92 protein-coding genes, 1 tRNA gene and 2 pseudogenes (1 of these 95 running past the window's edge) are annotated in these 106,856 nt (G+C 70.6%); 63 read left to right on the top strand and 32 right to left on the bottom strand.

Features of this window, described 5'->3' with window-relative positions:
- Positions 1-223: 223 nt before the first annotated feature.
- The 20 genes and pseudogenes from mqnC (at position 224) to ABZS40_RS18625 (ending at position 23,717) form a co-directional block, all read left to right on the top strand.
- On the top strand, positions 224-1,414 hold the full coding sequence (gene mqnC, locus ABZS40_RS18720; RefSeq protein ID WP_112585678.1) for a cyclic dehypoxanthinyl futalosine synthase: 1,191 nt from the start codon (positions 224-226) through the stop codon (positions 1,412-1,414).
- A gap of 374 nt (positions 1,415-1,788) precedes the next feature.
- Positions 1,789-2,844: pseudogene (locus ABZS40_RS18715) on the top strand (cell wall anchor protein); the annotation flags it as partial.
- Between the two features lie 802 nt (positions 2,845-3,646).
- On the top strand, positions 3,647-4,357 hold the full coding sequence (locus ABZS40_RS18710; protein ID WP_308193194.1) for a demethylmenaquinone methyltransferase: 711 nt from the start codon (positions 3,647-3,649) through the stop codon (positions 4,355-4,357).
- A gap of 87 nt (positions 4,358-4,444) precedes the next feature.
- Positions 4,445-4,669 (top strand): hypothetical protein, encoded by a 225-nt coding sequence (locus ABZS40_RS18705; RefSeq protein ID WP_354944459.1) that lies wholly within the window; start codon positions 4,445-4,447, stop codon positions 4,667-4,669.
- A gap of 139 nt (positions 4,670-4,808) precedes the next feature.
- Positions 4,809-6,086 (top strand): geranylgeranyl reductase family protein, encoded by a 1,278-nt coding sequence (locus tag ABZS40_RS18700; RefSeq protein ID WP_354944458.1) that lies wholly within the window; start codon positions 4,809-4,811, stop codon positions 6,084-6,086.
- Between the two features lie 135 nt (positions 6,087-6,221).
- Positions 6,222-6,587, top strand: a complete 366-nt coding sequence (locus ABZS40_RS18695) for an NADH-quinone oxidoreductase subunit A (RefSeq protein ID WP_007454588.1) — start codon at positions 6,222-6,224, stop codon at positions 6,585-6,587.
- 14 nt (positions 6,588-6,601) lie between these two features.
- Complete coding sequence (locus ABZS40_RS18690) at positions 6,602-7,279, top strand: NADH-quinone oxidoreductase subunit B (protein WP_030486262.1); 678 nt, start codon at positions 6,602-6,604, stop codon at positions 7,277-7,279.
- Positions 7,276-8,004, top strand: coding sequence for an NADH-quinone oxidoreductase subunit C (locus ABZS40_RS18685; protein WP_354944457.1), 729 nt, complete (start codon positions 7,276-7,278; stop codon positions 8,002-8,004). Before ABZS40_RS18690 ends, ABZS40_RS18685 begins: the two co-directional genes overlap by 4 nt.
- Positions 8,001-9,326 carry an NADH-quinone oxidoreductase subunit D gene (locus ABZS40_RS18680; protein WP_354944456.1) on the top strand — a complete coding sequence of 442 codons (1,326 nt, stop codon included), beginning with the start codon at positions 8,001-8,003 and terminating at the stop codon, positions 9,324-9,326. The genes ABZS40_RS18685 and ABZS40_RS18680 overlap by 4 nt, the downstream gene beginning before the upstream one ends.
- Positions 9,323-10,495: an NADH-quinone oxidoreductase subunit NuoE gene (gene nuoE / locus ABZS40_RS18675; RefSeq protein ID WP_354944455.1), complete on the top strand. Its 1,173-nt coding sequence runs from the start codon at positions 9,323-9,325 to the stop codon at positions 10,493-10,495. The genes ABZS40_RS18680 and nuoE overlap by 4 nt, the downstream gene beginning before the upstream one ends.
- Positions 10,492-11,808, top strand: a complete 1,317-nt coding sequence (gene nuoF / locus ABZS40_RS18670; RefSeq protein ID WP_354944454.1) for an NADH-quinone oxidoreductase subunit NuoF — start codon at positions 10,492-10,494, stop codon at positions 11,806-11,808. Before nuoE ends, nuoF begins: the two co-directional genes overlap by 4 nt.
- The gene (locus tag ABZS40_RS18665) at positions 11,808-14,315 is read left to right on the top strand and encodes an NADH-quinone oxidoreductase subunit G (RefSeq protein WP_354944453.1); all 2,508 of its coding nucleotides are present in this window, start codon (positions 11,808-11,810) and stop codon (positions 14,313-14,315) included. The genes nuoF and ABZS40_RS18665 overlap by 1 nt, the downstream gene beginning before the upstream one ends.
- 61 nt (positions 14,316-14,376) lie before the next feature.
- Entirely contained in the window at positions 14,377-15,726 is a 1,350-nt protein-coding gene (gene nuoH, locus ABZS40_RS18660; protein ID WP_354944452.1) for an NADH-quinone oxidoreductase subunit NuoH, read from the top strand.
- A gap of 1 nt (position 15,727) precedes the next feature.
- Positions 15,728-16,369 (top strand): NADH-quinone oxidoreductase subunit NuoI, encoded by a 642-nt coding sequence (nuoI, locus tag ABZS40_RS18655; protein ID WP_112585694.1) that lies wholly within the window; start codon positions 15,728-15,730, stop codon positions 16,367-16,369.
- Positions 16,366-17,136 (top strand): NADH-quinone oxidoreductase subunit J, encoded by a 771-nt coding sequence (locus ABZS40_RS18650; protein ID WP_354944451.1) that lies wholly within the window; start codon positions 16,366-16,368, stop codon positions 17,134-17,136. The genes nuoI and ABZS40_RS18650 overlap by 4 nt, the downstream gene beginning before the upstream one ends.
- Positions 17,136-17,453, top strand: coding sequence for an NADH-quinone oxidoreductase subunit NuoK (nuoK, locus tag ABZS40_RS18645; protein ID WP_238684800.1), 318 nt, complete (start codon positions 17,136-17,138; stop codon positions 17,451-17,453). The genes ABZS40_RS18650 and nuoK overlap by 1 nt, the downstream gene beginning before the upstream one ends.
- A 12-nt stretch (positions 17,454-17,465) precedes the next feature.
- Positions 17,466-19,391 (top strand): NADH-quinone oxidoreductase subunit L, encoded by a 1,926-nt coding sequence (nuoL, locus tag ABZS40_RS18640; RefSeq protein ID WP_354944450.1) that lies wholly within the window; start codon positions 17,466-17,468, stop codon positions 19,389-19,391.
- A gap of 64 nt (positions 19,392-19,455) precedes the next feature.
- Positions 19,456-20,991 carry an NADH-quinone oxidoreductase subunit M gene (locus ABZS40_RS18635; RefSeq protein WP_354944449.1) on the top strand — a complete coding sequence of 512 codons (1,536 nt, stop codon included), beginning with the start codon at positions 19,456-19,458 and terminating at the stop codon, positions 20,989-20,991.
- Positions 20,988-22,541 carry an NADH-quinone oxidoreductase subunit NuoN gene (gene nuoN / locus ABZS40_RS18630; RefSeq protein WP_354944448.1) on the top strand — a complete coding sequence of 518 codons (1,554 nt, stop codon included), beginning with the start codon at positions 20,988-20,990 and terminating at the stop codon, positions 22,539-22,541. Before ABZS40_RS18635 ends, nuoN begins: the two co-directional genes overlap by 4 nt.
- 90 nt (positions 22,542-22,631) lie before the next feature.
- Positions 22,632-23,717, top strand: coding sequence for a polyprenyl synthetase family protein (locus ABZS40_RS18625; protein ID WP_354944447.1), 1,086 nt, complete (start codon positions 22,632-22,634; stop codon positions 23,715-23,717).
- On the opposite strand, the gene ABZS40_RS18620 is transcribed toward ABZS40_RS18625, so the two are convergent.
- Entirely contained in the window at positions 23,693-24,919 is a 1,227-nt protein-coding gene (locus ABZS40_RS18620) for an MFS transporter (RefSeq protein WP_354944446.1), read from the bottom strand. The genes ABZS40_RS18625 and ABZS40_RS18620 overlap by 25 nt on opposite strands.
- Before the next feature lie 154 nt (positions 24,920-25,073).
- On the opposite strand from ABZS40_RS18620, the gene ABZS40_RS18615 reads away from it, so the two are divergent.
- Positions 25,074-25,856 (top strand): IclR family transcriptional regulator C-terminal domain-containing protein, encoded by a 783-nt coding sequence (locus ABZS40_RS18615; protein WP_238679885.1) that lies wholly within the window; start codon positions 25,074-25,076, stop codon positions 25,854-25,856.
- A 102-nt stretch (positions 25,857-25,958) separates the two neighbouring features.
- On the opposite strand, the gene ABZS40_RS18610 is transcribed toward ABZS40_RS18615, so the two are convergent.
- Entirely contained in the window at positions 25,959-28,085 is a 2,127-nt protein-coding gene (locus tag ABZS40_RS18610) for a PhoX family phosphatase (RefSeq protein ID WP_354944445.1), read from the bottom strand.
- Between the two features lie 227 nt (positions 28,086-28,312).
- On the opposite strand from ABZS40_RS18610, the gene ABZS40_RS18605 reads away from it, so the two are divergent.
- Complete coding sequence (locus ABZS40_RS18605; protein WP_051708644.1) at positions 28,313-28,828, top strand: sigma-70 family RNA polymerase sigma factor; 516 nt, start codon at positions 28,313-28,315, stop codon at positions 28,826-28,828.
- The gene (locus ABZS40_RS18600; RefSeq protein WP_354944444.1) at positions 28,825-29,532 is read left to right on the top strand and encodes a zf-HC2 domain-containing protein; all 708 of its coding nucleotides are present in this window, start codon (positions 28,825-28,827) and stop codon (positions 29,530-29,532) included. Before ABZS40_RS18605 ends, ABZS40_RS18600 begins: the two co-directional genes overlap by 4 nt.
- An 85-nt stretch (positions 29,533-29,617) precedes the next feature.
- Here the strand turns inward: ABZS40_RS18600 and rarD are convergent, their stop codons facing one another.
- From rarD to eccE, 4 genes are all read right to left on the bottom strand, one after another.
- Positions 29,618-30,562, bottom strand: a complete 945-nt coding sequence (gene rarD / locus ABZS40_RS18595; protein ID WP_354944443.1) for an EamA family transporter RarD — start codon at positions 30,560-30,562, stop codon at positions 29,618-29,620.
- On the bottom strand, positions 30,559-31,056 hold the full coding sequence (locus ABZS40_RS18590; RefSeq protein ID WP_354944442.1) for a GNAT family N-acetyltransferase: 498 nt from the start codon (positions 31,054-31,056) through the stop codon (positions 30,559-30,561). Before ABZS40_RS18590 ends, rarD begins: the two co-directional genes overlap by 4 nt.
- A gap of 127 nt (positions 31,057-31,183) precedes the next feature.
- A complete protein-coding gene (locus ABZS40_RS18585) occupies positions 31,184-31,570 on the bottom strand; it encodes a phage holin family protein (RefSeq protein ID WP_238679880.1) in 387 nt (128 codons plus the stop codon).
- Positions 31,571-31,632: 62 nt separating this feature from the next.
- Positions 31,633-33,675, bottom strand: a complete 2,043-nt coding sequence (eccE, locus tag ABZS40_RS18580; protein ID WP_354944441.1) for a type VII secretion protein EccE — start codon at positions 33,673-33,675, stop codon at positions 31,633-31,635.
- Between the two features lie 202 nt (positions 33,676-33,877).
- Between eccE and ABZS40_RS18575 the strand changes: the two genes are divergently transcribed.
- On the top strand, positions 33,878-34,198 hold the full coding sequence (locus ABZS40_RS18575; RefSeq protein ID WP_354944440.1) for a WXG100 family type VII secretion target: 321 nt from the start codon (positions 33,878-33,880) through the stop codon (positions 34,196-34,198).
- 21 nt (positions 34,199-34,219) lie between these two features.
- Entirely contained in the window at positions 34,220-34,513 is a 294-nt protein-coding gene (locus tag ABZS40_RS18570; protein ID WP_354944439.1) for a WXG100 family type VII secretion target, read from the top strand.
- A gap of 169 nt (positions 34,514-34,682) precedes the next feature.
- Here the strand turns inward: ABZS40_RS18570 and mycP are convergent, their stop codons facing one another.
- Positions 34,683-35,906, bottom strand: a complete 1,224-nt coding sequence (gene mycP / locus ABZS40_RS18565) for a type VII secretion-associated serine protease mycosin (RefSeq protein WP_354944438.1) — start codon at positions 35,904-35,906, stop codon at positions 34,683-34,685.
- Positions 35,907-36,058: 152 nt separating this feature from the next.
- On the opposite strand from mycP, the gene ABZS40_RS18560 reads away from it, so the two are divergent.
- On the top strand, positions 36,059-38,866 hold the full coding sequence (locus tag ABZS40_RS18560) for an SseB family protein (RefSeq protein WP_354944437.1): 2,808 nt from the start codon (positions 36,059-36,061) through the stop codon (positions 38,864-38,866).
- Positions 38,863-39,228 (top strand): hypothetical protein, encoded by a 366-nt coding sequence (locus ABZS40_RS18555; protein ID WP_354944436.1) that lies wholly within the window; start codon positions 38,863-38,865, stop codon positions 39,226-39,228. Before ABZS40_RS18560 ends, ABZS40_RS18555 begins: the two co-directional genes overlap by 4 nt.
- Positions 39,229-39,232: 4 nt before the next feature.
- On the opposite strand, the gene ABZS40_RS18550 is transcribed toward ABZS40_RS18555, so the two are convergent.
- The 4 genes from ABZS40_RS18550 to acs all read right to left on the bottom strand — a co-directional run bounded on the left by ABZS40_RS18550 (position 39,233) and on the right by acs (position 48,168).
- The gene (locus tag ABZS40_RS18550; RefSeq protein ID WP_354944435.1) at positions 39,233-40,165 is read right to left on the bottom strand and encodes an alpha/beta hydrolase; all 933 of its coding nucleotides are present in this window, start codon (positions 40,163-40,165) and stop codon (positions 39,233-39,235) included.
- Positions 40,166-40,353: 188 nt separating this feature from the next.
- Entirely contained in the window at positions 40,354-42,807 is a 2,454-nt protein-coding gene (locus ABZS40_RS18545; RefSeq protein ID WP_354944466.1) for an immune inhibitor A domain-containing protein, read from the bottom strand.
- Positions 42,808-43,140: 333 nt separating this feature from the next.
- Positions 43,141-45,936: an immune inhibitor A domain-containing protein gene (locus tag ABZS40_RS18540; protein ID WP_354944434.1), complete on the bottom strand. Its 2,796-nt coding sequence runs from the start codon at positions 45,934-45,936 to the stop codon at positions 43,141-43,143.
- Positions 45,937-46,203: 267 nt separating this feature from the next.
- Complete coding sequence (acs, locus tag ABZS40_RS18535; protein ID WP_354944433.1) at positions 46,204-48,168, bottom strand: acetate--CoA ligase; 1,965 nt, start codon at positions 48,166-48,168, stop codon at positions 46,204-46,206.
- 267 nt (positions 48,169-48,435) lie between these two features.
- Between acs and ABZS40_RS18530 the strand changes: the two genes are divergently transcribed.
- Positions 48,436-49,182, top strand: coding sequence for an oxidoreductase (locus ABZS40_RS18530; RefSeq protein WP_354944432.1), 747 nt, complete (start codon positions 48,436-48,438; stop codon positions 49,180-49,182).
- Positions 49,183-49,196: 14 nt separating this feature from the next.
- Here ABZS40_RS18530 and ABZS40_RS18525 read toward each other — a convergent pair whose 3' ends face one another.
- Positions 49,197-50,000: an HAD-IB family hydrolase gene (locus ABZS40_RS18525; RefSeq protein ID WP_354944431.1), complete on the bottom strand. Its 804-nt coding sequence runs from the start codon at positions 49,998-50,000 to the stop codon at positions 49,197-49,199.
- A gap of 330 nt (positions 50,001-50,330) precedes the next feature.
- On the opposite strand from ABZS40_RS18525, the pseudogene ABZS40_RS18520 reads away from it, so the two are divergent.
- Positions 50,331-50,465 (top strand): annotated as a pseudogene (locus tag ABZS40_RS18520) (GNAT family protein); the annotation flags it as partial.
- 1,110 nt (positions 50,466-51,575) lie between these two features.
- Here ABZS40_RS18520 and ABZS40_RS18515 read toward each other — a convergent pair.
- The 5 genes from ABZS40_RS18515 to ABZS40_RS18495 form a co-directional block, all read right to left on the bottom strand.
- Positions 51,576-52,361, bottom strand: coding sequence for a hypothetical protein (locus ABZS40_RS18515; protein WP_354944430.1), 786 nt, complete (start codon positions 52,359-52,361; stop codon positions 51,576-51,578).
- Positions 52,358-52,783 carry a hypothetical protein gene (locus ABZS40_RS18510; RefSeq protein WP_354944429.1) on the bottom strand — a complete coding sequence of 142 codons (426 nt, stop codon included), beginning with the start codon at positions 52,781-52,783 and terminating at the stop codon, positions 52,358-52,360. Before ABZS40_RS18510 ends, ABZS40_RS18515 begins: the two co-directional genes overlap by 4 nt.
- Before the next feature lie 245 nt (positions 52,784-53,028).
- The gene (locus ABZS40_RS18505) at positions 53,029-53,712 is read right to left on the bottom strand and encodes a hypothetical protein (RefSeq protein WP_354944428.1); all 684 of its coding nucleotides are present in this window, start codon (positions 53,710-53,712) and stop codon (positions 53,029-53,031) included.
- Positions 53,713-54,094: 382 nt separating this feature from the next.
- Positions 54,095-54,478: a hypothetical protein gene (locus ABZS40_RS18500; protein ID WP_354944427.1), complete on the bottom strand. Its 384-nt coding sequence runs from the start codon at positions 54,476-54,478 to the stop codon at positions 54,095-54,097.
- 456 nt (positions 54,479-54,934) lie between these two features.
- Positions 54,935-56,044, bottom strand: coding sequence for a hypothetical protein (locus ABZS40_RS18495; RefSeq protein WP_354944426.1), 1,110 nt, complete (start codon positions 56,042-56,044; stop codon positions 54,935-54,937).
- Positions 56,045-56,718: 674 nt separating this feature from the next.
- On the opposite strand from ABZS40_RS18495, the gene ABZS40_RS18490 reads away from it, so the two are divergent.
- The 10 genes from ABZS40_RS18490 (at position 56,719) to ABZS40_RS18445 (ending at position 65,195) form a co-directional block, all read left to right on the top strand.
- Complete coding sequence (locus ABZS40_RS18490; protein WP_354944425.1) at positions 56,719-57,909, top strand: serine hydrolase domain-containing protein; 1,191 nt, start codon at positions 56,719-56,721, stop codon at positions 57,907-57,909.
- A 90-nt stretch (positions 57,910-57,999) separates the two neighbouring features.
- On the top strand, positions 58,000-58,554 hold the full coding sequence (locus ABZS40_RS18485; RefSeq protein ID WP_354944424.1) for a sigma-70 family RNA polymerase sigma factor: 555 nt from the start codon (positions 58,000-58,002) through the stop codon (positions 58,552-58,554).
- Complete coding sequence (locus tag ABZS40_RS18480; RefSeq protein WP_354944423.1) at positions 58,554-59,555, top strand: CU044_5270 family protein; 1,002 nt, start codon at positions 58,554-58,556, stop codon at positions 59,553-59,555. The genes ABZS40_RS18485 and ABZS40_RS18480 overlap by 1 nt, the downstream gene beginning before the upstream one ends.
- A 220-nt stretch (positions 59,556-59,775) precedes the next feature.
- Entirely contained in the window at positions 59,776-60,879 is a 1,104-nt protein-coding gene (gene ssd / locus ABZS40_RS18475) for a septum site-determining protein Ssd (RefSeq protein ID WP_354944422.1), read from the top strand.
- Positions 60,876-62,087, top strand: a complete 1,212-nt coding sequence (locus ABZS40_RS18470; RefSeq protein ID WP_354944421.1) for a TadA family conjugal transfer-associated ATPase — start codon at positions 60,876-60,878, stop codon at positions 62,085-62,087. The genes ssd and ABZS40_RS18470 overlap by 4 nt, the downstream gene beginning before the upstream one ends.
- The gene (locus ABZS40_RS18465; protein WP_354944420.1) at positions 62,084-63,382 is read left to right on the top strand and encodes a hypothetical protein; all 1,299 of its coding nucleotides are present in this window, start codon (positions 62,084-62,086) and stop codon (positions 63,380-63,382) included. Before ABZS40_RS18470 ends, ABZS40_RS18465 begins: the two co-directional genes overlap by 4 nt.
- Positions 63,379-64,116, top strand: coding sequence for a type II secretion system F family protein (locus ABZS40_RS18460; protein ID WP_354944419.1), 738 nt, complete (start codon positions 63,379-63,381; stop codon positions 64,114-64,116). Before ABZS40_RS18465 ends, ABZS40_RS18460 begins: the two co-directional genes overlap by 4 nt.
- A gap of 22 nt (positions 64,117-64,138) precedes the next feature.
- Positions 64,139-64,306: a DUF4244 domain-containing protein gene (locus ABZS40_RS18455; RefSeq protein WP_081883916.1), complete on the top strand. Its 168-nt coding sequence runs from the start codon at positions 64,139-64,141 to the stop codon at positions 64,304-64,306.
- A complete protein-coding gene (locus ABZS40_RS18450) occupies positions 64,303-64,776 on the top strand; it encodes a TadE family type IV pilus minor pilin (protein ID WP_354944418.1) in 474 nt (157 codons plus the stop codon). Before ABZS40_RS18455 ends, ABZS40_RS18450 begins: the two co-directional genes overlap by 4 nt.
- Positions 64,776-65,195: an Rv3654c family TadE-like protein gene (locus ABZS40_RS18445; protein WP_354944417.1), complete on the top strand. Its 420-nt coding sequence runs from the start codon at positions 64,776-64,778 to the stop codon at positions 65,193-65,195. The genes ABZS40_RS18450 and ABZS40_RS18445 overlap by 1 nt, the downstream gene beginning before the upstream one ends.
- Before the next feature lie 356 nt (positions 65,196-65,551).
- On the opposite strand, the gene ABZS40_RS18440 is transcribed toward ABZS40_RS18445, so the two are convergent.
- The 3 genes from ABZS40_RS18440 to ABZS40_RS18430 form a co-directional block, all read right to left on the bottom strand.
- Positions 65,552-66,130, bottom strand: coding sequence for a hypothetical protein (locus ABZS40_RS18440; RefSeq protein WP_354944416.1), 579 nt, complete (start codon positions 66,128-66,130; stop codon positions 65,552-65,554).
- Between the two features lie 165 nt (positions 66,131-66,295).
- Positions 66,296-66,505, bottom strand: coding sequence for a hypothetical protein (locus ABZS40_RS18435; RefSeq protein ID WP_030334221.1), 210 nt, complete (start codon positions 66,503-66,505; stop codon positions 66,296-66,298).
- Between the two features lie 98 nt (positions 66,506-66,603).
- The gene (locus tag ABZS40_RS18430; protein ID WP_354944465.1) at positions 66,604-68,976 is read right to left on the bottom strand and encodes a DEAD/DEAH box helicase; all 2,373 of its coding nucleotides are present in this window, start codon (positions 68,974-68,976) and stop codon (positions 66,604-66,606) included.
- Between the two features lie 188 nt (positions 68,977-69,164).
- Between ABZS40_RS18430 and ABZS40_RS18425 the strand changes: the two genes are divergently transcribed.
- From ABZS40_RS18425 to ABZS40_RS18395, 7 genes are all read left to right on the top strand, one after another.
- Positions 69,165-69,521 carry an STAS domain-containing protein gene (locus ABZS40_RS18425; protein WP_091395433.1) on the top strand — a complete coding sequence of 119 codons (357 nt, stop codon included), beginning with the start codon at positions 69,165-69,167 and terminating at the stop codon, positions 69,519-69,521.
- Positions 69,518-69,955, top strand: a complete 438-nt coding sequence (locus tag ABZS40_RS18420) for an ATP-binding protein (protein WP_030334228.1) — start codon at positions 69,518-69,520, stop codon at positions 69,953-69,955. Before ABZS40_RS18425 ends, ABZS40_RS18420 begins: the two co-directional genes overlap by 4 nt.
- Before the next feature lie 317 nt (positions 69,956-70,272).
- Complete coding sequence (locus ABZS40_RS18415; protein WP_354944415.1) at positions 70,273-72,633, top strand: sodium-translocating pyrophosphatase; 2,361 nt, start codon at positions 70,273-70,275, stop codon at positions 72,631-72,633.
- Between the two features lie 103 nt (positions 72,634-72,736).
- Positions 72,737-73,276 (top strand): hypothetical protein, encoded by a 540-nt coding sequence (locus ABZS40_RS18410; protein WP_354944414.1) that lies wholly within the window; start codon positions 72,737-72,739, stop codon positions 73,274-73,276.
- Positions 73,267-74,034, top strand: coding sequence for a hypothetical protein (locus tag ABZS40_RS18405; protein ID WP_354944413.1), 768 nt, complete (start codon positions 73,267-73,269; stop codon positions 74,032-74,034). The genes ABZS40_RS18410 and ABZS40_RS18405 overlap by 10 nt, the downstream gene beginning before the upstream one ends.
- 426 nt (positions 74,035-74,460) lie before the next feature.
- Complete coding sequence (topA, locus tag ABZS40_RS18400; RefSeq protein ID WP_354944412.1) at positions 74,461-77,301, top strand: type I DNA topoisomerase; 2,841 nt, start codon at positions 74,461-74,463, stop codon at positions 77,299-77,301.
- Between the two features lie 586 nt (positions 77,302-77,887).
- Positions 77,888-78,391, top strand: a complete 504-nt coding sequence (locus ABZS40_RS18395; protein ID WP_354944411.1) for a DUF559 domain-containing protein — start codon at positions 77,888-77,890, stop codon at positions 78,389-78,391.
- A 61-nt stretch (positions 78,392-78,452) separates the two neighbouring features.
- On the opposite strand, the gene ABZS40_RS18390 is transcribed toward ABZS40_RS18395, so the two are convergent.
- Positions 78,453-79,769 carry a D-arabinono-1,4-lactone oxidase gene (locus tag ABZS40_RS18390; RefSeq protein ID WP_354944410.1) on the bottom strand — a complete coding sequence of 439 codons (1,317 nt, stop codon included), beginning with the start codon at positions 79,767-79,769 and terminating at the stop codon, positions 78,453-78,455.
- Positions 79,770-79,995: 226 nt separating this feature from the next.
- On the opposite strand from ABZS40_RS18390, the gene ABZS40_RS18385 reads away from it, so the two are divergent.
- Positions 79,996-80,601 carry a TetR family transcriptional regulator gene (locus tag ABZS40_RS18385; RefSeq protein ID WP_354944409.1) on the top strand — a complete coding sequence of 202 codons (606 nt, stop codon included), beginning with the start codon at positions 79,996-79,998 and terminating at the stop codon, positions 80,599-80,601.
- Between the two features lie 50 nt (positions 80,602-80,651).
- Here the strand turns inward: ABZS40_RS18385 and ABZS40_RS18380 are convergent, their stop codons facing one another.
- Entirely contained in the window at positions 80,652-81,860 is a 1,209-nt protein-coding gene (locus ABZS40_RS18380) for an amino acid deaminase/aldolase (RefSeq protein ID WP_354944408.1), read from the bottom strand.
- A gap of 307 nt (positions 81,861-82,167) precedes the next feature.
- Between ABZS40_RS18380 and tmk the strand changes: the two genes are divergently transcribed.
- From tmk to ricT, 6 genes are all read left to right on the top strand, one after another.
- Entirely contained in the window at positions 82,168-84,267 is a 2,100-nt protein-coding gene (tmk, locus tag ABZS40_RS18375) for a dTMP kinase (RefSeq protein WP_354944464.1), read from the top strand.
- Positions 84,267-85,529 carry a DNA polymerase III subunit delta' gene (locus tag ABZS40_RS18370; RefSeq protein ID WP_354944407.1) on the top strand — a complete coding sequence of 421 codons (1,263 nt, stop codon included), beginning with the start codon at positions 84,267-84,269 and terminating at the stop codon, positions 85,527-85,529. The genes tmk and ABZS40_RS18370 overlap by 1 nt, the downstream gene beginning before the upstream one ends.
- 122 nt (positions 85,530-85,651) lie before the next feature.
- On the top strand, positions 85,652-85,981 hold the full coding sequence (locus ABZS40_RS18365) for a YbaB/EbfC family nucleoid-associated protein (protein ID WP_354944406.1): 330 nt from the start codon (positions 85,652-85,654) through the stop codon (positions 85,979-85,981).
- Between the two features lies 1 nt (position 85,982).
- On the top strand, positions 85,983-86,288 hold the full coding sequence (locus tag ABZS40_RS18360; protein ID WP_354944405.1) for a type VII secretion target: 306 nt from the start codon (positions 85,983-85,985) through the stop codon (positions 86,286-86,288).
- Positions 86,288-86,962: a hypothetical protein gene (locus ABZS40_RS18355; protein WP_354944404.1), complete on the top strand. Its 675-nt coding sequence runs from the start codon at positions 86,288-86,290 to the stop codon at positions 86,960-86,962. The genes ABZS40_RS18360 and ABZS40_RS18355 overlap by 1 nt, the downstream gene beginning before the upstream one ends.
- Before the next feature lie 339 nt (positions 86,963-87,301).
- On the top strand, positions 87,302-88,141 hold the full coding sequence (ricT, locus tag ABZS40_RS18350; protein ID WP_354944403.1) for a regulatory iron-sulfur-containing complex subunit RicT: 840 nt from the start codon (positions 87,302-87,304) through the stop codon (positions 88,139-88,141).
- 105 nt (positions 88,142-88,246) lie between these two features.
- Here ricT and ABZS40_RS18345 read toward each other — a convergent pair whose 3' ends face one another.
- Positions 88,247-90,001 carry a metallophosphoesterase gene (locus ABZS40_RS18345; RefSeq protein WP_354944402.1) on the bottom strand — a complete coding sequence of 585 codons (1,755 nt, stop codon included), beginning with the start codon at positions 89,999-90,001 and terminating at the stop codon, positions 88,247-88,249.
- A 144-nt stretch (positions 90,002-90,145) separates the two neighbouring features.
- Between ABZS40_RS18345 and ABZS40_RS18340 the strand changes: the two genes are divergently transcribed.
- A tRNA-Thr gene (locus ABZS40_RS18340) sits at positions 90,146-90,222 on the top strand.
- A gap of 155 nt (positions 90,223-90,377) precedes the next feature.
- Here ABZS40_RS18340 and ABZS40_RS18335 read toward each other — a convergent pair.
- Both ABZS40_RS18335 and ABZS40_RS18330 read right to left on the bottom strand, forming a co-directional pair.
- Positions 90,378-91,253, bottom strand: coding sequence for a patatin-like phospholipase family protein (locus tag ABZS40_RS18335; RefSeq protein ID WP_354944401.1), 876 nt, complete (start codon positions 91,251-91,253; stop codon positions 90,378-90,380).
- A 92-nt stretch (positions 91,254-91,345) separates the two neighbouring features.
- Positions 91,346-91,990 (bottom strand): class I SAM-dependent methyltransferase, encoded by a 645-nt coding sequence (locus ABZS40_RS18330; protein ID WP_354944400.1) that lies wholly within the window; start codon positions 91,988-91,990, stop codon positions 91,346-91,348.
- Between the two features lie 71 nt (positions 91,991-92,061).
- Here ABZS40_RS18330 and ABZS40_RS18325 point away from each other — a divergent pair, with 71 nt between their 5' ends.
- A complete protein-coding gene (locus tag ABZS40_RS18325; protein WP_354944399.1) occupies positions 92,062-92,469 on the top strand; it encodes a VOC family protein in 408 nt (135 codons plus the stop codon).
- A 31-nt stretch (positions 92,470-92,500) separates the two neighbouring features.
- The gene (locus ABZS40_RS18320; RefSeq protein WP_354944398.1) at positions 92,501-93,046 is read left to right on the top strand and encodes a DUF4240 domain-containing protein; all 546 of its coding nucleotides are present in this window, start codon (positions 92,501-92,503) and stop codon (positions 93,044-93,046) included.
- Positions 93,047-93,166: 120 nt separating this feature from the next.
- On the opposite strand, the gene ABZS40_RS18315 is transcribed toward ABZS40_RS18320, so the two are convergent.
- Together ABZS40_RS18315 and ABZS40_RS18310 are read right to left on the bottom strand one after the other, a co-directional pair.
- On the bottom strand, positions 93,167-94,051 hold the full coding sequence (locus ABZS40_RS18315) for a methyltransferase domain-containing protein (protein WP_354944397.1): 885 nt from the start codon (positions 94,049-94,051) through the stop codon (positions 93,167-93,169).
- Between the two features lie 65 nt (positions 94,052-94,116).
- Positions 94,117-94,734: a pyridoxamine 5'-phosphate oxidase family protein gene (locus ABZS40_RS18310; RefSeq protein ID WP_354944396.1), complete on the bottom strand. Its 618-nt coding sequence runs from the start codon at positions 94,732-94,734 to the stop codon at positions 94,117-94,119.
- Between the two features lie 165 nt (positions 94,735-94,899).
- On the opposite strand from ABZS40_RS18310, the gene ABZS40_RS18305 reads away from it, so the two are divergent.
- From ABZS40_RS18305 to ABZS40_RS18295, 3 genes are read left to right on the top strand one after another with little or no spacing between them, the layout of a single operon-like run.
- Positions 94,900-95,403, top strand: coding sequence for a DUF2231 domain-containing protein (locus ABZS40_RS18305; protein WP_354944395.1), 504 nt, complete (start codon positions 94,900-94,902; stop codon positions 95,401-95,403).
- On the top strand, positions 95,403-95,954 hold the full coding sequence (locus ABZS40_RS18300) for an Hsp20/alpha crystallin family protein (protein WP_238681905.1): 552 nt from the start codon (positions 95,403-95,405) through the stop codon (positions 95,952-95,954). The genes ABZS40_RS18305 and ABZS40_RS18300 overlap by 1 nt, the downstream gene beginning before the upstream one ends.
- Positions 95,955-95,962: 8 nt before the next feature.
- A complete protein-coding gene (locus ABZS40_RS18295) occupies positions 95,963-97,069 on the top strand; it encodes a glycosyltransferase family 9 protein (RefSeq protein ID WP_354944394.1) in 1,107 nt (368 codons plus the stop codon).
- Between the two features lies 1 nt (position 97,070).
- On the opposite strand, the gene ABZS40_RS18290 is transcribed toward ABZS40_RS18295, so the two are convergent.
- Positions 97,071-97,949 (bottom strand): glycosyltransferase, encoded by an 879-nt coding sequence (locus tag ABZS40_RS18290; protein ID WP_354944393.1) that lies wholly within the window; start codon positions 97,947-97,949, stop codon positions 97,071-97,073.
- Positions 97,946-99,781 (bottom strand): D-glycero-beta-D-manno-heptose 1-phosphate adenylyltransferase, encoded by a 1,836-nt coding sequence (gene rfaE2 / locus ABZS40_RS18285; RefSeq protein WP_354944392.1) that lies wholly within the window; start codon positions 99,779-99,781, stop codon positions 97,946-97,948. Before rfaE2 ends, ABZS40_RS18290 begins: the two co-directional genes overlap by 4 nt.
- 181 nt (positions 99,782-99,962) lie before the next feature.
- Between rfaE2 and ABZS40_RS18280 the strand changes: the two genes are divergently transcribed.
- Both ABZS40_RS18280 and ABZS40_RS18275 read left to right on the top strand, forming a co-directional pair.
- Positions 99,963-100,517: a type 1 glutamine amidotransferase domain-containing protein gene (locus tag ABZS40_RS18280; RefSeq protein ID WP_354944391.1), complete on the top strand. Its 555-nt coding sequence runs from the start codon at positions 99,963-99,965 to the stop codon at positions 100,515-100,517.
- 150 nt (positions 100,518-100,667) lie between these two features.
- Positions 100,668-102,344, top strand: coding sequence for an MDR family MFS transporter (locus tag ABZS40_RS18275; protein WP_354944390.1), 1,677 nt, complete (start codon positions 100,668-100,670; stop codon positions 102,342-102,344).
- Positions 102,345-102,408: 64 nt separating this feature from the next.
- Here ABZS40_RS18275 and ABZS40_RS18270 read toward each other — a convergent pair whose 3' ends face one another.
- Positions 102,409-103,041 carry a TetR/AcrR family transcriptional regulator gene (locus tag ABZS40_RS18270; protein WP_354944389.1) on the bottom strand — a complete coding sequence of 211 codons (633 nt, stop codon included), beginning with the start codon at positions 103,039-103,041 and terminating at the stop codon, positions 102,409-102,411.
- 125 nt (positions 103,042-103,166) lie between these two features.
- Between ABZS40_RS18270 and ABZS40_RS18265 the strand changes: the two genes are divergently transcribed.
- Positions 103,167-104,201, top strand: coding sequence for an aldo/keto reductase (locus ABZS40_RS18265; protein ID WP_354944388.1), 1,035 nt, complete (start codon positions 103,167-103,169; stop codon positions 104,199-104,201).
- Positions 104,202-104,236: 35 nt separating this feature from the next.
- On the opposite strand, the gene ABZS40_RS18260 is transcribed toward ABZS40_RS18265, so the two are convergent.
- A complete protein-coding gene (locus ABZS40_RS18260) occupies positions 104,237-104,728 on the bottom strand; it encodes an NUDIX domain-containing protein (RefSeq protein WP_030334282.1) in 492 nt (163 codons plus the stop codon).
- 71 nt (positions 104,729-104,799) lie between these two features.
- On the opposite strand from ABZS40_RS18260, the gene ABZS40_RS18255 reads away from it, so the two are divergent.
- On the top strand, positions 104,800-106,434 hold the full coding sequence (locus ABZS40_RS18255) for a fatty acid--CoA ligase (RefSeq protein WP_354944463.1): 1,635 nt from the start codon (positions 104,800-104,802) through the stop codon (positions 106,432-106,434).
- 183 nt (positions 106,435-106,617) lie between these two features.
- Here the strand turns inward: ABZS40_RS18255 and ABZS40_RS18250 are convergent, their stop codons facing one another.
- Positions 106,618-106,856 carry the 3' portion of an NADPH:quinone reductase gene (locus ABZS40_RS18250; RefSeq protein ID WP_354944387.1) on the bottom strand. Its footprint extends 772 nt past the window's final position, so the window shows 239 of its 1,011 coding nt (coding positions 773-1,011); its start codon lies off the right edge, out of view — the gene reads right to left on this strand; it ends in the stop codon at positions 106,618-106,620.

Here is a 106,856-nt window from a genome sequence, read left to right as displayed (position 1 = left end):
CCGATCTGCTCCCGCTCCAGCGGGCTCAACCTCAACGCCATAACCACCCCAACGAAGATCACGGAAGGGTGTTGCAACCACCAGTTGAGCCCGCCCGCGGAACGGAAAGTGTCCAAGATCTAGCCGCCGGACAGCTCGCTGCCCCCGGAGCGCCGCTTGGGGTGCGCGTCACGGGATGCGGAGCGGAGCGCCAGCCCTGGAACGGGCGACGTAGGCTCGGGGTGTGACGGTGAGCCGGGAGATCGACGACATCCTGCAGCGCGGCGCGGACGGCGGGCGGATCACGCCCGAGGAGGCGCTGCTGCTCTACACCGAGGCGCCCTTCCACGCCTTGGGCGAGGCGGCGGACGCGGTGCGTCGGCGACGCTACCCGGACAACGTCGTCACCTACCTGATCGACCGCAACATCAACTACACGAACGTCTGCGTGACGGCGTGCAAGTTCTGCGCGTTCTACCGTGCGCCCAAGCACAAGGAAGGGTGGACCCACCCGACCGAGGAGATCCTGCGCCGGTGCGGCGAGGCGGTCGAGCTGGGCGCCACCCAGGTGATGCTCCAGGGCGGGCACCACCCGGACTATGGCGTGGAGTACTACGAGGAGTTGTTCTCCTCGGTCAAACAGGCGTACCCGCAGCTGGTCATCCACTCGATCGGCCCCAGCGAGATCCTGCACATGGCCAAGGTCTCCGGGGTGAGCCTGGACGAGGCCATCGCCCGGATCAAGACCGCCGGCCTGGACTCGATCGCCGGCGCCGGCGCGGAGATGCTTCCCGAGCGGCCCCGCAAGGCCATCGCGCCCCTCAAGGAGTCGGGCGAGCGCTGGCTGGAGGTCATGGAGCTGGCCCACCGGCAGGGCATCGAGTCGACCGCCACCATGATGATGGGCACCGGCGAGACGCACGCCGAGCGCATCGAGCACCTGCGCATGATCCGCGACGTTCAGGACCGCACCCGCGGTTTCCGGTCGTTCATCCCGTGGACGTACCAGCCGGAGAACAACCACCTGAAGGGCCGCACCCAGGCGACCACCTTGGAATACCTGCGCCTGGTCGCTGTGGCTCGCCTCTTCTTCGAGACGGTGCCGCACCTCCAGGCGTCCTGGTTGACCACCGGTAAGGACGTCGGGCAGCTCTCGCTGCACATGGGCGTGGACGACCTCGGCTCGATCATGCTGGAGGAGAACGTCATCTCCTCCGCCGGTGCCCGGCACCGCTCCAACCTGCACGAGCTGATCGGCATGATCCGCTCGGCGGACCGGATCCCCGCGCAGCGCGACACCCTCTACAACCGGCTCGCCGTGCACCACACGCCGGCCGACGACCCGACCGACGAGCGGGTGGTCTCGCACTTCTCCTCGATCGCGCTGCCCGGCGGTGGCGCGGGGAAGTCCCTGCCCCTGGTGGACGTCAGCTGACTGTCGACACCCGGCCGTTCGGCTGATCGACGCTCATGCTCCCGCCGGATCACCCAAGCGGTACGGGTGGTCCCCGCCGCCGCAGCGTCAGCCTGTCCGGTGCGGGGCTGGTGGAGATGATCGTCGGCGGCTAGCGTCCCGGCTCATGTTCGTCACCACCGTCGATCGACGGGGCTGTCCTCCATCGACCCGCTGCGGGTCGTTCATATAACGCACGGCAGTACGGGCGGGATGGGTGACCATCCCGCCCGAACTGTCTGCCCAGCTCGGACCGGACGGATGAAAACGGCTCCGCCTGCTGGCGTGGAAGATCGGCCTCCGATAGCGTCCGCTCGTTCCGCAACCATTCTTTCTTCCCTACCCCCGGGGGACTGATGACAGCGTTCCACCGCTCGACGCTGGTGCGCGCCAGTGTCGTGGCGCTGCTCGCGGCCGGCGGCATCGCCGCCGTGGCCGCCCCAGTGCTGGCGGCCGAGGAGGCCGATCTGGCCCTGGTGCCGCTCAGCTACAACCTGGCCAAGGGTGTCACGGAGGCCAAGAGCAAGCCGTTCAAGTTCTCGGTCGACAACACCCGGAGCAAGGAAGACGCCAAGGGTGTCAGTTACACAGTGGACACCAGCAAGCTGAAGACGAACAAGGTCCGGGTCGTGGTGCCCGACGGCTGCCGGGTGAACGGCAAGAAGTTCACCTGCCGCCTCGGCGACCTGGCCGCCGGCACCAGCGAGGACTTCGGTATTCCGATCTTCTCCACCGGTGGTAAGGGCGCCGCCGGCACTCTGGTGGTCACCATCCGCTCGGCTACCGAAGACCCCAACGAGGAAGACAACAGGGTCGAGCACGACATCACCGTCACCGAGCCCGGGTACGACCTGACCAGTTGGGTGCAGGACGTCAACGCGAACGTCGTGGTGAACGGCGTCAACGGCGACGACCCCGACCTTCGGCCGGTGCGGCCGGGCGAGACGGTGCCGGTCGACTGGGCGGTCTACAACGACGGCAGCCGCAAGGCCACCGGCCTCGCCTACGTGCTCACCCTCCCGGCGGGCGTCACCTTCGACACCCTGCCGGACACGTGCACCACGCAGACCTTCGGCGTCGCTCAGGCGCTCTGTCAGGACGACGGCGCGGTGATCCGGCCCGGTGACTACTACACGGCCGACATCAAGGTGACCGTCGGCAAGGACGTCACCGAGCCGGTGCTGCGGGTCGGCGAGCTGGTGGCACACGGTCTGGACGTGGCAGCCGGCAAGCCCGAGGAGCAGCCGCGGCGGGCCAGCGCCGCTCAGCGGAAGGCCTTCACCGAGATCGACGAGGGCGACAACCAGGCGATCTTCGACGTCTTCGTCGACCTGGCAGTCGACCCGACGCCGACACCCACGCCGACGGCCACCCCGACGGAATCGCCCACGCCCACGCCGACGGTCACTCCGACCGAGTCGCCGACGCCGACGCCGACTGTCACTCCGACCGAGTCGCCGACGCCGACGCCGACTGTCACTCCGACCGAGTCGCCGACGCCGACGCCGACGCCGACGGAGACGCCGACCCCGACGCCGACGGCCACCCCGACGGAGACGCCGACGCCAACCGAGACGCCGACCCCGACGCCGACGGTCACCCCGACCGAGACGCCGAGCCCGACGCCGACTGTCACTCCCACGGAGACGCCGAGCCCGACGCCGACTGTCACTCCGACCCCGACGCCGACGGTCACCCCGACGGCGACGCCGACCGCGACTGTCACGCCGACCGCGACATTCACCCCGACCGCTACGGCCACCCCGACGCCGATCCCGAGCGGTACGACGACGCCGGGCACGACGGTCTCGCCGGGCGCCGGTGGTGGCTCCACCGGTGGTGGCTCCACCGGTGGTGGCTCGGGCGGTGGCGGCCTGCCGGTGACCGGTGTGCAGGTCGGCCTGATCGGTGGCATTGGCGTGGTCATCCTGCTGGTGGGCGGGGCGCTGCTGGTGCTCACCCGTCGCCGCAAGGTGGTCCTGGTCTCGCCGACCGACGAGAAGTCGACCGACTGACACCGGTGCCCTGACCAGCGGCGCGTACGAGCGGTGCGACCGCGAGGGGTGCGATGGCGACAGGCGTTCTGACCGAGGTGTCATGGACGCGGGCACGACGCGAGGGCGGGGTGGGCGACCACCCCGCCCTTTCGCGTACGGGGCGCGTGCCGCCCCACCCAGCGAACGTCGGTTGGCGGGCGGCTGGCAGAGTGGTGGGGTGAGCCGTACCCCGCAGGGCCAGCGCGCCAGTCTGGACAAGCAGCCGCACGAGGTCGCCGCGATGTTCGACGGCGTGGCAGAGCGTTACGACCTGACCAACACGGTGATCTCGCTGGGCCAGGACCGATCCTGGCGGCGGGCCACCCGGGCGGCGCTCGGGCTGCGGCCGGGCGAGCGGGTGCTGGACGTGGGCGCTGGCACCGGCGTCTCGACGCGTGAGCTGGCCCAGTCCGGGGCGTACGCGGTCGGGGTCGACCTGTCGCTGGGCATGCTGCACACCGGCAAGCGGGCCCGGCCCGAGGTGCCGTTGCTGGCCGGAGACGCGCTGCGGCTACCGTTCGCCGACGCCAGCTTCGACGCGGTGACCATCTCCTTCGCGCTGCGCAACGTCAACGACACCGACGCGGCGCTGCGTGAGCTGGCCCGGGTGACCCGGCCGGGCGGCCGGCTGGTGGTCTGCGAGTTCAGCACCCCGGTCAACCCGGTCTTCCGGACTGTCTACCTGTCGTACCTGATGCGGTCGTTGCCGGTGGTGGCCCGCACGGTGTCGAGCAACCCCGAGGCGTACGTCTATCTCGCCGAGTCGGTCCGGGCCTGGCCGGCGCAGTCCGCGCTGGCCGGCCGGGTGGCCGCGGCCGGGTGGGGGCGCGTGGCGTGGCGCAACCTGACCGGCGGCGTGGTGGCCCTGCACCGGGGGATCCGCGAGTAGCGGACGGGCCACATCAGCCGGCACGGACATTATTCAGGTTTCGTTAATATCGGGCTTTAGTCCACTTTGCCCGGTACGCTCGATCGCATGACCGGAGCAGACCCGGCGGTCCCGGTGGCCGCCACCGACGACGACGCGGCCGAACTCATCGCCCAGTTGCGCGAGTTGGCCGGGGCCGACCCGGTGGAGGTCCGGCAGGTGGTCGCCGAGGTGTTGGCGGCACTGGACCGGGCGGCGGGTGGGGCGCTCCGCGAGCATCTGCCGGAGACAATTCGGGTCGACGCGGGCCTGGACGCCGCCAGCCCGGCCTGACACCTGACTGCTGTGGACGGTGATGAGCTGTCACATCGGCGAGTTAGGTACCCCTGATCCTGCGCTGGTATGACGCCGGTCATACACTCGTCCCGTCTGGCTTGTGAAGCATTTCACGAGCGTGCGGGAGGAGGCGCGAATGACCGCGGTTGAACATGACGCCGACGTCATTGTCGTGGGTGCCGGTCCCGGTGGATCAGCGACTGCGTACCACCTGGCCCGGCACGGCGTACGGGTGCTGTTGTTGGAGAAGACCGAGTTCCCCCGGGAGAAGGTCTGCGGCGACGGGTTGACCCCGCGCGCGGTGCGCCAGCTCATCCGGATGGGTGTGGACACCTCGCCCGAGGCGGGCTGGCTGCACAACCGCGGCCTGCGGGTCATCGGCGGCGGGGTGCGCCTCGAACTGGACTGGCCGGAGCTGGCCAGCTTCCCGAACTACGGTCTGGTGCGTACGCGTCTGGACTTCGACGACCTGCTCGCCCAGCGGGCGGTTGCCGCCGGCGCGAAGCTGCGGACCAGCGTCAACGTGCTGGGCCCGGTGCTCGACGGCGATGGCCGCGTCACCGGCGTCGAGGCGGAGGTCGGGCCGGGCAAGGAGCCCACCACCTTCCACGCCCCGCTGGTCGTCGCGGCGGACGGCGTCTCCGGCCGGCTCCCGCTCGCGCTCGGGCTGGCCAAGCGGGAGGACCGGCCGATCGGTGTGGCCGTCCGCCGCTACTACAACTCGCCGGCCAAGCACGAGGACAACTACCTGGAGTCCTGGCTGGAACTGCGCAGCAAGGACAGCGGCGACAACCTGCTGCCCGGTTACGGCTGGATCTTCGGTCTCGGTGACGGACGGGTCAACGTCGGGCTCGGCGTGCTCAACTCGTCCTCGGCGTTCGGCAAGACCAACTACCGCCGGCTGCTCACCGACTGGCTCGCCAACACGCCGGTTGACTGGGGGATGACCGACGAGACCAACGCCGACGGCCCGATCCTCGGAGCGGCGCTGCCGATGGGCTTCAACCGGGTGCCCCACTACACCCGGGGCGTGCTGCTGGTCGGCGACTCGGGCGGCATGGTCAACCCGTTCAACGGCGAGGGCATCGCGTACGCGATGGAGTCCGGCGAACTGGCCGCCGAGGTCATGGTCCAGGCTCTCGCCCGGCCGGCCGGCCCGGAACGGGAGCGTGCTCTGCTGGCGTACCCGGCCGAGCTGAAGGCCCGGCTCGGTGGCTACTACCGGTTGGGCGGCATCTTCGTGAAACTGATCGGCCGCCCCGAGATCATGCGGATCGCCACCAAACACGGCATGCCGCACCCGACGCTGATGCGTTTCGTGCTCAAGCTGTTGGCCAACCTGACCGACCCGCGTGGCGGGGACGCGATGGATCGGGTCATCAACGCGATGACGAAGGCCGCCCCAGCCGTATAAGTAGGACGGCATCGGCGCTGGTCACGGCCCCGACGCTGACAAAGATCGACCCCCGCCGACTGCCACTGCGAGGGACGTGAATAGTGTGATTTTCGTCAAGCACCGAGGGCAGGGAAGGACGAGCAGGAGAAAACGATGTCGCTCTCGCCTTACGCACCGATCATCGGGCTGTTCGCCCTCGCCGCGGCGTTCTCGCTGTTTTCCGTTGGCGCCGCCCGCTTCGCCGGTCCCCGTCGCTACAACAAGGCCAAACTCGAGGCTTACGAGTGCGGCATCGAGCCCAGCCCGCAGCCGGTCGGCGGCGGGCGGTTCCCGATCAAGTTCTACCTGACGGCGATGCTCTTCATCGTCTTCGACATCGAGATCATCTTCCTCTACCCCTGGGCGGTCTCGTTCGACGCTCTGCCGATCTTCGGCTTCGTGGAGATGGTCCTGTTCATCGTCGCGGTCTTCGTTGCGTACGCCTACGTGTGGCGGCGCGGCGGCCTGGACTGGGACTGAGGAAGGAACGTCAGATGGGCATCGAGGAGAAGCTTCCCGCCGGCGTCCTGCTCACCTCGGTGGAGAAGCTGGTCAACTGGTCTCGGAAGTCGTCCGTGTGGGGCGCCACCTTCGGCCTGGCCTGCTGCGCCATCGAGATGATGGCCGCCGGTGGTCCGCACTACGACATGGGCCGCTGGGGCATGGAGGTCTTCCGGGCGTCGCCCCGGCAGGCCGATTTGATGATCGTGGCCGGCCGGGTGAGTCAGAAGATGGCCCCGGTGCTGCGCCAGATCTACGACCAGATGGCCGAGCCGCGCTGGGTGCTCTCGATGGGCGTCTGTGCCAGCAGCGGCGGCATGTTCAACAACTACGCGATCGTGCAGGGCGTCGACCACGTGGTGCCGGTCGACATGTACCTGCCCGGCTGCCCGCCCCGGCCGGAGATGCTCATCGACGCGATCCTCAAGCTCCGCGAGAAGATCATGTATGAGCCGCTCGGCCCGAACGGTCGCAAGATGCTCGCGGCCCGCCAGGAGCGCGGTGACGTCCCGGTCGTGCCCTACGGCTCGATGCCCTCCTCGTACCGCAGCGACAAGGCCCGGCGCGCCGAGTGGACCCGGGCGGTCCGCGAGGGCCGCGAGGAGCAGCTGCGCATCGAGAACTGGATGAACGCTCAGAACCACCTCCACCCGCAGGCAGGCCCCAAATGAGCGACAAGCCAAACGACGGCGGCGTACCGCTGCCGGTGGTGCCGGCCGGTGCCACCAGTGGTGCCCCCGCCGAGTTCCCGCCGGCCAGCCCGGCCGGTCGCGGGATGTTCGGCAACCAGGGCACCGGCGACGTGTCCGGCTACGGCGGCCTGGTCCGCCAGCGTCAGCCCATCGAGGAGGCGTCCCGCCCGTACGGGGGCTACTTCGACGAGGTCCGCGACGCGCTGGAGGAGGCGTACCCGGCCTTCAACGACGCGATCGAGAAGGTCGTTGTCGACCGGGGCGAGCTGACCCTGCACGTACGCCCGGAGCGGATCGCCGAGGTCTGCCAGGTGATGCGGGACGACCTGGCGTTGCGGTTCGAGCTGTGCTCCTCGGTGTCCGGTGCGGACTACCTGGGCGCCGACGAACGCCGGCTGCACGCGGTCTACCTGCTCACCTCGATGACGTACCGGCGGCGGGTCCGGCTGGAGGCCGCGGTCTCCGTCGAGGCCCCGCACCTGCCCAGCGTGACCGCCATCTACCCGACGGCGGACTGGCAGGAGCGCGAGGCGTACGACATGTTCGGCATCGTCTTCGACGGCCACCCCAGCCTGACCCGGATCCTCATGCCGGACGACTGGGAGGGCCACCCGCAGCGCAAGGACTACCCGCTCGGCGGCGTCCCCGTCGAGTACAAGGGCGCGGAGATCCAGCCGCCGAGCGAGCGGAGGTCGTACCAGTGACGACGTCGAACTACGCCAGCGAGCGTGAGACCGACGAGGGACGGGTCTTCACCGTCACCGGTGGGGACTGGGACACGATCGTCGCGGGCACCGACCCGATCAACGACGAGCGGATCGTGGTCAACATGGGTCCGCAGCACCCGTCCACGCACGGGGTGCTGCGGCTGATCCTGGAGCTGGAGGGCGAGACGGTCCGCGAGGCCCGCTCGGTCATCGGCTACCTGCACACCGGCATCGAGAAGAACCTCGAATACCGCAACTGGGTCCAGGGCTCGACGTTCGTGACCCGGATGGACTACCTCGCCCCGATCTTCAACGAGACGGCGTACGCCCTCGCGGTGGAGAAGCTGCTCGGCATCACCGACGACATCACCGAGCGGGCCACCACGATCCGCGTGCTGATGATGGAGCTCAACCGGATCTCGTCGCACCTGGTCTGGCTGGCCACCACCGGCATGGAGCTGGGCGCGATCTCGATCATGCTGTACGGCTTCCGTGAGCGGGAGTACATCCTCGACATCTTCGAGACCATCACCGGCCTGCGGATGAACCACGCGTACGTGCGGCCCGGCGGTGTGGCACAGGACGTGCCGGACGACGCGATCATCAAGATCCGTGAGTTCCTCAAGATGATGCCGAAGAAGCTCAAGGAGTACGAGGACCTCCTCTCCGGTCAGCCGATCTGGACCGAGCGGACGAAGAACGTCGCGGTGCTGGACGTCACCGGCTGCGTGGCGCTCGGCATCACCGGCCCGGTGCTGCGCTCCGCCGGCCTCGCCTGGGACCTTCGCAAGACCATGCCGTACTGCGGCTACGAGACGTACGAGTTCGACGTGCCGACCCACCCCGACGGTGACGTGTGGGGTCGCTACCAGGTCCGGCTCGCCGAGATCCGGGAGTCGATGAAGCTGGTCGAGCAGGCGCTGGACCGGCTCCGTCCGGGCCCGGTGATGGTCGCCGACCGCAAGATCGCCTGGCCGGCGCAGCTGGCCATCGGCGTGGACGGCATGGGCAACTCGCTGGAGCACGTCGCGAAGATCATGGGTCAGTCGATGGAGTCGCTGATCCACCACTTCAAGCTGGTGACCGAGGGCTTCCGGGTCCCGCCCGGCCAGGTGTACGTCGCCATCGAGGCGCCCCGCGGCGAGCTGGGCGTCCACGCGGTCTCCGACGGTGGCACCCGGCCCTACCGGGTGCACTACCGGGAGCCGAGCTTCGTCAACCTCCAGGCCCTCCCGGCGATGGCCGAGGGCGGTCTGATCGCCGACGTGATCGCCGGCGGTGCCTCGTTGGACCCGGTGATGGGTGGGTGTGACCGATGACGACGACTTTCACTGACGAGACCCGGGAGCGGGCGCGCGACATCATCGCCCGTTACCCGGCGGACCGGTCCCGCTCGGCGTTGCTGCCGCTGCTGCACCTGGTGCAGGCCGAAGAGGGGTACGTCTCCCCGGCCGGGGTCGCGTTCTGCGCCGAGGTGCTGGGGCTGAACAAGGCCCAGGTCGGCGCGGTGGCCACCTTCTACACGATGTACAAGCGCAAGCCGACCGGTGACTTCCTGGTCAGCGTCTGCACCAACACGATGTGCAACGTGCTCGGAGGCCAGGAGGTCTACGACACCCTCGCCGAGCACCTGGGCGTCGGGCACGACGAGACCACAACGGACGGCACGATCACGCTGGAGCACGCCGAGTGCCTGGCGGCGTGCGACTACGGCCCGGTGATGACCGTCAACTACGACTTCTTCGACGGCGTGGACGCCTCCACAGCTGTCGGTGTGGTCGACGAGCTGCGCTCCGGCGGCCGGCCGATGCCGACCCGGGGTGCCCGGCTCTGCACCCTCAAGGAGATGGCGGTGCAGCTCGCCGGTTTCGCCGACGAGCGCGACGGTGCGGTCGCCGACGGCGGGCCGGGCGAGCCCACCCTGCGCGGGCTGCGGCTGGCCCAGCAGCACGGCGTCTCGGTGCCGGGCTTCGACCCGAACACCCCGATCCGCAGCAAGGCCGAGGCCGACAAGGCCGCCGCCGAGGCGAAGGCGAAGGCGGAGGCCGCCAAGCCGGCGCCCGTCGAGGCCAGCGCGGCACCGGTCAAGGGTGGCGACGGGGCGTCTGCCCCGACGGGGGCGGCCGGGGTCGCCGAGCCGGCGTTGCCGGCAGACGCGAGTGGCAGCACCACGCGGGACGTCAAGGCACCGGACGACAAGTCGCCGCAGGTGCGTACCGCCGAGACCCGGCAGCCGGACGCGGGCACTGCGGTGCCGGACGCCCCTGGCACCAGGGTCCCGACGGACCGCACCGGCACCGCGCCCGAGGCTGGTGACGCGCGAGCAGCAGAGGCCGCCGGCGTGGCGGCCAACCCGCCGGCCGGCGACGGCAAGCCCGCCGGCGACGAGGCCGGGGCGCAGGAGCGCAACCTCACCGAAGCGAAGGCTGGCACGGACGCTGACGGCGCCGGACCGGCGGACGCGAACGAAACGGGGGCCCAGAAGTGACCACTCCCCGCCCGGAGACGCTGGCAAAGCTGACGCCGGTGCTGACCAAGCGCTGGCTGTCGCCGGACGCCTGGCAGATCGGCACGTACGAGCAGCTGGACGGTTACGCCGCGCTGCGCAAGGCGCTCAAGGCCCACCCGGACGACCTGATCCAGCTGATCAAGGACTCCGGGCTGCGCGGCCGGGGTGGCGCCGGCTTCCCCACCGGCCTCAAGTGGGGCTTCATCCCGCAGGGCGACGGTAAGCCGCACTACCTGGTGGTCAACGCCGACGAGGGCGAGCCGGGCACCTGCAAGGACCTGCCGCTGATGACCCACGACCCGCACGCGCTGGTCGAGGGCGTCATCATCGCGTCGTACGCGATCCGGGCCGCCCGCGCCTACATCTACATCCGGGGCGAGGCGGTGCACGCCGCGCGTCGGCTGCGCAACGCGGTCCAGGAGGCGTACGACAAGGGGTACCTGGGCCGCAACATCCTGCGCAGTGGCTACGACCTGGAGCTGGTGGTGCACTCCGGCGCCGGGGCGTACATCTGCGGCGAGGAGACGGCGCTGCTGGACTCGTTGGAGGGGTTCCGGGGTCAGCCCCGGCTGCGCCCGCCGTTCCCGGCCACCCACGGCCTGTATGCCAGCCCGACGGTGGTGAACAACGTCGGCACCATCGCCAGCGTGCCGCCGATCGTGCTCGGTGGGGCCGACTGGTGGAAGAGCATGGGCACCGAGAAGTCCTCCGGACCGATGATCTACTCGCTCTCCGGTCGGGTCGCCAACCCGGGCCAGTACGAGTGCTCGATGGGTGTCACGCTGCGCGAGCTGCTGGAGCTGGCCGGTGGGATGCAGCCCGGCCACAACCTGCGGTTCTGGACCCCGGGCGGCTCGTCCACCCCGCTGCTCGCCGCCGAGCACCTGGACGTGCCACTGGACTTCGATCAGGTGGCGGCGGCCGGCTCGATCCTCGGCACCACGGCCACCCAGATCTTCTCCGACCAGGACTGCCCGGTCTACGCGACGTACCGGTGGCTGGAGTTCTACCACCACGAGTCGTGCGGCAAGTGCACCCCGTGTCGTGAGGGCAACTACTGGATGGTCCGGGTCTACCGGCGGATCCTCGCAGGTCAGGGCACCCACGAAGACCTGGACACCCTGCTGGACACCTGCGACAACATCCTCGGCCGCTCGTTCTGCGGTCTGGGTGACGGCGCGACCAGCTCGGTGACCTCCTCGCTGCAGTACTTCAAGCAGGACTACCTCGACTACATCGAGGGTCGGTCCGCGCCGAAGCTCTCCGACAAGCAGCTGGTTGGAGCTCACTGATGACCGACGTAGCCAAGCAGACCGAAACCGTCACCCTCACCATCGACGGCGTCGAGGTCACCGCCCCCAAGGGGACGCTGCTGATCCGGGTCGCCGAGCAGATGGGCACCGAGATCCCCCGGTTCTGCGACCACCCGCTGCTGGCCCCGGCCGGCGCGTGCCGACAGTGCCTGGTCGAGGTGGAGGGGCAGCGCAAGCCGGTCGCCTCCTGCACCCAGGCCGTCGCCGACGGCATGGTCGTGCGTACCCAGATCACCTCCCCGGTGGCCAAGAAGGCGCAGGAGGGGGTGATGGAGCTGCTGCTGCTCAACCACCCGCTGGACTGCCCGATGTGTGACAAGGGCGGCGAGTGCCCGCTCCAGAACCAGGCGATGTCCACCGGCCGCACCGACTCGCGCTTCCACGAGCACAAGCGGGAGTACGAGAAGCCGATGGCGATCAGCAGCCAGGTGCTGCTGGACCGCGAGCGGTGCGTGCTCTGCCAGCGCTGCACCCGGTTCTCCGAGGAGATCGCCGGCGACAAGTTCATCGACCTGATGGGCCGGTCGTCCGCCGAGGAAATCAACATCTACCGGGACGACGCCTACGGCGAGGAGGGCGACGAGGGGGACGTCCCGTTCAACTCCTACTTCTCCGGCAACACCGTGCAGATCTGCCCGGTGGGTGCGCTGACCGGCGCCCAGTACCGCTTCCGCGCCCGCCCGTTCGACCTGGTGTCCAGCCCGAGCGTCTGCGAGCACTGCTCGGCCGGCTGCGGGCAGCGCACCGACTGGCGGCGCGGCAAGGTGCTGCGCCGGCTGGCCGGCGACGAGCCGCAGGTCAACGAGGAGTGGAACTGCGACAAGGGCCGCTGGGGCTTCCAGTACACCCGGGCCGCCGACCGGCTGACCACTCCGCTGGTCCGCGACGAGCACACCGGTGAGCTGCGCGAGGCGTCCTGGAGCGAGGCGCTCACCGTCGCCGCCGAGGGGCTGCACATCGCTCGGGAGAGCGGGCAGGGCACGGCGGTACTCACCGGCGGTCGGCTGACCGTCGAGGACTCGTACGCGTACGCCAAGTTCGCCCGGGTCGCGTTGAACACCAACGACATCGACTTCCGGGCCCGCCCGGTCTCCCGCGAGGAGGCCGACTTCCTGGCCAGCTCGGTCGCCGGGGTCACCGACGTCACCTACACCGACGTGGAGAACGCGCCGGCGGTGGTGCTGGTCGGCCTGGAGCCCGAGGAGGAGTGCCCGATCCTCTTCCTGCGGCTGCGCAAGGCGTACCTGAAGAAGACCCTGACGGTGTACGCGCTGGCGCCCTTCGCCACCCGCGGCCTGGAGAAGCTCGGTGCCAAACTGGCCCGGGTGGTGCCGGGCGAGGAGGCCAGCGTGCTCGCCGAGCACGCCACGGTCAGCGAGGCGCTGAGCGCACCTGGCGCGATCCTGATCGTCGGTGAGCGTCTGGCCAGCGTGCCGGGCGGGCTCTCCGCCGCGGCGGACGTGGCCCGGCGTACCGGCGCGAAGCTGGCCTGGGTGCCGCGGCGCGCGGGTGACCGCGGCGCTGTCGACGCGGGCTGCCTGCCCAACCTGCTCCCCGGTGGACGCCTGGTCACCGAGCCGGCCGCCCGGGCCGAGCTGGGTGAGGCGTGGGACATCCCGGCCGGGGTGATCCCGAGCCAGGCTGGCCGGGACACCGACGGCATCCTGACCGCGGCCGCCAACGGGCAGCTCGGCGCGCTGGTCGTCGGCGGTGTCGACCCGGCCGACCTGGCCGACCCGCGACTGGCCGAGTCCGCCCTGGACGCGGTGCCGTTCCTGGTCAGCCTCGAGCTGCGCGCCAGCGCGGTGACCCGGCGGGCGAACGTGGTGCTGCCGGTCGCCCCGGTGGCCGAGAAGGCCGGCAGCTTCCTGGACTGGGAGGGCCGCCTGCGCCCGTTCGAGGCGGTGCTGAACACCGCCGCGATGACCGACGGTCGCGTGCTCGACGCGCTGGCCGCGCTGCTCGACGTGCGGCTCGGCACGGCCGACGTGCCGAGCGTGCGTCGCGAGCTGGGCACGCTGCCGGCGACGCGGATGTCCCGGCCGGCCGCGCCGTCGGTGGCGCCGGGCCGGGTGCCGCAGCCGAACGCCGGGGAGGCCGTGCTGGCCACCTGGCACCAGCTGGTGGACCTCGGCACCCTGACCGAGGGCGACGAGAACCTCGCCGGGACCGCCCGCCCGCCGGTGGTCCGGCTGGGCAAGGGCACCGCCGAGGCGCTCGGTGTGGTCGACGGTGACGCGGTCACGGTCGGCACCGACCGGGGGGCGCTGACCCTGCCGGCGGAACTCACCGAGATGCCGGACGGCGTGGTCTGGCTGCCGACCAACTCACCCGGCTCGACCGTGCGGCGCAGCCTCGGGGCGACGTCCGGCGCGGTCGTCCGGATCTCCGTCCCCGCACCGGGTACGGCCATCCCGGCCGGACGCGTGGCGGCCGACGAGACCGGTCTCCCGGGTCCGCTCCTCAACTCCGGGGGTAACCAGTGAGCGCGAGGAGTGAACGAGCGCAGCGAGTGAGCCCCGCAGTCGCGAACGAAAGGTGGGCACCGTGAGTCCCCTTCTCGCCCAGGATCCGACGTTGGCCGACTTCGGCCGGGATCCGTGGTGGCTGGTTCTCGGCAAGATTGTCTTCGCGTTCGCCTTCGGTCTGCTGGCCACCCTGCTCGGCGTCTGGTTCGAGCGGCGCGTGGTCGGTTACATGCAGGTGCGGCCGGGCCCCAACCAGGTCGGCCCGTTCGGCTTGCTCCAGACCCTCGCCGACGGCCTGAAGATGGCCTTCAAGGAGGACATCCTCCCGAAGGCGGCCGACAAGGTCGTCTACTTCTTCGCCCCGACCATCTCGGTGATCTGCGCGGTCACCGCCCTGTCGGTGGTGCCGTTCGGCCCGATGGTGAGCATCTTCGGCCACCACACGCCGTTGCAGGTCACCGATGTGCCGGTGGCGGTGCTGCTGCTGCTCGCCTGCTCCTCGATGGGCGTCTACGGCATCGTGCTGGGTGGTTGGGCCTCCGGCTCGACGTACCCGCTGCTGGGTGGTCTCCGGTCGAGCGCCCAGATGATCTCCTACGAGGTCGCCATGGGGCTCAGCATCGTGGCGGTCTTCATGACCGCCGGCACGATGAGCACCAGCGGGATCGTCGCCGCTCAGGGCGACGGCACCCAGCTGACCATCTTCGGCCAGCCCATCCCGGCGCCGGGCTGGTACGCGATCCTGCTGCTGCCGAGCTTCATCATCTTCTTCATCGCCACCGTGGGTGAGACCAACCGGGCGCCGTTCGACCTGCCCGAGGCCGAGTCCGAGCTGGTCGCCGGCTTCATGACGGAATACAGCTCGCTGAAGTTCGCGCTCTTCATGCTCAGCGAGTACGTCGCGATGGTGACCATGTCCGCGGTCACCACCACACTGTTCCTGGGCGGTTGGCGAGCACCCTGGCCGATCACCATCTGGGAGGGCGCCAACTCCGGTTGGTGGCCGATGCTCTGGTTCTTCGGCAAGGTGATCGCGCTGGTCTTCGTCTTCGTGTGGCTGCGTGGCACGCTGCCCCGGCTGCGGTACGACCAGTTCATGCGGCTCGGCTGGAAGGTGCTGCTGCCGATCAACCTGGTCTGGATCCTGGTCCTGTCGGGCCTTCGCTCCATCGAGGACTGGGACACCCGCGGCAAGGTGATCGCCGTCGGCATTCCGGCCGGCATCCTGCTGATCGCCACGATCTTCTGGCCCAGCCGGAAGCCGGAGCCGACGCCGACGACGCAGGAACAGGTCGACAACCGGCCGCACGGGAGCTTCCCGCTGCCACCGATGGATCTTCAGGTACCACCGAGCCCGCGTATCACGCGCGTGGTCGCCGAGCGGGAGCCGGCCAACATCGTTGCCGGCTCGGACTCCAGGGAGGTGTGACGTGGGCGCGATCACCGGAACGTTCAAGGGATTCGGTGTCACCTTCTCGCACATGTTCAGGAAGGTCGTCACCACCGACTACCCGTTCAAGCCGCCGGTGTCGGCGCCGCGCTACCACGGGCGGCACATCCTCAACCGGCACCCGGACGGCCTGGAGAAGTGCATCGGCTGCGAGCTGTGCGCCTGGGCCTGCCCGGCGGACGCGATCTACGTCGAGGGTGGCGACAACACCGACGAGCAGCGCTTCTCGCCGGGTGAGCGGTACGCCAGCATCTACCAGATCAACTACGCCCGCTGCATCTTCTGCGGGCTGTGCATCGAGGCCTGCCCGACCCGGTCGCTCACCATGAGCAACGAGTACGAGCTGGCCCGGGACAACCGGCAGGACCTGATCTTCACCAAGGAGCAGTTGCTCGCGCCGTTGCTGGAGGGCATGGAGCAGCCTCCGCACCCGATGCGGCTGGGTGACAGCGAGAAGGACTACTACGTCGGCGCGCTGGACAACCCGGGCACCTCCGCCGGTGCGGAGACGTCCCCGATGGGCCCCGGCCGCTACCAGGTCGAGGAGCACCCCGGCGTGACGTTCCCGGGCGCCGAGCAGGCCGCCCAGCGCGTGGCGGCCGGCAAGGGAGAGGAAGCATGACCACGTCCACGGTGCTCGCCGCGGCGAGTTCGGTCTCCACCGGCGAGGCGGTCACCTTCTGGATCCTCGCCCCGCTCGCGCTGATCGGCGGGATCGGGATGGTGGCAGCGCGCAACGCCGTGCACTCGGCGCTGTGGCTGGTGCTGACCATGCTCTGCCTGGGCGTCTTCTACGTGCTCCAGGCCGGTCCGTTCATCGGCATGGTGCAGATCATCGTCTACACCGGCGCGATCATGATGCTCTTCCTCTTCGTGCTGATGCTGGTCGGACGGGACTCCACCGACTCGCTGATCGAGACGCTGCGCGGCCAGCGGGTCGCCGCGATCGTGCTCGGCCTGGGCTTCGCCGGCCTGGTCGGCACCGGCCTCTACCAGGCGCTGGACCAGACCACCACTGCCGGTCTGGAGCAGGTCAACGCCGAGGGGAACGTGCAGGGCATCGCCCGGCTGCTGTTCACCAAGTACGTCTTCGCGTTCGAGCTGACCTCGGCGCTGCTGATCACCGCGGCGGTCGGTGCCATGGTGCTGGCCCACGTCGAGCGACGGAAGCAGGACAAGGTCGACCAGGTGTCGACCATGAAGGCGCGCTTCGCCCCGGGCAACTACCCCGGCCCGAAGCCGGGCCCCGGCGTCTTCGCGACCTCCTCCTCGGTGGCCACCCCGGCCCGGCTGCCCGACGGCCGCCTGACCGACCGCAGCACCCCGGCGATCCTTCCGCAGCGCGAGCTGACCGCCGAGGAGACCGCGCTGAAGGGGACGGACAAATAATGGGATCGTTCTTCTCGGTCGAGCCGACCTACTACCTCGTCCTCGCCGCGGTGCTGTTCACCATCGGCGCCGCCGGGGTGCTGATCCGGCGCAACGCGATCGTGCTGTTCATGTGCGTGGAGCTGATGCTCAACGCCGCCAACCTGACGCTGGTCACCTTCAGCCGGATCAACGGTGACCTCAACGGCCAGATCATGGCGTTCTTCGTGATGGTGGTGGCGGCGGCCGAGGTCGTGGTCGGGCTCGCGATCATCATGTCCATCTTCCGGACGCGACGCTCGGCGAGTGTCGACGACGCCAACCTGCTCAAGTACTAGAGGGGTCCACCGGTGGAAGAGACTGTGGAATACGCCCAGGCCACGGGGCTGCTTGGGGGCGTCTGGCTGCTGGTGGCGATCCCGCTGGTCAGCGCGGCCATCCTGCTGCTGCTCGGCCGCCGGGCCGACCGCTGGGGGCACTGGTTGGGCGTCGCCGCCATCGGCGCCGCGTTCGTGCTCGGCCTGAGCTTCTTCTTCCAGCTGCGTGGCCTGGAGAACAAGTCGGTCGAGCTGAGCCTCTGGGACTTCATCGCGGTCGGTGATCTGCGCGTCGACTTCGGTCTGCTCTTCGACCCGCTGGCCGCGGTCTTCGTACTGCTGATCACCGGGGTGGGTTTCCTGATCCACCTGTACGCAGTGGAGTACATGTCGCACGACGCGGGCCGTCGTCGGTTCTTCGCGTACTTCAACCTGTTCGTCGCGGCGATGCTGCTGCTGGTGCTCGGCAACAACTACGTGATGCTGTACTTCGGCTGGGAGGGCGTCGGTCTGGCGTCGTACCTGCTGATCTCCTTCTGGACCGAACGGCCGAGCGCGGCCACCGCCGGCAAGAAGGCGTTCCTGATGAATCGGGTCGGCGACGCCGGCCTGGCCATCGGCATCTTCATCATGTTCGCCACCCTGGGCACCACCCAGTACGACGAGGTGTTCAACGGTGTCGGCGCGCTGACCGGCACCACGGTGCTGGTCCTCGGGCTGTTGCTGCTCCTCGGCGCGGCCGGTAAGTCCGGCCAGTTCCCGCTCCAGGCGTGGTTGCCGGACGCGATGGAGGGCCCGACCCCGGTGTCGGCGCTCATCCACGCCGCCACCATGGTCACCGCGGGCGTCTACCTGATCGCCCGGTCCAACCCGATCTTCTCCGCCAACTCGACGCTGCAACTCGTGGTGGTCAGCGTCGGCGCGCTCACCCTGCTGATCGGCTGCATCATCGGTGCCGCCAAGGACGACATCAAGCGGGTGCTCGCCTGGTCGACGGTCAGCCAGATCGGCTACATGTTCCTCGGTGTGGGCCTCGGCGGCGCGGCGTACGCGCTGGCCATCGTGCACCTGCTGGCGCACGGCTTCTTCAAGGCCAACATGTTCCTGGGCGCCGGCTCGGTCATGCACGGCATGAAGGACCAGGTCGACATCCGCCGCTTCGGTGGGCTGTCCAAGTACATGAAGATCACCTGGCTGACCTTCATGATGGGTTGGCTGGCCATCATCGGCATGTTCCCGTTCTCCGGCTTCTTCTCCAAGGAGCCGATCATCGTGGCGGCCTTCGAGCGGGAGGACTGGACCGCCTGGCTCTTCGGCGGCGCGGCGCTGCTCGGCGCCGGGCTGACCGCGTTCTACATGACGCGGCTGTTCGTGCTCACCTTCCACGGTCCGAAGCGGTGGACCGAGGACATCGAGCACCCGCACGAGTCGCCGAAGCTGATGACCATCCCGCTGATCCTCCTGGCGGTCGGGTCGGTCGGTGCCGGCTTCCTGCTCGCCACGTCCGTTCCGGACTGGCTCACGGAGACCGCCGGGCTGGGCGGCGAGCACGCCGAGCACGAGGCGGTCCTCTCGCACGCCGTGATCACCACGCTGTCGCTGCTGGTCACCGTGCTCGGCGCCGGGCTCGCCTGGTTCCTGTTCCGGGCCGGCACGGCCACCGCGCCGCAGCCGGCCGGGGTGCTGGTCACCGCCGCCCGACGCAACCTCTACACCGACACCGTCAACGAGGCGGTCTTCGAGAAGCCCGGCATCTTCCTCACCCGGGCGCTGGTGTACCTCGACAACCGGGGCATCGACGGGCTCGTCAACGGGCTCGCCGCCGCGGTCGGTGGGGGCTCGGGTCGCCTCCGCCGACTGCAGACCGGCTTTGTCCGCTCGTACGCCACCTCGATCCTGGCCGGTGCGCTGCTGGTGATGGCGGCGTTCCTGGCGGTGCAGGCGGGGTGGTTGGCGTGATCGACCTGTTCCCGGCCGCCCCCGCCGGCGGACCACGCAGTGACGACGGAGGTAAGGCCGCATAATGTCCAACTTCCCGTTCCTCTCGGTGCTCACCGTGGCGCCGCTGGTGGGCGCCCTGGTGGTGGCCTTCCTGCCGCGCCACCGCCCGGAGCTGGCCAAGCAGGTGGCGTTCGCCTGGTCGCTGCTCATGCTGGTGCTCTCGGTGGTGATGTGGGTCAGCTTCAACGCCGGCGGTGACCGGTTCCAGTTCCGCGAGTCGTACTCGTGGATCCCGAACTGGGGGGTCAGCTTCACCTTCGCCGCCGACGGCATCGCGCTGGTGATGCTGATGCTGATCGCGGTGCTGGTGCCGTTGGTGATCCTGGCGTCCTGGCACGACGCCGAGTCGTCGAAGCGGTCGGTGCCCGTCTACTTCGCGCTGCTGCTGGTCCTCGAATGCACGATGATCGGCGTTTTCGCGGCCGCCGACGTCTTCCTGTTCTACGTGTTCTTCGAGGTCATGCTGGTGCCGATGTACTTCCTCATCGGCAGCTACGGCGGCCACCAGCGGCAGTACGCGGCGGTGAAGTTCTTCCTCTACTCGCTGGTCGGCGGTCTGTTCATGCTGGCCGCGGTGATCGGCCTGTGGGTCGTCGGTGGAAAGACCTTCGACTGGCAGGCACTCTCGCAGGTCGACATCAGCACCGGCACCGAGCGATGGCTGTTCCTCGGCTTCTTCCTCGCGTTCGCCATCAAGGCGCCGTTCTTCCCGTTCCACACCTGGTTGCCCGATGCCGGTGGCGCCGCCCCGGCGGGCGCGGCGGCGCTGCTCGTCGGCGTGCTGGACAAGGTCGGCACGTTCGGCATCCTGCGCTACTGCCTGCCGCTGTTCCCCGAGGCGTCGAAGTGGTTCGCGCCGTGGGCGCTGGCCCTCGGCGTGATCGGCATCGTCTACGCCGCGCTGCTGGCGGTCGGCCAGAACGACCTCAAGCGGCTGGTGTCGTACACCTCGATCGCGCACTTTGGCTTCATCGGGGTGGGCATCTTCGCCTTCACCACCCAGGCCGGCACCGGCGCGGTGCTCTACATGCTCAACCACGGGCTGGCCACCGGCCTGCTCTTCCTGGTGGTGGGCATGCTGATCTCCCGACGTGGTTCGTCGCTGATCAGTGATTTCGGTGGCGCCGGCAAGCTGGTCCCGGTGCTCGCCGGGGTGCTCTTCTTCGCCGGTCTCGCCTCGCTGGCACTGCCCGGTACGGCGCCGTTCATCTCCGAGTTCCTGGTGCTGATGGGCACCTTCACTGTGAACAAGCCGGTCGCTGTCATCGCCACGCTGGGCATCATCCTGGCCGCCGCGTACGTGCTGTGGATGGTGCAGCGCACCACCCAGGGCACCCTCAACCCGGCGCTGACCGAGGTCGACGGCATGCGCCGGGACCTCAACCTGCGCGAGAAGGTAGTGGTCGCCCCGCTGATCGCGCTGATCGTGCTGCTCGGCTTCTTCCCCAAGCCGGTCACTGACGTGATCAACCCCGCCGTCCAGGCGACAATGGACGACATCGGCAGAACCGACCCGGCGCCGTCCGTGGGCGGCACCGTCCAGGAGGCAGCAAAGTGACCGAGCTGAAACTGCCGTCGATCGACTATGCAGCGATCTCTCCGATCCTGATCATGCTGGGCACGGCGTTGCTCGGCGTGCTGGTCGAGGCGCTGGTGCCTCGTCGCTGGCGGCACGTGGTGCAGTTGACGCTGGCGCTGCTCGCGGTGCTCGCGGCGTTGACCATGGTGGTTCTCAGCGCCGACGAGCGGATCATCACCGCCGGCCAGGCCCTCGCGATCGACGGGCCGACGCTCTTCCTCCAGGGCGCGATCCTGGTGCTGGCCGCGATGGCGCTGCTGCTGATCGGTGACCGCTCGGTCGAGCGGGGCGGGGCGTTCGTCGCCCAGGCCGCGGTGACCGCCGAGTCGGCCGACGACCGACGGCAGGCCGAGGGGCGCAACGGTCTGACCGAGGTCTACCCGCTGACCACGTTCGCGATCGGCGGCATGCTGATCTTCGTGGCGGCCAACGACCTGCTGACCATGTTCATCGCGCTGGAGGTCTTCTCCCTGCCGCTCTACCTGCTCTGCGCGCTGGCCCGTCGCCGGCGTCTGCTGAGCCAGGAGGCGGCGATGAAGTACTTCCTGCTCGGCGCGTACGCCTCGGCGTTCTTCCTGTTCGGCGTGGCCCTGATCTACGGCTTCACCTCCGGCATCCCGGGCCGGACGGCCGGCGTCGACTTCGCCACCATCCACGCGGCGGTGGGTGAGTCGCCGGCCAGCCCGGTGCTGCTCTTCGCCGGCATGGCGCTGCTCGCCATCGGTCTGCTCTTCAAGGCCGCGGCGGCGCCGTTCCACGTCTGGACCCCGGACGTGTACCAGGGCGCTCCGACCCCGGTCACCGCGTTCATGGCGGCCTGCACGAAGGTCGCCGCGTTCGGTGCCCTGCTGCGCGTCTTCCAGGTCGCGTTCGCCGACGCCAACTGGGACTTCACCCCGGTCCTCGGCGCGGTGGCGGTGTTGACCATGCTGGTGGGTGCGGTGCTCGCGGTCACCCAGACCGACATCAAGCGGCTGCTCGCGTACTCCTCGATCGCCAACGCCGGCTACCTGCTGGTCGGTGTGTTGGCGCCGAGCCGCGACGGGCTCGCCGGCACGATGTTCTACCTGGTCGCGTACGGCTTCTCGGTGCTGGCCGCGTTCGCCGTGGTGACGCTGGTTCGCGACGAGGACGGCGAGGCCACCCACCTGTCCCGGTGGGCCGGGCTGGGCCGTCGGTCGCCGTTCTTCGCCGCGCTGTTCACGTTCATCCTGCTGGCCTTCGCCGGTATCCCGCTGACCAGCGGCTTCACCAGCAAATTCGCCACCTTCGGGCCGGCGCTGGAGGGTGGCCAGGCCTGGCTGGTGATCGCCGGTGTGCTGACCAGCATGGTGCTCGCGTTCCCGTACCTGCGGGTCGTGGTGATGATGTGGCTCTCCGAGCCGGGCGAGTCCACTCCGACCGTCACCGTGCCCGGTGGGCTCACCGCCGCCGCGCTGATGATCGGTGTGCTGGCGACCCTGGTGTTGGGCGTCGCCCCGGCGCCGCTGCTCGACCTCGCTACCGGAGCCGCCGAATTCGTTCGATGACCGGAGGATCGATTACCGGGGGTCGGCGCGTGTTCACGTGCCGGCCCCCGGTGCGTATCCCCGGGCCGGAGCAGGTCGAACGGGTGTGGCATGGTTGATAGCGTGGTGAAACCGGCGGGCGAGCGTTCAGGTGCCTCCGGCTCCGGCGGTCGACGGGGTCGGGCGAGCACGAGTCAGTTCGGCGCGCTTGGCCTCAACCTCTCCGATCCCCGTGTCGAAGCGTCCGTGCTGGGTCTTCTGGACACGGTCGAGGTCCAGTTGCGGGCCAGCGTGTCCAGTGCCGACCCGTTCGTCACCGAGGCGGCGCGGCACCTCGTCGAGGCCGGCGGGAAGCGGTTCCGGCCGTTGCTGGTGGCGCTCGGTGCCCAGTTCGGTGATCCGACCGGTGCGCAGGTGGTCCCGGCCGCCGTGGTGATGGAGCTCACTCACCTCGCTACCCTCTACCACGACGACGTGATGGACGAGGCCGCCGTCCGTCGGGGCGCGCCGAGCGCGAACTCCCGGTGGACCAACTCGGTCGCCATCCTGGTCGGTGACTACCTCTTCGCCCGCGCGGCGGACATCGCCGCCGACCTGGGCCCCGAGGCAGTCCGGTTGCAGGCCCGCACCTTCGCCCGGCTGGTGCACGGCCAGATCGCGGAGACGGTCGGGCCGCGTGCTGACGACGACCCGGTGGCCCACTACCTGAACGTGATCGCCGAGAAGACCGGCTCGCTGATCGCCACGTCCGCCCGCTTCGGTGGGATGTTCGGTGGTGCCGCCCCGGAGCACGTGGAGGCCCTCGCCGGGTACGGCGAGACGATCGGTGTCGCCTTCCAGCTCTCCGACGACCTGCTGGACATCGCCTCCGAGTCGGTGCAGTCGGGCAAGACCCCCGGCACCGACCTGCGCGAGGGTGTCCCGACGCTGCCGGTGCTCTACGCCCGCGAGGCGGACGACTCCGACGCGTCGTCGGTGCGGCTGCGGGAGATCCTGGCGACCGGCCCGTTGACCGACGACGCGCTGCACGCCGAGGCGTTGGGGCTGCTCCGGGAGAGCCCGGCGCTCAAGCGGGCCCGGGAGACCGTGCGCAGCTACGCCGAGGAGGCCCGCGCGCAACTCGCCCCGCTGCCGCATGGCCCGTCCCGCAGCGCGCTCGAGTCGCTCTGCGACTACATCGCCGACCGCACCAGCTGATCCACGCCCCGGGTCGCTACGGCGGCGCGGGTCAACAGCCGGCTGCCGACGAGCATGAGAGCGGCGGCGAGCAGCATCGCCACGGCCGCGATGGTCCACATCGCCGGGTAACCGAGGTGAGCGGCGAGCGGGCCCAGGCTCAGCGGGCCGAGACAGCCGCCCGCGTACACCCCGGTCTGGGTGATCGAGGTGGCGGCGGCCGGTGACTGTGGGTGGAGCCGGACCACAGCGAAGTTCATCAGGCCGGGCCAGGCCCAGCCCAGGCCGAAGCCGAGCACCACGCCGATCACCAACGGCACCGAGCCGGTCAACGCGAGCAGACCCAGCCCGACCGCGCCGACGAGCAGCATCGCGGCGATGAGGGCGACGTGGCCGGTCTCGCGGCGGTCGGCCAACCAGCCGGCGCCCACCCGAGCCGCCACGCAGACCGCGCTACCCAGGGTCAGGGTGAGGCCGGCGAGGCCCGGCGACAGGCCCCGGGCGGCTGCGGAGTCCACCAGGAAGGTGCCCAGCGAGTTGGCCGCGCCCGAGGCCAACGTCGCCGCCGCGCCGATCACCACCAGCGCCGCCGTCGCCCGCCCGGCGCGGCTGCCGCCGGCCCGCCGGGCCAGGCCGGGCAACTGCCGGGGTACGGCGGCCAGCGTCGTCAGCGCGGCCACGGCGGCGGCCACGAACGCCCAGCGCCAGCCGGCGGTGAGCGCGATGGTGGGCACCGCCACCCCGGCCAGCAGTGTGGAGACCGGGATGGCGGCCTGCTTGACACCGAACGACAGCCCCTGCCGCCGGGCCGGCACGTGCTGGGCCAGCGCGGCGTTGCTGGCCAACTGGCCGAGCGCGTTCGCGGCGGCGCTGAGGGCCAGCAGGCCGACCAGCACCGGGTACGACCGGGCGAAGGCGGCCACGGCCAGCATCGACCCGGCGGCCAGCAGGATGCCGCAGCGGGCCACCAGGGCCGGCCCGTACCGCTCGACCAACCGCCCGGAGGGCACCGAGGCCAGCGCGCTGACCCCGAAGTAGACGGAGACGGCCAGGCCCAGCCCGGCCGGCGAGAAGCCGAGGTCCGTGCCCATCTGCACGGCGAGCCCGCCGAGCAGGAAGACGGGGAGTACGCAGGCCACCGTGGTGACGACTGCGCCGGCGCTGGCCCGGACCGGATGGGGTTGGGCAGCGGCCGGATCGGGGGTATTGGAGATGTCGGTCATCGTTCGGCAAACCTACGCGAGCCCCGCTCACAGCACTCCTGGTGACTGGCGGGGCACTAGCTGTGGATGGTGATCTGGCATCCTCGACCCGAACAGGCATTTCGCACCGGGCCTGTTTTTCATATGGTGTAAGTCCCCGGCGGCGGAGGTGGTTGTGCGCGACCCCTTGGCAGAACCTTCGGACCTGATTCGCAGCGTGTCCCGAGCGCTACGGGTGCTGGAGTCGGTCGGTCGCGCCCCGAAGGGCCTGACCGTCAAACAGATCGCCCGGCGCTGCGAGCTGACAGTGGCCACCACGTACCACCTGGTTCGCACCCTCGCCTACGAGGGCTACGTGATCCGTCGCGAGGACGGCACGTACATCGTGGGGTTGGAGGTGGCCGACCGGTACCGGGAGCTGGTGACGGCGTTCCGGGGCCCGCCGGCGGTCGGTGAGACGCTGCGGCGAGCCGCCCTGGACACCGGCTACAGCCACTACCTCGGCCGGTTCGTCGGCGGTCAGGTGGCTCTCACGGCGGTCGCCGAGGGGCACCGCTCGCCCTACCTGGAGGATCTGGTCCCCGGCTTCGACGAAGGGGCGCACGCGACAGCTCTCGGCAAGTCGCTGCTCGCCACCCTCACGACCGACCAGCGCTACCGCTATCTGCGCGAGTACGGCATGCGCCCGTTCACTACCGCCACGCTGACCACCACCGAGACCTTCGAGGCCGACCTGGCCGCCGGTGACCGGCGCGGCATGCAACTGGAGATGGGGCAGTTCCGGCAGGGGGTGGCGTGCGCCGCGGTGCTCGTCGCGCCGGACAAGGACATGGAGCGCCGCGTCGTGTTGGCGTGCGCTTTGCCGGCCAGCGAGATGATGACCTCCGCCCGGGTGGTGCGCGCCAAGCTGCTCACCGTGGCCCGGAGCGTGGCCGACGGCATCGCCTCCGACAACTGACCGCCGAGAGGCCCTCTCCCGGGCTGGGAGAGGGCCTCTCGGGGCGGTCCAGCGCCGGACCGCCAGAGCAACGTCAGCGGCCGCTCGGCCGGGGGTACGACGTCAGCTGCCCACCGGGCCGCCGTCGAGGCGCCAGGTGACCACCACGCCCGGCTTGGCGTAGTCACCGTCCGGCCAGTTCGAGGCCGGGTTCTCCACCGAGGCCCCGGTGATCTCGCCCGGGTGCTGCACGGCGACGAAGACCGAGCGGTTGTCGCCGCTGATGAACGGGCCGCAGGTCTCCGCGCCGAGCGGCACGGTCAGGAACTGCTTGAGGTGACCCCGCTCCGGACCCTCCACGGCGGTGGCGAAGAGGCCGTCGTTGCTGCCCAGCGCGTTGCCGTCGGTGGAGATCCAGAGGTTGCCGGTGGCGTCGAAGGCGACGTTGTCCGGGCAGGAGATCGGGGAGACCTTGGTCTTGTCGTACCCGGCGAAGAAGGTCGACGGGTCGGTCGGGTCGCCGCAGACGATCGGCAGCGACCAGGCGAAGGTCTCCGAGGTGTTGTCGTTGCGGTCCTCGACCAGCTCCAGGATCTGCCCGTGCTTGTTGGCGTTGCGCGGGTTGGCCTCGTCCGCCTTCGGGTTGCTGCCGACGCCCCGGTTGGTGTTGTTGGTCAGCGCCACGTACACCTTGCCGGTGAGCAGGCTCGGCTCGACGTCCTCGGGGCGGTCCATCTTGGTCGCGCCGACCTTGTCACCGGCGAGCCGGGTGAAGGTGAGCACGTCCGCGGCGGTCATTCCGTCGACGAACGACCGGTTGCCGCTGACCAGCTTGATCCAGCGACCCCGGCCGTTGAACGCGCCGTCGGCGGGGAGCTTGCCCGTGCCGTCGATCTCGGCGGCGCTGGTCTGGTCGAGCTTCGCCACAAACAGCGTGCCGGCTTCCAGCAGCGTCAGGTTGTGCTTGCGGGCAGCCCAGGAGTTGCCCTTCATGAACTTCTTGTCCGAGACGAACTTGTAGAGGTAGTCGAACCGCTCGTCGTCGCCCATGTACGCGACAACGTGGCCGTCCTTCGCGACGATCACGTTGGCGCCCTCGTGCTTGAACCGGCCCATCGCTGTGTGCTTGCGCGGGCGGCTCTCCGGGTCGAACGGGTCGATCTCGACGACCCAGCCGAACCGGTGTGCCTCGTTGGGGTGCTTCGCCAGGTCGAAGCGCTCGTCCGCGCGCTCCCACTTGCGGCTGCCGCTGGGGTAGCGGCTGGCGGTGCTGATGCCGTAACGGTCCAGCTTCGGCTTCAGCTCGGCCGGTGCGGCGTCGGCGCCCACGAAGTACTGGTTGAAGTTCTCCTCGCCGGAGAGCACAGTGCCCCACGGGGTCACGCCACCGGCACAGTTGTTCAGCGTGCCGACGACGGTGCGGCCCTTGGGGTCGGCGGCGGTCTTCAGCCACGCCGAGCCGGCGGCCGGGCCGGTCAGGTCGAACTTGGTGCTCAGGGCGGTGACCCGCCGGTTGTACGGCCGCGGGCCCTTGCCGACCGGCTTCCACTGCCCGGTGCCCGCGACCCGCTCGAGCTCCACCACTGACATGCCGTGCGCGGCCATGGCGGTGCGCAGCTGCTCCACGGAGAGTCCGTCCAGGCCGGGGAAGCCCGGGAACATCAGGTCCTCGTTCGTGTACTCGTGGTTGACCACGAGCAGCGCCCGCTTGCCCTGCTTGTCCAGCGGCAGCACGCCCACGAAGTCGTTGTTGTAGCCGAACTGCTTGGACTGCGAGGCGGCGGTCTGGTGGTGCAGGTTGAACTCCGGCGCGCCCGGCAGCACCGGGTCGCCCCACTTGATCACCACGGCGTGGTCGTAGCCGTTCGGCACGACAAGGGTGTCCAGCTTGTTCGGTGGGATCGGCTTGAAGGTCAGCGCGCCGCTGCCGACCCCGGTGCTCGGACGACCGAACCCGAAGTTCTCCGGTACGTCCGGGGCGGTCGGGGCCGCCATGGCCGGAGCAGCACCGGCGAGCGCGCCGGCTGCCGCGCCGCCGAAACCGAGCACCAGCGCGCCGACCGCGCCGGCCCGGACCACGCCACGCCGCGACACCTCGGCGTTCACCACGTCACCGAAGTACGCGTTGTCGGAGGTGTTCGGCACCGGGTGGTCACACGCGTTTCCGCACCGGTACAGACAGGTCATGGCATCACGGGTGCCATGGCGGGTGCCGTTCAACAGGGGGAGCAGCCGGGGACGGTCGCTCATGGGGGAAGCCTCCAGAGAAGTCGGTGACACGACAGGCGGCGTACCAGCCGGACGCTAGGAGGACGTGGTGAGCGCACGTCAGCCGCAATGTGAACCGGGCGTGAACACCTTCGTCGTCGGCAACCACCAGGCAACCGGTCTGACCTCGGGCTGAACCGATCGGCGTGACAGCACGTATTCCCGAGCGAACGCACCGCCGGACGCGCGCCGGAAGCGAGGAGACCGCCATCAGCGACCACGACGCCCAACTGCTGCGCGCGTTGCACGACGAGCACGCGGAGGCGCTGTACGCCCATGCCCTGCGGCTGGTCAACGGGGACCGGCAGCGGGCCGAGGACCTGGTGCAGGAGACGCTGCTGCGGGCCTGGCGACATCCGGAGTCACTCGACCCGAGGCGCGGATCGGTGCGGTCCTGGCTGTTCACCACCGCCCGCAACCTGGCCATCGACGCCTGGCGGCGGCGATCCACCCGGGTCGGCGAGGTGTTCACCGACGATCTGCCCGAACCGCCCGAGGTGATCGACGAGGCCGAACGGGCGGTGGAGGCGTGGACCGTCGCCGAGGCGCTGAACCGGCTCAGCCCGACCCACCGGGAAGTGCTGGTCGAGTGCTTCTACCAGGGGCGGTCGGTGGCCGAGGCGGCGTCCCGCCTGGGCGTACCGCCAGGGACCGTGAAATCCCGCACCCACTACGCGCTGCGGTCTCTACGGTTGGTCCTGGCCGAGATGGGGGTGACGGGATGACCCGGTGCGAGTTCGCGTACGACGACGGCGCGTACGTGCTGGGCGCCCTGGCCCCCGCCGAACGGGCGGCCTACGAGCGGCACCTCGGCAGCTGCGCCTCGTGTCGGGAGGCAGTCGCCGAGATCGCTGTCCTGCCCGGGCTGCTCGGGCGCCTCGACCCGGCGGGGTTGGAGCAGATCCTGCCGCCGCCGGCCCCGCCCCGGGTGCCCGCGCTGCTCGACGAGGCCCGCCAGCGCCGTCGTCGGGAACGCGCCGCGGACCGGCGACGGACCGCACTGACCACACTGGCCGCCGCCGGGCTGGCCCTGGTGGTCGGTGTGGGCACCGCAGTGGCGCTGCCACGACCTGTCGACAGGTCCGTGCCGCAGGGCAAGCCGGCCCCGCAGGTGTCGATGGTGGCCATGCGACCGGTGGCCGCCGCCGGGCCGGTGCACGCCGACCTCGGGCTCACCGGCACCAAGTGGGGCACCGAGGTGAAGATGCGTTGCGGGTACGACGCACGGACGAGCTACGGCAAGGCGTACCCGTTCCGGCTGGTGGCGCGTGGTCCGAATGGCGCCACCGAGCAGATCGGCTCCTGGCTGGCGGCCCCCGGCGACGACCTCAGCTTCACCGGCGCGACGAGGTTCACCGACGCCGAGCTGGTCAGCGTGGAGCTACAAAAAGCCGACGGAACCCCCCTGCTCACCTACGCCGTCCCCTAACCCGCCCAACCCCGCCCCCGCCCCGCCCCGGCCCAGGCCCGTCCGCGTCGATCAAGGAGTTGTGGTGGGGGATGAATCGCCCGAACTAGTGCTGGACGGGCACCACAACTCCTTGATCGACCGTGGCTGGGGGTTGGGTGCGGGTGCGGGTGCGGGTGCGGCGGGAGGTCCGGACGGCGTCGGCGGTGAAGACGATCAGGGCCAGCCAGACCAGCGCGAAGCCGGCCAGCCGGGCCGGCGGCATCGGCTCGTGGAAGATCAGCACCCCGCAGCCGAGCTGAAGGATCGGCGCCAGGTACTGGACCATGCCGAGGCTGCTCAGGGGCAGGCGGTTGGCCGCCCCGGCGAACAACAGCAGCGGGATCGCCGTGGCCGCGCCGGCCAGCACCAGCAGCGCGGTGTGCCCGGCCGAGACATGCCCGAAGGTCAGGTCGGCTCTCGCCGTCAGCCAGACCAGGTAGCCCAGCGCCGGCAACGCCAGCACCGCCGACTCGACGAAGAGCCCCTCCGCCGCCGGCAGCCCGAGCCGCTTCTTGACCAGGCCGTAGCCGGCGAAGCTGAACGCCAGGGTCAACGCCAGCCAGGGCAGCCGGCCGTAGTCCACGGCGAGCACCGCTACCGCCGACGCGCCGATCCCCAGCGCCACCCACTGCGCCGGGCGTAGCCGCTCCCGCAGCACCGTCACCCCGAGCAGCACCACTACCAGCGGGTTGATGAAGTAGCCGAGCGCGGTCTCCACCACCCGGTCGGAGTTGACCCCGTAGATGTAGGTGCCCCAGTTGACAGCGATCAGCGCGGCGGCGGCGACGATCCCCGCCACCGCCCAGGGGCGGCGCAGCAGCGCCCGCAGGAAGCCGACGTTGCGCAGCGCCCCCAGCAGCAGGGCCACGAAGATCACCGACCAGACGATCCGGTGGGCCAGGATCTCCAGCGGGCCGGCGGGCCGCAGCATCTTCAGGTAGAGCGGAAAGAAACCCCAGAGCAGGTACGCGCCGAGGCCGTAGAGGTATCCCAGACGGAGTGGCGTCACGCCTCCACCGTAAGGGGCGTACTACTGCTTTGTTCCTTTCCGGTGATCGGGGTCACCGGGGATCGCCGGTCGAGCTGCATCCAGCGTTGCGGCACGTCCAGCGGGGTGAAGCCCACCCGCTCGTACACCTGGTGCGCGTCGCTGGTGCAGAGCAGGATCCGGCGTACGCCCAGCTCGGCCAGGTGGTCGCGGACCGCACCGGCCAGCCACCCGCCCAGCCCGCGACCCCGGGCGGCCCGGTCGACGTACACGTCGCAGAGCCAGGCGAAGGTGGCGCGGTCCGTGACGACCCGGGCCACCGCCACCTGGCGGCCGTCCTCCGGCCGGTAGATGCCGAACGGCAGCGAGCCGGCGAACGCCCGCTCGGTGGTCTCCCGGTCTCGTCCGAGCGCCCAGTACGCGTCGGTGGACAGCCAGTGGTGCACCAGGTCCAGATCGATCCGCGCCGGATCGGTGCTGAGCAGGTGGCCGTCGGGGTAGGTCAGCGAGAACATGCCGCGACGCTAACCGTCGAGGAGGGACCTCCGGCCGGCCAATTCCCGAACTCTGGTCATCGGCCCGCCGGAGCCCCGGCCGAGGTCGGAGCCCCGGCGAGCCGGGTCGGTGCTGGCTGGTCGCCGGTCAGTCCCGGTCGAGGACGGCGCCGAGGATCCAGGTCACGATGCTCACGAAGAGAGCGCCGAGCACGGCCGCCGGCCAGAAACCGTCCACCGAGAACGGCAGCCCGGCCTGGTCCGCGATCCAGCTCGTGAACAGGAAGAGCAGCCCGTTCACCACCAGGGCGATGAGACCCAGGGTCAGCAGGTAGAAGCCACAGCCGACGGTCTTGATGATCGGCTGGAGAACCGCGTTGACCACACCGAAGATCACCGCCACCAGGAGCAGCGTGGTCACCGTCTCGGTGGCCGAGTTCGAATCCAGGGAGATGCCCGGAATGAGGAGCGTGGCCAGCCAGAAAGCCAGAGCTGTGCTGGCCAGCCGAATCAGCAGACCTTTCAGAAAACCCATGGCGGGGATCGTGCCACGGACATCGCACGGGCGTAACCCGGCAGCCGGCCGCCCCGGTGGTTTCAGCCGCGCGTCGGTGGCCCGATCAGTTGCGCCTCGATCGGAGTGGGGGAGAGCAGTGCCCAGCGCAGCGCCCGCCGGTTGACCACGGCCACCATGTCCTCCCGGATCCGGGTCAGCCACTCGGCCGAGCCGCCCAGCCCCAGGGCTGCGCCGGCCAGGGTGGCCTCGGTCGAGGTCAGCGGCTGGAGCAACGCCAGGTCGGCGCGGCTCAACGCGTCCACATCAGCCGGGGTCAGCTCGTCGCGTACCACCAGTGTGGCCCGCCACGGTGGGCCCGGCGCGGCCTCCGCCGCCACGGCGTCGACGATCAGGAGCAACGGGCGCAGCGCGGTGCCCACCCCGTCGGCGACCGCCCGGCCGGGCGGGAGCAACGGGATCGTGCCGCCCGGCGCGCCAACCCCTCGGATGAACGGCTCCCAGGCGCGTGGCCGGGCGGTCTGCACCACCACCAGGGCACCGAGTGCCAGGGCGCGCAGGGCCACCAGCTGGGCTGCCCGTACCCCGCCGACCAGCAGCACGCGGGTGCTCTCCGGCCGGAACAGTCGCACGGTGACGGCTCTGCCGTGCCGGTTGGTGCCGACCATCATTCCCGCGTCGCCCAGGGACAGCTCCCAGTCGTCCACCGTTGGGCCGGGTCGCGCCCCGGGCACCGGTGGGCGGGGCTGCGCCAGGGGCGCCGTCAGCGCCAACGGCAGCGTGGCGGCCAGCCCGCTCAGGTGGGCGCCGTCGAGCCGTCGCAGCTTTCCGCCCAGGTCGGTCACCAGGCGGACCAGTGCCTCGGTGGCCGCCGCCAACTCGGCCGCCGTCGCGGCGGCCAGGCGTACGGTCAGCTCGGTCGGCACTCCGCCGGCCGCCGGTGGACCCGACGACGTCGACATCGTCGGCGACGGGCCTGAGCAGATCGACACCGTCGTGGCCGTCGCCGGCAGCGCGAGCAGGCGGGGCACCAGCCGGCGTCCAGCCGCAGCGCCCGCGTCGGGCCAGTGGACCAGTCGGAAGGTGGCCTGGACCAGGGTGCCGGACCGGATCGTCGGCCAGGACTCGCGGACCTGTTCGCCGTCGTGGTGGGCCAGCTCGCCCAGGACGCGCAGCGCCGCCGGCACCCCGAGCGGCCGTGCGGCCAGCGGCCCGAGCCGGCGGACGATCCGGCGGACCGTGCCGGCGAGAACCCGGCGCAGGTCCTCCTCGGACCAACCGTTCACCCGCAGCACCCGGACCGCCACCACCGCCCGTTCGCGCCCGGCGAGCCGTCCGTCGGTGAGCTGCCGGTACGACGTGCCGACAGTGCCACCGGCGCTCGGTACCGGCGCCGGTGCACCGGCGAGCAGCAGTTGAACCAGCAGCGGGGGCTGGTCCGGCCCGGTCGGGGGAAGCAACGCGGCCGGGGCGGGGATCGCCTGGGACACGTCGCCCAGCAGGTCGCCGGGGTCGCCCAGCTCCAGGAGCACGACCATGCCGGTGGTGTCCTCCAGGACGGCTGCCGGCCCGCCGGTCAACTCGGTCGAGCGGACCACGGTGCCCGGGGCGACCAGGTCGAGCAGTTCGGCCGCGTCGGCCGGCCCGGTCAACGCCCGCCGGCGGGTGAGGTGCCCGATGGCGGTGCCCAGCCACTCGAAGAGCCACCGCCCTTGGACGGGCAGCCAGGCGGCGGCCACCAGCAGCACGGCCACCAGTACGGCTGCCGCGACCACCGGTGCGGGTCGGCCGAGGGCGACGAGCACGAGCGCCGCCGCGACCTGTGCGGTGACCAGTTGGCCGGCTCGCGTTCCGGCGCCCACCCGACGGCCGAGCGCGACCCATCGGGCCACCGGCGACCGGCGACGAGGGGTGCGCTGATCGGCGGACAGCGGGCCACTGTCGGTGGGTCGGCCGGGCCCGCCCACAGGTGGGGAGGCACCTGCCTCGGACCCGATCGGGGTCGGCGGGTGCGGCCCTCCGGTGGTGATCGCCGGCACCGTGCCTCCTCGACCAGTGGGGACCGGGTCGGACGGCCGGCCGCCCTCCGGCGGCCCGTCACGCGCCGCGACGTGGCTGCGGCACATCGTAAGCGACCGATGGCCGCCTCGGTTGTCCACAGGGGAAGCCGGTGGGGTAGCAGAACGGCTACGAGGTCGCTACCGTCAGCCACGAAGTCCTTCGCTGACCCGTGTCTCAGTGCTCGCCGACCGGGCCAAGCGACGACGCGCCGCCCACTGTGGGCGCGTCGACGGCCAGGTGCGATCCGAGAGACGAGGTGACGTCCGGATGTCCCAAACCAAGGCAGAAGCAGCGGTGATGCAGCAGACCGCCGCGAAGTTCGAGCAGGTGGACCAGTCGTTGCAGTCCATGCTGACCGGCCTGTTGGCCGAGCTGGAGGTGTTGCAGCAGGCCTGGCGTGGCGCTGGTGGCCGGTCGTTCGAGCAGGTCAAGCAGCAGTGGTCACAGGACCAGGCGGCGCTGCACCGCGCGCTGCGCGAGACCGCCGGTGCGATCCGCACCGCAGGTCGGCAGTACCACGCGTCCGACGACGAGGTGGCCGGCCGGGTGGCCGGCACCAACCGCGGCGGCATCCAGCTGCCGCTCTGATCCCGCTGGGGAGGGAATCCGATGGACCATGGTGTGCTTGTCGTCAACTTCGCCGCGCTGCAGCAGGCCGGCGCTGACATTCAGAAGGCGTTGAACACCCTCGACGCGCAACTCGGCCAACTCGAACGCGACGCCGCCCCGCTGGTGGCGACCTGGACGGGCGAGGCGCGGCAGGCCTACGAGCAGCGGCAGACGAAGTGGCGCTCGGCCTCGCAGGACCTCCAGGGGATGCTGCGCGACATCAGGTTGGCGGTGAACGACTCCGCCACCGACTACCTGGACACCGAAAAGAAGAACACCGGGCTGTTCCAGTGAGCGATGTGGGCCGGGAGCGCTGACCGTGTCCGGGCCAGCGCCCCGCCCGCAGCCGGTCGGCGGCCAGGGCGGCGCGCGGGCAGGCTCAGGCCGTGTGCGGACAGGCTCAGGCCGTGTGTGGGCGGGCTCAGGCCGTGTGTGGGCGGGCTCAGATCGTGTGTGGGCGGGCTCAGGCCGGGCCGGCCGGGCGCCAGCGTCGACGGGCGCCCCGGGGCACCACCAGGGCGAGCAGCGCCACGGTGACCGCCGTGATGCCGGCCACCGCGCCGACCAGCAGGGCTCGGTCCCGTGCGGCGGCCCGGCGGGCGTGGCGGGCGAGCTGCGCCGGGTCGGCCCGATCGTCGGCGAGCGCGGCGACCGGCCGCGCACCGGCCGCACGGCCGCCGCTGGTCTCGGTGACCGCCCGGTAGGGGTTCAACACCCCGGCGCCGTACCCGCCGCCCCGGCCCGCGCCCGGAGCTGGATCGGCGGTGGCGATGATCCGCTCCGCCACCTGCGCGGCGCTCAGCTCCGGGCGGTACTCCCGCAGCAACGCGGCGGTGGCGGCCACGAAGGGTGCCGCGTAACTGGTGCCCTCGACCCGGTGGTGGCCGGCACCGGGTGCGGCGGTCAGCACCTCACTGCCCGGCGCCACCAGGTCGACGTACGAGCCGGTCTGCGAGAACGTCGCCCGCCCGCCGTCCGCCCCGATCGCGCCCACGCCGAGCACCCCGTCGTAGCCGGCGGGGAACGGTCGGGGGTCCCCGCTGTCGTGCAGGTTTCCGGCGGCGGCCACCAGCACCACGTCCCGGTCGACCGCGTACCGCACGGCCGAGCGGACCTCCGGGTCGTCCGCGTACAGCACCACGGACAGGTTCACCACGTCGGCGTCATGGTCGACGGCCCACCGGATGCCCCGGGCGAACTCGTCGGCGCTGACCGTACGCCCCGACTCCCGCCCCTGCACCACCTGCTGCTCACTCACCCGCACCGGCAGGATTCGGGCACCCGGCGCCAGACCGCGGAAGGCGACGTCGGGGCGGGGTGCCGCGGCGATGATGCTCGCCACACCGGTGCCGTGCCCGGCGCAGTCCCGACCACCGTCCCCGCCGGGGTCGAGCAGGTCGGCGCCGGCCAGCACCCGCCCAGCCAGTTGCGGGTGCACCCGGTCCACCCCGGAGTCGACCACCGCTACGGTCACCCCGGCGCCGGTGGCCAGCGGCGCGAGCCGCGCCGGGTCGTACCGTTGCTGTGGCCAGGGCCTGGCCGCGACCGGCCGGACGGGGGCGAGCGGGGTCGCGCAGGCCGGTGCCGCCCGGAGCCCGGCGGTGGCGGCGACGGTCGGAAGGGCCGGTACGGTCAACAGGCTGGCGGCCAGACCTGCGAGGACCGGGCGCGTGATCGATCGGGACATCGACACCCTCCGTATCGTATCGGCTCCGGAACGGGATGTTATCGCCTCCTCCCCGCCCTGGCAGGCCGCCGCCGGCCAGCCATTGTGATCTTGGTACCACCTTGTAGGTTGTACGCGATACCTGTGGCCTGTTCTCGGAAGGGGAGGTGGCCGTGACCGCATGGGAGCCGGCCACGGAGGCCGAGGTGGCGATGCGCGACGCGCTGCGCGCCAACGACCAGGAGCTCTATTTTCGGCTCCTGTCCCGCACCGATGTGCTGCTGCCGGTCTCCGCGCCGACGCAGCCCGGCCAGCCACCCGCCGGATGGGGCACCTGGACCACCGGCGGCCGGACCCACGTCCTGGCCTTCACCTCTGCCGCCGCCCTGCGGGCCTGCCTCGGCGATCACGCCGGCAGCAACCGACGCGTCCCCTTCGCCGATCTCGCGGCCAGCTGGCCCAACCACGAGTGGTGGCTCGCCGTCAATCCAGGTCTGCCGGTCGAGGGTTACCTGCCGGCCTGGTTCGTGTCGCAGCTGTCCCGAGGCGACGTGCGGCTGCCCGGCCGTGCCATGGGTGCCCGCGCTCGACTTGAGCGGGCCGAGACGTTGGCCCGCACCCGGCCCGGCGCGCCACAGCGGGACGCCGCGCCAGCCGCTGGATCGCCTCCGGCGACCGGGGCGGCCTCGTCCGGGCCCGAGACTGCTCCGCTCGCACCCCGCAGGCCCGCGCGGAGCGCGGCCCCTCGGGTGGGTGCCCTGCCGGTGCCGGGTCCGGCGCCCCGGCCACCCGCCCCTGCCGAGCCGCCGCGCCGACCCGGTGAGGAGGGCCTGCCCGCCGCCGGTCAGCGGCACCCCACCGAGCCGCCCCGGCCCGCGCCGGCCAACGGGGCCCTGTCCCGCACCGGTCGGCCGTCCCGGTTCACCCCGTTGGCGACCGCCGGCCCCACCACCGATCAACCCGGGCCGAGCGAGGGCTGGCCGGCAGCGACCCGGCCGGGCGACGTCGACGGCCCGGCCCCGGGTAACGGCAACGGTGGCCCCCAGGCCGCACCTCGGCGCTCCTTCTTCGACCCCAGCCCGGCCCGCGACCCGGCCCCGAGCGGGGGACGCTCCGGTGACCGGGCGGCCCCGCCGACCCGGTTCGGGCGAGGCAGCCAGCCCTTCCCTCGCCGCCGCCCAGCCGACGCGCCGGTCGACGAGACCGCGACGCGGGCCTTTCCGATGGCGGCGGACCCGGCAGCCACCCAGCCGATACGGCGGCCGGAGGGCGGCTTGGGCGCGTCCCGTGGGGTGGGCGCGCCGCCATTCGGCGAGGAGATCACCCAGCCGCTGCCGCCGCGCCGGCACAACCCGCTGGCCGAGGAGCCCACCCGCGCGTTCCGGATGACCGGTGAACCTCCCCTGGCCGGTGCGCCTGGGCGGCCATCGGCGGAGGAGACGCAGGCGATTCCGCAGGACCGGCTGGGCCGGTTCGAGCCGGCGGAGGACCTGCCGGTGTCCGTCGCGGAACCGGTCTCCGGGCCGCCCGCGCCGCGCCGCGGCTTCACGCCCATCGTCATCGAGGGCACCATCATCGAATCCCGCGACCTCACCGACCCGGTCGAGAGCAGCGCGCCGGTCGAGGCGCCCCGGCGGCCCAGCTCCGCCGAGGCCGCCCCGCCGCCGTTCGGCTCGGCGCCCCCCGGTCCGGGCCTGTTCGGTTCGTCGTCCTTCGGCCCCAACCCATCCGGGCCCGCGTCCTTCGGCCCCAACCCATCCGGGCCCGCGTCGTTCAGCCCCGGTCAGCCCGCTCCGAGCCCGTCCGTCCCGCATCCGGTGACTCCGGCAGTGGGTGGCGGTGGCCTGGGTGATCCGATTGTTGACGACCACGTCGACGCCCCGCTCAGGAACGACCGTGGCGACAGCGCTGGTTCGTCGGCCGGCCCGGCCGGTACGGACCAGGTCGGCGGCGAGAGCATGATCGTGGGTGACGTTCCGCACCCGCCGGCCGACGAGCCGGCGCCGGTCGAGTTCGAGCCGGCCAACACGGTCGAGGAGGATCTGCTCAACGCCGCAGGCTCCGGCAGCACCGACACGTTCCTGTCCACCCTGCTGCTGGCCCGGGTGTTACTGCCGGCGGCACCGGACTCGGTGCGGGGAAGCCGCCCCGGGGATCCCGGTTTCATCTGGCGTACCGGGCAGCTCGACGGCGAGACGTACGTGGTGGTCTACACGTCGGCGGAGCGCCTCGCCGACCATGTCGAGGGGGACGTCGACACGGTCCGGGTGAAGTTCGCCCAACTGATCCGGCGCTGGCCCGACGAGGACTGGTCCTTCGCCGTCAACCCGGGCACGCCCGTCGGCGCCAAGTTGCCTGGCGAGCAGATCGTCGCGTTGGCCAACTGGGCCGCCGAGGTGGGGCTCGGGGACGACCTGGAAGTGGATCAGGTGGAAGCGCCGGCCGTGGCCGAACCCGCCGCCCGCCCCCGGTACGCCCCGGCGGCCGTCGACCCGACCCGGCCGACGGTCATGCAGAAGGCGATCGCGCCCAGCCAGCTCGCGTACTACCTGGATCGTGGGTACGACCGGGTGTCCGGGTTCGTGCACCGGGCCGGTGAGCTGTCCCACCTGACCACGCCGACCCAGCTGCACGAGGCGCTGGGCCTCAGCTACCCCGGCTCGCCGTTCGCTGCGGACGCCGAGGAGATCTACGTGCTGCGCTGGCCGGCGCACCGGCCGAGCCTCTACCGCATCCCCTACGGCGGTCAGAACGAGCCGGCGATGCGGGCCATGGAGGGCTGGGTCATCGAACGCCCGCCGTTCCGGGGCAACGGCTTCGCCCCGGGCGAGAGCAGCGACGTGGTTGCCGAGTTCAAGGTGGACAGCGCACGCCTGCCGCACGGCGCCCAACTCTGGCGCATCGGCGCGGACGGCAGCGAGCGGGTGGTCGCGGCACTGGACACCGACTCGGTCACCTGGCGACGGGTCGGGGAGGCGTGATGCGCGACGGTTACGTGGCCCGCTGGCAGGGCCGGGAATACCAGGCCAGCCCGGACGGCGACGACATCCGCCTCTATCAGCCCGAGCCGGGCGAGGGCTTCGAGGAAATCCGCGCGGGCCGCCACGTCCGGGTGCTGCCGGCGAGCGAGATCGAGGATCTGGCGTACGTGCGGACCACCTGCACGTGGCAGGGGCAGCCGTTCATCGTGCTCGGCGAGCACGACGCCTGGCTGCGAGTGGAGTACACAGGTGGTCGCTGGCCGGTGGCCGAGGCGATGCGGCTGGAGGTCTTCGACTTCGGTGTCTACCAGGGTTGGGCACCGGCCGCCGAGGTCACCGACCTGCGGGAGCAGCGGGTCTGACCGGTCAGGTCTTCGCCCACCGCAGGATTTCGCCGAGCACCAGCTCCGGTGCCTCCAGGTGCGGGAAGTGCCCCACCCCGTCGAGTAGTCGCCACTCGTACGGGGCGACGACGTAGCGGCCGGAACCCAGCGCGGTGCGGGGCAGGGAGGCGGTGTCCAGGGCGCCGTGCAGTTGCAGGGTCGGGGTGGAGAGCGGCTTCTGCATCAGGCGGACGAACCGGTAGCCGTGCAGCCGCAGCAGCGAGCGGAACGCCCAGCGGTAACCCTCCAGCGCGCAGAACGCGGCCTGCGGGATGCACATCGCCTCCCGGCACCGCTCGGCGTACGCCTCGAAGTCCGGCCCGGCCACCCACTGTGGGCCGCCCCAGCGGCGCATGATCTCGCCGACGGCCGCCGCGCCGTCGCGGGTCAGCACGTGCTCGTAGCGGGGTAGCTGGAACTTCAGCGCCGGAGTGGAGGCGGTGAACTGCCCGCGCGGGTCGGCGAAGATGGCGGCGCGCAGTCGCAGCGGGTGCGGTGCCCCCAGCACGACGAGGCGGCGGACCAGGGACGGGTGGAACGAGGCCACCGTCCAGGCGACCATGCCACCGAGGCCGCTGCCGACGATCGTCGTGGATCGTTCACCGAGCGCGCGGATCAGCCCGGCGATGTCGGCGGCGAGGGTGTAGCCGTCGTACCCCCGTGGTGGTTTGTCGCTGGCGCCGTAGCCGCGCAGGTCGACGGCGACCGCCCGGAAGCCGGCGTCGGCGATCGCCGGCAGCATCTGGTGCCAGGCCCACCAGTGCTCGGGGAAGCCGTGCAGGAAGAGCACCATCGGCCCGGTGCCGGCCTCGACCACGTGGAACCGGCTGCCGTTGGCGCCGACGAAACGGTGCGTCCACGGCCCCTCGGTGAGGACACAGGACTCGTCGACGGCCCCGCCGCGCTGGTCGGTCATGGCAGACAGCCTAGGACCCGGTTGCCGCAGGCGACCCTGGTGGTCGCGTTGGACAGGGGAAAGCCCCGGGTTGCCCCGGACCGGGACCAGGGGCCGACGGGCGGGGCCAGCGGCACAAGGGCGGGACAAAGGGCGACGCCCGGGCAGGTGACCTGCCCGGGCGTCGCTGGTTGGTGCGGGATCAGTGGTCAGCTGACCCGGATCTTCATCGAGGTGCCGTCCTGCTCCAGAACCTTGATCTTGACACCGGCCGCGGGGAGCTTGACGCCGTGGTTCGGCAGCTCCTCGTAGAAGTACTTCTTGGTGTCGTCGAACAGCGGCTCAGCGGCCTGGCCACGGATGTACTGCGGCTGGCTGTTGAGGTGCAGGGTGAACGAGTCGGCCTTGTTCAGGCTGAACGGTGCGTCGTACACCTGGACTCGGGCCCGCCACGGAGCCCCGGTCAGGTTGTAGATCGGGCGCGGGTGCGCGTCGATGTACAGGTTGCGACCCTCACCCGGGTGACCACCCGGGTTGGACGCCGACACCGGGGCGGTGTTGTTGTCGGAGAAGCGGGTGTTCCAGTACGAGATGAGCAGGCCCTCCTGGTACGCGTAGTGGTCCACCCAGTCCGGGCGGGTGTTCGCGTAGCCGAAGAAGTACGGGCCGGTCTTCAGGTACTTGTCGTACGAGACGTACGACCGGTTGCCGGCGATGTAGAAGTTGTCGAACAGTCGGGTGTAGGTCGCCCCGACCACCTGGAACTTCTCCAGCGCCCAGCCGGCGTCGGTCTCGGCGCCGTCGCTGAACACGGTCTGACCGTCGGCGGTCACGGTGATCGCGTCACCGAAGAAGCCGCCCTCGGAGACGCCACCGTCGGTGACGTAGTGCAGGCGGACCTGCGCCACCTTGCCGGCGACCGAGGTCAGCGGGATGTTGATGTCAGTCCAGGCGCCGTTGCTGGTGCCGGCGAGGGCCGGGCGGCCGGCGCCGTCGACGCCGATCGGCGTGCCGTTGACGGTGCCGTCCAGGTCGGTCCAGGTCTTGCCGCCGTCCGTGGACGCCTCGAAGTAGAGGTAGTCGTAACCGGCCTCGATGCTGTACTTGCCCTTGAGCGACAGTGCCGCCGCGGACTTGCCGGTGAGGTCGAACGTCCTCGTCATCTTGCTGTCGAGGTCGTCCTCGTTACCGGAGAAGTACTGCTTGGCGCCCTCGAACGGCGCGCCGTAGTTGAACGTGTACTCCCGCTGCGGCAGCACGACAACTGCGGCCTGTGCCTTGTCGGAGTTGTACTCCTGCGGGCCGAGCTCCAGCGAGCGCTTCTGCCCCGCCACGATCACCTCGTAGTCGAGCCAACCGAGCTGGAGCTTGTTCCACGCGCCGAGGTCGCCGCCCCGGTCGCCGATGCCGACGTCGTTCTTGGCGCCGAGCCGGCTCTGGGCCATCAGGGTCCAGTGCTCGTTGTTGTTGTCCGCCGGGCCGTAGTCGTCCGGCAGGCCCAGGTCGTGGCCGTACTCGTGGTAGAAGACGCTGCGGCCGCCGTTTTCCGGCTGGATCGTGTAGTCGCGGATCCAGACGCCGGTGTTGCCGATCTGGGTGCCGCCGATCGGGAAGCTCGGCGGGCCGACGGGCGAGCTGTTGTACGCCGACCAGCGGTGGCTCCAGATTGCGTCCTCACCCTGCTGCGGGTCACCGTCGGCCTGGTCGCCGCCGGAGTGGACGATCTGGAAGTGGTCGATGTAGCCGTCCGACTCGTTGAAGTCGCCGTCACCGTCGAAGTCGAATCGGTCCCACTGGTCGAAGGACTTCATCTCGGTGGCGATCTGCGCGTCCGTCCGGCCCTTGGCCTTCTGGTCGGCGACCCACTGGTTGGCGGCGTCGCGGATCAGCGCCCAGGTGTTCGAGCAGACGTTGTCGCCGCAGACGGCCGGGTCGTCCCGCGGGTCCGCCGGCTGGCCGGGAGCGGGGTCCGGAATCGGGTCGTCGGAGCGACCGTAGCGGGCCTCGTTGTACCGGACCTTGACCCAGTCGGTCACCTCACCGTCGACGGTGTAGCGACCAGAGGACTGTGCCTCGTAGTACTGCTTGAGCGACTCGTCGCCCGGGTTGGTGCCGAAGTAGATCTGGCGGAAGTGCTCCGGGCTGAAGTCCGGCTGCCAGATGGTGGAGTTGTCCACGGCCCGGTTGGGCTCGGGGATCTTGTTGTGCAGCGGACCCTCGAACGTCGCCGGTCCGGCGATGTCCGGGTTCATGTCCTTGTCCGGGTAGGACGGGTGCCGCTCGTCACCGAACTCGGCCAGGATCACGAAGATCTTGTCGGTCCGCTCGCGCTTGAGCTCGACGTACTGGTCCTTGGTTTGCTTCGCGCCAGCGGTGGTGCGGGCGTTGGCGCCCGTTCCGGCCGCCTTGCCGACCTGGCCGACCTTGACGACGGTGCTTCCGTTGCGCTCGATCGGCTTGCTCCGACCGCTCAGCACGTCGCTGAGCCCCTGCTCACGCAGTGCGCGGCGCTTCTCCTCGAGCTTGTCGGGGAGTTCATCCTTCAGCGCCTGTGGTTCGGCAGCGGCCGGTGCTGCGGCCGGCAGTTTGGGCTGAGGCGCCGCCGAGGCGGACGGGCCGAAAGCCAGGCCTGTCGCCGTCAGTGAGAGCCCGAGCAGACCCACTGCGACTTTGCGCACGTGGTACCTCCGGTTTGAGGGAACCGGCCCAACGGGGGTACGGGCCGGTGGGAGATCGATCCCACTAGTGGGACCATTGGTGAACATAGTTACTGGCGGGACGGGTGGGAAGACGAACGCGTCGATTTGTTGCAAGATTTTGTTGGGAATGCTTTTCACCGTCACACCCCGCCGGTTCATCAGCCGCGCTGACCAGCACGTGTCGTGACGCGAACGTATACAACGACATTTTTCGATCAATCTGATCGCACATACGACAGTGGGGCCGGCAGCGTCTCCGCCACCGGCCCCACCGTCAGTTGTCCAACCGTGAAACCGTTACTTCTTCGCCGGAGTCACGTAGATCATGGCCGACGAGTTGTCCCCGGCAGCCTTCTTGATCGTCAGCGACACGCCGTAGTTCACGCCCTGGTCGCCCGGGTTACCGGTGCCCAGCACGATCGCGCCACCGCCCAGGGTCGTGCCGTAGAACTCCGGCGCCGGGCTGCCGTCCGGGTTGGTGACCCGGGTGGTGTACGGCGCGTTGTTACGCGACGGCAGGACCACCGACGCGTCGTTGTCCCGGGCGTAGGGAGCGCCATCGCGCATCTCGATGCCCGGGTACCAGCCCTTGGCGTCGGTGAACGCCTTCACCGGCGCCAGCCCCTTGAACTTCGTGCAGTACGAGCTGTACGGCTCGTCCGCCGCCTCCAGGCACTCGGTGAACGGGTACGTCCGCTGCAACGTGAAGGCCGCGTTCGAGGACTGCGGGCGGCTCGGCAGGTTGTCCGTCACCGACGGGTCCTTCACGGCCGCCTCACCGGTGCGCCGCAACGGGTCGAAGTGCGAGTCGACGATGAGCAACCCGCCCTTCGCGCCGTAGCTGGGCAGCGCGGTCATCTGCCCCGTGACGTGGTTGACGTCGCCGAGCGCGGTGTCCCGGTACCAGACCAGCATGCCCGGGGCGTTGTAGGAGATCCGGTCGACCTTCCACGCCTCGTGCGAGTAGATGGTGTCGTAGGCGTACTTCAGGCCCTTGTCGAAGCCGTCGAAGTTGCGCCACTCCGCCAGGTAGTACTGGGCGTGCACCTCGGTGCCGCTGGAGACCTTCCAGCCCCCACCGCTGGTGTCGACGAAGGTGCCGCCGGTGGCCGTCCAGCCGTTGTCGCCACCCTCGACGTCGTCACTCCAGGTGGTGGCGCCACCGCCGGTGACCGAGAAGTCGTCGACGAACCAGTTGCGCTCCTCGAACGCCTCGTCGGTGGCCAGCCGCAGCCGCACCTGGACCGTCGTCCCCGCGTACGCCGACAGGTCGACGTAGTCGTGCCGCCAGCCGTCGGTGCTGCCGGTCAGGCCGTACTTCTTGCCGCCGAAGTCGTTCATGCGGCCGTTCGGGTCTGGGTAGCCGTCCGGCGTGGTGACCACCGTGCCGCCCTCGTCGTACACCTTCTGCTCGGTCCAGGTCGTACCGCCGTCGGTGGAGAGCTCGACGAAGCCGTAGTCCCAGTCCTCCTCGATGATGTAGTTGTTCCACATCCAGAACTTCGAGTCGGCGGCCGCCGGCACGTCGACCGAGCGGCTGAGCTTGACGTCGGCCCACTCCTGGTCGTTGTTGCTGTGCCACATCTTGGTGCCGCTGTGCGGGGTGGCCAGCGTCGTCACCTTTTCCGGCAGGTCGACCTTGATGCCGTCCTCGGAGTCGATCGGGGTGCGTGACGTCTGGCCGAGCTTCACCTCGCGCGGGTTCGACCCGGGGCGGATGGTCAGCGGGTCGGCCCAACCGAGCACCCACTTGTCCCAGATGCCCATGTGCGTCGGCAGCGCCTGGAAGATCTCACCCGAGTGTGAGCCCGAGGCCATGAGGTCCCAGAAGTCCACGTCGGAGTCGGCGTTGCCGGACGTGTCGTACAGGTCCGGCAGGCCCAGGTCGTGGCCGAACTCGTGCGCGAACACACCGACACCGGCGTCCTCCGGCTGCACGATGTAGTTCGACGCCTTCAGGTTCGTGCCCGGGATGGTGTAGCCACCGGCAACAGTGGAGGAGTGCGCCCACACGGCGTACACGCCCTCGGCGCCGCCGCCGCGGGACTTGCCCTGGCCGGCGTGCACCAGCACGAGGTGGTCGATCACACCGTCCGGCTCGAAGACGTTGCCGTCACCGTCGCGGTCGGCCTGGTCCTCGATGTCGTAGTCGGCCCACGGGAAGTTCGGGTCCTTCGCGACGAGCGCGTCGATAGCGTCGGTCGCGAGGCGACCCGCGCCGGCCGGGTTGTCCGGGTGGCCGTTCATCGACTGCTCACGGCCGGGAACCCACGCGCCAGTCTCGTCCTGGAAGCAGCGGTTGGCCGCGTACCAGCCCTCCGAGTGCGGCACGGTGATCCACGGGCTGGCCTGCCCGTCCACCGTGTACGCGTTCTTCGACATCTCCAGGTACATGTTGTGCATGGTGCGACCGGACAGGTCGATGCCCTTCTTGCCGTCCGGGCCCTTCAGGTCCGTGCGGACCCGCTCGGTGATGCCCTTCTTGCTGTAGAGCATCTTGTTGTAGTGCTGCGGCGAGAAGTTCGGCACCCACATCGAGTTGTTGTCCTCGTGGGGCAGTCGCGCCGGGTCCGGGATCTTGTTGTGCTTCGGGCCGTTCTGCACGGTGCCGGGGACGCAGGTGCGGTCCTCGAACACGGTCTTGGGGACCATCACGCCGGTGAAGTCGTCGTTGGCCTTGTCGTTGAACTCCACCAGCAGCGTCAGCAGCTTCGCCGTCTGGGTGGTCGGCGCCTTCTTGAACTTGCGGGGGTTCTGGCCGGTCTTCAGCGACTTGGCCTCGTCCTTGGCCAGCTGCCGAGCGGTCACCGGGTTGCCCCGGGCGTGCTTCTGGTCGAACGCGCGCGCGGACTCCGCGGCAGGGGTGTAGATGCCACCCTTGCCCTTCACCTCACGGCCGGTGGTGTCCGGCTGCACCTCGGGCTCGGCGTAGTTGATGTAGTGCTCGTCGGCCCCGATCACCGCCTGGGGGGTGCCGGACGGCGACTGGGCCGCCGCGCTGCCACTCACGGTCAGTGACGTGGCCGCGAGGGCGATGGCGGGCAGCGCGACGAGTAGTCGTCGACGCGCCCTGGACTGCGGTTTGTGGTTCATGCCGCTCCGTTTCTCGGGCATGGGGAGGAGGACGTTGGCGTGGCCGACCATCGATGTGATGTGTGTCGAACTCTTCCAACCTGCGTGAACCTAAAGCACAACCGGCCGAAAGGACAGAGGTGATCTATGCCTGTGCCCGTTCAGCTTTCCCCGACTCCCCCGACCGACCGATGTGACACCGGCGTTGCGGCGCGAACCGAACCCGTAAGACATGACGGAGGGTGGCGGTCCGCACGGACCGCCACCCTCCAATGGGTACGCCTACCGTCAGTCCTCGTCGGACTTCGTACCGCTCATCCCCGAGGAGATCAGGTCCATCACCGAGGAGTCCTGCAACGTGGTCACGTCGCCCAGCGACCGGTTCTCCGCAACGTCCCGCAGCAACCGGCGCATGATCTTGCCGGAGCGGGTCTTCGGCAGCTCCGCCACCAGCATGATCTGCCGCGGCTTGGCGATCGGGCCGAGCGTCTTCGACACGTGGTTGCGCAGGTCGGCGATGAGCTGCTCGCCCGCCTCACCGGCGATGTCCGTGCTGCCCCGCGGAATGGCGAACGCGACGATCGCCTGACCGGTGGTCGGATCGGTCGCGCCGACCACCGCCGCCTCGGCCACCGACGGGTGCGACACCAGCGCCGACTCGACCTCGGTCGTCGAGATGTTGTGCCCGGACACCAGCATCACGTCGTCCACCCGGCCGAGCAGCCAGATGTGCCCGTCGTCGTCCTTCTTCGCACCGTCGCCGGCGAAGTACATGCCCTGGAAACGCGACCAGTACGTGTCGATGAACCGGTCGTCGTCACCCCAGATGGTGCGCAGCATCGACGGCCACGGCTCACGCAGCACCAGGTAGCCACCACCACCGTTCGGCACCGACTGGCCCTGGTCGTCCACCACGTCGGCCACGATGCCCGGCAGCGGCGTCATCGCCGAACCCGGCTTGGCCGCGGTCACCCCCGGCAACGGCGAGATCATGATGGCGCCCGTCTCGGTCTGCCACCAGGTGTCCACCACCGGCAGCTCGCCCCGGCCGATGTGCTCCCGGTACCACATCCAGGCTTCCGGGTTGATCGGCTCGCCGACGCTGCCCAGCAGGCGCAGCGAGGACAGGTCGAAACCGGCCGGGATGTCGTCGCCCCACTTCATCATCGTCCGGATCAGGGTGGGGGCGGTGTACAGGATGCTCACCCCGTACTTGTCGATGATCTCCCAGAACCGGCCCTTGTGCGGCGTGTCCGGGGTGCCCTCGTACATCACCTGGGTGGCGCCGTTGGAGAGCGGGCCGTACACGATGTAGGAGTGCCCGGTGACCCAGCCGATGTCGGCGGTGCACCAGTAGACGTCCGTCTCCGGCTTCAGGTCGAACACCGCGTGCGTCGTGTACGACGCCTGGGTGAGGTAGCCGCCGGTCGTGTGCAGGATGCCCTTCGGGCGGGCAGTGGTGCCGCTGGTGTACAGGATGAACAGCGGGTGCTCGGCGTCGAACGGCTGCGCTGTGTGCTCGGCCGACGCGGTCTCCACCGTCTCGTGCCACCAGTGGTCCTTCTCCGACCACGCCACGTCCTCGCCGGTGCGGCGGACCACGAGCACGTGCTCCACCGACGGGGAGTTCGCCACCGCCTCGTCCACAATGGGCTTCAACGCCGACGGCTTGCCCCGCCGGTAACCACCATCCGCGGTGATCACCACCTTGGCGCTGGCGTCCTGGATCCGGTTGCTCAGCGAGTCGGCGGAGAAGCCACCGAAGACCACACTGTGCGCGGCGCCGATCCGGGCGCACGCCAACATGGCCACCGCCGCCTCCGGGATCATCGGCAGGTAGATCGCCACCCGGTCGCCGGCGGTGACCCCCAGGTCGGTGAGCGCGTTCGCCGCCCGGCAGGTCAGCTCGTGCAGGTCCGCGTACGTGATGGTGCGGGTGTCGCCCGGCTCGCCCTCCCAGTGGATCGCCACCTTGTCGCCCCGGCCCGCCTCGACGTGCCGGTCCAGGCAGTTGTACGCGACGTTGAGCTGCCCACCCACGAACCACTTCGCGAACGGCGGGTTCGACCAGTCGAGCACCTCATCCCACTTCTTCGACCAGGCCAGCCGATCGGCCTGCTTCGCCCAGAAGGCCAGCCGGTCGGCCTCAGCCTCGGCGTACGCGTCGACGGTGACGTTGGCGTGCGCGGCGAGTTCGGCCGGCGGGGGGAACTGGCGCGTCTCGTTCAGCAGATTGGCCAATGCCTCGCTCATGCCGTGACTCCTCATCCTCGGGGTGACCTGGGTCTCGATGGCACGAGGGTAGTCGCGGGGCCTGCGACCGGCCACGGCTGCCCACTGCGTCGCGCCGAGTGGCCCCCGCCGCGCGCCCGACGGCCCGTCCCCGCGCGGATGGCCTTGATCGACACGGGCCGTGTCGGCGTGCGGGGGCCCGGGAGGTGCCGCGCCGGGCGGGTGGTCCGGGTCGCGTTGCGGGCGGGTGCGGCCCGCCGCGTCGGGTGGGGTGGTTAGCGTGGCGGGGTGACCACCGACCCGCTCGCCCCGCTGCTCGCGCTCGCCGACATCGCCGCCGCCGTCGAGCAGGCCCGCGAGCGGTTCGACCAGGCACTCGGGCACCGGGCGCTGCGCCGGCAGGGTGGACAGGTCGCCGCCGAGGTCAGCCTCCGCTCCGCGGTCGCCAGCGCGGCCCTCGAAGGGGCCGGGCACGAGCGTGAGGCGGTCCGGGCCGGCACCGTCACCGACCCGGTGCTCCAGGGAGCGCTGCGGGTCGCCGGAGCGCTACCGGGCCTGAGTGAGCTGTGGCCGAAGGCGCCCCGCCAGGCGCTCGCGAAACTGCACGTGCTCGCCGCCCGGGACCTGGTGTCGGAGGCCGAGCTGGGCCGCCCGGTCCCGGACCCGGTGGTGGCCACCCGACTGGACGGGCTGGCCGGCCTCGTCGCCGGCGGCACGAAGGTCTCCCCGCTGGTGCTCGCCGCAGTCGTACACGGGGAGTTGTTGAACCTGCGCCCGTTCGCCGGGCCGTCCGGCGTGGTGGCCCGCGGGGCCGCCCGGCTGGTGCTGCTCGCCAGCGGCCTCGACCCGCGCGGCCTGCTCCCCGTCGACGTCGGGCACCGCGAGCGGGAGCCCGAGTACGTCGGCGCGGCCGGTGCCTTCGCCACCGGCACCCCGGACGGGCTGCGCTCCTGGCTACGCCACTACATGGCCGCCGTCGAGGTCGGCGCCGACCAGCTCACCGCCATCGGAGACGAGATCCTCGCCGCCGCCTGAGCGGGCGGGTGGGATCAGGCGGTGGTGGCGGCTCGGGTGCGGCGGTGCCGGCCGTACCAGGCGATGCCGATGGCCACACCCACCCCGACTCCGAGGGCCGCCGCGGCCACCGGGACCGCGGGACGTTCCCGCAGCCGCCGGCCCAGCGGGATCGGGTGCCGGAACTCCAGCACCGGCCACGCGTTCTCCGAGGCCAGTTTGCGCAGCTGCCGGTCCGGGTTGACCACGCTCGGGTGGCCCACGCACTCCAGCAAAGGGCGATCGCTGTACGAGTCGGAGTAGGCGTACGAGTCAGCCAGGTCGTAGTCCCGGGCTGCGGCCAACTCGCTGACCGCCTCGACCTTGCTCGGGCCGGCCGCGTAGAACTCGACCTCGCCGCTGTACCGGCCGTCCCGCACCGTCATCCGGGTGGCGATCACGTCGGTCACCCCGAGCAACTCGCCGATCGGCCGGACCATCTCCTCGCCCGACGCCGACACCAGCACCACGTCCCGCCCGGCCGCCTGGTGCTCCACGATCAGGGCGGCGGCTTCGGCGTACACGTAGGGGTTGATCAGCTCGTGCAGCGTCTCCGCGACGATCTGGCGGACCTGCTCCACCTGCCAGCCCTTGCAGAGCGCAGCCAGGTAGTCCCGTGTTCGGGCCATGGTCTGCTCGTCGGTGCCGCCCAGCCGGAACATCAGCTGCGCGTACGCCGACTTGACCACGTCACGCCGGGTGATCAGCCCATCCCGGTAGAACGGCCGACCGAACGCCAGGGCGCTCGACTTGGCGATGACGGTCTTGTCCAGATCGAAGAAAGCGGCACTTCGGCCCACGGCGCGAAAGTCTAGCCGGATGGTCTATCGTCGGCGGGTGCCCGGGGTCATGCCACCCCTCAGACCAGCGGGCTCTCCGCTCCGCGTGATCACGCTCACACTCTGCGAGGAGATTTTCGCAGTGAGTGGAGGCAGCACCACTCGACGTGACGGGCCCGCTCAGGCAGACTTGTCCGTACGACGAGCTTTCACATCCTCGAAACAGGCAGACCCTCAGCGGTTGCACCCCCCGTGACCGCTGAGTGGTTCGGCTCGACCCCCCCGGAGCCGAACCTACGACGACCCCCGTCTCCCCCCGACGGGGGTCGTCCCTTTCCGGGAGCGCCTCCCTCCATCGGCGTAGCCAAGCGGTTGGGTATGCAATACGAAGGCCGTCTGCGCGATCACGTCTTCACCAACGATGCCTGGCGCGACTCCCAGCTCTACTCGATCCTCGCACCGGAGTGGAGCGACACCGCCGGCTGACCGCTGTCGTAGCTCAGCAAGCTCGCGAGCAGCTCCGATCATGGTGCCGGTACGATCGCCGCCATTCGCGACGCCGACACGCCGCCGCAGGAACCCGCCGACCGCCCTCACGCCCGCATCGAACTCACACCTCGCCAACGAGCGGCCGTCATCCGAGCCGCCGCAGCCGAGGTGTACCAGCGTGTGCAGGAGTGGCGCCACTCGCCCGGCTGGCAAGACACACCGACGAACGCTTACCGGTATCAGGCGACCGTGGTCGCAGTGGCGGCGCTTGACGCACTGCCCGAGCCGGCAACTGACCAGGAACTCTCCGGGCTGGTCGATGCCGTCCGACCCCTACTTGCTGAGTGGCGACCGAGCCGGCCTGGCCCTGAGCAGCAGATCTTTGTCGCGGTCGAACGACTCCACAAAGCGTGCGGTTAGCACCGACCGCGCTGACTTTCTGTACGTCTTCAAGGCGGCCCTGAACGGGCCGCACGCGCCGCCGCCTGGGCGCGCGTCTGACCCCTCCCTTAGCCGGTCGGGGCCAGCCACGCCATCGCCCGTCGGCTGGCGCGGAGAGCGGGAAGCCCAAGGGGCCGCCGCTGACGGTAGCGCCGAGGGTCGCTGAGGTTCGTGGGCCGGCAGCCGGCCGCGCCGCGCCCGATCGAGGCGGCGCAGGGAAGGGCCCGCCGGGTCTGCGCGGCGGGTCGCGGCGGCGGATCGGTCGCGGTTACCGCGCCTCCGGCGGGGGCGCAACGACTCCGAGATGGCCGGGGGGCCGTCGGCGGGTCGCGGTCCGTGGGTGGTTGCGCAGGGCCATCCCGCCAGCCGACGACCCGGGCGAGCCGAGCAGACCACCACCGGCCCGCCAACGTCCGAACGTGCGTCAAGGCCGTCTTGACGTGGCAGGCCGGGCGGCGGCCCGCTCCCCAAGAGGGCGGGTCGGCGGCAGACGGGATGGCCGCCGGAGGTTTAGCTGCCTGACCTTGATGGCTGCGGCGGACTGATTGGCAGGCACCAGTGCGTGACTGCGCAGGCCATCGAGCTGCGTTGGTTGCGTGAGGTCCAAGTGGTCTCAGGTCTACATTTAACAGGCCCATTGGATTGCACTCAGCCTCAGCTAACATGTTATCTTTCCACTATCGTGTCTGACGGCATTGCTTGCAGGACCTTGCGGGCCTTCGTAAGCTGCCGGGAAATCTTTCTTTCCAGGTCTGCCAATGCCTCAGCGCTCAAATCCAAACCTCCTTCGTGGGCTATCCGATTCCGCGCATGCAATCCGACTCGGATGTCGAGTAAGTCATTATCCGACAATTGGGCTGCTTCTGCATACCGCTCGATTACCAGTTTAAGTGGCAGGCGATCGACACCCTCAACGTCACCTGTGCCGATTGAGCGCATCGCCTTTTCGAGCAACGCCCAATTCCTTACTAGCTCGATTTGATTCAGTCGGGCTTCGAGTACGTTGACGAGCCCGGCATGCTTGCGGGCCCGCCTCTCGAAATAAACGCCTACGGCAGAGAGGAGGGTTCCCAGGAAGCCAATAACGATAGCGATATTGTAAGGGGCGGTAACGTCGAAGCGGTGCCGCAAAGAGGTCAGCAGCACAAGAGCGACGCCGGTCACCAGCATTGCGGAAGCACCGATGGTCACGAGCAAGTCTGTGCGGCTGGCCCTTCTCTCCGACTGGTGAATATGGTGATGGCTATCCCAAGTGGCGTAGCGCAACTTTGTCGCGGCCGTCTCGATGTCGCTGACAGTTATTTCGGAATCTGTAATGCCTCGCGCAGCCTGTTCCTGAAGGGCGTGTGCAACGATGCTGGTGCGCCAATCTTCGAGCAGCCGCCGCAGGTAAATTGCAGCTTCGGGGCCGACTCGTGCGGCGCTAGGGTCAACTTGAGACAGATCACTCATGACTCCGACCCCTTAGTGTGACTCAACAGCGCTACCGACGCACAAACCACAAAACCGATCGCGCCCCACGGTTTCGTGATGTTGTTAACGAAATGTCCTCCAACAAAAGTTGCAAGCAATGTTAGCGTCGTCCACGCTATTAAGCTCTTTGGTTTTTTGGGTCTGATATAGCCTCGACGCTGCCAGATGTCCAAGTGACTGATAAGGCTGGGAGTGATCATCGGGACAGCCGAGCCGCCGGCAGTGTCAGCTTCAAGTCGTCGTGCTTCCTCAATCAACTCAGATCCTCGCTTCGCAAGAACATCGGCAAGGGCTCTGGTGGTCTCGGCGGGGAGGCTTCCTAGTCCCACGATCGTCAGGTGCAAGAAGTCCGCTGTATTCTGCTCGGGCGTCATCGCATTGCTCGCCTGCAGCTCGGTCACTCGGCCGGTGTCGTTGTCCGGCGTCTGCCTTGGCTGGGCGACGTGCCGCGGGCTTGCGTCCACGCTGCTCCCGGTCACTCGGAGGTGGATGTCGACTCGCCGCCGATTCTACAGTCGACAGCTAGGTCGATCCGTGCAGCGAGCCGGCGATATCCGCGCGACCGCGACCGGTCCGGCTGGCCGAGCTCAAGACGGGACGTGACCAGCCTGCCGCAGGTCACGCGAGGGCAGGTTTAAGTTCCGCCTCAACTCCCCGACTTGCAGCCCAGGAGGTACTCCAAGCAATAACGGCCGAAGGGTGTGACCGCCCATGCGGCGTTGCCGTCATCGCGAGCGACTCGGTTGTCCGCTATGCCGTGACGCACGAGCGTGGCCATGATTGGCACGACCCCAGCAGCAAGGTGCGGGAACTGCTCCCCAAGTTGCGACTGAAGTGCGACCCCCGGCTCATCGGTCATACCTTCGGGCCGAGGGGGAAGCGGACCATTCACCACGGCGTCCAGCACTCGGACATGAGCAGCTTCAAGATCTGCCAACGCCGCGACGACCAAGACGCCTAGATCAAGATGGGCGTCATCTCGGAGATTTTCCGTCAGTACGACAGCGAGTGCGTTGACCTTGTGCTCGTACATCGTGCTGTATGCGGCTTGAATCGCCCCCGTAGTCAACATCAGTCGACCGTCTTTGCTCTTGGCCCATTCCTCAAACTCGTCGGCGGAGAGGCCGGCGGACTCGGTGACGGCCTCGACAAGCCGCTCGACGTTACGGAGTCCGCGACGGTCTCGAACGGTTGCAAGCTCAAGTGCCGGCTTGAGGAGGGCGGCCCCGAGGGCGCCCACGGGGCCGGCCACTGCCAGGCCGAGGCCAACAGTGCCAACCTCGATGGCGGTCCGGGCAGTGAGTTGCCCTGCGGCTTCACGCTTCGTCATATCGTCTGCCTAGCTTGCGGTGTCAAGGTGAACACACTGCATTGCCCGAGGCGGGATGGTGACAGCCTGATCCGCAAGATCCGCAAGATCCGGAACATGCGCGGAATGATCAAGCGCACCGTCAGCGAGTCAGTGCATGCACATCCTGGTAGAAGTAGGACTCGCTGGCTGAGCGCTACTCCCTTGCTAAGCCGTGTGTCCTAACGCCGGAAGCGGCGAGCTACGTCGGATCCGCTCGGGACACACAGGGGGCACAAGACAGCGTGAAACGTCGGCAACCAGCCATCAACGACCTGAGCCCTGGAGCGAGCGTGACCAGCGCGTCGACCAGGCCGCCGCAGGCCAGGCGAAAGGCCGTCTAGGTTCCGCTTCAACGTCTGAGTCAGGAGTTCTTGGCTCGGACGAAGTCCGCGTAGTCCTCTCCGGCAACCCCGTGGTTGACCCAACGGTGCGGTGACGCCCCGGTCGTACGCTCTGCTAGCTCCACCGCTTCGGCTGGGTCCTGCACATGCCCGACGACGCGGCCAGGTCCGGGCTCGTCCTCGCCTTCTGGATCAAGCGGCGGGAGCACCGACAGGTCGCGAGAATTCTCGTCGTCCAGGTCCTGCACGTCATGGACTGACAGGTTGTAGCCGTCTTGCCATGGCCAGATCACGACCCAGCGGATGCCTTCAATGCCCTTCAGCGTGATGGGTCCGAGAAACTGCTCGACCTCCTTCCTGCGCTGGAGTGTGCCAAGGAGGAAGGACCGGCTGAGGTATCGCACGCTCGGAGGCTACCGGCCGCAGAAGCGGATGCCGTGTTGCTGTCGACAGCAACGGCGACAGCAACCGCGTCGGACGAGAAGGGACTCAGCCAGACAGTGGCGGATCGCCGCCCGAGGCCAGAGACACACGCGAACCGGCGCGGACGTTGCGCCCAGAACTTGTAAGCGAGACGTCGCCTAGACCTGGCACGCAACGTCTGATCCGGCGGGTGATGGGCGATACCACTGCCGAAACAGTCTCTTTAGGATCAAGGCGGCCCGCAAGCGGGCCGCGCCGGCCGCGCTCGGCCTGCTGGCGGCGCAAGCGCCGGCACCGGCCGGCGCGCCGGCCGATAAGAGCCTTTGCCTCCGGCGGGGGCCAGACGACTCCGAGATGGAGTTGCCGAACGGTTCCGGTGCGTGGGTGGTGAGATGCCATCCCGCCAGCCTGGGTCGGCGGCAGACGGGATGGCGAGATCAAAGCGCAGGGGTTGGCTCACTGGTTGCGAGAGCCCCCAAATCCAACACACGCGGAGTGTTTGCCTTCCAGCGAATTTTTGTCAGCTTCTCAGGCGTGATGTCATCGAGAGTGCCGACGATTAGAAGTAGTGGAATCTCAATCTCCGCTAGCTCCTCTAATGCTTGCCAAACTCGTGATACCGCGAGCGAGCTCGGCATCGCCCGTTCCGCCGGAAATAGCGTCTGCTGACCGAACTCGCCGTCAGTGTCAATCACGAAAAACACGACAGGCAGAAAGAATTGTTTAAATTCCGTCTTTGCGGCACGCCGAGCCCTGGCCGACCAAGCTATCGACTCGTCCACTCGCATGCGTATTGAGGTTCTCTGCGGTCGAATTACCCTCACGTCTACCAGGAGATTGGGAATTTTCGGGTTCCGAGAGGTCACCGCCGCATCCACGTGGGTGCCGCCGATTCGAACTTCAGGAACGATGTCTAGTTCTTCGCCGTACGTGGACTTGAGTACGTGCCTGATGTCTTGAACCGCTTTTTGGGTCAGTTTGCCGAGGCTGGACGGGGTCGGCCTAGTTGGCGCCGCGACGGTCGATGAGTTCTCCGAGCTTGGCGTAGGTTCACCAGTTTCGACTACCTCCGCTGTCGAAGGCGCATCGTCCTCGACCGTCGGATCTGCAGCTTGCTCTTTCTCTTCGCGGATCAGTTCTGCGGCCTCGGGCGACTCTTGGTGATTCCGCAGCAGGACGAGAGTCTCCTGATAGGTCTTCTCTCGTTCGGCTTCGATTTTGGCAACCTCAGCTATTTCGCGGTTATCCGTTCGGCTCTGCTGCCGATTCCAAAGCACTGCACCCCATACGATGAAGCATAGGCCGACAACTGCTAATGTTATGGATGCGTAAGGCCAATAATGCAGCATGAAAGCCATTTGGTTCTGTTGCGCCCGGATGGCCTCTCGGGCTTCAGGGTTAAGGGCTAGAAACTCCTTCTGCGAGATCTTGAGAGTTGATTGGTTCCGGAGTAGAAGGACGGGTATCCCGACTCCCACACCGCAGGCGACGCCGCCTACGCTGACGAGGAACTTATGAAAGTCGGTGTACTGAAGGCTGGGCAGCACCGCGCCACACTAGATGACTCGGCCACATATTGCTGTCGTCTGGCCGACGCAACCGCTAGAACATCGGTTTGACCGGAATGGAGGTGGCAGTACAGCCATCGGTACAGCCAAGCCAGCCGACCGAGGCGGTTGTGAGCGGACGCGAACCGACAAGACGAGCAGGTCAGCAGCACTGGCAGACGCCGACCGACAGCAGTCTTGATCTTTGCAAGGCAGGGTTCCGGGAATTGGCTGCGCGCTCGCGGACTGCCCTGCGGGCGGCCTCCGGCCGTCCTCGGGCGCCCGCAGCGCGTCGTTCGAGAGTCAGCGGATCGTCAGCGAACGCCGTACCGCGCGGTGACTTTCGATCATGCTCGACGGCACGGCCGCTACGTCTGGCCACGCGGTACGGCACCCGATCACACTCGCTGCTACGTCAGGTCACTTTCCCCCCGACGGGGGTCGTCCCTTTCTGCTGGAAACGCTCCACCGCAGAAGCGCGAGCTGCCCGGCAGCCGGTGTGGCCCCACGGCTCGATGCGTGACACAACCTCGCAACGTGCAGCGCTCGGGTGATGAGGCGGTCTGGCGATGTGGGGTACTGCTCGGACGGGGTCCCCTCCCAGCTCGTTGCGGACGGTGCGACCGCGGCCTGCCGTGTAATTTGCCAAACGGGGCGAGCTGAGGAGGTAACAGGTGGCCGCTGGCGGCTTCTCGTCGAAACGGATGGCTCGGCTGCAAGGGTTGCTTGAGCGCCACGTCGAGTCCGCCTTCGTCCCGGGCATGGTGGTCGTCCTCGCCCGGCACGGCGAGGTGCACGTCGAGGCGGCGGGTCATCTCGCGTTCGAGGGCGCAGGGTCGCAGACACCGATGGCGGTCGACACGATCTGTCGCCTGGGCTCGATGTCGAAGCCGATCGTCGCCGCGTGTGCGATGACCCTCGTCGAGGACTGCACCCTCCGCCTCGACGACCCGGTCGACGATCTCCTCCCAGAGTTGGCGGACATGACAGTGCTCGCCGATCCCCACGGCCCACTGGACGACACCGTCCCGGCGGAACGCCCGATAACGTTGCGGGACGTCCTGGACGGCACCCTTGGCACCGGCATGGTCCCCGCCGAGCCGGGAACGGTGCCGATCGCCGACGCGCTGAACGCACTCGAATATCAGTCGCCGGACGAGTGGATCCGCCAGCTCGGTGACCTTCCGCTCGTCCACCAGCCAGGTGAACGCTGGATGTACGACGCCGCCGCCAACGTGACCGGCGTGCTCATCGCCCGGGCGACCGGCATGTCCTTCGGGGATGCCATCCGTGAGCGGGTCTGCAAGCCACTGGGGATGGCCGACACCGCCTTCAACGTGGGCAGCGAGAACATCGGTCGGTTCGCGACGGCGTACGAGCAGGACAACGCCGCCACCGGCGAGCCGGTTGTCGAAGACGCTCCCGACGGGCGGTTCGGTCGACCGCGGGTGTTCGAGTCCGGTGGCGGCGGGCTCGTCTCGACCGCCCAGGACTATCTCGCCTTCGCCTCGGCTCTGCTCGCGGGCGGCGCCCACCGCGGCGAGCGGGTGCTGTCGCGGCCGGCTGTGTCGCTGATGACGAGCGACCACCTGACCCCGACGCAGAAGGCCATCTCCGGGTTCTGGCCGGGATACTTCGACGCCATCGGTTGGGGGTTCGGAATGTCGGTCCGGACCCGCCGTACGCACCTCGGGCCCTCGGTCGGCAGCTACGGATGGCCCGGCTTCTACGGCACGGCCTGGTACAACGACCCCGCCGAGGACCTGACGACGATCGTGTTCATGCAGCGGGCGCACGCGGGCGACCAGCAGCTCCCGATGTGGCACGACTTCTGGACCACCGTCTACCAGGCGATCGACGACTGACCGCAGCGTTCGTTTCCCGCCCGGGCGGTAATCCCGGGGCCCTCAGCGACACAAGCCACTGTGAGAGTCGCCGAGGCAATGGGGGTTCGGGTGGGTCCACCAAAGAAGCGGGACGAGGGCTGGTTCACCAGTCTCTACGCCGCCGAGTACGAGCACATAGTCCGATACGGCCTGCGCCGGCTTGTTGACCTGGATGCCTCGGCGGAGCTTGCCCAGGAGGTCTTCGTCGTCGCCTGGCGTCGCCGCGTCGAGGTGCCGGACCGCAGCCTGCCCTGGCTGTACGGGGTGGCCCGGCGCCTTCTGGCGAACCAGTGGCGGTCGCGACGTAGCGCCCCGGACCTCCTTCCGATCACCGATGTCGACCTCGAGCGACTGGCCGGATCGTCGGGTGCAGACACGAGCGTCGGAGTGGCCGACCTCTGGACCGCGATGGCCACCCTCAACGACCTCGACCAGGAAATCCTCCGGCTGGTCGGCTGGGAGGAGCTGACGGTGTCCGAGGCGGCCAAGGTTCTCGGTTGCACCGGGGCGACCGCCGCAGTGCGCCTGCATCGCGCCCGCCGTCGTCTTGCCTCAGCAATGTCAGACCGGCCCGCGCAGACCCGGCGTCGGCCGGTGTTGGCGACCATTCGAGAGGATCTGTGATGTCCGGAACAGAGCGCACCCGTACTCTTCTGGGCCCGGCCGACCCGGCCCGGAACGCCGCCGTCGGGCCGCCGCTGGTCTCGGCGCGCGAGCTGATCGACCGCGCCAGCGTTACCGAAACGGTCGCCGTGCGTCGTCGCGTACGCCCGACCCGCCGGCTGGTCCTCACGGCCGGCACGCTCGCGGTCGCGGCCGGTGCCGTGGCGGCGCTCCAGCCGTTCGATGCGGCCACACCGGACACCCCGGGGTCGGCGACGGGCACAGTGCTCGTGCCGGTCGCGTACCAGTTCGACGCGGATCCGCCGGCGGCGGGCACGCAGCTTCGCCTGCTGGCCGACAAGATCAAAGATGCGGGGTACGACCATCAGAGCGGGCGCTACATGTACCACCACACGAAGGTGTGGGGCGACCCGGTGATGACCTCGGCCGACGGCCGCCACCACGTCGCCTTCGCCGACGAGACGAAGGTCTGGCAGGCCGCCGACGGGACCGGTAGCCAGGCCAACACCCAGCTCGAGCCGCAGTACCCCGATCAGGAGTCACGGACCTACTGGCAGCGCAGACTCGATTCGCAGCCAGCGGTCGGCAGCACCCCCGCTCCCAACAGGTATCCGCTGCCGCCCATGGACCACAGCCCACCGACGGCTGTCCCGACCGAGCTGCGGGAACTGCTGAAGGTCGAGTACGGCGCAGGGGCGGCGAGCAAGGAGGTCAGCACGCTCTACGGCCGGTACGTCGTTCCGCGTGCGACCCGAGCGGCGGTCCTGCGGGTCCTCGCCGACGTGCCCGGCTTCCGCTGGCGGGGGCAGGTCACGGACCGCGCCGGTCGGAGCGGAGTCGCCGTCACCTTCGACGACCGCGAACACGATGCGCAATCTCTTCTGGTCTTCGATCCGAAGACGGGCGAATTGCTCGCTCATGAGCGGTTGACGCTGTCGCCCGTGCGGATCAGCTCGTACAAGGTGATCCTCGATGCCGCCTGGACCGACCGGGTCGGCTGACCGCCGAGGTGTGGGGCCGCTCCTTCCGGGAGCGGCCCCGATGTCTTTCCCGCAGCGGCAGTAGCTGCGGAGTTGCCCGCGCTCGTAGCAGATCAACTGTCTCAGCGGGGGTTTTCCACAGCCCACCAGGTTGTCCACAGGCAACGACATCGGGGCGGCTCACGGGGCGGAATCCGAGCAGGGTCGGCGGCATACCACAGCCCGACCGCTGGAGGCCGCGATGCCACCCCGTACCTCGGTTCCGCCGATCCGCCGGCTCCCGCTGGTCGTCACCGGCGACGACGATCTTCTCGATGATGTGCTCCGGCTCGCCGCCGTCGGCGGGACCGAGGTGGAGCTTGCCCGCGACCCAGCGGCTGCCCGTACCCGTTGGCTTCCCGCACCCCTGGTGCTACTCGGTGCCGACCAGGCGCAGGCGTGCCTGCGCGCCCGGTTGCCGCAGCGGCCCCGGCTGGTGCTGCTCGGCCGGGCGGGTCAGCTCGACCCCGGCTGGCAGATCGCCGAGCTGATCGGGGCCGAGCACGTCGCCACGCTGCCGGCTGCGGAGCCGTGGCTGGTGGATCGGTTCGCCGAGCATGACCCGGACCGTCCGGCCGGCGTCGGCGCCCGGGTCGTCGCGGTCCTTGGTGGTCGGGGCGGTGCGGGCGCGAGTGTGCTCGCCGGTGGCCTTGCGGTGACCGCCGCCCGGGCCCGACTACGCACTCTGCTGGTCGACGCCGACCCGCTCGGTGGTGGCCTCGACCTCGTGCTCGGCTGGGAGCAGTTAGAAGGCCTGCGCTGGCCGTCGCTCACCAGCGCCGACGGGCGGGTGGACGCCCCGGCGCTGGTGCAGGCCCTGCCCAGCCGGGGTGATCTCGTGGTGCTCTCCTGGGACCGCGGCGAGATGCTGGCGTTGCCGGCGACGGCGATGGCGGCGACCGTCGACGCGGCCCGGCGCGGGCGGGACTTCGTGGTGATCGACCTGCCCCGACAGTTGGACGACGCGGCCGTAGTGGCGTTGCAAGCCGCCGACCAGGCGTTCGTCGTCGTGCCGGCCGAGTTGCGGGCCACTGCGGCGGCCACTCGGGTGGTGGCTGCGGCCGCCCCGCACTGTGCTGCGCTCTCGGTGGTGGTGCGCGGGCCCGCCCCGGGGCGGCTGCGAGCGACCGAGGTGGCACGCGCGCTGGGTCTCCCGCTGGCCGGCACGCTGCGCCCCGAGCCGGGGCTCTGCCGGGGGCTGGAACGGGGCGAGGCGCCGGCCGCCGGGGGCAAGGGCCCACTGGCCGCGCTCTGCCAACGGATCGTCACTGACCTCACCGGCGTGCCGGCTACGGGTGCGGCATGACCGCCGGGCCGGAGGACGGCACGCTCGCCGCCCGGGTACGGCAACGGATCGCCGCCGCCACCACCCCGGTCACCGCGGCGGCAATCGTTTCCGCTGTACGGGCCGAGCCCGCCGCCGCGGTGCTCGGTGACACCGCCATGCTGCGGATCGCCGACCGGGTGCGCGACGACCTCGTCGGCGCCGGGCCGTTGGCTCCGCTGCTCGCCGACCCGGAGGTCACCGACGTCCTCGTCAACGGCGCGCGGGTCTGGGTCGACCGCGGGTCGGGGCTGCACCAGGTCGCCGTCCCCCTGGGCTCGGTGGAGGACGTCCGCCGTTTGGCGCAGCGGCTGATCGCCAGCGCGGGGCGCCGGCTCGACGACGGCTCCCCGTACGCGGACGCGCGGCTTCCCGACGGCACCCGACTGCACGCCGTGCTGCCGCCGGTGGCGACCGAAGGTCCCTACCTGTCCCTGCGGACCTTCCGACACCGGCCGTTCACTCTCGACGAGTTGGTGCGTCAGGGCACCGTGCCGCGACCGCTGGCACCACTACTTGCCGCAGTCGTCGCGGCCCGGCTGGCGTACCTGGTGACCGGGGGCACGGGGTCGGGCAAGACGACCCTGCTCAACACCCTGCTGGGAATGGTGCCGGCCACCGAACGGATCGTGCTGGTGGAGGACGCCGCCGAGCTCCGTCCGGGGCATCCGCACGTGGTGGGGCTCCAGGCGCGTACCGCCAATGTGGAGGGGACGGGCGTGGTCAGCCTGGCGGACCTGGTCCGACAGGCGTTGCGGATGCGCCCGGACCGGCTGGTGGTCGGGGAGTGCCGGGGCGGTGAGGTGGTTGACCTGCTGGCCGCGCTCAACACCGGCCATGACGGGGGTGCCGGCACGCTGCACGCCAACACGCCGGCCGATGTGCCGGCCCGGTTGGAGGCCCTGGGCATGTTGGGTGGGCTGCCTCGCGCCGCGCTGCACGCCCAGGTGGCCGCCGCGTTGCAGGTGCTGTTCCAGGTGCGACGCAGCGACCGGGGTCGCGTCCTGGAGTCGGTCTGCCTGCTGCTGCCCGAGGGGCCTGAACGGATGGTGACCGTGGTGCCCGCCTGGGTGCGCGGCAGTGGGCTCGGGCTCGCCGCCCGCGCCCTCGGGGCGCTGCTGCGGGAACGTGGGGTGGCGGTGCCGCCCATCCTCAGCGAGCCGTGGCCCGGATCGGCGGGTCCGGCATGATTGCCGAGACGATGGTGGCGGCGGCACTGCTCCTGGTCGCCGCTGCCCTGGTGGCGTGGCCCGTGCGGAGCATCCGGGCCCGTCGACGTCGCGTGCTGGCACCGGGACGGAGGGGCGGCGGTGCCGATCCGGATGACGCCCTGGTGCAGTGGATCAGGGAACTCGGTCGCACGCCGGACGAGCCGGTGGACGGCACCGGCGCTGCCCCGACCTCGGGTCGTCCGGTCGGCATCGCGTTCGAGTCGGGAACCACCGCGGGTTCCAGCGGTGGGCGGACGGCACTCGGCTGGCCCGACCGGGACGTGACCCGTAGCCCGAGGTGGCCGCAAGCGGCAGGTGGATTCACGCGTCCGGAAGGCCCGACGCGCCCGCCGGCCCGTCGGGATCCGCGACGCCCGACCGGCACCGCCCGGCCGGAGGTGGCCCCCACCACGCTCGATGCCGGACAACGGCCCGGCGCGTCGGCGGCAACGACCACGATCGGTGTCAGCGGTCTGGACATGGACGGTCGGAACGACGTCTGCGGCCTGGCAACCGCCGATGGGCGCGGTGACCTGGACGCTGGCTGTCGGGGCGATGCGTCCGCCGTGGCGGCGGCCGACGAGTGCCCGATCGCCGATTGCCGCGACCACGGGCGCGTCGGCCCGACCGACAGAACGCCGGGCACGCCTCCGTCGGTGCGCATCTCGCGATCGACGGCCCGCGTGCTGCCAGTGGTCGGTCTGCTCGGTGGCGGTGTAGGTGCCGTGGTCGGCGGTCCGGTGGCCGCGGTCGCGCTGGCCGGTTACGGCACGCTGGCCGTGCGCGCCGCGCTGCGCTGGCGAGTGAACCGGAGCGCCGAGCGGGACCGACGACGTGGGCTGGACCAGCTCTGCGGCCTCGCGGCGGATTTGCGGGCTGGCCTGCCCGTCCCACACGCGCTCGACGTCACGGCCGTCGAGAGTGACGGGGCAAACCGCCTACGTCAGCTGACCTCGGCGGCGGTGCGGTTGGCCGACCGGACCGGCGCGCCGCTGGCGGAGCTCGTGGAGCGAATCGAGGCGGACGCTCGGGCGACCGACCGGGGTCTGGCCGCAGCGGCGGCTCAGGCGGCCGGTGCCCGGGCCACGGCCTGGCTACTGGCGGCGTTGCCGATTGGCGGGATCGGGCTCGGGTACGGCATCGGCGTCGACCCCATGGCGGTGCTCCTGCACAGCACGGTCGGCGGCGCCTGCGCGGTCGCTGCGGTCGCCCTGCAGGTCGTGGGCCTCCTCTGGGCGGAACGGCTGGGCGCGACACCGGGACGGGCCGGATGACGCCCCGGAAGCGAGCCGGCCAGCCCAGCTCGGCGGGCCAGCCCAGCTCGGCGGGCCAGCCCAGCTCGGCCAGCCAACGCAGCTCGGCCAGCCAGCCGGGCCCGGCGAACCAGCCCGGCTCAGCGAGCCGGCGGCGGCGGCCGCCGGACGTGATCCGGCTCGCGGCGGTGCTGGGTGGGACTGCCGTGGCGATCGTCGTCGAGGGCTGGCTCGGGCTGCTCTGCGCTCTCCCGGCCGCGTTCCTGCTCGACGTCCTGCTGCGGCGGATCGAACCGCCCGCCGTGCGCAAGCGGCGGCAGCAGGAGGCCGCCGACCTGCCGCTCGGCGCCGATCTCCTGGCCGCGGCGATGCGGGCGGGCGCGCCGGTGGACCGCTCGGTGCTGGCCGTCGCCGAGGCGCTGGACGGGCCGCTCGCCGGCCGGTTGGCCCGGGTCGGCCGCACGCTGCTGCTGGGTGGTGGCCCAGCGGAGGCATGGTCCGCGTTGGACGGAGTGCCCGGCGCCGAGCGCCTGACAGCGGCGGCCTTGCGCTCGGCCAACAGCGGTGCCGCCCTGGCCGGCGCACTGACCCGGCTCGCCGACGACCTGCGCGCCGACCGGGCCACCGCTGCCGAGGCATCGGCCCGCCGGGCAGGTGTGCTCATCGTCCTGCCGCTGGGGCTCTGCTTCCTGCCGGCGTTCATTCTCGCCGGCCTCGTGCCGGTGATCGTCGCCGTTCTCGGCGACGTGCTCTGACCCATCGAGAAGGGAAACAATCATGCGCAAACTCATCGCTCGCCTGCGCGGCGATGCCGGAATGAACACGGCCGAGTACGCCGTGGGCACCCTCGCCGCGGTCGCCTTCGCCGGCATCCTGTTGAAGGTGCTGACCTCCGGCAACGTCCAGTCGGCGCTGACCGCCGTCATTGACCGGGCACTGAAGTGACCGAGCGCCGGCAGGTCGGCCGCGACTCAGGATCGGGCGTTACCGGGCCGGCGGCACGCGGCGGGCGGAGACTTCGCGTCCTCGCCCGGGCGGTTGGCGGGGACCGGCTCGCGCGGGCGGTTGGCGGGGACCGGGGTTCCTTCACCGCCGAACTGGCGGCCGGCCTGCCGGCGCTGCTCCTGCTTCTGCTGGCCGGCCTGACCGCGGTCAACGCCGTCAGCGCACAGGCGGGCTGTCTGCACGCGGCCCGGGAGGCGGCGCTCGCCGCCGCCCGGGGCGCGGACGGCAGCGCGGAGGGTGGTCGCGCGGCACCGCCGGGGGCAGCGGTGTCGGTGTCCGTCGACGGCGACCGGGTGCAGGCGACGGTACGGGCACCCGTCCGGACGTTGGGCGGCCGGCTACCGCGAATCACAGTGGTCGCCACCGCCGTCGCCGCGGTCGAACCGGGCGCTCACGAGGGGAGTGGGTAGTGCGACGAGCTGGCGATCCATCACCCCGCTCCGGTCGCGAACCCGCTGCCGGAGGGCTCCTTGACGGTCGGCCGGGCCCGGAGCGAGGTGGAGCGACGGTCCTGCTGCTGGCGATGGGGCTCGTCTTCGTGGTGTTCGGAACGTTCGGCGCCGCCATCGTCGCCGCCGGGATGGCGAGCCAACGGGCGGCGGTAGCAGCCGACCTCGGCGCGCTGGCCGGGGCAACCCGGGCACTCGACGGCGACGCGGTGGCCTGCGCGTCCGCCGCGGACCTCGCCGGTCGCAACGATGGCCGGCTGGTCGGCTGTCACCTCGACGGGCTGGACCTGCTGGTGACGGTCGAGGTGGCGTTCACGCCACTACCCGGGCTGACCCGGGTGGCCGCGGCGAGCGCCCGCGCCGGCCCGGTGCGTGGCTGAAGGAGCCAGGGCCCTCGTGGGATTGGTGGGCGCTGTGGAGCTGAGTCGTTTTCGACATCAGGCGTGATGCGTTTACGACATCAGCTCCACAGGGGGAGCGGACCCCGACCGGGGGGCCGAGCACCATCGGCCTGCCGCCCCCAAAGACGGTTCAACGGCCTGCCGCCCGAAAACGCGGCCCGACGGCCTGCCGACCGAACGTGTGGTCCAACGGCCTGCCGCCCGGAAGTCGGGGAGCCCACGGCCCGCCGGCCGGGACTGGTCGAGGTCCAGGTCCCGGCCGGCAGCCGAGGAATGGGTGGCCGTGACGGCGACCGCGGAGCATCGCCGCACCGCCCTGGTCCGGGCCGGGTGTGTCAGCGGGCCTGGAGCGCGTCGAGGGCGACGGCCATCGCGATGACCAGACGACGGTCGATCTGCGGGTTCTGCACCTCGACGATGTACTTGTCGCGCAGGCCCCACTTCTTGACCACGGTGAAGACCGGCTGGCCGCCCGCGGTGAAGTCGAAGTGGTACGGCAGCCAGGACAGCGAGTCGACGAATCGACGCAGCAGTGCCACCGGCATGCTTCGCTCCTGGCCCGTCACCTGCGGCAGGCCGCCCTGCTCCACGTGCCAGGTGGACCGCAGCAGCGACTGGGCGAAGTCCTTGCGGAACAGGCCGATCGGGTTGCCAGCCGCGTCGGTGACGTCGTACGTGGCGCCGAGGTCGATGCGCTGGCGGGCCTTGAAGCCGAGCAGAGGCTGCTGCTTGGAGTCGTCCGTGTAGATGGTCACCTGCTCCTTGAAGGCGAGCCGCTTCTGCTGCGCGAACGCCAGCAGCTCACCCTCGGTGCCGTCGGGAGAGACCGCCCGGACCTCGTACTGGTTGACCATCATGCGAAGTCGCTGACGGATGTGGAACTGGTGCTGGCCCTGCAAGTTGTCGAGCTGCATCTGAACTCCTCCGGGATTGGTGCGCCGGAGTCTCGCACAGCCCGACAACCGTCGCGCCCCCTGCTATCCATGATCAGTTGCTGCTGGGTAGCCGTCGGGGTCGCCTGACGACTACCCAGCACGGAGTGATCACTGGTGCCCTAGCAGGATCACTCCCGGGAGACCTCAGCGACTGTCGACGGAGGTCGCGGCCCGCAGCGCCCAGGTGTTCAGCACCTGGTGGATGCCGCGCAGCCGCTCGTTGATCTGTTCCAGCCGTTCCGCCTGAGCCAGGGCGGCCAGTGCCGACCCCAGCGCGATCTGCTGGTCGAGGGTGAGATTGTCCTGGTCGATGGTGTAGAGCAGGTCGACGGTTTCGGCGATGGTGTCGGCCACAGCTTCTCCTCGGGCACGGGGGCGGTCGGCAACATGGGCATCGATGGAAGCGCTCCCACATCATTGTGCCCCGTGCCATGCCGATTCATGCAAGCCGCTCAGTCCGGCAGGTTCGTCAACACCACGTCGAGCACCCGGATCGCGTCCGGCTTGGAGAGGGGATTGTTGCCGTTGCCGCATTTCGGTGACTGCACGCAGGACGGGCAGCCGGCCTCGCAGCCGCACTCCGCGATAGCGTCCCGGGTGGCCCGCAGCCACGCCGCCGCCGTCCCGTACGCCCGCTCGGCGAACCCGGCGCCACCCGGATGCCCGTCGTAGACGAAGACGGTCGGCGCCTCGGTGTCCGGGTGCAGCGCGGTGGAGAGCCCGCCGATGTCCCACCGGTCGCAGGTTGCCATCAGCGGCAGCAGGCCGATCGCGGCGTGTTCGGCGGCGTGTAGCGCACCCGGCACGTCGGCCGGCTGGACCCCGGCGAGGGCCAACGACTGCGGTGACAGGGTGAACCAGACCGCCACCGTGCGCAGCTCCCGGCTGGGCAGGTCGAGCGGCCGGGTGTCGATCACCTCGCCGGTGGCGATCCGCCGCCGCTGGTACGACACCACCTGGCTGGTCACATCCACCTCGCCGAGGAACATGCCGACCGGCCCGGCATCCACGTAGGAGCGCACCGACACCACGGACAGGTCGGTGACGTCGCGGGCGTGGGTGGACCAGTCCGGCTCCTCGGCGCGCACCAGCGCGCAACCGTCGGCCAGGTCCAGTTGGTCCACCACGTACGAGACGCCCTGGTGCAGATAGACCGCGCCGGAGTGCAGCAGGAAGTGCGAGGAACCGCCGTCGACAGTGCCGAGCAGCCGGCCCGTCGACGACTCCACAACGGCGACCGGGGCGCCCCCCTCGCCGCGCAGGTCCACCTCGGGCCGCTCCCGGTGCCGCCAGTACCAACCGGTGGGCCGCTGCCGCAGCGCCCCCGCCGCGACCAGCTCGTCGACCGCCTCCTTCGCCCCCTCGCCGAAGAGCGCCAGGTCAGCCGGGGTGAGCGGCGCCTCCACCGCGGCGCAGGCGAGCTGCGGTGCCAGCACGTACGGGTTGGCCGGGTCGAGGACAGTCGCCTCCACCGGCGCACCGAAGATCGCCTCCGGGTGGTGCACCAGGTAGGTGTCCAGCGGGTCGTCCCGGGCCACCAGCACCGCGAGGGCCTCCTGCCCGGAACGCCCGGCGCGGCCCGCCTGCTGCCACAGCGACGCCCGGGTGCCCGGGTAGCCGCAGATCAGCACCGCGTCGAGCCCGACCAGGTCCACGCCCAGCTCCAGCGCGTTGGTGGAGGCCAGGCCGAGCAGATCGCCGTGCAGCAGGGCCCGTTCCAGCTCGCGCCGTTCCTCCCGCAGGTAGCCGCCCCGGTAGGCGGCCACCCGGTCGCCGAGCCCCGGAACGGCGTCGTCCAGCGCTCGACGCGCGTTGGCGGCCACCACCTCGGCGCCCTTGCGGGAGCGGACGAACGCGAGGGTGCGTACCCCCTCGGCGACCGTGTCGGCGAGCAGGTCCGCGGTCTCGCGCAGCGCCGACCGGCGGACCTGGTGAAGCTCGTCGTGGTCGCCCGTCGCCTGCGGCGGCACCGGGGAGGAGGCCGACGAGTCGGGTGGCAGCAGCGGCGGTTCCCAGAGTGCGAAGGTCACACCACCCCGGGGGGAGGCGTCCTCGGTGACAGCTGTCACCGGCAGGCCGGTCAGCCGTCCGGCCGCGGTGGCCGGGTCGCCGGAGGTGGCCGAGGCGAGCACGAACACCGGGGTGGCCCCGAACCGGGCGCACTGCCGACGCAGCCGACGCAGCACGTGCGCGACGTGCGAGCCGAACACGCCCCGGTAGGTGTGGCACTCGTCGATCACCACGTACGCGAGTCGGCGCAGGAAGCCGGACCACTGGGCGTGCCCGGGCAGGATGCCGTGGTGCAGCATGTCCGGGTTGGTCAGCACGAACCGGGAGTGCCGGCGGATCCACTCCCGCTCAGTGCGCGGGGTGTCCCCGTCGTAGCAGGCGGGGCGTACGCCCTCCAGCTCCAGCGCGGCGACGGCGCGCAACTGGTCCGCGGCGAGCGCCTTGGTCGGCGCCAGGTAGAGCACCGTGGCCCGGGGATCGGCGAGCACTGTGGCCAGGGCGGGCAGCTGGTACGCCAGCGACTTGCCGGACGCGGTGCCGGTGGCGACGACCACGTGCTGGCCCTCGTACGCCAGGTTGGCCGCCTCGGCCTGGTGCTGCCAGGGCGCGACAACGCCACGCCCTGTGAACGCCGCGCGCAACTCCGCCGACGCCCACGACGGCCACGGCGCGGGCACCCCGGCGCGGGCCGGCACCCGCTCGACGTGGGTGACCGGGTCGGCGGCGCCCCGGGCGCGTAGCCGGCGCAGCAGGTCGGCCGGCGTTGGCCCGGGGCCGGGACCAGCGGATACGGTGGCCGCGGACGACGACTCCAGGTCGCGGCGCGGCGTGTGGCGCGCGGAGCTGAAGTCGTCGGAGGTCACGCCCTGCACTCTCGCACTGGTGTTCGGAGATGAAAAGTCGGACACCGGGGTAAGGGGAAGCCGCCGCTGGCCTCCGCAGGCCGTCCCGGCGGTAGTGGTTAGATGCCCACGAGAGTTTACGGCTCTGGCGAGGAGGACCGATGGAGCTGTCACTGGCGACCCGCACCGTGGGCGAGCACACGGTGCTCGAGGTCGGTGGTGAGGTGGACGTCTACACCGCGCCCCGGCTCCGTGAACGACTCCTCGAGCTGATCGACGGTGGTGCTCGTCACGTGGTGGTCGACCTCGGTCGGGTGGATTTCCTCGACTCCACCGGGCTGGGCGTGCTGGTCGGCGCGCTCAAGCGGCTCCGCTCGGCGAGCGGTTCGTTCGCGCTGGTCTGCGACAAGGAGCCGCTGCTCAAGATCTTCCGGATCACCGCGCTGGACCAGGTGTTTCCGCTGCACCCGACGGTCGACGCGGCGATCAGCGCCGACTCGGCGGGCGCCGGCGCGTGATGGCGACAGTCAAGCTCTCGTTCTCGCCCGCCCCGGTGCACGTGCGCACCGCCCGCCTGGTCGGCGTCGCCGTCGCCCGGCGGGCCGGCGTGCGGGAGGACCTGCTGGACGAGGTGCGCCTGGCCATCGGTGAGGCGTGCACGCGCGCGGTGGCCCTGCACCGGCAGTACGGCCTGGCCGACCCGGTGCTGGTGGAGATGTCCGACGGCGGCTCGTACGCCGTGCGGGTGGTGGACCGGGCGCCGATCGAGGCGGGTATCGGTCTGACCGCGCTGCCGCCGGACGAGCTGGCCAACGAGTCGCTGACCGATGAGGCGCTGACCACCGGCGTCGGCTTCGCGCTGCTCGCCGGTTTCGTCGAGGACCTCCAGGTGCGCCCTGTCGACGAGGGCATCGGCACCGAGGTACGGATGGTGTGGCCGGTCGGCCGCTGACCCAGTTCCGCTGCGTAGGCCGCGTCCCCTGCTGGGGATGCGGCCTTCTTTGCATGGATCGGGCCCTATATCAGATTTCGTTTCATAACACAGCGACGAAGATCATCGCGACACGGTGCCACCTGGGTGTGACCTCCAACACTGCGGAGGGCTACAGTACCCGGGTTGTCAGCAAGTGACCTATCCCGCAGCCAGCGGGTATGGGTGTTCATCGCTGGTCCGCTGATGGGTTGGCGCGCGCTTGCGAGTCCGCATCCAGGCGTCGGTCAGTGCGTCTCCACTCACCGGCGCGATTGTTCGGTAACAGGAGGACACAGATGTCCGAGACCTTGGCCGCCGACGGCGGCGGGCTTTCCCTTACCGGAAGCAATGTCACCTACGTCGTCATCGCCGCGGTTGTCGCGCTGGTGGCGCTCGGTTTCGCTGCCGCCCTGACAAAAACGGTGCTGGCCGCTGGTAAGGGCACCGAGAAAATGCAGGAGATTGCGGCGGCCGTCCAGGAGGGCGCCTCGGCCTACCTGCTCCGGCAATTCCGCACCCTGGCGATCTTCGTCGTCATCGCCGTCGTGCTGCTCTTCCTGCTTCCGGTGCACGACACCGACGGCAGTGAGCTGGCGGTGAAGATCGGCCGCTCGCTCTTCTTCGTGGTGGGCGCCCTGTTCAGCGCGTTCATCGGCGGCGCGGGCATGTGGCTGGCCACCAGGGCCAACCTGCGCGTGGCCGCGGCCGCGAGGGAGCGGGCAGGCGGCCGCGAGGCCGCCATGAAGATCGCGTTCCGGACTGGTGGTGTCGTCGGCTTCTTCACCGTCGGCCTGGGCCTTTTCGGTGCCGCGCTGGTCGTCCTGCTCTACCGGGGTGACGCGCCGACAGTGCTGGAGGGCTTCGGCTTCGGCGCCGCGCTGCTCGCGATGTTCATGCGGGTCGGCGGTGGCATCTTCACCAAGGCCGCCGACGTCGGCGCCGACCTGGTCGGCAAGGTCGAGCAGGGCATCCCCGAGGATGACCCGCGCAACGCCGCCACCATCGCCGACAACGTGGGCGACAACGTCGGGGACTGCGCCGGCATGGCCGCCGACCTGTTCGAGTCGTACGCGGTGACGCTGGTCGCCGCGCTGATCCTCGGTCGCGCCGCGTTCGGCGAGGAGGGCCTCGTCTTTCCGCTGATCATCTCCACCATCGGCGTGCTCATCGCGATCGTCGGCGTCTTCATCACCCGGCTGCGCGCGACCGACCGCAACGCCCTCACCGCGATCAACCGGGCCTTCTACCTGTCGGCGGTGCTCTCCGCGGTGCTGGTGGCGATCGCCGCCTACGCGTACCTCCCGGCGACCTTCGGCGAGTTCGACAGCGGGCTCACCGACGCGCCCGGCAACCCCCGGCTGGTCGCCATCGGCGCAGTGGTCATCGGCATCGTGCTGGCCGCCGCGATCCAGGCGCTGACCGGCTACTTCACCGAGACCAACCGGCGCCCGGTGCAGGACATCGTCAAGAGCTCGCAGACCGGTGCGGCCACCGTGATCCTGGCCGGCATCAGCATCGGCCTGGAGTCGGCGGTCTACTCGGCGCTGCTCATCGGCGCCGGCGTCTTCGGGGCGTTCCTCCTCGGCGGCAGCTCCATCACGCTGTCGCTGTTCGCTGTGGCGCTGGCCGGCACCGGCCTGCTCACCACTGTCGGCGTGATCGTGGCAATGGACACCTTCGGGCCGATCTCCGACAACGCCCAGGGCATCGCCGAGATGTCCGGTGACCTCGACGAGCACGGCGCTCGCACGCTCACCGAGCTGGACGCGGTGGGCAACACCACCAAGGCGATCACCAAGGGCATCGCGATCGCCACGGCGGTGCTCGCCGCGACCGCGCTGTTCGGCTCGTACACCGACTCGCTCCGCAGCGCCTACGCGACCGCCGGCGTGGGTGATGTCGGTACGGAGATCCTCAACTCGCTGAACGTGGCGAACCCGCGCAACCTGGTCGGCCTGATCATCGGCGCGGCGGTGGTCTTCCTCTTCTCCGGGCTGGCCATCAACGCGGTGTCCCGCTCGGCGGGTGCCGTGGTGATGGAGGTCCGCCGGCAGTTCCGTGAGCTGCCCGGCATCATGGACGGCACCCAGCGCCCGGAGTACGGCAAGGTCGTCGACATCTGCACCCGGGACGCGCAGCGCGAGCTGATGACCCCCGGCCTGCTCGCCATCCTGGCCCCGATCGCTGTCGGCTTCGGCCTCGGGCCCGGCGCGCTCGCGGCGTACCTGGCCGGGGCGATCGGTGCCGGCACCCTGATGGCGGTGTTCCTGTCCAACTCCGGTGGGGCCTGGGACAACGCCAAGAAGCTGGTCGAGGACGGCGCGTACGGCGGCAAGGGCTCCGAGGCGCACGCCGCCACTGTCATCGGAGACACCGTCGGTGACCCGTTCAAGGACACCGCCGGCCCGGCGATCAACCCGCTGATCAAGGTGATGAACCTGGTATCGCTGCTGATCGCACCCGCCGTGGTGGCCTGGAGCGTCGGCGACGAGCGCAACGTCGGCCTGCGGGTGACCATCGCGCTGGTCGCGACGGCGATCATCGTGGCGTCGGTGGTGTTCAGCAAGCGCAAGGGCATCGCGATGTCCGACTCGGACGCCGATGGCAACACCGGCGCGGGCAGCACCGATCACCGCCCGGAGACGGTCAACGCCTGACCCAGGAACGGCCCGGGGTCCCCGGTCGACGTAGCCCGTCGACCGGGGACCCCGGCCGTCCGGCCCGATGCCACACCTGGCCAAAGGCCGTACGCTGCAACGCATGCGTACGTGCCGGGCGTCTGCCGCCGGAAAGCTCACGGTGGTCCTGGCCACGATCGTCGCCCTGGCCGGCTGCGGCGGAGGCCCCAGCTCACGGGCCTGGGCGGCCTCGGTCTGCGGCGCCCTCACCCCGTGGCGCTCCGAGATCAGCAAGCTGACCAGCAGCACCGACGAGCAGATGACCGCGCAGACCACGCCGGCGCAGGCCAAGGAGAACCTGGTGCGGCTCTTCGACGGGGCCGAGCAGGCCAGCGAGGCCGCGCGCCGCAAGGTGGAGAAGGCGGGCATCCCGGAGGCCGACAACGGCGAGACCATCTCCGCGGGTTTCCGCAGCTCCCTGGGGAAGATGCGGGACGCGTACGGTCGCGCCCGGGACACCATCGACGGCCTGGGCACCGGCGAGCCGACGGCCTTCTACGACGGCGTGCGGGCCGCCGTGGAGACCCTCAACAAGGAGTACGACGCCAGCGCGCTGGACACCAGCAAGCTCAACTCCGAGGAGTTGAAACAGGCATTCGACGAGGTGCCGGAGTGTCGCTGAGCGGGCTCGGTGACACCGGGAAGGCACAGCCGCCCCCGGCGCTGTTTCCCGCGCCCGAGTCAGACACGCCCACTCCCGGGCGACGCCGCGGCGGCGCGTCACAGAACCGCGCGTCAGAGAACCGTTCGGCGCAGGACGGCTCTCCTCAGAACGGCCCGACCCGGACTGACGACGCGGGCCGGCAACTTGTCTTCTTCGGCGCGGACGCGGCCGAACCGAGCGTCGCCGACCTGGCCGGGCTGCTCGCCGGGCCGGGTGAGGTGGTCCGGATGGGCGGCACCGCCCGGCTCTCGGTGCAGGTGGACGCCGCCTGGCGGGTGCACGTGCTCGTCGCCGAGCTGGCGTCGCGCGGCCTGGCGGCGAGCTGGGAGCCGACCGAGGGCGCGCGACACGCCGTTCGGACGTCGTACACCCGGGTCTTGAAGCCGCTCGCTGCCGCCTGGCTGCACGGTACGACGAAACGCCCGCCGGCCGCGTTCCACCTGACCGGTCGACGGTTGCGGCTGTGGCTCGCCGCCGCCGGAGCGCCGGAGCCTCCGGACTGCTTCCTGTTGCGGCTGGGCGTCGACGACCAGGAGTCCTGGGAGCCGATCGGCGTGGCGCTCGCCTCGGCGGGGCTGGCTGGGACGCTGCTCGGCCCGGGTGAGGGCGGGCCGGCGTACCGGATCACCGGCCGCCGCCGGTTGGCGCGGCTCGCCGAGCTGGTCGGGGGAGCGCCGAGCGCGGCGCCTGCCGACGCCTGGCCAACCCGCCCTTGAACGCGTCGATCATGCAGTTGTGGTGGGGGACGTATTGCTCGTCCGGGGTCAAAACGCCGAGCACAAGTCCATGATCGACGCGTTTGGGCGGCGGCCCAGGGTGGGACGGTCGGTTGTCCGGTGCCGGACAGGCGACGGGTCGATCCAGGCGGAAAACAGGCGGGTCGCGCCTCGGTAGTGGGCCCGCCATCGTCACAGTGACCCGCTTCGAGCCCTACCCACGGTGTACGGTGGCGCCGTCCGGCAGTGCCGAGCGCGGCGGGGCGGCCTCGACCGCCGCCTTCAAGCGGTTTGCGGCCCGCGAAACCCGAAACGCGGGCGGCGCGTTACGTTGGACATCCGGACCGCCGGTGCGACGGCGGGGTCGAAAGCGGTCGCTGTCCGGGCGCCGGCAGACCACGAGCAGGAGTGAGGTCGGGGAGAGACGTGCCAAGCAACGCTGGAACCACCCGTCTGGTCATCGTCGAGTCACCGGCGAAGGCCAAGACGATCTCGGGCTACCTTGGCCCGGGGTACGTCGTGGAGGCCAGCTTCGGTCACGTCCGCGACCTGCCGCGCAATGCCGCCGACGTGCCAGCGAAGTACAAGGGCGAGTCCTGGGCCCGGCTCGGGGTGGACGTCGACAACGGCTTCCAGGCGCTCTATGTCGTCTCCGCCGACCGTAAGCAGCAGATCAGCAAGCTGATCAAGCTGGCCAAGGAGGTCGACGAGATCTTCCTGGCGACGGATGAGGACCGCGAGGGCGAGGCGATCGCCTGGCACCTGGTCGAAACCCTCAAGCCGAAGGTTCCGGTCAAGCGGATGGTCTTCCACGAGATCACCAAGCCGGCGATCCAGGCGGCGGTGGCCAACCCCCGGGAGATCGACCGCGACCTGGTCGACGCCCAGGAGGCGCGCCGGATCCTCGACCGCCTGTACGGCTACGAGGTCTCCCCGGTGCTCTGGAAGAAGGTCATGCCGCGGCTCTCGGCGGGCCGGGTGCAGTCCGTGGCGACCCGCATCGTGGTCGAGCGGGAGCGGCAGCGGATGGCCTTCCGCACCGCCGAATACTGGGACATCCTGGCCACCCTCGCCGTGGCGAACGCCGGCGAGGGCCCGCGCAACTTCAACGCCACGCTGATCGCGTTGAACGGCGACCGGATTGCCACCGGCAAGGACTTCGAGCCGACCACCGGTCGAGTGAAGCCCGGCGCTGGTGTCGTGCACCTCGACGAGAGTGGTGCCCGGGGTCTCGCGGCCCGGCTGGAAAGCCGGCCGTTCACCGTCACCCGGGTGGAGGAGAAGCCCTACCGCCGTCGCCCGTACGCGCCGTTCATCACCTCGACCCTCCAGCAGGAGGCGGCCCGCAAGCTGCGCCTGTCCTCGCAGCAGACGATGCGCACCGCGCAGCGCCTGTACGAGAACGGCTACATCACCTATATGCGTACCGACTCGGTCAACCTGTCGGAGACCGCCATCTCGGCGGCCCGCCGACAGATCGTCGAGCTGTACGGCGAGCGCAGCGTTCCGCCGGAGCCGCGCCGCTACACCGGCAAGGTGAAGAACGCGCAGGAGGCGCACGAGGCGATCCGCCCGGCGGGGGACAACTTCCGTACCCCGGGCGAGGTGGCCAAGGAGCTGTCCGCCGAGGAGTTCAAGCTCTACGAGCTGATCTGGCGGCGCACCATCGCCTCGCAGATGACCGACGCGGTCGGCTCCAGCGTGTCGGTGCGCATCCGGGCGGTCTCCACCTCGCAGGAGGAAGCCGACTTCGGCGCGACCGGCAAGACCATCACCGACCCGGGCTTCCTGCGCGCCTACGTCGAGTCGAGCGACGACGAGAACGCCGAGGCCGAGGACGCCGAGCGCCGGCTGCCCACCCTGGTCAAGGACCAGCCGCTGACCGCCGACGAGCTGGCCGCGCAGGGCCACCACACCCAGCCGCCGTCGCGCTACACCGAAGCGTCGCTGGTCAAGGCCCTGGAAGAGCTGGGCATCGGCCGCCCGTCCACCTACGCGTCGATCATGCAGACGATCCAGGACCGGGGGTACGTCACCAAGCGCGGGCAGGCGATGATCCCGACGTTCCTGGCCTTCGCGGTGATCGGGCTGATGGAGCGGCACTACCCCCGCCTGATCGACTACGACTTCACCGCCAGCATGGAGAACGAGCTGGACGAGATCGCCGGCGGTGACCACGCGGCGGTCGACTTCCTCACGGCGTTCTACTTCGGCAGCTCCAACGGTGCCGGCGACCAGGACATCGCCCGTTCCGGCGGGCTGAAGAAGCTGGTCACCGAGAACCTCAGCGACATCGACGCCCGCAGCGTCAACTCCATCCCGCTCTTCACCGACGACGACGGCCGCGAGGTCGTCGTGCGGGTCGGCCGCTACGGGCCGTACCTGCAACGGGAGCTGCCCGGCGGCGAGCAGCCAGCACCGGCCGCAGCTTCGGGCGAGGGCGAGGAGGGTGGCACCCAGGGTGACCGGGCGCCGATTCCCGAGGGCCTGGCCCCGGACGAGCTGACCCCGGAGAAGGTGCACGAGCTGTTCCTCGGCGGCAGCGGCGAGCGCAAGCTCGGCGACGACCCCGGCACCGGCGAGCCGATTGTGCTCAAGTCCGGCCGGTTCGGGCCGTACGTGTCCAGCGGCGAGCGGAAGTCGTCGCTGCTGCGTACGCAGACCCCGGACTCGCTGACCCTGGAGGAGGCGCTCAAGCTGCTCAGCCTTCCCCGGCTGATCGGTGTCGCGCCGGACGGCGTCGAGGTCTTCGCGAACAACGGTCGCTACGGCCCGTACGTCAAGCAGGGCGAGGAGTTCCGTTCGCTGGAGTCCGAGGACCAGATGTTCACTGTCGGTCTGGACGAGGCGCTGGCTCTGCTGGCCGCTCCGAAGGCCCGTGGACGGCGAGCTGCGGCACCGCCGTTGCGCGAGATGGGCGTGGACCCGGCGACCGAGAAGCCGTTGGTGATCAAGGACGGCCGGTTCGGCCCGTACGTGACCGACGGGGAGTTCAACGCGTCGCTGCGGCGCGGGCAGACGCCGGAGGCGCTGACCATTGAGGAAGCGTCCGAGATGCTGGCCGAGAAGCGGGCGAAGGGTCCGGCGCCGCGGAAGAAGGCGGCGGCGAAGAAGGCGCCCGCGAAGAAGGCCACGGCCACCAAGAAGACGGCCGCCGCCAGCAAGTCCACTGCCGCGAAGAAGACCACCACGGCGAAGACGACGGCGGCGAAGAAGGCTCCGGCTAAGAAGGCCGCCCCGCGCAAGGCCGCGACCAGCACGGAGTAGCCCTGGAGCTGCGAGATCTTGGAAGGAATGTGCCCCTGCAGGGGCGGTTTGCTTCCAAGATCTCTCGGTTGTCCACAGGGACTGCCGGCGGGGTCGGCGATGGGGAGACTTGATGGTCATGAGTCTTCGAAGGGTGTCGTCGCCGGCTGATTGGGGTCGCCGGCTGCCGAGCGACGACGCGGACGAGCTGACCTGGCTGCTCTTTCATCAGGAAGATGTGGTGAGCCTCGACCAGGCGAGGCAGCACCTGTCGCCCAAGTCCATCCGGCACCGGGTGGCGACCGGGATGTGGCGTCAGGCGCATCGAGCGGTGTTCATTGCGCACAACGGTCCGGTCAGTGCGGGCCAAATCCAGTGGGTTGCCGTCCTCTCCGCAGGACCGCAGGCGCTCCTCGGTGGCCTGACCGCAGCACAGGCCGGAGGGCTCCGGGGGTTCCCAAGTCGCCCGGTCCACGTGGTGCTACCCGGTTCCTGCCGGCGCGACTCACTGCCACCGGGTGTGCTGGTGCACCGGACCGTGACACTGACGAACCGAGACGTGCTGGCCGTCGGGCAACCTCGGCGGACCATGCCGGCTCGTTCGATCGTGGATGCCGCGCAGTGGGCAGGCGATGACCAGCAGGCGCGGGCGATCGTCGCCGCTGGGTTTCAGCAACGGATCGTGGCCGGCGATGACCTGCACCTGGTCGTCGACCGGCTGCCGCGAGTCCACCGTCGCCAGCTGATCCTGGCCACGGCAGCGGACGCCGCAGGCGGTGCCCACTCCTTGGCGGAACTGGACTTCCTTGGCCTGATCCGTCGTGCAGGGCTACCCGTGCCGACTCGGCAGAAGGTGCGCTGTGACTCGACCGGGCGTCGCCGCTACCTCGACGCCTACTTCGAGGAGTGGAGCGTGCATGTCGAGATCGACGGCGGGCAGCATCTCGATCCGAGGGCCTGGTGGGCGGACATGCGTCGCCAGAACGATCTGTGGATCGAAGGCAATCGCGTACTCCGGTTTCCCGCCTGGGTGATCCGTGCTCACCCGGACGAGGTCCTTACCCAACTCCGCGCCGCCCTCGGCGCCGCCGGTTGGCAACCAAATTCGTAGATCTTGAAAGGAATCAGTCCCTAAAGGGGCCGTTTCCTTCCAAGATCTCCAGGCCCCGGCGTCAGACCCCGAGGACGTGGTTCAGGTGGGCGTTGGTGAAGACGCGGTCGGGGTCGAGCCGGTCGCGGACGGCCTGGAAGTCCGCGAAGCGGGGGTACGCAGTGGCCAGCGAGGCGGCGTCGCGGTAGTGCAGCTTGCCCCAGTGTGGGCGACCGCCCAGCCCGGCGGCCACCTGCTCGAAGGCCCGGAAGTACGGCTCGTGCGGCATGCCGACGTACTGGTGCACGGCGATGTAGGCGTTGTCCCGGCCGTAGCCGTGCGACAGCCAGATGTCGTCGGCGGCGGTGAATCGCACCTCCACCGGGAAGAGCACCTTGAACGGCAGGCCGTCCACGATCCGCTGGAGCGCGGCGAGCGCCTCGGGCAACGCCTCGCGGGGCAGTCCGTACTCCATTTCCACGAAGCGGACCCGGCGCGGAGTGCAGAAGACCCGGTCGGAGCGGCCGGTGTACTGGCGTTCGGTGAGGGCACGGGCGGAGACCGCGCTGATGCCCGGGGCCAGCGCGGGCACGGCCCGGCCGAGTCGGCAGGCGCCGGCGAAGACCCGGTTGGACAGGAAGTCGTCGTCCACCCAGCCGCGCCAGCGCGACAGCGGCCGGTCGTTGGCCGGCACCCGGTCGTTGGCCTTGACCTGGACCCGGGACGTGTACGGGAACCAGTAGAACTCGACGTGGTCGTGCCGGCCGATCAGCTCGGGCAGTTCGCCGAGCACGTCGGCGAGTTCGGCCGGGCGTTCGTGGGCGCGTAGGACGAACGCGTCCACGCAGCGCAGGGTCACCTCGACCAGGACGCCGAGCGCGCCGAGCGACACCCGGGCGGCGGCGAGGACGTCGGGGTGCTCGTCGGCGGAGCAACGCAGCACCTCGCCGGTGCCGGTGACCACTGTGATCGCCTCGACGAAGGTGGAGAGGCACCCGTAGCCGGCTCCGGTGCCGTGGGTGCCGGTGGAGATCGCCCCTGCGACGGTCTGCGCGTCGATGTCGCCGAGGTTGGGCAGCGCGAGGCCGTGCCGGGCGAGCAGGCCGTTGAGCGCGTGCAGGGTCATTCCCGCCGGTACGGTGACGAGTCGGTGTGCGACGTCCACGCTGACGAGGGTGTCCAGGTCGGACAGGTCCATCCGACGGTCGTCGGCGAGTGCGACGGCGGTGAACGAGTGGCCGCTGCCCGTCACCCGGATCCGACCGCCGTCGGCGGCAACAGCTCGGACGGCTTCTGCGACATCGGTCGGCGAGCCGGGGCGCAGGATCGCGCTGGCGCTGCCACGCTGGTTCCCGGCCCAGTTGGACCATCCAGCCCCGAGCGGTGCGGTGCGGGCCATGCGCGCTCCTCATTCATGAAAATGAACTGACTTCATATCAGGAACGTTCTAGCTGGTAAATACCGCAATTGCGATCCGCTCGTTGTACCGGTAGTCACGGACTCGTGACGTGGAGATATGTTCATCCGTCGAAGGGGGGTGGCGCAGAGTGTCCACACCAGCCGCCACGACCGGGCCGCTGCGCCGCGTACCGGTGCAAGGTCGAAGTGTCGCGCGGGTACAGCGCATGTTGGATGCCTGCGCCGAACTCGTCGACGAGGTGGGGTACGAGGGGCTGACCACCACCCTGCTCGCCGAGCGGGCCGAGGTGGCGATCGGGTCGGTCTACCAGTTCTTTCCGGACAAGCGGGCGATTGTGCAGGCGTTGACCCTGCGGACCATGGAGTCCTACCTCCAGCGCCTCGACGAGCGGTTCGCCTCCGACGAGATGACCCACTGGTGGGACGGCGTCGACGCGGGCATCGACGAGTACATCACGATGCACCGCACCGTCCCCGGCTTCCGTACCCTGCACTTCGGCGACGTGGTCGACCTGCACCTGCTCGACGAGCAGCGGGACAACAACGGCGTGATCGCCGACCAGTTGGCCCGGGTGCTCACCGAACGTTTCGGGCTCACCGACGTGCCCAAGCTGCGCTTCGTGCTGGAGATCGCGGTCGAGGCGGCGGACGCCCTGATCAAGCTCGCGTTCCGCCGGAGGTCCGAGGGCGACGAGCGGGTGCTGCTGGAGGCGAAGGCGCTGATCCGGGAGTACCTGCACCGCCAGGTCGACGGCCCGGACAACGGCCGGTCCACAGTCGGCAAGCAGGCCGAGGCGCCCCAACCCGCCTGAGTCGGCGCGGGGCGCGGGCCTCGGCCGACGGTGGGGGCGGCTGTCCGGTCTCAGAGGAAGGCCTGCCCCTCACCCCGGTACGTGGGGACGGTCGCCACTACCGTGTCCCCCTCGATCAGGTGCAGCTCGTTGACCCGTTCACACAGCTCACCTGCCTTGGCGTGCCGGAACCACACCCGGTCGCCGACGTGCAGCTCGGCCGCCGCCGCTCCGGACAGCGGAGTCTGCACCTCACCGGCGCCCTCGGTGCCGACCAGCTTCAGCCCCGCCGGTAGCCACGGCCGGGGCAGTCGACTGTCGGCGGCCGGGCCGGAGGCGATCCAGCCACCGCCGAGCACCGTCGCCAACTCCGGCGTCGGTCGGCGGACCACCGCGCAGGCGAAGAACGCCGCAGGGGTGGGACGCCAGGCGCGGTACGCGTCGAACAGCGTCGGCCCGTACAGGCCCGATCCCGCGGTGATCTCGGTGACCGCGGGATCGGCGCTGGTCGCGGCCACGCTGCCGGTGCCGCCGCCGTTGACGAACTCCAGGTCGGCGTGCTCGCGTACCGCGGCGACCGCCGCGCCCCGGCGGGCCAGCAACTCGCGGTACGACCCGCGCTGGGCCAGCCTGATCGCGCCGGCCAGGAGCGTCTTGCCCGGCGGCGCGTCGCCCAGGCCGGCGATCTGCGCCTCGTACGACATGAGCCCGACCAGCCGGAAGCCGGGCCGACCGGCGACGGCGGCGGCGAGCGCGCCGGCTGCCCGCGCGCTGTGCACCGGTGAGCGGCGGACGCCGACGTGCACCCGACCGCGCAGCGGTCGCCAGGAGGCGTCCAGATCCAGGCAGAGCCGTAGCTCGGCGCGTTGCCCCGGCGGCTCGACGGCGTCGATGAGGTCGAGTTGACCGGTGCCGTCGACCATCAGGGTGATCGCGGCGGCGAGCGTGGGGTCGGCCCCCAACTCGGCGAGGGCGGCCCGGTCCGCGCTCGGGTACGCGACCAGCACGTCGTCGCTGACGCCGGCGCGGACCAGCCAGATCGCCTCGGGCACTGTGAACGCCATCACGCCCTGCCAGCCGGGCCGGGCGAGGGCTCGACTGATCAACTCTCGGCTGCGGACCGACTTGCTGGCGAGGCGGACCGGTTTTCCGGCGGCGCGATCGGCCAGGGCGGCCGAATTGGCGTCGAAGGCGGTGAGGTCGACCACCGCGTACGGGGGGTCGAGGTGGGCAGTCGCCCGATCCAGGCGCTCGCGAAGTTTGTCGCTTTCGATGGCCACGTGTGCACGCTAACTGTCTGACGGAGAATGCGAAATACCCTCGCGTACGTCCGGGCTGCGGCCGGTACCTCCGGCGGCCTAGGCTCAGCGAGCAGGAGAATGTCGCCCGGGGGGTGGCCCCCACCGGGTCTAGAGTGTTGCACCGGAGGTGCCCAGCGATGGGCCGGCACGTGGAGGTACGGCCATCGAAAGCCAGAACAGCGGCGAGTCGCCCGGCGTGTCGCGCTCGGGCGACCAGTCGGACAACGCCGCCAAGCAGCCCAACGGCGGTCAGGTTGATCCGTCCGGTTATGCCGCGATTCGGTCCGTGCTGCGCATCCGGCCGTTCCGCCGGCTCTGGATCGTGCTCGGCGCGGCCTCCTTCGGCGACTGGCTCGGCCTGCTGGCCACCGCCCTCTTCGCCGCCTCGCAGGTGCAGGGCAGCACCGCCCAGGGCGCCGCGTTCGGCGGGGTCACCGCGATCCGGCTGCTGCCCGCGCTGGTGCTCGGCCCGGTGGCCGGCGTCTTCGCCGACCGGTTCGACAGGCGCTGGACGATGGTCATCTGCGACCTGCTGCGCTTCGTGCTCTTCGCCTCCATTCCGCTCTACGCCCTCAGCGGCGCGGCAGGCGGCCTGGTGGTCGGCTGGGCGCTGATCGCCACCTTCCTGATCGAGTCGCTCACCCTGCTCTGGATCCCGGCCAAGGAGGCCGCGGTCCCCAACCTGATCCCGCGAGCCCGGCTGGAAGCGGCCAACCAGCTCACGCTGATCACCACGTACGGCCTCACCCCGGTCGCCGCCGCCATCGGCCTTGCCGTGCTCGACCGAGGCGTCCGTGGTGCCGTCGGCGGCGACCTGCCCTCCTGGGCCGAGCCGGCCCAGCTCGCGCTCTGGTTCAACTCCTTCTCCCGGCTCGCCACCGCACTGGTGGTGGCGTTCGGGATCAAGGAGATCAGCGAGGCGCAGCGCGGCGAGGCGGAGCGTGCCGAGCAGAGCATGTTCCGGCAGTTCTCCGAGGGTTGGAAGTACATCGGTCAGACCCCGCTCGTCCGCGGCCTGGTGCTGGGCATCTTCGGCGCGTTCGCCGGCGGCGGCATCGTGGTCGGCACTGCCAAGTTCTTCGCCAACTCGCTGGGCGCCGGCGACGCGGCGTTCTCACTGCTCTTCGGTGCCATCTTCGTCGGTCTGGCGCTCGGCATCGGGCTCGGCCCGATGGTCGTCAAGGAGATGTCCCGGCGTCGCTGGTTCGGCATGAGCATCGTGCTGGCCAGCGCCGCCGTGATGACCCTGGCCTTCGCCATCCACCTGTCCATGGCGATCGTCGGCGCGGTGCTGGTCGGCGCCGGCGCCGGGATGGCCTTCCTGGCCGGCACCACGCTGCTGGGTGGCGAGGTGGCCGACGAGGTGCGCGGCCGGGTCTTCGCGGTGGTGCAGATCGGCACCCGGCTGGTGCTGATCCTGGCCATCGCGCTGAGCAGCGTGTTGGTCGGTGTCGGTGGCTCGCGCAAGCTGGAGATCGCCGACCTCGGCATCTCCGTCTCCTCCACCCGACTGCTGCTGCTCGCCGCCGGTGCCGCCGGCATCTTCGCCGGGATCAGCGCGTTCGGCCAGATGGACGACAAGAAGGGCGTCCCGGTCCTCGCCGACCTGTGGGGCTCCATCCGGGGCCGTCCGCTGATGCCCGCCGAGCCGTTCGTCTCCGCCGGGCTGTTCGTGGTCTTCGAGGGCGGCGAGGGCGCGGGGAAGTCCACCCAGCTCACCGCGCTCTCCGAGCGGCTGCGCGGTCACGGCCGAGAGGTGGTGGTCACCCGCGAGCCGGGGGCCACCGGCGTCGGCCGGCGAATCCGGTCGCTGGTGCTGGACACCTCCGGCGACGACGCGCCCTCCCCCCGGGCCGAGGCGCTGCTCTACGCCGCCGACCGGGCGCACCACGTGGCCACCGTCGTCCGGCCCGCGCTGGTCCGGGGTGGCGTGGTGATCAGCGACCGGTACGTCGACTCGTCCCTGGCGTACCAGGGCGCCGGCCGTACACTGCCCGTCGACGAGGTCTCCTGGCTCTCCTCCTGGGCCACCGGTGGGCTCAAGCCCGACCTGGTGGTGCTGCTGGACGTCGAACCGCGCACCGGCCTGTCCCGGGTGGCCTCGCGCAACACCGGCACCGACCGGCTGGAGGCCGAGTCGGTCGCCTTCCACGAGCGCGTCCGGTACGCGTTCCTCGACCTCGCCGCCGCCGACCCGAAGCGCTACCTGGTGCTCGACGCGTCCCGGCCGGCCGACGAGATCACCGGCCTGGTGGTCCGGCGGGTCGAGGAGATGCTCGGCAAGCCGGGCGGCATCGTTCACCCGCGGCCGGCGCAGGGCCCGGACACCTCGGTGCAGCCTGAGTTATCCGACGCGGAGCTGGTGACGATGGAGCACAAAACCTGATGCCGGACGTCTTCGCCGACCTGGTCGGTCAGGACGAGGCGGTGGTCGAGCTGCGGCGCGCCGCAGCCGCGGCTGCCGCCGTGCTGCGTGCCGGCGCGGCCGCGTTGGTCGCCGCCGGCCCGGTCGGCGGCGACGCGTCAGCGGCCGACGACGCCGTGACCGGCGCTGTGGACCCGTCCACCGGGATGACGCACGCGTGGATCTTCACCGGGCCACCCGGCTCCGGTCGCTCGGTCGCCGCACGGGCGTTCGCCGCCGCACTCCAGTGCGTGCACGGCACCGGCTGCGGCGAGTGCCCCGGCTGCCACACCACAATGGGCGGCACCAACGCCGACGTGCGGATGGTGGTGCCGGAAGGGCTCTCCATCGGCGTCGGCGAGATGCGCGCGCTGGTGCTCCGCGCGGCCAGTACCCCGTCCGGCGGGCGCTGGCAGGTGGTGGTCATCTCCGACGCCGACCGGCTCACCGAGGCCGCCGGCAACGCGCTGCTCAAGGCGATCGAGGAACCCCCGCCGAGGACGGTCTTCCTGCTCTGCGCCCCGTCCACCCATCCGGACGACATCTCGGTGACCATCCGGTCGCGCTGTCGGGTCGTACCCCTGCGGCAGCCGCCGACCGCCGCGGTGGCCGAGGTGCTTGTTCGTCGGGACGGCATCGCCCTCGACGTGGCGCAGTGGGCGGCGGCGGCCGCGCAGGGTCACGTGGGTCGGGCCCGCCGGCTGGCCCGCGACCCGGAGGCCCGCAAACGACGCGAGGCGGTGCTCGCGGTGCCCCGCCGGTTGACAGGTGTCGGCGCGGCGTTCGACGCGGCGTCCGCGCTGATCGAGGCGGCCGAGGCGGAGGCCGAGGCGTCGGTCACCGAGGCCGACACGACCGAGCGGGCGGCACTGGAGACCGCGCTCGGCGCGGGCGGCACCGGCCGGGGCGCGGCCGGTGCCATGCGAGGCGCCGCCGGGCAGCTCAAGGAGCTGGAGAAGCGGCAGAAGTCCCGGGCCACCCGGGCCCAGCGGGACGCACTGGACCGGGCGCTGGTCGACCTCGCGGGCTTCTACCGGGACGCGCTCACCATGGCGTTGCGCGCACCCGTCAACCCGGTGCACACCGACACGGCCGCGCTGGCCGGCGCCGGCGCGCAGAAGTGGGACGCCGAGGGGTCGCTGCGCCGGCTGGAGGCCGTGCTCGCCTGCCGCGCGGCGGTCGAGGCGAACGTCAAGCCGCGGATCGCGGTCGAGGCGATGATGCTCGCCCTCTGGAAGGGTTGACCCGCGCTTCCCGGCCGTTGTCCACAGGCATCGACAGGCCCGATTGCGGTGCGGTACGGTCCCTGTGCCGTGGTGACGGTGGCACCACACTGAGTGATGGATCACCCGGGAGGAGTCGGCCGATGCCGCGGGGGGAGATCGACGAAGCCTGGATCGAGGAGGCGGTGCGACGCTACCGTCGGATCGAGTCCCTCCAGGCCGAGTTCGACCGGGCGGTGTCGACCGTCGAGGTGACCGTCCGCTCGCCGGACGGCCTGGTCGAGGTGGTGGTCACCGCCGGTGGACGGATCACCGACGTCCGGTTCCTCGGGCCGCTGCATTCCCGCAGCCCGCGCGACGTGGCCGGCTCGGTGCAGGCCGCGGTCACCGCGGCGGCCGACGCCGCCGAATGGGCCCGGGAGAAGCTGCACAACGAGACGTTCGCCGCCTACCGACCGCTCGCGGGGGCCTGAGATGGACACACTGCGCGCGCTCTCCGCCCGACTGGACGAGGCGAGCGCCACGCTCACAGTCGTTTCCCACACCGTCACCGCCAGCGATCCGGCCCACGCCGCGTTCGGCGCCGACGCACCGGGCCGCCCGGGCGAGATCGGTCGGGCGTTGCACCGGCAGTGGACCACCGCCACCGACGACCGGGCCCGGGAGGCCCGCGCCGCCGCCGGTCGACTGGCCGCCGCCGCAGCGGCGGTGCGGGAGGCCGCCGACCGCTACGCCGAGGTCGACCGGGCGGCCCGCCGCCGGCTCACCGGGGAACCGTGATGGACACGCTGGACCGGCTCGCCGAACCCGGCCTCGACCTGCTCCGCCGGGTGGACACGCTGATCGCGGCCGGCGTCCCCGAGGGGCACCGGGTCTGGCCGCTGCTGCGCCGCATGCAGGTGCTGCCGGGCGACGCGGTTCGCAGCTTCCTCCACCTGCACCCGGTGCCGCTCGCCAGCGCCGGCCACGCGGTGCGCCGGCTCGTCCGGGGGTACGACGACGTCTCCGCCGCGCTCACCGACTCGGTGCTCTGGTCCGGTCCGGCCGCCACGGCGTACGGGCAACAGCGGGCGGCGCTGCTACGCCACCTCGACGAGGGGCCGGACAGCCTGGTCGGCCGACTCGAATCCACCGCCGGTTACGCCGACGCCCTCGCCGACTGGGTGGAGGGCAGCCGTCTCGCGCTGGCCCGCACGTTGGCCGACGTGCTCCGCTCGGCCGAAGCGGTCGCCGTGGTCGCCGCCACCGGTGCGTCGACGCGCCCCGGGCCGGTCGGCCCCGGTGTGGCCGACGCCGCCGAGATCGCCGCACGGGTGCTGGCGGTGCTCTGCGTCGCGTACGACGGTGCGGAGACGCTGCTGCGTCAGTGGGCGCCGAGCCTGGCCGAGACCGCGTGGCGTCCGCCAACCGACGGGCGCCCCCGCTACGACCAGCCCACCCGGGTCGGCTGGTAACCGATCCCGGTCCTCCGGCCGTGGCCGCGTCCCCGAATCTCGGTCCGTCGGCCATGGCTGCTTGCCTCGGACAGGCCACGGCGTCGCTCGCGGGCGCCTGGTCTGAGCCGGCGCCCACGGCGACGCCGTGGTCTTCCCCCTGCACCCCCCGCAGGTCTGCCTCCACTCAACGCCGCCGAGGCACGTCCTGTCTCCTGCCCGGCCCCGGATTCAACCGTCCGGGCGAGCAGCAACGGCACGACGGGACGTCCGGCAATAGGTCAAGTCGACGGCCATGAATGGCAGCGGGGCGTGGCCGGCCGCTGCGCTTCGCGGCGTGACCCGTCGTAGGGTGGGGGGATGGGCATGCTCTGCGCGGTCAGCTTCAACCGGTACGGGCGGCTCTACTACCTCGACCCGGGCGAGTTGCGTCCGCAGGTGGGCGACCGGGTGCTGGTGCCCACCGACGACGGGCCCGAGGTGGCGGAGTGCGTGTGGGCCGCGCAGTGGGTGACCGAGGAGACCGACAGCTTCCCCCGACTGGTCGGGCTGGCCGGCGACGACGACCTCCGCCGGGACGAGGCGTTGCGCCGGCGCAAGGCCGAGGCGAAGGTGGCCGCGAAACGGCTGATCCGCTCGCACGGCCTGCCGATGAAGGTGGTGGCGGTCGACCATGTGCTCGGCTCCGCCGAGAGCGGCGGTGAGCGCAGCACCGTGTACTTCACCGCCCCGCACCGGGTGGACTTCCGCTCCCTGGTCCGCGACCTGGGCGCCACCCTGCACTGTCGGGTGGAGCTGCGCCAGCTTTCCGCACGCGACTCCGCGCGGGTGCAGGGCGGCATCGGCTCCTGCGGTCGGGACCTGTGCTGCGCCACGTTCCTCACCGACTTCGAGCCGGTGACCATCCGGATGGCGAAGGACCAGGACCTGCCGCTCAACCCGCTGCGCATCTCCGGTGCGTGCGGTCGGCTGATGTGCTGCCTCAAGTACGAGCACCCGCTGTACCAGCGTTTTCAGGAGACCGCCCCGGCGGTGGGCAGTCGGGTCTCCACCCCCGAGGGTGATGGCCGGGTCGTCGGCCACAGCGTCCCGAGAGACGCGGTGACCGTACGCCTGGACGCCGACGGCTCCCGCTGCTCCTGCTCCCGAGCCTCCGTCTGCGCCCCCCGCCAAGCCCACGACCAGCACTACACCCCCTAACAGCCCCCCGTCCCGTCCCCCTCCCGTCCACCGTTGATCATGAAGTTATTGCCCTCCGGCGCGGCTTGTCGGGGCAATAACTTCATGATCAACGGTGGGGTGGTTTTAGCGCAGGACTGTGGGGGGTTCGGTTAGGTGGGGGGTCAGAGGGGACTTGGGGATCAGCCAGCTCTGGGTGGGGGACTGGTCGGGGTTCACCTGCCAGTCGCGGGAGACCCGGTCCACCCCCAGCGGGTAGATGGTCAACGTGCCGTCCGGGTCGATGCGCAGTCGCAGGAACGACTTGGAGTCCTCGATGCCCTGGCCGGCGAAGAGTTCGTTGACGTTCACGCCGAACGAGCCCGCCACCAGCAGGTACGCCGCCACCAGCTGGCTGGCGACCAGCCCGATCACCGGGCCGTAGAGCACCGCCGCGGCGACCGCCGGCAGCGGCCACGGCCAGTCGTAGAACGGCAGCGCCAACCAGACCCAGGTGCCCGCCGCCGCCAGGGCCACCTGCGCCACGCCGTGGCCGACACCGAGGATCCAGTGCCGCGCGTGGCGTTTGCCGCTCGCGCTCGGCGGCTTGGCGAACAGGGCCGCCGCGATCACCGTCACGAGCACCATCAGCACCAGCGGAACGCTGAACAGCCGTTGGTTGGTGCTGTCGGCCCAGTTCGCCGTCGCACCTGCCATGGCCAGCATCAGCAGGGTGTGCAGGGTGCCGAGCAAGGTGGTGAAGCCGGGATTGCGGAACGGCAACCGGGGGAAGATGCCCCAGCCGTAGCGGCGGGACCGCGCGGCGTCCGGGTAACGGGCCACCAGGTCGTACGGCTGGGCGGAGCTGGCCTTGCGGGCCAGGGTGTCCCGCGGTGGCACCTCGATGCGCTCCGGCAGCTTGTGCGTGGGGTAGAGGTACGCGCCGCCCCCACCACAGGTGATCAGCTGCCGGTCCGGCCCGGAGTAGCGGGCGTAGTGGTGCAGGTCGCCGGAGAGCAACAGCCGCACCCGCGCCCCGGTGGGGTCGATGATCGTACGGATGAAGTAGTCGATCGAGTCGTACGCCGTGGGGTCGTCGGCGGCCTTGACCCAGGTGGGCGCCGGCGCCGCGATGATCACCTTGGACTCCGGCCCGAGTCGCCGGGCCACCTCGTCGAAGTAGGCCAGCTGCGGGTCGTCGAGGTACGAGCCGGACTGGTCGTCCACGCCGAGCAGCCACCAGCCGGCCGGCAACTCCACAGCGAAGTACGACCGGGACTGCCCGGTGCCCCAGCCCGCGAAGTTGCGGTCCCGGGAGCGGACGAACAACCGCAGGAACGCGGTGAGGCCGTCGTACCAGTCGTGGTTGCCCGGCACCGCGAAGAGCGTCGGCTTCTCGGCCGGCGCCACCGGCAGGGCGGCCTGGTAGGGGCCCTTGCACCGGTCCTCGTACGCGGCGTAGGCCGCCGACGGGTACACCTGGTCGCCGCCCATCACCAGGGTCTGCGCCCGGGGCAGGCGGTGCCCGTCGACGGTCAGCTCGGGCTGCGCCAGCAGGTACGCCACCGAGTAGGTGGCGTTGAAGCCGTCGCCCAGGTCGGCCACGTAGTCGAGCCACAGCCCGCCGTCCGGCCCGATCTGGCGGAAGACGCCGTCGCCGAAGGCGTTCTGCAACTCGCGCTTGTCGAGGTACGCCCCGAAGAGCACCGCCAGCAGCGTCCGGATGCCGGTGCTGATCAACAGGAACGGCGCCAGCCACGGCACTGGCTTGCGCGGCGTGAAGCCCAACTCCAGCGGGTCGGTGCTGCGCGGCCGATGGGCGGCGCGTTCACCGGCCGGCGCACGGTCAGGGCGTTGGGTGGGCTCGTCCTGACGTTCGGGGTGGTCGCGTTCGTCGCTCACCCGCCGCAGCGTAGTCTCGGCCCCGATCATCCGCTGTCCGGTAAGCGTCCAGATGGCGGCCGATGTCCGGTTGGTGCTGACGGGCGCGACGAGGGTATCCCGTTCGGTCGGTGCCGCCCGGGTGCCGTACACTTGCTGATCGTTGCCGCCTTAGCTCAGTCGGCTAGAGCGACGCACTCGTAATGCGTAGGTCGACGGTTCGATTCCGTCAGGCGGCTCCACTGAAAGGCCCAGGTCACCGGCTTGATTGCCGATCATGACCTGGGCCTTTTGCTTGCGTCGCGCCGATGGGCGCGCGGTAGACGCGGCCACCATTGTGGGAAGCCGCCACAGTGCCTGTCGTGTGCGGAACGACGGCATGCGGAGACCTGGGGTGTCAGCCCTGCGGTTCCCGTCCCGGCGTTGTCTCCGCAAGTGCGGCGGCCACCCGGGGCGCCTCGCGGCGGCCCTGCTCGCGGGCTGCGGCCACGAGCGCGGGCACTACGGATCGGTCCATCACGCTGGTCCCCTGCGCTCGTTTGGAGGCCGGGTCCCGGAGCAGCAACTCCACCCGGCGACCCGTTCCCAGCGCGGCTCTCTGCTTGTCGATGCGCGCCCAGGGTCCGATCGCGGCGGTGCTCGGCGCGAGGGCGATGACCGGGCCGTTTCCGGGGGCGAGGTCGAGGTTGAGGGTCGACCGCATGCCGCCGTCCATGTAGCGGCGGTCGCCGATGCTGACCGGGGCCGCGGAGATCGGCATGGCGCAGCTCGCGGCGACGGCGTCGACCAGGGGGACGCCGTCGTGCCGGGTGATGGTGCGACTGGCCCCGGACCCGGTGTCGACGACCACGATGCGAAGGTCCGCGTCGTCCGCCCAGACGTGGTTGGGCAGACGGGCCTCGGCTGTTCGACGCTGCCGGGACGGGTCGTCGATGCGTGCGGCGAGGGCGAGTCGACCGAGGCGGCGAGCGGCCTGCTCGGGGCTGCGCGCGAACAGTTGTGCCCGCGCGAGCCGAAGTAGGTGGAGAAGGCCCAGCGCGGGTGAGGTTTCATGGGCGACGCCACCGCGCTGGCGTTCGAAGAGGTCCGCGAGTGGGGTGCCGCTGGCGAGCTGAGCGCCCACAACGGCCCCGGAGCTGGTGCCGATGAGGACGGCCTCCGGGGCCACTGTCACTTTCTCGTCCGCCAGCCCGCTGAGGATGCCGACCTCCCAGGCGATGCCGGCAACTCCACCACCGCCGAGCACCCAGACGGGCCGCGCGTCGTCCGTCATCAGTCGCCTCATTCCACGTCGAATACTGCTAACGCTGTACGCAGTTTAGGGTAACGGTGGTGGCGGAGGATGGACAAGGGTTGCGGTGCCGTTCAGGGCTCCCGTCGTCCGACGATGATCCCGCCGAGCCGGCTCTCCGCCGAGGCGACGGTGGTCTGCGAGTCGACCGTGAAGCCGCTCTGGCGTAACCAGGCCGCCACCTGGGCTGGCTGCCGACGATGGACGTGCACATTCATCGGGTGCCCGCCGTAGCCCTCGGTCTTGAGAGTCGTTTCGTCGCCCACGTGGAAGCCGAGCAGCAGCGGGCCACCGGGCCGCACCACCCGCCGGAAGTGGGCGAACGCGACGCCGATCTGGTCGTCGGGGATGTGGATGAGGGAGTACCAGGCGACCAGGCCGGCGACCGAGCCGTCGGCCAGATGGAGGTCGGTCATCGAGCCGACCTCGAACCTCAGCTCGCTGTGGTCACGGCGGGCCACGTCGATCATTCCGGGTGAGAGGTCGATCCCGAAGGCGTCGACGCCGAGCATGTGCAGGTGGGCGGTGATTCGCCCCGTCCCGCAGCCCACATCCGCGACCGGCCCGCCACCGGCACCCTGCACGAGCTCGGCGAACGATGCCAGGGCTGCTCGTTCGTACGGTGCCTCCGCCAGGAGGTCACGCACCAGGTGCGCGTAGCTGACCGCGACCGTGTCGTAGGAGGTGCGGGTCGCTGTCAACCAATCGTCTACGGTCACGAGTCCAACGCTAATTCAGCGGCACACTGATGCCTGACCGTGCCGGACCGACAGTTTGGAGGCGTCCACCCATGAGTTCCCTGCCGGTGATCGTGAGTCTGCCCATCGCCGACCGCGCTACCTCCTACCGCTTCTATCGCGACGGACTCGGCCTCGACGCCGTGGGTGAGTTGGCCGACGACGGCATCCCGGAGCCGTTGCAGTTCGTGGTCAACGACGGGCTGCGGCTGATGCTCATCCCGACCGGTGGCTTCGATTGGGTGATCGGCCGGCACGAGGTCGCCCCGAGGGGCCAGAGCGAATGCCTGTTCAACCTTGGTGTCGCTTCGCCGACCGAAGTGGACGCGCTCGTCGAGCGGGCGCGCGCTGCCGGGGCCGAGATCATCACCGAGGCGGCAGACCAACCCTGGGCGTACGCGGGCGTCTTCGCAGACCCGGACACTCATTTGTGGATGGTGTCCGCCGATTCGGAGTCCTGAAACCGTCGGTGGTGGTGGTTATGGTCCGACGGTGACCGTAACCACCGATGCCCCTGGGACGCTGCCCACCCCCGCCGACGAGGCCCGGCTGTGGGCACTCATCGAGGCGGCCTGGGCCGAGTTGGGCACCGAGCCCTTGGCGCTGCGGCAGGCCCTCGTCGAGCGCGACCCCGCCGGCGACCACGGCGACGACCCGTCCTACGCGATCGACGCCTGGCTTGATGCCTTCCTGGCCAACCTGGGGCAGCTGACCGTCGAGCTGACCGGGCAGGAGTTGACGGATCTCGACCGGGTGGTGGAGCGCAAGCTGTACGACATCGATCGGGAGGACATCCACGAGGTGACCGACGGGTCGGACGACGGCTTCCTCTACGCCCGAGGTTTCATCGTGGCCCTGGGGCGGTCGTACTACGAGGCGGTCCGCGCCGACCCCGCGATGGCGCTGCTGGACGCCGAGTGCGAAGGCATGTGCTACTTCTTCGCGCACCTGCACAACGACCGGTTCGGTTCGTGGCCGGAGACCGGCTCCGGGATCTCCCGGGAGTCGTCCAGCAACCCGGCCGGCTGCTCCGCCTGACGCGAGGCCGTCGGGCCAGGTCCGGGTCGACCGGCACCGCCCTACCCTCGTGGCAATCCTTGGCCAGCGCATAGCTGTGCTGGTCGTGGCCGCTGATGTTCAACTCGGCGACCCGGAGCCTTACGCCTTCTCGAGCACGAGCAAGTGGTACTCCAACCAACGCCGTGACAATCCAGCCTGCAAGGCTGAACCGCCAATCATGTTGGCCCAGAATGGCACCTCGACAAGACGGTTGCGAAGCCGTGGAAACAAGGCTGTGGCGCCGACAGCCAGCTTGATCACGCGGTCGCGGGGCCGCCCGAGGTGCAGGTACGGGGTGAGGTCCAGGTCCTCGACCAGGCGCAAGCCGGCGCGCTCGGACATGGCGACCAGCTCCGCCACGGTATGCAAGCTTCCGACCCGCCAGCCGGCGCGGAACTGGTCGAGACAACGCTCCCGAGCGGCGAGCCCGCGATCCTTGTCGGTCATCCAGTCGTCGCACAGGATGAGCCGCCCTCCAGGGCGCAGCCGCTCCACCAGGGACGGGATCAGGTTCTCCAGCGACGGCGAGTGGACGACCGCCTCGACGGCGACCATGGCGTCGTAGTGGGGTTCCGCTGGCAGCTCGGCGAAGTCGGCACAGATCACGTCACAGCGGCCGGTCAGTCCTTCGCGGGCGAACCGCTTCGCGGCGATCTCGGCCTGCAGTCGGCTGATGGTCACCCCGGAGACGAACCCGTCCACCTCGCGGGCCAGGCGAACCATCGTCCCGCCGACACCACAGCCAAGGTCGAGCACCCTTGCGCCGTCCGCGGGGACGTGCCCGCGCAAACGCTCGATCATGAGGCGGTTGACGGTGTCCATGGCCGCTGCCGTGTTCGCGACGTCCGGCGTCCACACGCCACGATGGATGGCGTCACTGCCAGGGCTCTCGGCGACCAGGAGGAACCGACGCGTGTTGTCGTCGTAGTAGTCAGCGACGCGATCAACGTGGCCGGACGCACCCTGCTCAATTGCCGAGCTCATCGACGAAAGCTATCAGGCAGGCGTTTAAGTCATGACCCTCGGTGAGTGAAGGTTGACGGAGTCGATCAGACGTAGATCTTCGTGACGTACGCCGGACCGTAGTGCCGTTCCAGGTCTTCGAGGCTCTCCGTCGGGGCCTCGACCTCCTTGATCAGGCGTGCCCGGGACGGCAGTGCCTCGGGCTGCCAGGTCTCCGGCCGCCACAGCGCGGACCGCAGGAACGCCTTCGCGCAGTGGTAGAAGATCTGCTCGATCTCCACCACCACGGCGAGCACCGGCCGGTGCCCCTTGACCACCATGTCGTCGAACCAGGGCGCGTCGCTGACCAGGCGGGCCCGCCCGTTGATCCGCAGCGTGTCGGTCCGCCCGGGGATCAGGAAGAGCAACCCGACATGCGGGTTGTCGAGGATGTTGCGGTAGCCGTCGGCCCGCTTGTTGCCAGGCCGCTCGGGCAGCGCGATGGTCGTGTCGTCCAGCACCAGGGCGAAACCGGCCGGGTCGCCCTTGGGCGAGACGTCGCAGCTGCCGTCCGCGCCGGCCGTGGCCATCAGACAGAACGGCGAGGCGGCGAGCCACTCGCGGTCCCGTTCGTGCAGCCGGGCGCGTTCCTTGTTGGCGGCCCGCGCGTTCGGCACGCCGAGCAGCTCGCGCAACTCCTCGTGCGAGGTGATCTCCACCGTCACGTTGGTCCTCCCTCAGCCGTTGACCCGGTGGCGGCACCACCGTCGTCAGCCTAGGCCGCCGTGACCAGCGCGAGGTTTGTGCCTGGTTGCCGGGGGTACGGCCTCACCCGACGCGCTCGCCGCAGCAGACCGTTCCGCAGGACGCCGACCAGTGGAGGCCGGGAGATGGAGAGCCGACTCAAGGTGCTGGGTCACCCAGTCCATCCGATGCTGGTGATGTTCCCGGTCGCGCTGCTGGCCACGGCGGTGCTGTTCGACGTGGTGGACACCGTCGGCGGTCCCGACTTCCTCGGCGAGGTCGCGTACTGGAACATCACCGTCGGCCTGATCGGCGGTCTGCTCGCCGCGGCTGCCGGCTCTTTCGACCTGCTGGCGATCCCGACCGGCACCCGCGCCAAGCGCGTGGGTCTGCTGCACGCGGGCGCCAACGTCGCGGTGATCCTGCTCTTCGCCGCCGTGTGGGCGGTGCGGCTCAACGCGGATTCCAGGGCCGCCGGTGGGGCGCTGGTCGCCATCGAGGTGGTCGCGCTGGCGATTCTCGGCATCAGCGCCTGGCTCGGTGGTGAACTGGTCGACCGGCTCGGTGTGGGCGTCGACCCCGACGCCGGCCTGGACGCGCCCAGCTCACTACGGCCGACGACGGCCACCCAGCGGATCGGAGAGGTGTGATGAGCGAGCAGCAGTTTGGCGGCTTCGGCCGGGGATGGCGCGGTAACCGGCAGCAGGGCTGGGACCCGATGGGGGAGTTGCAGTCGCTGCGCTCCGAGTTGAGTCGCCTGGTCGGTGGTCGCGGCGGGGCGTCCGACGTCGAGTTGACCGAGACCTCGGACGGCTGGGAGGTCGTCGTCCGGCTGCCCGGAGTGGCGCCGGAGGAGGTGGCCGTCGAGTTGGACGACCGCGAGTTGTGCGTGCGGGCTCGCTCGGAGGCAGAGGTCAACGCCGACCAGGGCATCCCCGGCGGCTTCGAGACGCGCGGCTTCGAGTACCGGGTCAACCTGCCGGCGCGGGTCGACCCGGACACCATCGACGCGCTGATGGACCATGGCCTGCTCCGGGTCCGGCTGCCGCGGGCGACCCGGCCCGCGCCGCGCACCATCACCGTCGGCCGCACCGGGCCGCGCTCCGGCGACCTCTCCACGGGTACGCCGATGCCAGCCGATCCCGCCGCGGACCGGGAGCTGCACCGCCCGGACACCGCTGGCGAGATCGACCGGCCGTAGCGGGCCGGGTGGTCACCCCGTCCGTGCTCGGCCCGACCGCCGAGCGCCTTCCCGACGTGCGGCGGATCGCCGTGCTGCGCGCCAACGCGCTCGGTGACTTCATCTTCGCCCTGCCGGCGCTGGAGGCGTTGCGCAGCACGTACACCTCGGCGGAGATCGTGCTGCTCGGTGCGCCGTGGCACGCGAAGCTCTGGCGCGACCGGCCCGGCCCGGTGGACCGGGTGCTGGTGGTGCCGCCGGCAGCAGGCATCCGCACGCCGGAGCCGGGCGAGCCGGAGTCGTCGATCGACGACTTCGTGGCCGCTGCCGCCGGTGCGGAATTCGACCTGGCGGTGCAGATTCACGGCGGGGGTGCCAACTCCAACCCGCTGATCAGTCGGCTCGGTGCCCGGTTGACTGTGGGTCTGCGCGCCGACGACGCGCCGCCGCTGGACCGGTGGCTGCGCTACGTCTACTACCAGCACGAGGTGATCCGCTATCTGGAGGTGGTGGCGCTGGCGGGAGCGCCGGCCACCACCATCACGCCGACGCTGGCGGTGACCGACGCCGACCGCGCCGAGGCCGCCCAGGTGCTCGGCCCGGCGGGCCGTCCCCGGGTGGCGTTGCATCCGGGTGCCACCGACACCCGCCGCCGCTGGCCCGCCGAGCGCTTCGCCGAGGTGGCCCGTGCGCTGCACGAGGACGGCTACGAGGTGCTGGTCACCGGCACGCCCTCCGAGCAGGAGGTGGTGGACCGGGTCGTCGCTGCGGCGCAGGTGCCGGTGCGACCGCAGGTGGGCACCCTCAGCCTGGGTGGGTTGGTGGGCTGCTACGCCGACTGCGCGTTGGTCGTCTCGAACGACACCGGCCCGCTGCACCTGGCCGCCGCGGTGGGCACGCCCACTGTGGGGATCTTCTGGGTCGGCAACCTGATCAACGGGGCCAGCCCGCTGCGGGGCCGGCACCGGCCGATCAGCTCGTGGACGGTGCACTGCCCGGTCTGCGGTGTCGACTGCACACCGGGCATCTACCCGCACCGGCCCGGCGACGGTGAGTGCCCGCACCGGGACTCGTTCGTGAGCGACGTACCGGTGGTCGAGGTGCTGGAAGCCGCCCGGGATTTGCTCACCCGGTAGTTCAGGCCGGCTGCGGGGTGTCCTCCTCGGTGAGGACGACCTCCCACGCCTCCACGTCCCGGTCGGTGACAGTGGTGGGGGACTCCAGGTGATACGCGCCGCTGGGCAGGATGCCCGCGCCGCCGTGGCGGGACAACACGGCGAGCTGCGCGGCAACGTCCTCGCCCTGGTGCTTCTCCTGCACCCGACGCCAGAAGTCGAAGCCACCGGCGTCGACGAGCTTGGCCCGGTCGTAGAGCACGCACCCGCCTATCCAGGAGACCTTGTACGCCCGCCACGCGCCCGGCGGCAGCGCCAACTGCTCGGTGATGTGCAGCAGATTCGCGGCCGAATGGATCCGGGCCCGGTTCCACTCCGGGGTGCCGGGTCGGATCCGCTCCGGTGTGGGCGGGCCGGCCCACTCCTCGTAGTGGCCGTGCGATTCCGGCCGTACGTCATCGGTGTACGAGAGCCCGTGCACGCCGTTGCCGACGAACCCGCAGCCCAGCTCACCGATCGCGGTGACCAGTCGGTGCAGCGCACCGGCTTCCAGCCAGATGTCGTCGTCGAGGCTGAGGACGTACCGGGCCGCCGAGGCGGCGAGCAGGTACGCCCGGTGTTCGGCCAATCCCCGTCGGGGCAGCCGGCGGGTCAGCAGCACCGGGTGACCCCGGTGACGCAGTGCCCGGACCATGGTGGCCGCGGCGGGATGCGTGTACGCCGGATCCCCGTCGGACTGGTCGCTGACGACCACGCCGAAGCCGGGTACCCCGTCCTGGGCGGCGAGCCCGCCCAGGGTGACGGCCAACTCGGCGGGCCGGTTCCGGGTCGGGATCAGCACGTCGACCAGCCGATCGGCGCGGAACTCCTCCGGGGTGCCGAGGTCGAGGGGGCGGTTCACGACGCCTGGGTGCTGGTGCGCAGCGACGTGTCCGGCTCCCGGTCGTCGAGGTGTGGCGACGGGTCCTGGCTGTGCGACCGGATCCGCTCGATGATCGCGGAGGTGGACCGGTCCGGCACGTACCCCAGGGTGCGCACCTGGCCGCCCAGCCGGCGCACCAGCGGCGCCTCCGGCACCAGCTCCGGTGGATAGTCGCCGCCCTTGACGTACACGTCCGGTCGGACCGCCTCGATCAGCGCGGCCGGTGAATCCTCCTCGAAGACCACCACGTGGTCCACGCAGGCGAGCGCGGCGAGCAGGGCACTCCGGTCCTCGACCGGGTTGACCGGCCGGTCCGGGCCCTTCAGCCGTCGTACGCTGCCGTCCGAGTTGACCGCCACGATGAGCAGGTCGCCCAACGCGCGGGCCTGCTCCAGGTAGCGCACATGCCCGCGATGCAGCACGTCGAAGCAGCCGTTGGTGAAGACCACCGACCGGCCCGCCTCGCGGTACTCGGCGACGATCGCGTCCAACTCGTCGCCGCCGACCAGCGCGGGGTGGCTCGTGGTGTCGGTCGGCTGGTCCAGCGCGGCGAGCAGGTCGTCCCGTCGGCACACGCAGGTGCCGGTGTCCGAGACGGTGATGGTGGCCGCCAGTTGGGCGAGTTGCGCGGCGGTGGGCAGGGGTGCGTCGGCGGCCAGGGCCAGTGTCATCGCCGCCAGGTACGCGTCGCCGGCGCCCACTGCGTGGCTCGCCGGCACCGGGGTGCTGTGGCTTCGTCGCGGCTCCCCGTCGGCGCCGCCGACCACAGCGCCCTCGGTGTCCAGGGTCACCGCGACCACGTCGGCGCCGGTGTGCGCACGCAGTTCGGCCAGCCGCGACTCGGCAAGGACGGCCCGGTCGACGCCCTCCCCGGCCCGGGTGTTCACTGTGACGCCGGTGCCGGTGACGCTGAGCCCGTCGCCGGTGAGGGCCACCCGTCCCTCGCCCGGTGTGGGCTCGCCGACCGGTCCCGGGCGGTCGGCCCGGGCCGCCTCGGCCGCCGTGTCGTCGGCGCGTACCGCGCCCGGGGCCGCGCCGACGGTCATCTCCGAGGGCCCGTCGACCGGGTCGCCGTCCGGGTGTTCCAAGTGCAGTTCGGTCCCGCCGGCCGGTCGGGTCGTACCGCCCGCGCGGGCCAACAGACGGGTCGCCTCGGCGAAGCTGGGGGTGACCACTGTCGGCGCGAGGCCCCGCCAGTCGGCCAGGTCGTGGGCGTCCAGCGCGACTGTGGCGTACCGCTGGCGGTTCTCGACCAGCCACGCGCGGACCGGCGCGGGCAGCGCGCCCAGGCCGTAGTCGCAGACCACAAGGGTCGGCGCCTCCCCACCGGCGGCGGCGCGCAACTCCTCGGTGGCGCAGCTCAGGGCGGTGAGCAGCCGGGTCACCCCGTCGTGGTCCAGGGCGTCCTCCGGGTCGCCGGAGTCCTCACGCAGCAGGATCTGGTTGCCGGCCAACATTCGCCGCTTGACCGGGGTGGGTCGCCCAGGCTGGTTGACTGTGCGGTCCCAGACGCTCGCGCGGTCCAGGCAGTCGTGCAGTTCGTCCCCGGCGACGTCCGCGCCGACCGGTGCCACCAGCACCGCCCGTCCACCGAGGGCGGCGACGTTGACGGCGGTGTTCGCGGCCCCGCCGGCGGCGGAGATCCGCCGGCGCAGGGTGAGGACCGGTGCGGGCGCTTCCCGGCAGAGCCGGTCGGAGTCGGCGAACCGCCATTCGTCCAACATGGCGTCACCGACGATCAGCACTGGGCGTCCGAGCCAGCTCTCCACGACGGTGGCGAACCGGCGCTGTTCCGCTGCTGCTCCTGCCATGCCTCCCGGGGTCCCCAGCGGCCTGGGGGACAAACCTGCGCGCCGACCGGTCCCGCCGTTGGCCAGGCGACCTTCGACGGCTCCTGACCGGTCCTCACCGGTCCGGACCGGTCCGACCTGTTTCGGGCGTTCGAGGGCGGGAAGGGGATTGAGGTACCCCCCGGAAAGGAGATGTACCGAGATGGCAGCGACACTGCAGGGCAAGCGGATCGCCTTCCTGGCCGCCGACGGCGTCGAGGAGGTCGAGTACGTCCAACCACGCGAGGCGGTCGAGAACGCCGGCGCGACGGCCGAGCTGGTCTCGCTGAAGCCCGGTTCCATCCAGTCCTTCAACCACCTGGACCACTCCGAGACGTACGACGTGGACGTGACCGTCGACGAGGCCGACGCCGCCGGCTACGACGCGTTGGTGCTGCCCGGAGGGGTGGCGAACCCGGACTTCCTGCGAGGCGACCCGGACGCGGTGCGGTTCGTGAAGGCGTTCTTCGACGCGGGCAAGCCCGTCGGGGTGATCTGTCACGGCCCGTGGACGCTGATCGAGGCGGACGTGGTGCGCGGCCGGCGGATCACCTCCTGGCCCACTCTGCGGACCGACCTGACCAACGCCGGAGCCACCTGGGTGGACGAGGAGTGCGTCACCGACGGCAACCTGACCAGCAGCCGCAAACCCGACGACCTCCCCGCCTTCTGCCAAGAGATCACCAAAACCTTCACCACCACCCCCACCACTCCCTAACCCCCACCCCCTGTTGATCATGAAGTTATTGCCACCCCGCGCGGCGTGTCGTGGTAACAACTTCATGATCAACGCTGTCGGGGAGGGGCTGCGCGGGTGGTTTTTTGGTGGTTCGGCGCATGTTCTGCTGCTCGCGGGATAGAAGGGCACATGACCACCGAAGCCTCAGATGCGCCGGTGCTGAACCGTCAGCAGATCCGGCTGCTCATGTTCGGCCTGATGACCGGCATGCTGCTGGCCGCACTCGACCAGACCATCGTTGGTACGGCGCTGCCGACCATCGTGGGCGAGTTGGGCGGAATCAACCACTACTCCTGGGTGGTCACCGCATACCTGCTCGCCTCGACCGCGTCGACGCCGCTCTACGGCAAGATGGCCGACCTGTACGGGCGTCGGCCGGTCTTCCTCTTCTCGATCGGCACGTTCCTGCTCGGGTCGTTGCTGGCCGGGCTGTCGCAGAACATGACCCAGCTGATCGTCACCCGGGGTATCCAGGGTCTCGGCGCCGGTGGTCTGTTGACGCTCGCGTTCACCATCATCTCGGACGTGGTGTCACCCCGGGAGCGGGGCCGCTACCAGGGGCTGTTCGGCGCGGTCTTCGGGATCTCGTCGGTCGCCGGGCCGCTGGTGGGCGGTTACTTCGCGGAGACCGACTGGCGGTGGATCTTCTACATCAACGTGCCGCTGGCGATCCTGGCGATCGTCGTCTGCTACCACGTGATGCGGTTGATCCCGTTCGAACGTCGGGACCACTCGATCGACTGGCTCGGCGCCGGCCTGCTGGTGGCCGGGGTGAGTTCCCTGCTGCTCGCGCTGAGCTGGGGCGGCAACGAGTACGCCTGGGGCTCCGGCGTGATCATCACGCTCTTCGTGGTCGGTGCGGTGCTGGGGGTGCTCTTCGTCCTCCAGGAGGCCCGGGTGGCCGAGCCGATCCTGCCGCTGCGGCTGTTCCGGAGCGCCACCTTCGCGTTGGCCAACTCGGCCCTGCTCATCATCGGTCTGGTGATGTTCGGTTCGATCATCTTCATCCCGCTGTACCTGCAGATCGTGAAGGGCGCCTCGCCGACCCGAAGCGGTCTGCTGATGCTGCCGATGATGGCCGGCATCATCATCACCTCGATCCTGACCGGCCGCGCGATGACCCGGATCGGCCGGTACAAGTGGTTCCCGGTGGCCGGTTCGGTGACCCTGCTGGTCGGCATGTTCCTCTTCACCCAGTTGGAGGTGGCCACCTCGCTCTGGGTCGCGTTCGGGTTCATGGTGGTGATCGGCGTCGGGTTGGGTCTGTGTATGCAGTCGCTGATCCTGGCGGTACAGAACGCGGTCTCGGTACGCGACCTGGGTGCTGGCACCTCCTCGGCGACCTTCTTCCGGTCGCTGGGCGGTTCGTTCGGGGTGGCGATCCTCGGCACGGTGCTGTCGTCCCGGCTGACCGGCGGGCTGGCCGACCGGTTGCCCGGCGCGATCGCGCAGCTGCCGCCACAGGAGCAGGCCGCCGTGGCGGCGAGTGGCGGCGCCAACATCTCGATCAACGACCCGGCCACCATCCTGGCCCTGCCGGGGCCGGTACGCGCGGCCATCCAGGGCGCCTTCGTCGACGCGCTGGACATGGTCTTCCTGACCGCGGGCCTGATCGCGATCGTGGCGGTGGTGGTCACAGTGGCGCTGCCCAACACGCAGCTGCGGGGTGCCGGCCCGCAGGGTGCCACCGGTGGCGCCGACCCGCTCGGCGGGGAGGCCCCGGCTCCGGGCGGCAAGCCGTTGACCCGTGAGTCCAAGGACGAGGCCGCCGCCGACATGGAGGCCAAGTCCCAGACGATGATCTGAGTGTCCCGACACCGACCGCCCCGGACCGCTCCGGGGCGGTCGGCGTCAGCGGGGCCACAGGTGGTCAGGCGGGGCGGCGGTAGGCGCCGTACCACCAGGTCGCGGCCAACTCCCGGGCGGCCGCCGCGTCGGTCCCGGGGTCGGCCGAGGTCGTGCTGACGTGGTCGGCGAGGAAGCGGTCGCCGCCGATCACGATCAGCCGGCTGGCCGCCGTCACGTCCAGGTCGGCGGGGGTACGCCCGGCCCGCTGCTCGATCCGGAGCGCGTCCACGGTGCGGGCCACGAACTGCTCCAGCCCGCCCGCCCAGTACTCCCGGACCGCCTCGTCGTAGGCGGCGACCTCGCTGACCGCGGCCAGCACCGGGGCGTACGTCCGGTATGTCCGGATCACGTCGGCGAAGACCTCGGTGAGCCGGGCGAGCGGGTCGCCGGTGCCGCCCGGGTCCCAGTCGCCGGTGCGGTCGAACGAACTCTCCCGCATGGTGCCGGCGAGGCGCATGAGCAGCTCGGTCTTGTCCCGGAAGTGGGTGTAGAAGGTCGACCGCGCCACGCCGGCCTCGGTGGCGATGCGCTGTACGCCGAGGTCGGTGAAGCGGATCCCCTCCTTCAGGAGCCGTTCGGTGGCCGCCAGCACCCGCGCTTCGACTGCCGCGCGCCCGTCGGGGTTGCGCGGGCGGCGGCGGGTGATCGAGGGCATAGCCGGAATCCTAGGTGGCCGGGGGTCGGGTGGGCGACGTACGCTCGTTGCCGGACACAGTGTCCGACATAGTGACCACGGAGTGCCTGACCTCGGCCTCCGACCCACCACGAGGAGCAACACACGTGAAGTACCGACTGCTGGGCACCACCGGGGTGTACGTCTCGGAGATCTCGCTCGGCGCGATGACCTTCGGCGGCAGTGGGCACCCGCTCTGGGGCACCCTGGGTGGGCTGGCGCTGCCCGAGGTGCAGCGGCTGGTGGACACCGCGCTGGACGCGGGCGTCAACTTCGTCGACACCGCCGACGGCTACAGCGACGGCGAGAGCGAGGAACTGCTCGGCAAGGCGCTCGGCAAGCGGCGTCGCGACGTCGTCCTGGCGACGAAGGTGCACTCCCGGACGGGCCCCGGCCCGAACGACGTCGGCACCTCCCGGCTGCACATCATGCAGAACCTGGAGGACAGCCTGCGCCGGCTGGGCACCGATCACATCGACCTGTATCAGATCCACAACTTCGACCACATCACTCCCATGGAGGAGATGCTGCGGGCGCTCGACGACGCGGTCCGGCAGGGCAAGATCCGCTACATCGGCGCCGCCAACTTCGCCGCCTGGCAGATCTCCAAGGCGCTGGGCATCTCCGCCCGGGAGAAGCTGGCCGGGTTCGTCTCGGTGCAGGAGTACTACTCCCTGCTGGGCCGGGACGTGGAGCGCGACGTGGTGCCGATGGCGCTCGACGAGGGTGTCGGGGTGACCGTGTGGAGCCCGCTCGCCGGTGGTTTCCTCTCCGGCAAGGTCAGCCGGGACGGCGCCGTCGCCGACAGTGGCGCGCGTAGCGCCCAGCCCGGTTACGCCAGCTTCACCCCGTTCGACCCCGAGCACGCCTTCGGGGTGGTCGACGTGCTCAAGGGCGTCGCCGAGCGGCACGAGGTCAGCCCGGCCCGGGTGGCTGTCGCCTGGTTGCTGTCCCGGCCGGCGGTGACCAGCGTGATCGTCGGTGCCCGCAAGCACGAGCAGTTGGTCGACAACATCGCCGCCTCGGACCTCACCCTGACCGCGGAGGATCTCGCCGAGCTGGACGAGGTCACCAGAATGCCTGTCGCGTACCCGAACTGGATCCAGGAAGGGTTCTTCGCCGGGCTCCGCCTGCCGCAGTGAGGCACGACCCCGGGGCCGGTGGCCCCGGGGCCGCCCTACTTGAGGATGAGCCGGTTGGTCTGCTCGAAGACGTCCAGGTCGGCCAGGGTCTCGATGACCGAGGTGGAGAGTGGGGCGGGGAACCGGTCGCGGGCGAAGAAGCCGGCGTCGGTGGTCTCGTCGGTGACCCGGGCCAACTGCCCGTCCCACTCCTCCACCTTGAACGCGGTGGTGAAGACCTGGTACGTGTGGCCGTACATGTTGGTGCTCGTCCGGTCCGGGCCGGTGTAGAGGGCGAACGCGCAGACCCGCAGCGCGCGCAGCCCGGTCTCCTCACGGACCTCGCGTACCGCGCAGTCGGCGATCGACTCGCCCAGTTCCATCGCGCCGGCCGGCATGGCCCACTGGCCGTTGTCCGAGCGTTTGATCAGCAGGATGCGTCCGGCGTCGTCGTTGACCACGGCTCGGGCGCCGACGAACATCAGCGTCCGGTCCCCGGCGAGCGCGCGCAACTGCCCCACGTACGAGTCGGCCCAGGAGATGCTCACCTGCGACAACTTACGGGGGTTCCCAACGTGTGACCGCCGACACTAGCTTGTTACCCATGCGTAGCACGATGATGGACGCCCCTCTGCAGATCTCCCGGATCCTCGACCACGGTGCACTGGTGCACGGCGCGGCCGAGGTGGTCACCTGGACGGGCGCCGAACCCCGCCGGATGACGTACGCCGAGGTGGGCCGGGCCGCCGCCCGGCTGGCACACGGGCTGCGCGACGAGTGTGGGGTGACCGGCGACGAGCGGGTCGCCACCTTCATGTGGAACAACAACGAGCACCTGGTCGCCTACTTCGCGGTGCCGAGCATGGGCGCGGTGCTGCACACGCTCAACATCCGGCTCTTCCCCGACCAGGTCGTCTACATCGCCAACCACGCCGAGGACCGGGTGGTGCTCGTCGACAGCACGCTCATCCCCTTGCTGGCCCGGGTGATCGGTGAGCTGACCACGGTGCGGCACGTCGTGGTGGTCGGCGGCGGCGACCCGGCGCCGCTGGTGGCGGCGGCCGGCGACCGGATCACAGTGCACCACTGGGACGCGTTGCTCGCCGACCGGCCCGACACGTTCGACTGGCCCGAGGTCGACGAGCGCGACGCCGCCGCGCTCTGCTACACCTCGGGCACCACCGGCAACCCGAAGGGCGTGGCCTACTCGCACCGGTCGATCTACCTGCACTCGTTGCAGGTCTGCATGCCGGAGGGTTTCGGTCTCGGGCCGACCGACCGCGAGTTGGCCATCGTGCCGATGTTCCACGCCATGTCCTGGGGCCTGCCGTACGCGGCCTTCCTCTCCGGCGCGTCGCTGATCATGCCGGACCGGTTCCTCCAGGCCGCGCCGATCGCCGAGATGATCGCCGCCGAGCGGCCCACACTGGCCGGCGCGGTGCCGACCATCTGGACCGACCTGCTGGCCTACCTGGACACCCACGACGTGGACACCTCCTCGCTCGGTGAGGTGATCGTCGGCGGCTCGGCGTGCCCGCCGGCGCTGATGCACGCCTTCGACGAGCGGCACGGAATCGACGTCATCCACGCCTGGGGGATGACCGAGATGTCTCCGCTGGGGTCGGTCTCGCGTCCGCCCGCCGGTGCGACCGGCGAGCAGGCCTGGCGCTACCGCTACACCCAGGGGCGGGTGCCGGCGGGCGTGCAGGCGCGGATCGTCGGCCCATCCGGCGACCCGATGCCCGCCGACGGCACGGCAGTGGGTGAGCTGGAGGTCCGTGGGCCGTGGGTGACCGCCCGGTACGTCGGTGACGACGCCCCGGACGAGGAGAAGTTCCGCGACGGCTGGCTGCGTACCGGCGACGTGGGCACCCTCTCGCCGGACGGGTACATCAACCTGACCGACCGCGCCAAGGACGTGATCAAGTCCGGTGGTGAGTGGATCTCGTCGGTGGAGTTGGAGAACGCGCTGATGGCCCACCCGGCGGTGCTGGAGGCGTGCGTGGTGGGGGTCCCGGACGAGCGATGGGACGAACGTCCGCTGGCCACAGTGGTGGTCCGGGAGGGCGCTTCGGTGACCGCCGAGGAGTTGCGGGACTTCCTGGCCGGGTCGGTGGCGCGCTGGCAGTTGCCCGAGCGCTGGGCGTTCATCGACACGGTGCCGAAGACCAGCGTCGGCAAGTTCGACAAGAAGGTCGTCCGTTCGCGGTACGCCGAGGGTGAGCTGAGTGTCCGGGAGCTGACAGCCCCGTAACGTTTTCCCCGGCACTGTCGCCTGTTGGGGCGGGAGTACTCCTGATCCCTCCCCAGGGGCGGCCCCGGCGTTCGCACCGCGCCGGGGCCGCCCGCTCCACACGGGGTGACCCGCACCGTCATTGTTGCGAAAGTTGTTCGCCTTTGTCCTGCTGACGGGGAAATCGAGTGGTCAGCGACCCGATCAGGCGTCGCTGGTGGTGATGAGCACCTTGCCCACCGTCGAGTCCTCCACCGCCTGGTGCGCGGCTGCCGCCTCGGCCAGCGGGTAGTGGTGAAGCGGCAGGCCGGCGTCCGCGCCGACCCGGATGCCGCCCTGGCTGGCCGCCGCCGCCACGTCCCTCACGCCCTGCGCCTTGGCCGCCCTCGGCTCGGTGTAGACCAGCACGAACTGCCAGCGGGCGTTCGGCGCCATCATCGCCC

This window comes from Micromonospora sp. NPDC005324, from assembly GCF_040607155.1.
Classification (GTDB): Bacteria; Actinomycetota; Actinomycetes; order Mycobacteriales; family Micromonosporaceae; genus Micromonospora; species Micromonospora trifolii.
The sequence above is the reverse complement of the archived record's forward strand: the minus strand, read 5'-3'. Positions and strand labels throughout refer to the sequence as shown.

Coding starts and splice junctions, on each gene's coding strand:
- ABZS40_RS18705 (WP_354944459.1), top strand. CDS start 4,445: ATGACCGGAGCAGACCCGGCGGTCCCGGTGGCCGCCACCGACGACGAC.
- ABZS40_RS18700 (WP_354944458.1), top strand. CDS start 4,809: ATGACCGCGGTTGAACATGACGCCGACGTCATTGTCGTGGGTGCCGGT.
- ABZS40_RS18695 (WP_007454588.1), top strand. CDS start 6,222: ATGTCGCTCTCGCCTTACGCACCGATCATCGGGCTGTTCGCCCTCGCC.
- ABZS40_RS18690 (WP_030486262.1), top strand. CDS start 6,602: ATGGGCATCGAGGAGAAGCTTCCCGCCGGCGTCCTGCTCACCTCGGTG.
- ABZS40_RS18685 (WP_354944457.1), top strand. CDS start 7,276: ATGAGCGACAAGCCAAACGACGGCGGCGTACCGCTGCCGGTGGTGCCG.
- nuoE (WP_354944455.1), top strand. CDS start 9,323: ATGACGACGACTTTCACTGACGAGACCCGGGAGCGGGCGCGCGACATC.
- ABZS40_RS18665 (WP_354944453.1), top strand. CDS start 11,808: ATGACCGACGTAGCCAAGCAGACCGAAACCGTCACCCTCACCATCGAC.
- ABZS40_RS18650 (WP_354944451.1), top strand. CDS start 16,366: ATGACCACGTCCACGGTGCTCGCCGCGGCGAGTTCGGTCTCCACCGGC.
- nuoK (WP_238684800.1), top strand. CDS start 17,136: ATGGGATCGTTCTTCTCGGTCGAGCCGACCTACTACCTCGTCCTCGCC.
- ABZS40_RS18635 (WP_354944449.1), top strand. CDS start 19,456: ATGTCCAACTTCCCGTTCCTCTCGGTGCTCACCGTGGCGCCGCTGGTG.
- ABZS40_RS18625 (WP_354944447.1), top strand. CDS start 22,632: ATGGTTGATAGCGTGGTGAAACCGGCGGGCGAGCGTTCAGGTGCCTCC.
- ABZS40_RS18620 (WP_354944446.1), bottom strand. CDS start 24,919: ATGACCGACATCTCCAATACCCCCGATCCGGCCGCTGCCCAACCCCAT.
- ABZS40_RS18610 (WP_354944445.1), bottom strand. CDS start 28,085: ATGAGCGACCGTCCCCGGCTGCTCCCCCTGTTGAACGGCACCCGCCAT.
- ABZS40_RS18600 (WP_354944444.1), top strand. CDS start 28,825: ATGACCCGGTGCGAGTTCGCGTACGACGACGGCGCGTACGTGCTGGGC.
- ABZS40_RS18590 (WP_354944442.1), bottom strand. CDS start 31,056: ATGTTCTCGCTGACCTACCCCGACGGCCACCTGCTCAGCACCGATCCG.
- ABZS40_RS18585 (WP_238679880.1), bottom strand. CDS start 31,570: ATGGGTTTTCTGAAAGGTCTGCTGATTCGGCTGGCCAGCACAGCTCTG.
- eccE (WP_354944441.1), bottom strand. CDS start 33,675: ATGTGCCGCAGCCACGTCGCGGCGCGTGACGGGCCGCCGGAGGGCGGC.
- ABZS40_RS18575 (WP_354944440.1), top strand. CDS start 33,878: ATGTCCCAAACCAAGGCAGAAGCAGCGGTGATGCAGCAGACCGCCGCG.
- ABZS40_RS18570 (WP_354944439.1), top strand. CDS start 34,220: ATGGACCATGGTGTGCTTGTCGTCAACTTCGCCGCGCTGCAGCAGGCC.
- mycP (WP_354944438.1), bottom strand. CDS start 35,906: ATGTCCCGATCGATCACGCGCCCGGTCCTCGCAGGTCTGGCCGCCAGC.
- ABZS40_RS18550 (WP_354944435.1), bottom strand. CDS start 40,165: ATGACCGACCAGCGCGGCGGGGCCGTCGACGAGTCCTGTGTCCTCACC.
- ABZS40_RS18540 (WP_354944434.1), bottom strand. CDS start 45,936: ATGAACCACAAACCGCAGTCCAGGGCGCGTCGACGACTACTCGTCGCG.
- acs (WP_354944433.1), bottom strand. CDS start 48,168: ATGAGCGAGGCATTGGCCAATCTGCTGAACGAGACGCGCCAGTTCCCC.
- ABZS40_RS18515 (WP_354944430.1), bottom strand. CDS start 52,361: ATGAGTGATCTGTCTCAAGTTGACCCTAGCGCCGCACGAGTCGGCCCC.
- ABZS40_RS18505 (WP_354944428.1), bottom strand. CDS start 53,712: ATGACGAAGCGTGAAGCCGCAGGGCAACTCACTGCCCGGACCGCCATC.
- ABZS40_RS18480 (WP_354944423.1), top strand. CDS start 58,554: ATGTCCGGAACAGAGCGCACCCGTACTCTTCTGGGCCCGGCCGACCCG.
- ssd (WP_354944422.1), top strand. CDS start 59,776: ATGCCACCCCGTACCTCGGTTCCGCCGATCCGCCGGCTCCCGCTGGTC.
- ABZS40_RS18470 (WP_354944421.1), top strand. CDS start 60,876: ATGACCGCCGGGCCGGAGGACGGCACGCTCGCCGCCCGGGTACGGCAA.
- ABZS40_RS18465 (WP_354944420.1), top strand. CDS start 62,084: ATGATTGCCGAGACGATGGTGGCGGCGGCACTGCTCCTGGTCGCCGCT.
- ABZS40_RS18460 (WP_354944419.1), top strand. CDS start 63,379: ATGACGCCCCGGAAGCGAGCCGGCCAGCCCAGCTCGGCGGGCCAGCCC.
- ABZS40_RS18455 (WP_081883916.1), top strand. CDS start 64,139: ATGCGCAAACTCATCGCTCGCCTGCGCGGCGATGCCGGAATGAACACG.
- ABZS40_RS18440 (WP_354944416.1), bottom strand. CDS start 66,130: ATGCAGCTCGACAACTTGCAGGGCCAGCACCAGTTCCACATCCGTCAG.
- ABZS40_RS18425 (WP_091395433.1), top strand. CDS start 69,165: ATGGAGCTGTCACTGGCGACCCGCACCGTGGGCGAGCACACGGTGCTC.
- ABZS40_RS18415 (WP_354944415.1), top strand. CDS start 70,273: ATGTCCGAGACCTTGGCCGCCGACGGCGGCGGGCTTTCCCTTACCGGA.
- ABZS40_RS18410 (WP_354944414.1), top strand. CDS start 72,737: ATGCGTACGTGCCGGGCGTCTGCCGCCGGAAAGCTCACGGTGGTCCTG.
- ABZS40_RS18390 (WP_354944410.1), bottom strand. CDS start 79,769: ATGGCCCGCACCGCACCGCTCGGGGCTGGATGGTCCAACTGGGCCGGG.
- ABZS40_RS18385 (WP_354944409.1), top strand. CDS start 79,996: ATGTTGGATGCCTGCGCCGAACTCGTCGACGAGGTGGGGTACGAGGGG.
- ABZS40_RS18370 (WP_354944407.1), top strand. CDS start 84,267: ATGCCGGACGTCTTCGCCGACCTGGTCGGTCAGGACGAGGCGGTGGTC.
- ABZS40_RS18365 (WP_354944406.1), top strand. CDS start 85,652: ATGCCGCGGGGGGAGATCGACGAAGCCTGGATCGAGGAGGCGGTGCGA.
- ABZS40_RS18360 (WP_354944405.1), top strand. CDS start 85,983: ATGGACACACTGCGCGCGCTCTCCGCCCGACTGGACGAGGCGAGCGCC.
- ABZS40_RS18355 (WP_354944404.1), top strand. CDS start 86,288: ATGGACACGCTGGACCGGCTCGCCGAACCCGGCCTCGACCTGCTCCGC.
- ricT (WP_354944403.1), top strand. CDS start 87,302: ATGGGCATGCTCTGCGCGGTCAGCTTCAACCGGTACGGGCGGCTCTAC.
- ABZS40_RS18335 (WP_354944401.1), bottom strand. CDS start 91,253: ATGACGGACGACGCGCGGCCCGTCTGGGTGCTCGGCGGTGGTGGAGTT.
- ABZS40_RS18325 (WP_354944399.1), top strand. CDS start 92,062: ATGAGTTCCCTGCCGGTGATCGTGAGTCTGCCCATCGCCGACCGCGCT.
- ABZS40_RS18315 (WP_354944397.1), bottom strand. CDS start 94,051: ATGAGCTCGGCAATTGAGCAGGGTGCGTCCGGCCACGTTGATCGCGTC.
- ABZS40_RS18305 (WP_354944395.1), top strand. CDS start 94,900: ATGGAGAGCCGACTCAAGGTGCTGGGTCACCCAGTCCATCCGATGCTG.
- ABZS40_RS18300 (WP_238681905.1), top strand. CDS start 95,403: ATGAGCGAGCAGCAGTTTGGCGGCTTCGGCCGGGGATGGCGCGGTAAC.
- rfaE2 (WP_354944392.1), bottom strand. CDS start 99,781: ATGGCAGGAGCAGCAGCGGAACAGCGCCGGTTCGCCACCGTCGTGGAG.
- ABZS40_RS18280 (WP_354944391.1), top strand. CDS start 99,963: ATGGCAGCGACACTGCAGGGCAAGCGGATCGCCTTCCTGGCCGCCGAC.
- ABZS40_RS18275 (WP_354944390.1), top strand. CDS start 100,668: ATGACCACCGAAGCCTCAGATGCGCCGGTGCTGAACCGTCAGCAGATC.
- ABZS40_RS18270 (WP_354944389.1), bottom strand. CDS start 103,041: ATGCCCTCGATCACCCGCCGCCGCCCGCGCAACCCCGACGGGCGCGCG.
- ABZS40_RS18255 (WP_354944463.1), top strand. CDS start 104,800: ATGGACGCCCCTCTGCAGATCTCCCGGATCCTCGACCACGGTGCACTG.